Source organism: Bacillus sp. 7884-1, from assembly GCF_002272245.1.
Taxonomy (GTDB): domain Bacteria; phylum Bacillota; class Bacilli; order Bacillales; family Cytobacillaceae; genus Neobacillus.
Genome location: NZ_NPDD01000085.1, coordinates 1 through 88,132, shown reverse-complemented (window position 1 = coordinate 88,132; position 88,132 = coordinate 1). Strand labels below are relative to the sequence as shown.

The following is an 88,132-nucleotide window of genomic DNA, read 5'->3' as shown; positions in this document are numbered from 1 at the left end:
TTCCGCACAAATCAACAGAGTGCCAAAATCAATATTAAGCTTTAACATAGCCAATAAAAAAGATATAAAAAGGCTGTTTAGGAATTTCCTAAACAGCCAGCTTTAAAGCTTATTCTTCATCATCTTGAGATGGATTGTAGTTGTATTGTGTTCGGTCTATAGGAGTAAAGTTTCCAGGTGTGTAGAAGCGTAATAAGTCTCCGTTTACCACTTTATCAGAAAGCGCTAATTTATTTTCTGCGGTTTGCTGTAAGTTCATTGCCTCTTCCATCCTATTTTCATCTAATTCCATTCCCGTGCTTGAGTCGTAAAACTTACCATTTACAGATGAAATGGTTGGACTCATAAAGCCGCCATCACGAAACGGAACAAGTTCATCATGTTGCTCAGATAAAAGGTCAGTACCGAATTGTACATAATCTTTAGTATCTGTCCCTAACAAGTGAAGAAGTGTAGGTAGGATATCAATTTGCCCACCGTATTCGTGGTTGACTCCACCCTCAATTCCAGGAACACGGATGAAGAATGGTACACGTTGTAATCCTGCACTATCGAAATCTGTAATTTCTTTACCTAGAACTTTTTCCATAGCTTTATTATGATTTTCTGAAATTCCATAATGGTCCCCGTACATAACAATGATTGTATTATCATATAAACCAGATTCCTTTAGATAATCAAAGAATTGTTTTAATGCTTCGTCCGCATATCGAGCAGTTTGGAAGTAAGTATCAACTGATTTATCACCCGTAGTATGCGGTGCAATCGTTGCTTCTCCTTCAGCAAGAGGGTACGGATAATGGTGTGTTACAGTCATAAACTTTGTATAAAACGGCTGTGGCAATGATTCCAACATTGGAATTGATTGTTCGAAGAACGGTTTGTCCATGAGACCATATTCAGCAAGGTCTTCAGGCTTCATATCATAGTATTTTTCATCAAAAAAGTTGTTATATCCAAACGATTTATAAATTTCATCACGATTCCAAAAGCTTCCTGAGTTCCCGTGGAAGACAGCAGACGTATAGCCTTGCTGACCAAGAATCGCTGGTGCTGCTTGATACGTATTTAAACCTTTTGTTGTAAAAGCAGAACCCTGTGGTAATCCATATAATGAATTTTCTAGGATAAATTCTGCATCAGATGTTTTACCTTGTGCTGTTTGATGGAAGAAGTTATCAAAATAGAGTGTGTTTTGATCCTTTGTTAAGGAATTTAAAAACGGTGTTACTTCTTCCCCATTTAATTTGTAGTCAATTAGGAAGTTTTGCATGGATTCAAGATGCAAATAAACCACATTCATGCCTTTTCCAGCACCAAAATACGCAGGATTTGGCTCAGCATAATTCGCTTTTGTATAGTTGATTACTTCAGTCATATCGTCACTGTTTGCCATAACCCTTTGTGCAGAAGCTTTTGTACTTTTAACGGCATCATAAATGGTGTAGTTATACATACCTAAATATTTCACAATATAATTACGGTCAAATCCTCTGGTTAACAATTGAGGACGATCACTTTCAGCTAGTCCAAGATTTCCACAAGAAATAGCAAGTGATAATGAGAATAAAGCAGCTACTTTTCTGCGATTCATGTCTTTAAATTCCACTTTTACAAAGCGAAAACCAAGTAAAGCAATCAAAAGGATAATATCCATAAAGAATAAGAAATCATATGGTCTTAATAGTGTTACGACACTTCCGCTTACATCACCAAAGTTTTGAGTCTGCGTTAATGTTGGTAAAGTAATAAAGTCATTGAAGAACCTGTAATACACGACATTGGCAAATAAGAGAAAGGATAGAAAGAAATCAATCATGAGTAGTGCAATATATTTTTTGCGTCCTTTAAATAAAGCTGCAAATCCTAAAAATAATAAAGATGATCCTAACGGATTAATAAATAATAAGAACTTTTGTAGTGTATTTTCAATTCCTAAATCAAATTGAGTTAATTGAGCTATATAGGTTTTCATCCAAAGGAAGAATACCGCCAATAAGAAAAAGCCAATATATTTATTTAAAATACCTTGACCCTTTTGAGTTAAGTTATTCATTTTTTGCACCTGCCTTTTAAAAATAATCATTCTTTAAGTTGGGGTTTTTTATGAGTTTAAGAATCCATTAATCTATCATTTATTATAGTAACAGTTAAATATGAACAATATATGAACACGAGAAGAAAAAAATTATTCGACACAAATGAGTATTATACGGATTATTTTCAAAAAGTCAAGCGAGATAGTAACCTAAAAAGAAGTGCTAATTCACAATAATTCGTGATTAGCACTTCTCGCTCTTACTATAAACCATTTTTTATGAAATTAGTTCAAGAGCGCTTTAATACCCTGGAATCCAAAATAAAGACCAAACAACACAAGTGAGGCACCCGAAATAATCGAAATAGTAATTAAACTCTTGACTGTCAGGAGTTTTCGGGAGCCAGTTGTTAGTACCGCAACAAATAAATCCCATACGGTCAATCCCAAAAAAATCATACTGCTATAAATTAAGAGCGATTCTGTTCCATTTGTTTGAGCCGTTTTTGCTAAGACCGAGCCATAAATTCCTAACCAAAACAGAACCGATAAGGGACTCGTAATCGACATAATAAACCCTGTCAAAAAACACTTCATTAATGATTCTTTGTTTCGACTGTATGTTAGAGTAATGGTATTCGCATTCCTGATACTTTCTACTCCTGAATAAACAAGAATAAATCCCCCAAAAAGCCAAAGAAATATTTGAATAATAGGAATCCCCAAAAATTGAACCATTCCTAAATAAACAAGGAGCATAAAGAATCCATCTGCCACCATTGAACCAGCACCAACAATCCACGCATGCCAAAAACCATTTTTTATCCCTTTATCTAATCGTGCAGAATTTACAGGACCAATTGGAGCTGCTAGCGTAAATCCCAAAATGATATAACTGATTAAAATGCTAATACTCAAATAAACCACTCCACCTTTGTTTCAACTTGTACATTTTATGAAGAATATACGGATACATGTCCAAAAAAATCATGATTTAAAGGATTAATATTAATGAATCAGCAACGAATTGGAAATCATAATTGATGTGCTTTATGAAAGGTGGCACTCTAAATGAATAAATTTACGTACACACTAAGGAGGGTAACGATGGGAATTTTAAGTGGGAACCCTAAGGAAGAGCCTTTACACTATGGCGAAGTGTTTGATTTATGGTCTGCTGTATTGGTGAATAACGGTAAGATTGCAGGCTATCAAACCATGTTAAACCATGCAGGTGATGAGGATTTAAAGAAGTTATTAGTAGAAGCAAGTGAAATTTGTCAGGGTGAAAACAAGCAATTGGAGGAACTATTAAAAGAAAACGGCATTGGGTTACCGCCTGGGCAACCAGAGCCGCCTGAAGCATGTTTAGAAGATATTCCAGTTGGTGCTCGAATCATAGACCCAGCCATTGCTGCTGGACTTTCTGCTGATATAGCCGCTGGATTAGTAGCCTGCAGTCAAGCAATAGGTAAATCAATCAGGGAAGACATAGCTATGATGAATGCACAATTCCATGCACAAAAGGTCGCACTTGGAGGAAAAGTACTCCGTTTAAATAAGGAAAAAGGCTGGCTTATTCCTCCTCCCTTACATCTTAATAAGCATGGTGATTGTTAATTTAACGACAAAAAGGATGAACACGATTGTGTCTCATCCTTTTTTCATTAATTAAATAAATCACTTATTCCAGGACTATGTTCATTTGGCATTTCTGGCATCATTGGAACTGGATGACCTTGCGGTGGTGGAACTACTTGCAGTGTACCGTCATTCCTACTTGGTGATTGCCCTTGGAATATTGTTCCGATCAATGTTTCATCTAATCTAAAATTAAATTGTGCATTATGGAAGCCCATTTCTACATATTTACGGCATTCTGGGTATTTATTAATGTCATAATTCGGAACTGGGAATATTTTCCCCCAATCTACACCTAGGGTTTCCAATGCTTTAGCAAAGGCATTTTGGTGTGCATTATCACGGACGATTAAGAAAGCCAATGTTTCTCTAAAGGTTTTATTTGAACTCATTTCATAGATTCGTGACTTCTGTAAGACACCAGTAGACTCTAAGGTAACGTTATTTAATAAATCGCTAATCAAGTTACCATGACTGTATACATAGTTTCCATTCCACGGATTCCCCGCAGCGTCAACCGGAAGTGAGGCTTGGGCGCCATGAATAAAATGATGTGGGTTTGCATGTTTGATTGCTTCTTCTAAAGGCGCTCCAGTACTTCCTTCAGCCCCAACTGCATCCTCGCCTGAACCATTTAATAGTTGATTGATTGTTGTTTGTACCAACTCAACATGAGCAATTTCCTCAAGGAAAATCCCTCTAATTTAATCGCGGTATTGCTTTTGATTTCCTCTAAAGTTTGAGCTTTGAAAGAAAAACTGCATCATCGTACGCATCTCGCCGAATCTTCCACCCAATGTTTCTTGGAGCACTTTAGCCGCTGCTGGATCAGGTTTGTCAGGAACAATAATATTAATTAAATCTTCTCTATAGAAATACATTCCATTACCTCCTAAAAATGAATAATTACTAAGGTAGATTACCCGATTGTAACTCTCTTATTCGAACTCGTTTTCTTTTGAATCCTCTTGGTAATGTTCATTCAAATAAGGATTTTCAGTGGTAGCAAAACTAACCGATAACAAACTCATTTCTGGGTCAAGTCCATATAATCCTTTTTCAGCTTTTTTAACTTTCTTCCCACTTTGAAATTGAGGTTCGCCTTCTTTTTCTTTCATAGATATCACCCTCCATTATTAATAGTAATCCGAAAAGTATGGTGTTTGCCTCTCAATCAAATTCTCTAATATCTCAACATCCTGTGTATTCCCCTTTAGTCTTGAAATTGCAGCCAAGTCAGAGGGTCTCTTATAACTGAGCAGCATAGTCGTCAGTGTCTGTATGTCGAGAGAAAATGTTGGCGCATCGTTACTTTGATTTAATTCTCCTTGACCATTTGCATTAACATTTAGTGTGAATGTTCCTTGATTCCACTCGAGCATTGGATCCTCAAGCATAAACGTTAACTGTATATTCGTACCTGTTGCTTTAAAAGGGTATTGAGAAATAAACTGTTTAGCACAAACTATACGTGCCATAAAATAGGGAGAAATCGTTTCTTTTATATCTCCATCCTCCAGCCAAAAGGCTAATGGTTCATTCATAAAAATGTTCCCTACAACCTTTGATACCATTGAAAAGTGAGCACCAATAAAATTCCATAGTCCAATCCTTGCCTCTTGATTCATATAAACCATTTCTTTAATATGAAGCACGTCCTCAGATATCCAGTACAATAGATACCCTTGAGGCTTGTGTGTTTTGTCATAATAAACGGCTGCCGTTAATTCATCAACATCCCATCTCCAATATTCATCCCAGGCCAATTCATTTCGAAGCATACCCACATGCATTTTACTCGAATAGAGTTTATACACAATCCTTACGTCTGGGTGCTCTATATTCAATCTTTCCACATATCCTGGAACTTTCTTAATCTTTGGTAATTGAACATCTCTTACTTCAAAAGTCATCTTATCCGAAACAATTTCCCATCCTCTACGGCGATAATAGGGAATCGAATAGGGAAATAAATAAGATATCGATTGTTTTCTTTCCCGCATATCCGCAAGTGCCTGACTCATCAACTTATACATAAGTCCCATATTGGCGTATTCTGGATAGGTGCCGACGCCAGTCAGCCCTCCCATTTCAAATGATTTTCCAAAAATGTTTACTTGAAAAGGGTAAACAGCTAGTTGTGACACCAGTTTTTCACCATCAAACCAGCCTAAAACATCCGCCTGATCCAAAACTGGCTTTTTAGCTAATGCTATTTCACGTTCTTCCCACCCAACCATTTGTAAATCCTTTTTGGTTACTTGAAACACATATCGTAATAACTCATTAAACTGTTGGAAATGTTTTGTTTCCACTTTCCCCATTTTGAGCCTGTCTAGTCGACTCATTCAAACTACCTCCAAGGTAAGAATCACTTGTGACATATTCCTTGAATTATTGTTTGCTTTAGGAGGGATAAGCATTCTAGGGCCTCTATAAATTTCGATTTAAAACACAATCCCTACTTGACACATCGGATTAATATGTATATTGTGAATATAATGAAACTTCATAGATTATGATCCTATATTTTTTTACTTTTACATAAAGAGAGAAAAAAGAAAGGAGAGTTTAAATGGTTGAACAATACCAAGTATTACCAGGTGCTGAATCTTTTTTCTTTAAAGGGAATCAAATTGGAATTTTAATATGTCACGGATTTGTTGGAACCCCACAAAGCGTAAGGTTTCTGGGAGAATACCTTGCATCTAAAGGATTCTCAGTCTACGGAGTTAGATTGAGAGGACATGGGACACATTATGAGGATATGGAAAAGTGCACCTACCAAGATTGGATTCAAAGTATAGAAGATGGATATTATTTTTTACAAAATCGTTGTCAAGATATCTTTGTGATTGGTCAATCTATGGGTGGTACATTAACGCTAAATCTTACAAATAAACACAGAAATATTAAAGGAATTATGCTAATCAATGCCGCAATAATATCCATTCCTCCAATGAAAAGGTATAAAAATAGACATCTTCCCCGTTATATTAATGAAGGAAAGCCTGATATAAAGGATAAAAGTGTTAATGAAATTACCTATCCAAAGGCACCCGTACGTTCCATTCATCAGTTATTTGCTTTAATGGACGAGACACGGGATAAACTTCCAACTATTTCATGTCCAGTGTTGGCATTTCAATCCGAGGAGGATCACGTCGTTCCACCTGAAAACAGCAAATATCTTATGGCTACCATTAAATCGGATACTAAGGAAATGATTCCATTAACTAATTCCTATCATGTTGCATCCATGGATTTTGAAAAGGGGTTCATAGCGGAAAAATGCTCCTTATTTATAAAAAAACATGCAAGCAATGCCAAAAATTTAGAAGTTTAAAAATACCTCGCCATGAATTAGGCAAGGTATTTTTTGGTTTTACTTTCATTTAATTAAGGTTGGAGGAGTGTCCCCCTTTAACCCTGCGACTAGGTTTGTTGCGGCTAACATGGCCATTTTGAATCTAGTTTCATATGTTGCAGAGCCGATATGAGGCAATGTAACAACATTTTTCATGGACAGGAGCGGGTTGTCCAAATTTACAGGTTCCTCTACAAATACATCAAGTCCAGCACCCAGTATTTGACCTCTTTGAAGTGCATGAATCAATGCTTCTTCATCCACGGTTTTCCCTCTAGAAGCGTTAATAAAGATTGAAGACTCTTTCATGAGATTGAATTCTTTTGTTCCCATTAACTTTTCAGTCTGAGGAGTCAGTGGTGTCATTAAGCATACAAAATCAGACTTCTTTAACAATTCTTCCAGCGAACAATATTTAGCACCAAACTTTTGTTCAGCTTCTTCCTTTCGAGAACGATTATGATATAGAATCTCCATATCAAAGCCATAATGGGCTCTTTTGGCTACTGCTGAACCAATCCCCCCCATACCGATAATCCCTAGTACCTTATGATTGACATCCACACCAAACCATTTTTCTTCGAGACCTGATTTCCACTGACCCGTTTTCACCCAATGTTCTAATTCTGGGATTCTCCTAGCAGTGGATAGTATTAAACCCATAATCGTATCCGCTACAGTGTCATTCAAAACATCTGGTGTATTTGTCGCCATCATTCCACTCTTTTCCAAAGCCGTCAAATCCAGATTGTCGTATCCTACAGATGTGTTACACACAATTTTCAAATGAGGTGCAAGTTTTAATAATTCACTATCTACTTTTAACCCTGACCCCAATATCCCTTGTGCATCCTTTATTTCTTCAAGAAATTCAGGATAAGATTGATTATCCAATTTCTCAAAATAAATAACATTAAAATATTCATTTAATAGATCGATTACCTTTTTATCCACTTTTTTATAAACGATTACTTTTGGTTTCATATTACAAACCTCCTCTCCTAAATTACTATCATTAAGTATATACTAGTTCTCAAACCATCAGTTATCTAGTTCTTGCAAGTAAGTTTATTTTAGTTGTTACACTTGCTGGAATCATTTATCTCCTAAGCAAAAGATTAAAATAACACAAACAAAGCAAAAAGCACTAATCGGTGCTTTTTGCTTTGTGATTATAAAAAATCCACCATTGATAAGAAATGGTGGATTTTATACTATAACTTTGTTCGTAAGCTCCAAAGTTCAGGAAAGAATTGCTGGTCTAGAACTCTTTTTAAATAGGATACACCCGATGATCCGCCAGTTCCTGATTTATGACCAATGATTCTTTCCACTGTACTCATGTGATTAAATCGCCATAATTGCTGTTGATTGCCAATATCAACTAACTTCTCAGCAAGCTCGTATAAGTCCCAGTATTGGTCAACGTTACGGTAGACTGTCAACCATGCTTCTTCAACACTTTCATTAGGTTCATAGTTTTTGGACAAATCGCGATTTAAGACCTCTTCATCAACAGGAATTCCACGAGCAACAAGCGCTTGGATGGCTGCATCATAAATACTTGGTTTATGAAGTGCCTCCTGCATATTTATATACAGCTCTGTTTGATGCTGATAGACTGCTAGGGTATGAGCATTTTTGTTTCCTAATGCAAATTCAATTATCCGGTTCTGGTAGGACTGGAAGCCGGAAGATTGACCGAGCTTATCCCTAAACTCTAGGTACTCTGAAGGGGTTAAGGTAGAAAGCACACTCCATGATTGAATCAATTGCTGCTGAATTCTCGAAACGCGTGACAGAATTTTAAAGGATGGCTCTAAATTATTCTGGCGAATATACTGGATCGCCTCTGTTAATTCATGAATAATTAATTTCATCCATAATTCACTTGTTTGATGGATAATAATAAATAACATTTCATCATGGTGATCAGATAACCGGTGCTGACTATCTAAAATCTTATCAAGGTGCAGGTAATCACCATAGGACATTGCTTTTTGAAAATCTGTTTGAATCGATTTTTCCAAACCGATGCTTGTGTTTTTTTCTGGTGTATTCACGTAATATACTCCCCCTGTTCTAATGTGGTACTGATGTATGAATTAATAAGTTATTAATTTATATTCTCATCTAAAATATCATTCGTTTCATTTACTGATTTTTGAGTGTTGGATCTTTTTTTAAAAAAGAAATAGGCAGCCGTTAAAAACAGTAACCATGGAATTCCGAATTGAAGCATAATCTTAAAATCTGTAAACCATGTTGTGATCATTAAACTCAATAGTAGTACTGCTCCTGCGATCGTTAAATAAGGAAAGCCAATCATTTTTACAGGCAATTTACGGCCATTTGACTTCTCCCACTTTCTTCTGAAAAACAAATGGGATACAAACACCATAAACCATGTAAAAATAGCACCGAACATTGAAATCCCCATCATAAACGCATAGGAGGAGCCTGGTAATAGTGCATTTACTGCAGCTGCAAGGAAAATCCCAAAAGTAGAAACACCAAGAGCCTTTAACGGAACTCCTTTTTTGCTTAATTTGCTTAAAAAGGCCGGAGCGTCATTTCCCTGGGACAAAGAAAACATCATCCGTGTAGAGGCATAAAGTTGACTGTTCATAGCAGATAAGGCAGCAGTTAATATAATAAAATTCATAATACCAGAAGCACCAGGAATATTTAAGAGTTCCATGACCTTTACAAAAGGACTTTCTTCTACACCTGCAGATTTCCAAGGAACAATCATTAACATAATTCCGATAGTAATAATATAGAATGTAGATAATCGGAATACCGTTGCTTTCAGCGCTTTTGGCACGGCTACGTCGGGATCTTTAGCTTCTCCAGCTGTAACCGCTATCATTTCTGTTCCTAAAAAGCTAAATAATGAAATAAAGATTGCGACCCACATCCCCCACCAACCAAAAGGCAGGAAACCTCCGTCATTGACAATATTCTCAGGTCCCATATTCGGCTGAGTTGAATTACCAAATAAAATATAAGATCCTAAAAGTATGAAACCAACTATTGCACTTATTTTAATCATAGAGAACCAATACTCAAAAGTAGCAAAGGTATTTACGCTCGTGGCATTTACATAAATTAATACACCCGCAAATAACAATATCCAGACGAATCCCGGAACATCAGGGAACCAATACTTCATATAGACAGCAATAGCACTCACTTCTACCCCGACCGCAAGAACGTTAGCTATCCAATATGAATAGCGGACAAGAAAACCAGCTAGCGGGCTAACATACTTTTCTGAAATGGTGCCAAAAGACCCTGACGTTGGGTGGGCCACCGTCATTTCGGATAAGCACCCCATTAATAGTAATACAATAAATGCACCAATTGCATAACTTAGTATTACACCCGGTCCAGCAGTACTAATGGCAAGGCCGCTTCCAAGGAATAATCCCGTACCAATTGCACATCCCATTGCAATCATCGTTAGCTGCTTGGTTTTTAATTCGCGCTTCAATCCTTTTTCAGGTTCATTCCCTTTATTTAAATGAGTATTTTTGTTCCCCATATAGTTCCTCCTACTATTAGTAATTTTATGCTACGACCTCTCGTTCATTTGCAAACTTTTCATATTGTCTTTCTTCCATAATCTTCTTAATAATTTGTACTACTTCCCATACCTCACTATAAGAGGTGTAAAGAGCCACTGGGGCTAGACGAATAATATTAGGGGCTCGGAAATCAGGAATAATACCATTTTCTTTTAATGCCTTGCAAATCCGTGCTGCTTCTTTATGCTCTAGGCTCACATGACCTCCACGACTCACATCGTCTTGAGGGTTACCTATGTTGAATCCCATACCAGATACCTCTTGGTCCAATAAATCCATTAAGAACCGATTTATTTTCAATGACTTTTCCCGGATATTTTCAATCCCAGCTTCTTCAAAAATCTCCAAAGCACCAAGTAACGGTGCAAGACTTAACACATGTGGTGTCCCAATTTGATAAGCTCCGGCAGACTCAGCAGGTGTTAATGAATGTTCCATATCAAATTGTTTCTCTTTTTTAGAACCAAACCAGCCCGCAAGTCCAGGAGCAGTTCCAAAGTGTTTTTTGTTTACATATAATCCTCCAACACTTCCTGGACCACCATTTAAATGCTTATAATTGCACCAATATGCAAAATCAACACCCCATTCACTAAACGAATGAGGAATAGCACCAATGGAATGACATCCATCAAAACCGATTAAGATCCCTCTTTTATTGGCCTCTACCGATAAACGCTTCATATCTAAGATTTGGCCACTTCGATAAAGAACCGTAGGCAAAATGATAAGAGCAATGTCATCGGTCATGGCATCAATAATATCCTCTTCATCTAAGAAACGGCCATCCCGGCTTTTTACGCGAATAAGATGTGTATCTGGGTCAAATCCATGTATTCGGAGCTGGCTTTGAAGAGCGTAAATATCAGATGGAAAGGTTAATTCATCAGCAAGAATTTTTGACTTCTTACCTTCCGGCTTATAAAAAGTAGCAACAAGTTGATGCAAATTCACCGTGGTCGAACCCGTTACAATGACTTCATCCGAAGAAGCACCTACTAACGGTGCCATCATCTCTCCTAATCTTTCTGATAAAAAAAACCAAGGGTGTTTCCCTTTTGTCCAGCCATCAATTCCATGTTCTTTCCAATCATTTAAGGATTCTAAGAGAGTCCGTTCCGCTCTTTTTGAAAGGAGGCCCAACGAATTTCCATCCATATAAATGGTATTTGGTTTTATGTAAAATTCCTCTCTAAATCTGTTCAAGCTGTCAGTTTGGTCTAATTGTTTGGCATACTCTAATGTTAGTTCCATATGTATCCTCTCCTCTACATTTATTTCTATCTAGATTCTATACTATTATTTACAAGAGAATGATACACTACCCAGTTCTGCAAAATCTACTAAAATGGTATCTCCAGCTTGAAAGCTAATCGCTTCCGTAATGGCACCACTAAGAACGATATCACCTTTTTTTAAGCCGCGTCCCGTTTCTCCAAGCTTATTTACTGCCCAGGCTACCGCTACAGCAGGATTTCCTAATACTGCAGCACTTGTGCCGACAGTGGCCACTTCTGAATTTTTGGACATATATACACCGATTTCTTTCAGGTCAAGAGATTCAGGATACTTCCATTTGTTTCCGACGATAAATTTTGAAGATGAACAGTTATCAGCTACAACATCAACCAGAGTAAACTTGAAATCTAAATAACGACTATCAATAATCTCAATAGCTGGTGCCACATATTTTGTAACACTTAAAATATCTTCCGCTGAAACAGAAGTCCCTTGGATATCTTCATCAATGAAGAAGGCAATTTCAGGTTCTGCCTTTGGATGGATGAAACTGCTATAAGGTACTGGCTCCCATTCTGTGGCAAGCATATCATCCATTAGATATCCATAAATCGCTTCATGGACCCCCATCATTTCTTGCTTCGCTTTACTTGTTAACCCGAGTTTAACTCCGATCCGTCGAAGTCCTTCCTGTTCTTTTTGCTCAATCAATTTTTGTTGGATTTCATATGCCTGCTCAAATGTTAAGGCCGGGTATTTTGTCGTAATTTTTTCGACTTCTCGTTTTTCCTTTTCTGCGTCTAAAAGGTATTTTACAATTTCTTGTTCTGTTCCTTGCATCAGTTTCATTTATAAAACCTCCTATTTGTTTACTCGAATGTTACAGAAACAGTTCCCAATAAGCCGAAATGTGCTGAAATCTTATCTCCCTCTTTTACAGGAACTGCACCAGAAAGTGCTCCTGGAAGAATCAACTCACCCGCCTTTAAATGGATGCCAAATTCATGTAATTTATTCGCCAACCAGGCAACTGCTTTTGCAGGGTGTCCTAACGCCGCTGTTCCAGCTCCTGTTGCAACCATTTCATCATTTTTATAAAGGACCATTCCCTGGGTCCGTAAATTAAAACCTTCTATTGTACTTAATTTATTCCCAACAACTACTCTTGCAGATGATCCATTATCCGCCACAGTATCTTCTAATCTAATTTTCCAATCAGTTATACGGCTATCAATTATCTCAATGGTCGGCACCACATATTTTGTAGCCATTAACACGTCTAAATAATTTACATTTGGTCCTACTAAGTCCTTATCTAAAATAAAACCAATTTCCGCCTCGACTTTTGGACTGATGAATTCACTGATTTTGACCTTGTCACCATCAGAAATCCTCATATTATCTAATAGGTGGCCGTAATCTGGTTCATCAACTCCGAGCATCTGCTGCATTGCAGCGCTAGTTAGACCCACCTTCTTCCCAATAATCTCATGTCCTTCTTCTATCTTTTTCTCAATTACCTTAAGCTGTATATGGTATGCATCACGAACATTAAGGGTGGAAACCCTCTCTGATAGCGGAGTTACTGGCATTTGACTATTCTCTGCCCTAATTAATTCAGTTGTAATCAATTCTATGAAATTACTCATTATACATCCACCTGCCTTTTTTCCATTATAGGAAAAAGTGGCCATACAGCCACTCTTTCCCTAAGCCCTTACAATTTCATTGTAATCGTTTTAGCCTCAGTGTAGAAATCGAAACTATGACGTCCGCCTTCCCTGCCAATACCACTAGCCTTCGAACCGCCAAAAGGAGTTCTTAAATCTCGATAGTACCAACAATTGATCCAGAATAAACCAGAATTAATCTGATCTGCTACACGATGGGCACGCCTCAAATCATTTGACCATACAACACCAGCCAACCCGTATATCGAATCATTCGCAATTTGAATCGCTTCCTCTTCTGTTTTAAAAGGAATAACCACTAACACCGGTCCAAAAATTTCTTCTTGCGCTACTCTCATTTTATTATTTACATCATAGAGTACGGTTGGCTCGTAAAAATTACCTTCTGTTAAACCTTCTACACGCTTTCCGCCAGTAGCAAGCTTTGCCCCCTCATCTAATCCAATCTGCACGTATTTGTCAACAGTTTCTAAATGATTTGTGGAAATAAGGGCACCCATATCTGTATTTTCATCCAATGGGTCTCCCACTTTGATTTTCTTAACCGCTGGTAACAATTTTTCTAGGAATTGTTCATATACTGTTTCCTGTACTAACAGCCTTGAACCTGCAAGACATATTTCACCTTGATTTCTAAATATCGCTTCAATCGATCCTTGAACTGCTTCATCCAAGTCAGCATCATCGAACACAATATTTGCTGATTTTCCGCCCAATTCTAGTGAAACTGGGATTAACTGTGTGGCCGCATTTCTCATCACCGTTTTACCGGTTGAACTTTCCCCGACAAATGAGATCCTGCGCACAAATGGATGAGTGGTCATAGCCGTCCCTACCGTTGAGCCTGGTCCGGTAAGAATATTCAAAACTCCTGGTGGAAGTCCTGCTTCATTGGCAATTTCACCTAACATGACAGCACTTAATGGAGTATAAGATGCTGGTTTCACAATAACCGTATTGCCTGCAGCTAAAGCTGCTGAAACTTTCCAAGTCATTTGCATGAATGGCAGATTCCAAGGAATGATTAAGCTTGTAACTCCAGCTGGAGCATATTGTGTATAGCTCATATGCTTGGATTGAGGATAATGCTCATGATGAATATACTTTGCCATTTCTGCAAAGAATCGTAAATTTGAAGCCGCTCTTGGTATATCAAAATCTCTGCTTTCTTTTATCGGCTTTCCCACATCTAATGTTTCAAGCAACGCTAACTCATCAACACGAGCCATGACAAGATCGGACATTCGACAAAGAATCTTAGCTCTCTCTTCAACTGGCATTTTGCTCCAGATACCATTTTCAAAAGATGTTTGAGCAACTTGAATCGCACTCTCAACATCATGCACACTGGCACTTGCGACTGAAGCTAACTTTTGATTCGTTGCGGGATTAATAGTGTCAAAGGTTTCACCTGAACTAGCATTTACATATTCTCCATTAATAAATAGCTTAGCATCGTTAATCTTAAGCTGTTCTTCAAGCAACTTACTCATTTTGATCACCATCCTCTACTTCCAAAATCATCTCAACCTCTACAGCATTATTGTGTGGCAGCTGTGCCATCCCAACAGCAGACCTGCCGTGTCTGCCTTTTTCACCAAATACCTCAACCAACAAGTCTGAGGAGCCATTCATTACTTTGGGGTGATCAGTAAAATCTGGTGTACTGTTTACAAAACCAAGGATTTTGACCACTCTTTTCACTTTGCTAAGGTCGCCGAGTTCATGTTTAATAACGGCTAATAGATTGAGCATGCACTGTCTAGCAGCCTGATATCCTACTTCTATTGATACATCTTCACCCAATTTCCCTCGGAATTCATCTGTTCCCTGACCCGAAGTAAATAGAAGATTCCCTGTGCGAACACATCTTACATAATTTCCAGATGCAGGGCGCAGAGGCGGAAGTTCCAAGCCCATTTGCTGTAATCTTTCTTCTGGCGTCATCACTTTTTCTGCCATCTACTCATCTCTTTTCCTACAAAATTAGTTGATTAACCGGTAAATTTAAGAATCTTAGTGCATTTTCACCTAACATTGCTCTTTTTTGGTCAGCAGTAAGGGATAGAGTATCATCTATAATCTTCCCAGGAGGTGTTTCCCTGAGCAGGAAAGGGTAATCAGAACCCATGATGACTTGCTCTGCTCCAAATTTTTCAACTAGGAATTTAATATTCACAGGATTATTTACGATAGAATCATAGAAAAATTTCTTGGCATAAAAACTAGGAGGCTGCTCGATCAGTTGAAGGTGCGGCCAGACATTCCACCCATGATCAAGACGGGGAAGAATATAAGGCAGTGAGCCGCCGCCATGGGAAAAACAAATCTTTAATCCTGGAAACTTTTCAATGACACCACCTAGGATTAAGCTTGCGGCAGCTAAAGCGGTTTCACTTGGCATCCCAACCGTGTACATTAAGTTATGTTTGGTAAACCGATCGCTGCCCAATGTTTCCCATGGATGAACGAATATAGGAACATTCCACTTCTCACACATCGCAAAGAAGTCTGTTAACGATTCATCATCTAAATTTTTCCCATTAATGTTCGTGCCAATTTCAATCCCCTTTAAACCAAGCTCATGAACGCAACGATCCAGTTCACGAATGGCAATTTTAACATTTTGCAGCGGGACTGTCCCAAGACCAATAAACTTCGTTGGATATTGTGCAACTTTCTCTGCAATAAAATCATTCTGTAATCTTGCCATAATTTCAGCTTCTTCTATCGGTGCCCAGTAAGAAAACGTTACAGGAATGGGCGAGAGAACCTGTATATCTACATTTTCCTTTTCCATATCACTAATCCGCTTCTCTGGACTCCAAACCTGGTCTGTTACTTCACGAAAAACCTTGCCTGCAACCATGATATTAGCACCACACGAACAGGTTGGCTGAAGGATTGGCCATTTATCATTTTGGTACTTCGCCGCAAAGTCCGGGAAATTTTCTGGAATGATATGTGTATGAAAATCTACTCGCATTTCCATTCACTCGCTTCTTCCGGCATTACATAACCACAATTCTTACAAGTACGAAGCTCTACATTACTGTTAAAACCATTGATTGCCTCTTTTACCTGTACTTCAATATTCGTTAATTGGACAGAAACTCGATGCATCTCATGGTCACATTCATCACAGAACCAAACAAAATCCTCTAATTCACCAGTTGCTCTGTCACGTTCAATCACAATTCCAATTGTATCAGCCACTCGATGCGGAGAATGAGGTACATTTGGAGGTAAATGGAATACCTCTCCTTCCTTTACTGTAATTACTTCTCTTTTACCCTCTGCATTGATAATTTCAACGTAACAATTACCCTTTAATTGATAAAAAATCTCTTCCGATGGATCAACGTGAAAATCACGTCGTTTGTTTGGACCGCCAAGGATCATAAACATTAGCTCCGAATCCTTCCAAATGACTTTATTATTAACCGGCGGCTTTAATTGTTCCTTATTTTCTTCGATAAATCCCCATAGGTTTATTGGTTTTAATGAATTTGTCATGAATATCTGTCCCCTCTCGAATTTTATTGACACCACTTATATCTAAATAAAAATAAAGTCTGTTAAAAGACCGTTTCTAATTTTTTCTCTGATGATTTTAATGCTTCTTGCATGAATACTACTTCTTTTGCTAAGTCTGTAATTCTGTTTAATACTTCCTGATCGATGATTTCATTATCTTTATTGAAATGATCGTTATTAACGTACACATAGCCTGGCGCTACGAATGCCCGGAAAAATCCGGCAATCGGTTTCAATTGGTTTTCAATGACTAGGTAGTGCTGGTAAGTACCGCCGGTAGCGACAAATCCCATAACTTTATTACGAATATCCTTTGGATTGATTAAATCAAATAAATTCTTAAGTGGTCCTGATAATGAACCTTGAAAAATTGGGGTTCCGATAATATAAAAATCAGCAGATTGAATGATATCAAGAACTTTTTTTGTATCACCTGTGTAGGTCAAAGGGTTTCGACCATCACAAAACTGCACATCATATTCTCTTAAATCCAACAATTCAATTTCCACATTTGGATGGTGTTTCTTTACCTCCTCAAGGACATTTTGGACAACAATACTTGTCTTTGCTCCAATGATAGTCCCTGAAATCCCTATTAGTTTCATAGTTTTATTACCCCTTTTGTTTCTAATAAGTAACCCTCAGTTCTTTTACCACCCTAATAAAGAGTAGGACTGTTGATAATCTCCCTCTGAAAGTAACTGGCGAATTCTCGTTGATGAAATAAGTTCTCCATCGTTACAATAAACAGGTAATGTCACATTAATCTGAAAGTACTTTTTTAATAGTTCTACATCACCTTTTCTACTTTTTCCAAAACGAAAATCCGAACCAATAGATACTTCTACCGGGTTTAGCTTCGATAATTCACTGATAAAATCCTCAGGAGGACGCGTTGCATACCATTCATCAAAACTAGCAACGATCACATAATCTACACCTAATTTATAGATCCTCCTTACCTTTTCTTGAATGGGTGTCAAGATTTGGGCACCTTTAAAAAAATGTCGAGGAGGCGGGTCGAACGTATATACGACGCTTGGAACCTGATGAAAAAGACTCTTTTCCACTGCCTGCCTAATGACAGCTTGGTGTCCTTTGTGTACCCCATCAAATGCACCAATAGCAATAACAGAACCTTTAAGTGTCAGAACACCATCTTTAATCGTTTGCATCGATCACACCTCCTCGAGATAGTGTAATAGTTTAAAGACTAGGAACCTCATTTTTTCGGTCAAAAATCTCCAGCGCTTCTTCAACCAGCTTAAATGAATTATTTCTTTTGTGGTTGTTATAGAAAATGGCTCTCTTGCGGATTGGATCTCCTGTGTAATAACGTTCGTATTGAAGGATCCTTTGCCCAAATGCCTCACCGCATAAATCCCATGCCAGCTTAAAGAGATGAACCCGCTCTTCTGCAGTTACTCCTTCTCTTCCAACATAATAACGATCTAAATCCTCTCGTAAATCTGGATTTTCAAAATCGGCATCCGTTGGTGACATTAGCAGTCCTCCAGCACCGATAATTTGCATTACCTCAATAGCGCGCGGATACATTTTCGGCAGCAATCCTCGAATGGTTTCAAGTGGTGCATAGGCAGGCATTACTTCACCAGTCTCTGTTACTTCGTATTCATACTCAGCAATTCTGAGCAAAGCCCGAATGGATTCAACCGATTGGATTAATTCACCTAAATCGTTTTGAACATTTAGATAACAATCAACACCAATGGAGTCTGCTAATTTACAAGCAACTTCTGTAGCAAATTGCAGCTTTATTAGACCTCTTACTCCTGATTGATGTGCTGGCTGGATCCCAATTCCTGTTTTTGGATACAGTAGATTTGCGGCCTCGACATTGTTATAAAGGAAAACACGATCCCATGGTACTAAAACATCATTAAATACCAAAACTGCATCCATTTCTTCAAATCTTGATGCTAATGGGTGATCATAAACAGAACGCTTTCCATCCTGCATGGGTTCACGGCATAAAATACGAAGTCCTGGTGTATCAAGCGGCAATGCAAAAGCAAGAGCGTAACGTTCATCTCCCGGTTTAAATCCAGGGAATGAATAAACAATTACTTCATCCGTAATAGGTGCAAGGGTTGCCAGCATTTTAGCCCCTTTTACGATCAAACCATCTGGAGTTTCTTTAACAGCACCTAAATGAGTAAACATATCCTGTTGTTCATGTGATGATTTACTGCGGTCATTTTGCGGATTAATAATAGCGTGTGTTAAAAATAGGTCATTGTCGCGAACATGCTTATAATAGGCTCGAATGTTTTTTCCCCATTCAGGATTGTATTTATCCAAGAACTCGGAATTACTCGCCATTGAGGTTACTACGACATTTAGAAAATCAGGAGTTCTTCCCATTAAACCAAAAGTAGCCTTAGCAAAAACCTCAAACGTTTTTCTTCGAGCTTCTAGATCTTGATAGCTTTTTGGAACGATGAATGCATTCGAAATTCTTTCACCAGTTTCTTCACAAATATGAGTGATCTCTTCTTGATACTCGGGATCATGCTGCAAATCATACAGCTTCGCCATTTCAAGAATTGGCTGTTTAAAAACAGGTTCTTCGAAGATATTTGTTACTCTTTTTCCTGATAACCAAACTTCTGGATTACTTGATTTTAATGCCTCGATATACTGTGCTCCTGTACGAATTCCCATATACATCCTCCTCATCTTTCATATTGTCATTATAAAACTGAATTTTCTGAGTCATTGTAGTCTGGTTAACACTTTTTCAAAAAAGTTAAATTATTTTTTTCAGAAAAATAAAAGCCGCACTCTTCTTTTGAATGGAAGAGTGCGGCTTTTAACTTTACAAATTATATATTTCCTTTTTTAGGGATAAACAAGATTGTAATGGAAGCTAAGACTCCTGCAACAGCAAAGAGATAAAAATTTAGGGAGAAGTCAAAATTTGAGCTCATAAAGAAACCTATTAGAATTGGACCTGAAATAGCTCCAATTCGTCCAAATCCAAGTGCCCATCCGAGGGCAGTTGCTCGATTGTCTGCTTCAAAATATTTGGATATGTAGGCATTTAGAATAAGAGTAGTTCCGATCGTTCCAAAACCAGCAATCCCCACTAATCCATACACAACGAACATCGATGATTTTATGCTTAAAAGTGCGATTGAAATTCCCGCTAAGAAATAAGAAAGGCTAATAATTTTTCTAGATCCCCACCGGTCTGCCGCCGTTCCTGCTACTAAAGCACCAATCGCCGCGGATAGGTTTAACATCAGTAAAAATCCTAAACTTGGTCCGAGCGGATATCCTGCCTCACGCATCATTTTTGGCAGCCATGTACTTAAACCATAAATCATTAGCAGCCCTAGAAAGAAAGTAACCCAAAAAAACATGGTTGCCCGGATATTTTCTCGTGAGAATAGACTTGCAATAGCCGCGAATTTATTCGTAGTTCCTTTGGTTTCATCCTTCATATTACTTTGGATAAAATCATTAGGAAGTTGATATTTTCGGGCTATACTTTCAGCTTTATCAAACCTTTTCTTAGCAACTAGAAAGCTAATCGACTCGGGAAGAAATTTAATAATAAAAGGAATAACTAAAAGTGGAATGACACCAATCCAAAACATTAATCTCCATCCATAATCCTCTAAAAGAAACATGGAAAATAAAGCGCCAATGACTCCTCCAATTGGATAACCAGTATACATAATAGCGTACATTTTTGATCGGTGCTGGACAGGAGAATACTCGATTGTTAAAGCAGATGCTGTAGGAATTACTCCACCAAGTCCAAGACCGCCAATAAAGCGAAAGATCCCAAACATTTCAGGTGACGTAGAAAGTGCGACGAGACACATTGAAATCGAAAATACGGTAACGCAAAAAATTAAGGTCAATTTACGGCCAATCATATCCGTAACTGTTCCAACACAGATTGCACCGATCAGCATACCCATTAGTGCATAGCTTCCTATTGCACCTGCTTGGGATGGGGTCATACTCCAATCTTTATATTCCATTAAGGATGGTAATACAGCACCATAGATTCCTAAATCATATCCGTCTGCCAGCATCGCAAACCAGCAAAGTATAACAACAACAAACGTTGCTTTTGGCATCCTTCTAATTGAAAGTTTAGTAGTATTTAATCCGATATTCTGTTTTGCTAAATCTTCCGTAACGACAGATTGCACTTCCCTGTTCATCCAACCATCTCCTTTTAGAATTTGTTCCAATAGGCATTGATGTTTATTCTTGGATGAATATTCTGAAGGTTCCCCCCTTTTTTCAATGATTTCATGATTTTCTTCCTTCATTTCTAGTGGAAGTTCCATGAATTGGCTGATTATTTCGAAAATAATTCACCTATATTGATTTTATATTTTTAATCTTTTACACTATTGTTAAGTAGTTAACATTAATATACTTTTTTTCATTCCTTTGTTATGTGAATTTAACAATACATATCTATTAATCTGAAGTAAAATGTAAGCGTTAACAAATAATGCGAATGAGCATATTACATAAACACTTAAATTTCACTTAGGAGTTGGTAGGGTGGCAATCCTTTTTGACAGTGATATTAATTGGGAAACGTGTTTGCAATTTGGGACCAGACAATTTTTCAAGGAGAAAAAATGTATTTACCAACAAGGAACAATGGGCGAAGGATTTTATTATATCCAAAAGGGATTAGTGAAAGTGACGACAAAAACGACAAATGGGAAAGAGCGTCTGTTAAACATCGCTATTCCTGGGCAATTATTAGGGATTCAAGCTATGGACCGTAAGCCGCATTTTACAACGGCTACAGCTGTAAATGACTCAGTACTCTACTATTTTTCGTGTGATCATTTTCAAAAGCTAATAACCTATCAACCTTCAATCCTTCACATTGTTATAAGAACTGTCATCCATAAAATGCATATTTTAGCCGATAAAATTTACTTGGACACACTTACTCCAGAACAGCAATTGTCCGTGATTCTTTTGAATATCTGTTATGAATTTAAGAATTATGAAGTTCCTTTATCACAGCAAGAACTAACAAAATGCACAGGTTTAACAAGAATTACCATTTATAAGATTTTAAAGCAATGGAAGGAAAATGAGATCATAGAGGTTCACGGGAAAAAGATTATCATAAAAAATCCCGATGAATTAAAAAAGATTAAAGGCTGGGTGATTTCATGAAAAATCTTCGAAATTCTTGGAGTCCTTATTTACAATATGGGAATAAACTTGTGTTAGAGGAAAATTCAGTTGTTTATCGTCAGGGATGTGAAGGAAAAGGTTTTTTCTTCTTATCTGAAGGAGGAATTAAAATCACCCTCCTTTCAAAAGAAGGTGTGGAACGAACAGTTAATTATGTGCCAGAAGGAATGTTATTCGGAGAGCACGGCTCAAGAATGGAAGCCTATCTAACCTCTGCTTTAACTACCTGTTCAACGGTAGTCTATCAGTTTTCTGATGAAGCGTTAGAAAAAGTTTGTGAAAATCATCCTGAAGCAGCATGTATTTTTACCAATTCACTAATCTATAAATTTAGAATTCTGGCAGAGATAATAGCCTTTTTAAACTCCCCGGTTGAACAACAAATGGCACATTATCTATTAAAACTAATAAATGAAAATGGCAGTTTCTCCATTGATCAAACATCATTTGCCCGTTACATAGGTACCTCAAGAATTACTGTTAATAAAATACTTAATAAGTGGAAGACTCAAAAAATCATCGACCTATCTAATAGGAAGATTGAAATCCTGGATATTAATCAATTAAAGGAATTCCGTGAATCTGGTGGTATTCACATTGAAAACTTGGATTTATTAATGTTGACCAATAAGGATTGAGTATCACCATAACTAAAGCTAAGGGTATTACGTCGCTTTTTTATAAAAAGGTGCCTAGCTTTGTTGTTAGGCACTAGAACGTTTAAATGTGTACTATACAGATGTCAATTATTCTTTGATACTATTTCTAAAATAATCATAGTCTGTTTTAATATAATGGAAGGCAGTTGCGTTGCCACCATGATCAGGATGAGTAACTTTTAATAATTTTTTATATCCTGCAAAAACTTCTTTGTTGCTGGCCGTTTTTGAGAGTCCTAATTTTTGACGGTAATCATTCATTTTAGGAGGAAGTGTTACAGGAATCTTATCAGGTTCTTTTTTGTTTCCTTTAGAAAGTTCTTCCTTTAATTTTAACAATTGGTTTCGTAATTCAAAATTCTCTTTTAGTAACTTCTTAGTTTCCTTTTGTAGGTCACTATTTTCATGCTCTAGGTTGATGATTTCTTTATTTAAATTTTCTCTTTGTTGAATTAATGTATCGATTGATGTCTTATGTAGTTGTTCCATCCCTTTTATAAGCTCATCCTGTGTATTAATTTTTACTTTTAATTTACCTAAGATCTTTTCCTGATCTGTATCGTTATTTAAATACACCTTTGAAAGAGTTTCATTTGGAAGGTATTCACTCCTCCCATTCCCCACGTTTTGAATCTTACCTTCCCTAAGCCATCGTCGTACAATTTGGATACCAATACGTTCGGAAACACCTGCATCCTTTAACATGTTCAAGGCTTGGTCTGTATCATCAAGTATGTATCCAGAATTCTGAGGAACTGTGCCCACGTATTTTATTTTTCTTTCACGCAGCCATCGTCTAACTGTTTGAATACTGATTTCTTCATTTACTCCAGCATCAGTTAACAATTCATAAGCTTGATCTGTGTTCACTATTATCCACCTTTCCCTCATAATAAGCTCTCGGATGTTGAAACATACATAATCAGGCGAACTCGGTATGTAATATAAATTATAATAAATAAATATAAGATGAATGTGAATGGATAAAAAAGACTATCATTTTCACTCTAGTAAATTAGCACTAATTAGATAGTTTTACTAAATTTGGTCAATTGAAAACAGCCGCCTTTTTTTTAAGACTAAAGCGGCTGTTTATCTGGTTGAATAAATTAACTTTATTCAAGGACCAAAAAGTATTGAATTTGATTGGATGAAATGGCTGTAATAGCTTGAATACGATAGCCAATACTTAGTAATTGTGATAATGTTTCTGCACAGTTTTCGCGAGGAGGCTCAATTGGTGCATGGTAGCTTTTATATAAATGAATAAGTTGATTATTAGACGTGCAATGAAGCAAGACTACATGTCTTCCAGTCCACGCCTGCCCAATTATTGGTTGTACTTGTCTTATCCTTCTCATGATATGACATCCTTACCTTAGTGATACAATAGTCTATGTTTCACTTATCAGGTACGTTCAATTAGATGTATTAGTTTATTAATACAGTGGAGGTCCCACCTTACCAAAAGGTTTCACATTAAATACATAATTCAGGCGTGATCCAAGTGGATTCACGCCTGAGCTTTTACCCTTTTAGAGCTCGACCAAATTAACACCGGTATCAGGAGGAGTGAAAGGATACCTCCTGCAATAGATAGTGTCGCATAACTGGTATTCGCTACAACCAACCCAGATAGTACGCCTCCCGTTGCACCGGATAAAGCAACCATCACATCAACAGTCCCTTGCGTTTTTGCACGATTGGCCGAATTGGTTGAATCTACTAGAATAGCGGTACCACATATTAATCCGAAGTTCCAGCCTAAACCAAGCAATATGAGTGCTAAAGTAAGCAAAGTTATTGATTCACCCGGTGCCATTGCAGCAAGTACTCCTGCTGCAAGTAAGGTGACACCCGCTGCGATTGCCATGTATAGGCGTCCAATCTTATCCACGAGGACTCCTGTTAGGAGTGATGGAAGATACATTGCACCTACATGGAATCCAATTATCATACCAACCTCACTTAAACCATGACCGTGCTTCCCCATATGTACAGGTGTCATGGTCATGATTGCGACCATAACCAATTGGGTTAACACCATTAATGTAGCTGCAGCCACGATTCCTCTTTTGTTAAACTCCTGTGTATTTGTATTACTTTCTAAGTGAACGTTCTTGTTCTTTCTCGTCTCATCCACAATTGCTTTTGCAACAATGAGCGGGTCTGGACGCAATAAAATGAGTAGCACCAAACCAGCAATAATATAAGTAGCTGCTGCTAAAATAAATGGTCCGGATAATGCTGGAATACCTAATTTTAATGCAAATCGTCCCATAACATCAACCAAGTTAGGACCCGCAACTGCACCAAATGTTGTTGATACCATTGCAATACTAATAGCTGTAGCTCTCTGCTTGGGACTAGCCAAATCTGTTCCTGCATAGCGGGCTTGTAAGTTTGTGGCACCACCGGAACCATAAATTAGTAGTGAGATAAATAGCAGGAAAATATTATTGGTTATGGCTGCAATGACTACCCCGATCGCTCCAATTCCTCCGGCAAGAAAACCAGCAGCTAATCCAGACCTGCGGCCATATCGTTGAGATAACCGCCCTACAAGAAGCGCTGCCCCTGCAGAACCAAGGGTAAATAACGCTGTTGGAACTCCTGAAATACTATCCGTTCCCAACATGTCTTGAGCTAAAAGTGCTCCAACTGTTATACCTGCAGCAAGTCCTGCACCGCCAAAAATTTGTGAAAGAACAACGATAACTAACGTACGACGATATAGAGCTCGCTGCATTTCGGGTGAGTCAATGTATTTCTGCAATTTAACATTAGCAACTGAACGATCTTGTTTATGTGACACTACTACCCCCCCATTACAATTAGATATATTTACTATCAATATCGATACTACTGGTTACTAAATGATACCATTTAAGTTTTTTAACGAAAACATTTTTATATTCGTTTATTTAATGAATGCAAACAAGCCGGTTCTTTTATTTCGAACCGACTTTTTTCGTATGATTTTATTGTTGCTTCTGTAAGACCGTTACAGATTGCGGACTTGTCGTAACTTTAAAGCCTTGTTTGTTTTCCACTTCTGCTGATACTGTATACGTACCATTAGGAAGGTCTGCCTCCGGTTTCCATTGTAAGTGAATTTCATGCTCATTTTCCACAACAATTGAGTCAACTACCTTACCACTTTCATCTTTAATATTGATCGTCCAATTCACTCGATTATTCGCAAAAGCATTAATTCCCGCAGGGGTGCTTGCATTTACATCTTTATTTGGATATACGCTGAACCAACTGACAAGCATTTCATCATTAATATACGAAGGATCTCCCCAAACGGTATATCCATGGTTAAGCGCGACATCTGAACCTAATACTACAACACTCTTCGGTTCCTCTTTTACAAGTACTGACGTTTGTCCCTGCACTAGCGGCATATACTTACCGTTATACCAAATGATTGCACCGTAAAAGCCACTGCCATTCTCGTTATCCACCGCTTTGAAGGATATTTCATATTGGTCGTCTTTTGGCTGTACTTGGATATCGGATACTACCGGAGCAACTGAATCTACTTTAACTGGAAGCTTCACTTCTTGTGGTTTCGCATTCTTGTAATCTAGTGTTGTTTTAATAACATAGTTGTAGCTGCCATCTTTGACTACTTGTCCATTTTTGTCCTTAACATCCCATAAATATCCACCATTCATATAGTCCTCATAGGCCATAACATTTTTACGGAACTTCCATGGCTTCCCAGTGTATTCACTAAAGTCACCTAAATATTGAACTAGTTGTCCATTTTGATCTTCCACGTACATTTCTGTTTTCTCTAAATTACGGAGTGTGGTGAATGTTGGGAATACACCTGGATAGATCGTGTTTGGAGATATCACGATACGGTCCGTATTGAATGTTCCCTTTCTAGGATCAAAACCTAATGGGAATGTGCCTTCTGAGAATGGCTCATCATTCCAAAGCACCGTATATCCTAAGAAAGCATCTTTATCCCATGCAGCTGGATCTAGGTTCTTAGCTTGATCCCATTTACCATAGAAGCCCATGTAAGGAACGGTTATTGGAACTGCAGAATCACTGTTTTTGCCAGTTGGCACAAGACGTACATACCCTTCGACAAACGTACCTTGCTTTAAACTGGCTGGTAATGAAATCTGGATGTCTAAATTCTTTTCTTGCCCCGGTTTAATCTTTAATGTCTTTCCTTCTGTATGAGTTACTTTTTCCCCGTTTACCAAAACGGAAGCACCCTGTACCAGCTTGCTAGTTAACGTTAAATATTCTTTAGAATCCAATGTTCCATCATTGTCTAAATCAAATTCTTTTGTTTCTGTATTATCCGTCAATACATCAACGTAAACACTGTATTCCAAGTCTTTTACCTCTAAGTTTTGTAGAGCTTCTACATTCAACTTGAAGTGTGCATTGTTACTCGTAATTTCTTTTAAGGCAACTGCTCCGGCTCGCTCTAATGGAGTTTTATCACTCGTAACAAGGACAGGAGTTTTAATGGCATTTTGAATTTGCATTAATCCAGATCCTTGTACACGTGGTGAGTACGGTACGTCATTATTAGTGCGTGGGTCTAGTATTAATTGTGATGTATTCATTAATGCGATTTTTGCTTTTAATGCTGTTTCCTTAGAATGAGATAAGCCTTTTTCATATAAAGCTTGCAGCAATAAGGCTGAACCTCCAGCCACATGCGGTGTTGCCATTGATGTTCCGCTCATTATCTCATATTCATTACCCGTAACCGTTGAATAAATGCTGCCTCCAGGTGCCGAAATCTCTGGTTTAAAATCTAATGTGTGTGGTGCACCATAAGATGAGAAATCAGATATCGTATTTTTATCAGGATTATCAATATATTTTCCTTTTGACATTTTCATTTTTACACTTTGACCGCTTGTAAGCTTCGCGATTAACGCATCTCCTGCCTCTTTGCTTGTTGTTGCAGCAGGAATAAAGAAAGAACTTAGGTATACGTATGGATAGTCGGCCATGTCACTAGGCGGCACAAGGATGACTGCTTTGGCGCCTTTCTTTTTCGCTTCATTTTGTACATACGTGTAAGTAGCATATGGCTGCTTCGGTTTGGCAACTACAATTTTATCAGTCACATCTTTTCCAACGAAATCTGCTGTTTTCCCTTCCCCTACATATACCAATTCATAGCTCTTGCCCATTTCCAGTACTCTTGAGAGCTTGAAATTGTATTGAGTTTGGTCTTGGTATGGGAGCTGCAAACCATTTTCCTCTGCTAATGTATTCATATGAATTTTCGTATTTTCATAAGAAGCAACTGACAAGGCATATGGACTTACACTTGGTTCGCCTACTGTCCCAATATCCGGGTTTTCTGCATAAGGATTCTCTGCAGACTTTAAAAGATTGTTTTTGGTGCTGTAAGAGGAATTTCCGCCCGCTACCACTACAAGAGTCCCTTGTTCGGTTGCTTCGCGAATCGATTTTTGAATCGGATCGTTTTCCTCTCCAACATATCCCGCATCAGAGCCTAAGCTCATGTTAATGACATCTGCTCCCATCGTGACCGCATGCTCTATACCCGCAATAATGTCATCTTCAAATGCTCCGCCGCCATTATCAGAAAATACTTTTTCCGCTAATAACTGCACACCTGGTGCAACACCTTGTACACCGTCATTTGCCTCATCCCCATTTGCCCCTACTGTCCCTGCAACGTGCATACCATGTGATGACCCGTTTTGCCCGCGAGGAATGACATCCGTATCTTTATCAGCCCAGTCATATCCTGTCGGAACCTTGTCGTTGTACCATACTTCACTTACCTCGGTTTCAGCCAATTTTCCTTCTATCCCCTCTTGGGACCACTTTTGTTTCTCTTTTCCTTTTTCTGTAAGTTTCATATCTTGGTGACTGTAGTCAATTCCAGAATCCACGATTGCAACAAGCAATCCTTCCCCTTCGTAGCCATATTCCTCCCATACCTTTTGTGCTTGTACTAATTCTTTGCTTGCTCCCATTGATGGTTGGAACGTCCTCGCAATATGTACATTTGTTACACCAGGAGTCGCTTGAATTTCCTTTAGATTACTAAACTCTGTTTCTATACTAAATCCATTAAAGCTTTCATAGAAACGATTCTTTACTTTTGCTGCAGATTTAGTCTTAGAAATTTGTGCAATCACATGATCTTGTTTTTGTTTAAACTTTGCCTTCTTGTTTTGTTTCGATTCCCCCACTGTGTCAGGCTGCTCTACCTCAACAATTAGACGCACCTTTTCATTAGGCTGATACGGTTTTGCTAGACCGTCTTTCTTTAAATTCTTATATCCAAACTTGTCTGCCGCAGCTTCAGCTGCTTGTCTTTGTTCATCCAAGAATATTTTCTGCCCTTGTTTCACAATCTCCTCTACACTTGGAGCTGGAACCGGATTAGTACCTATTCCTTCCGCAAATCCTGTTGAAGTTAACAACATCGTTGCTAATGCTGACGTCGTAAGTACTTTGAACGGTAACCCTCTTCTCTTTTTCATATTTTCACGTTTCCTCTCTATTAATTGATTTCTATTTTTTCGAAATATTAACACAACTATTATTCTAATAACTTTGCAAACAAGAAGCTATTGGGGTTATCAATTGGGTATAATGCACTAAATATATTTAGATAAGGTGATTTTTAGATATTTTCTAATATTAATCGATATAAAAGTCACTCATAAATACCCCCATATGATGCTTCGTAACACCAACCTATAATGAAATAGTAAAATCACAATATTCGGAAAATGAGAAAGGGTGTTACAAAACTTGAAAATGAAAACTTCAACTCCATTTAAAGTTGTATCTACTTGTTTTTTAGCAGCTAGTTTGCTAGTTTCGGGTACTCTTCCAACATTTGCAGAAACTACCAATCCAAGCAAAATCACCAACGCCGAACAATATCTTCAACATTTATCCAAGCAAGACAGAGACCGAATTCATAACAATCAAGAACTGGGAGTTCCAAATAAACACCTGTCTCCTACTCTTGAAACTTTCAGTAACAAACCTGTAAATATTATTGTTCAATTTGCACAGGATCCCGCTGAAGCAGCTGTAAAAAAGAAAGTGCTAGGTGCAAAGGATGCCGAAAAGAATAATGTTACTTTAGAGATACCTGATTCCATCAATGTAAAGGCCAACAAAACGTTGGATATAAAACCATCTATTCAAATACTAACTTCTGCAGAGCTTGGAAATTATGAAGGATACATTTATTTTACCAATAAAGAAAATAACGAGGAAGTTTACCAGGTGCCTTTTGGATTTAAACATATAAAAGAAGGCATAAACGAGGTTGATGCATACTTTACTTCCTTCACTACAAGACGTGACTTAAACAATTCGGCCTATGGATTTACCCCAATTTTATTTTCACTAAGCAGTTCGATGGAAACAGTAGATGTTGTATTAAAGGATGCAGACACAGGAGAAGCTCTTGGACTTATTGATGCTTATCAAGGCTTTTTCCCTGAAGAATTGATCTACGAGACCGAGTTTGGATTTAATGGATTGTATGTTCCATTTACAGGTAACGCGGATAACCCTGTTGCATATGCAAAGAAACTGGCTGCACCTGGAAAGTATGAAGTAGAGATTATAGCAACTAATAAAGATGGCAAAGTATTCAAAAAGTCGGATATGTTTTTCATTGAAAATACGCTGCCAGAAATATCAATGCAAACTCTAGGTGGCGTATATGAAGTAAACGAAGAAGGCATGACGATTAAAGGGAAAATCTTTGACAAGCATGTTGACACCATGAAGGAGAATGGATTTACTATCGATTAATCTTCAAATAATGTTTACCTGTTAAATGAATCATTCACTCCTATCTCGGTTGACAAATATGGTAATTTTAACTTTAATACTGTTCTGCCTAACGGCAAAGATTTCACGAAGGCAACACTTCAAACCTTCGATAACGTACTCAATGGTATGCAGGACCATCCGGATTTCACTTACACATTTGTCAAACAAGGTATTCCATACATGAAGCTTGTTTCTAACAAAAATAATGCAAAGTATGGCGATACTTTGACGGTAACAATGAGTGCACATCATATTAAAGACTTAACTGGCGGGGAGTTCACATTAGCCTTTCCATCCAGCACCTATGAAGTTACAAATACATCATTAAACAAAGATTTTAAAGCTTATGCCGAAGCACACAATTTGCAGGCTGACCTTACAAAAGGAGAGATTACGACAGCAGGCAGTCAAAATAGAATTACTTTGAGTAAGGTGTTGACAGGTGAGACTGTCCAGCCGATTCTAACATCAATGCCATTAATTGACGTAACATTAAAAGTAAAAGAAAATCCGAGCAGCTATATCAAATGGATTCAAAACATTAATGTATTAAACACAAAAGCATTTTAATTAAACGGTGACCCTATAGCCATTCATGGTTTTGACCAGGGTGTGAATATCGTCCCAACTGTTTCTCAGCTTGAGGGCGGCATACTTGCAGATGGCTTCCTTGGTGAATACGGCATTTGGTTAGATTATAATAAGGATTTCTCTAAAGCAGGTATGACAATCGAAGCTGTCGGAGAGGACGGGAAAACGTATAAAGGAGATTTCAACTACAGTGCACGTTACTTCTTAAAAAAACTTCCTGCAACAGATCAACACTATGATATTACCGTTAAAATACCAGGTCATTTTGATCGTCATGTAACGGTTAGTGACTTACATGATATGTATAATGGTGAATCTGCGGGTCGAATGACTTATATTTTCTAGGCCTCAGTAATGGGTGGAGACGTAAATAACGATAATGTAATTGATATTATGGATGCAGACTATATCAGAACATATTGGGGGAAAGAGAAGCGGGAAGCAGACATCAATTTTGATGGTGTCGTAGACGCAAAAGATATGCAATTTATAAAACAACACTATTTAAATCAAAACCCTGATGTCCAAAAAGCTCCTAAAGCTAAAGAGATTTACAAAGGAAAAAGATTAGAAGATATATTAACAGAATTAAATATTCAGTAATTTACTTCTAAAAAAACGAGAAACCGCAGTATTGATGGTTTCTCGTTTTTTCCATATCATTTACTACAGATTTGTTTTCATTATAGGAGATGAACCTCTTAACCAACCTAAAATATATCCAACAATTAACCCTAATAGTGCAGGGATAAGCCACCCTAGCCCTTCGATATAATAAGGAAGAATTTCAAATGCCTCACTCCATTTACTATCTAAAAATACTTTGTTAATGGTGTCTAAAACACTAAAAAGGGCAACAAAGCCGATTACAGAGCTATAAATATATCGATTTCTTTTAATAATATCATCCAGGAGACCTAAGAAAATTAGTACAATGGCAATTGGGTAGATCATACCAAGAATGGGTACAGATATTTGCAGGATTTGTGTTAAACCTAAATTTGCTATTGCAGTACTAAGAACAGCTAAGATAACAACCCATACTTTATATGCGACTTTTGGAATGGCATTGGAGAAGAATTGGCTGCATGATGTAATTAAACCAATCGACACACAAAAACATGCCAGTGTAAAAACGATACCTAATAACAATGTTCCGCTTCTTCCGAACAGATAGGTCATGATGTTGGACAAAATGATTGCTCCATTTTCAGCTTGTCCTAAAGAAGAACTCGCGGCCCCTAGATATCCCAAAATAAGGTAAATCACCGTTAATAACAAGCCCGCACCTAAACCTGCGTACATCATATAGCGCGATTTCTTTTTGGAGTCAAGTACACCTTGTGCAGTCAATGTGTTTGCAATGACAATACCAAATGCGAGGGCTGCCAAGGCATCCATGGTTAAATAACCCTCTAATATTCCTTGGAATAAAGGATTCTCCTGATAATTCCCAACTGGTGATTCAAACGAACCAATTGGATCCATTAAACTCTTTACAAAAATAATGGCTATCAAGGTTAAAAGGATTGGTGTCAACAGTTTCCCAAAAAGACTAATCAGTTTAGAAGGATACATACTCAACCAGGCGGCTAATCCAAAAAAGATGATGGTATAGAGTAATAAAGAGATCGGACCTTCAACCAAATTCTCCTGTAAGAAAGGTGCGGCCCCCATTTCAAAAGCAAGGCTTCCTGCACGAGGAATCGCCAGTCCTGGGCCGATTGCAATATAAATCAAAAATGGAAATATCAATGCAAATAAAGGGTGAACTCTAATGTTCAGCTCGTTCAAGCTTCCTACCTTTGCAACTGCAATCACTCCTAATATCGGCAGTCCTACTGCTGAAACAATAAAACCAGCTAAGGCCAGCCAAATTTGATCCCCAGCTGATTGACCGAGAAAAGGTGGGAAAATAAGGTTCCCTGCGCCGAAAAACATAGAAAATAACATAAAACTAATAAAGACTACTTGCTTAGCAGAAAAATTCATGATGTATCTCCTTAGGTGTAATAAAAAACAACATTTTAAAATTATATCATTTGTTGGCTCTGAATTCCTTTGGTGTCTGCCCAAATTTCCCTTTAAAAATTCGATAAAAATAACTGATGTTATCATAACCAACCTGTTCAACAATCGAAGCAATTGGCAAATCGGTTCCTTCTAACAATTCTTTTGCTTTTCCCAGCCTTCTTTCCTGAAGAAGGTCTTTAAATGTACGGGAAGTCGCCTTTTTTATCTTTTTACTTAGACCATAATGGGATTGATTTAATTGCTCAGCCAATTCGTATAAAGATGCTTCTTTATAGTGTTCCTCTATATATTTAAGTGACTCCACTACCATATAGTGAGTGATGGAGGCTTCTTCTTTTCGTTCTACCCGATCAGAATTCTTGATAAGCTCTATCATAACTAGCCCCATGTAAAGCTTGATGGCAGACTCTGAGAAAGTGGTGGGATACATAATTTCATGAATCATTTTTCTAATTAAATCCTGTATGCCTTCCACTTCCGAAACTTTAAAATAAAGAAATTGCCCATTCTGTGTATTATTGTAGAGGCTGCTCAATAAGAAATCACTGACAATATTACCTGAGCTTAAATAAGAAAAAATAAAATCAAAAAAAGCAGGGCGAATAATAAAATTAATGACAATGTCTTCTTTGGCACAAGCTTTAATCTCATGTTCTATATGCTGATTTAATAGAAGTAGCTCCCCTTTTTTTAAAATGATCGGTTTCCCTCCGACTGTCTGCTCCAATTTCCCGTTATAAACATAATTTACTTCAATATAATCATGTTTATGTAGGGGGAAATCTACAAATCGAGTGTGCTGGCGAACCATAATCATCTTTTCTTTACTTAAAAATTTTTCACTTTCAATAATAAAATTTGTCTTACTCGTATATAGTTCTTTACTTACTTTCGCTTGCTGTTCAAGAATACTCTTCTCTTCATCAGTAATCTGTAAAAGCTCGTTTAGTAGTTCTTGATTCATGGTTCACCTTTTCCTATTTTCCAATTCATTATTATAAGTAGTATAATACCATTTCCTTTTATCCATTAGAACAAAAAGGTGTGCTCCATTTTGGGAGCACACCTTAGATTATTTCTTGTTAACTATCCTTAAACATTTATAAAATCCCTTTTCGTGGAACAACACCAAATGCATCTGCAAGCTCTTGCAACTGAGCATCGGTAATTGTTTGTTTTTTTCCGCCTTGGGCACAAACAATTGTATATACTTCAGCAGCTTTTTCTGCTGTTTCAATCAGACCAAAGGTTTCATCTAATGTAGTGCCAGCGCCGAAAATTCCATGATGCGGCCAAAGTACAAGACGGACATCCTCCATTTTTTCAGCAGTTGCTTCACCAATGGCATTTGTGCCTGGAACAATCCATGGAATGATTCCTACACCTTCAGGGAAAACAACCAGACATTCAGTGCACATTTCCCATAAGGTTTTTGTAAAATCCTCTTCCTTCAAGCTATGTGTAAAGGACATCGCAATAAGATTGGTTGCGTGACAGTGCATAATAACCCGATGGTTTTTATCAACTGCTAAACGCTTCATATGGTTCATAAGATGTGTGGGTAATTCACTTGTTGCAACTCCGCCATCTTCAAATCCCCAAAGGATTTCATAACTTTTACCGTCCGCTGTAATGCGAATGAGACCTAAGTTATTCGCTGGATCTCTCTTTACATTCTTAAAATATTTCCCTGAACCCGTTACGATGAAATATCTACCAGCTAGTGCTGATGCATCAAAGTTCATCGGTACTGTTTTTTTCACATTATCAACATTTAAATATGGAAGAACTTCATATTCATGTAATAAATAACTGATATTCCCCCCATTTCGTTCATCCCAGCCTAAACGATATAAATTCGAAGTAGTTTCTAACATTTCTTGTAAAAATGGGGCTGTATAAATTGCACCTTTAATCATTGTCATACTCATCTTGATTTCTCTCCTTTTATTGGAACTATTTATTTCTGCAAAAGTTTGTTTTTTATATTAATTAGTTTTATTTTATTCATTACAATGAAAGCATACTCCCAAAACAAACATAAATCAACACAAATACATATAAATAATTTTGTTTATTTTTGCTTAATCAACATATTCGTCACAATTACACCCATTTCTTTTTGTTTTACCAAGAATTTTGTCACAATTTGTTAGATGCTCTTCTTCGTTTAAACAAATAAAAGCAGACCATTACGGTCTGCTTATAATCTATTTCTCTATAAAGTTTTTATTGCGTTGGCAATTTTTAATTTAATTTGCTATCGTTACATTTATGTTTCTTTCTTCTAACTGTTTTTTAGTTTGTTCATCTATATTCGAATCGGTGATAATCGAGTGAATCTTTGATACAGGAGCAATTTGTGAAAAAGCCCGTGTTCCAAATTTACTTGAATCAACCATTAGAATGGTTTCATCTGCAATATCTATCATTTGTTTCTTCAAAAGTGCTTGTGACTCATTAAAATCACTTAGCCCCTTTTCTAGGTGGACGCCTTTACATGATATAAACGCCTTATTAACGTGATACATTCCCAGCGATCGTTCAGCAAGCGGACCGACATAGGAAAGTGATTGTGCCAATAAAATACCACCTGTAGAAATCACTTTAATTTGATCCTTTTTGCTTAACTCAATTGCTACTTTAATGGAGTTAGTGAGGACAGTTAACGGGATGTCCTCTAATTCCTTTGCTACATACCAAGCCGTTGTACTTGCATCTAACACGATTTGATCGCCAACCTCAATGGATCGTACAGCTTCTACTGCAATTACTTTCTTCTCAGCAGCATTGGTAATTTCTCTTTCCAAATAAGAAGTTTCTCCTTGATCCTTTTCAATACTAACCGCACCGCCATGGCTGCGCATCAATAGGTTCTCTTTTTCAAGCTTTTCAAGATCACGACGAATAGTTTCCTCCGTAACAGAAAATATCTTGCTTAGCTCAGTAACACGTATACTCAACTTTTCATTGACTAGTTCAACAATCTTTTTATGCCTTTCTGCAACAAGCATTTACTAATCCCCTTCCGAACGAACACCTTAACACTTTGTTTTTTGTTGTTTTATGTTTATTTTACCTTTGTTTATATAATAAATATACCATATATCTTGTTAAACAAACACATTTTCAAAAAAAGAAGACCCAACACGGGCCTATTATCCCTTATTGAGTCTTTTCTTACTTATCGCTTAGATAAAACCTCATTCTCATAAACCTTTACTTCTTCTAACCATGATTCTCTCACTGGAACACCCATTTTTTCACAGTAATAATCCCAAACTGCACCGAATGGATAGGTTTTAAATTCTTCCATTAATGCTAGTCTTTCTGTAAAGTTGCCTTCTTCTTGAAGCTGCTTTAAATATTCATTTGGTACTAACATCGCATATAGCAACGCTTTAATCATATTACGTGTACCAATAGTCCAAGCCGCAACACGGTTAATACTTGCATCAAAGAAATCAAGTCCGATGATAACACGGTCTAAGGCATCATTACGAACGATTTCAAGTGCGATTTCTTTTAATTCATCATCAAGAATAACGACATGGTCGCTATCCCAGCGAACTGGTCTTGAAACATGCAACGCAAGCTTCTCGCTAAACAATAGCATAGAGGATATCTTATTCGATACCGTTTCAGTTGGGTGATAGTGCCCAGTATCTAGTAAACATAATTTATTATTTTTCATGGCATAGTTTAGATAAAATTCGTGTGAACCAACTACATACGATTCAGAACCAATTCCAAATACCTTACTTTCCACAGCATCTAGGTTGTAGTTTTCATCTTTTTCGACTGCAAAAATCTTATCTAATGAATCTTTTAATCTTTTCCTAGGAGTTAGTCTGTCACTTGGGATATCCTTATAGCCATCTGGAATCCAAATGTTCGTTAATGCAGGTGTACCTAGTTCTTTCCCGAAATACTCACCGATTTTACGGCTGCCAATACAGTGATTAATCCAGAATTCACGGATCTCTTCGTTCGGATGAGATAATGTTAAACCATCAGCTGCTTTTGGATGCGAGAATAATGTTGGGTTATAATCCAAGCCAAGTCCCTTTTCTTTTGCCCAGTTTAACCAATTCTCAAAATGCTTTGGTTCAAGCTGGTCTCTTTCAACAACCTCACCATTTGTTTCTGCATAAATTGCATGTAAATTGACTCTATGTTTTCCCGGGATTAACGATAGTGCCTTGTCTAAGTCACTTCTTAATTCCTCAGGCGTTGTTGCTTTACCTGGATAGTTTCCGGTTACATCAATGCCGCCAGATAATTCGCTTTTGTTTACTTCAAATCCACCAATATCATCGCCTTGCCAGCAATGTATAGAAATAGGTACGTTTTTCAATTTTTCTACAACCTCATCAACATCTACTCCCCATTTTGCATAGGCTTGTTTCGCAAGTTCATAGTTTTCTTTAATGGACATTTTTATCTTCCTTTCGTATTTAGCTTTTAACGTGCTGCGCTGGTACATATTTTTTCACTTCAAATGACTTACTAACAATACACCGTGCTTCTTTAATATCACTGATTTCTCCCAGTGCCATTAATTGGGCTGCGATGTTACCAATTGCCGTTGCCTCAACTGGTCCAGCATATACCTCTTTTTTTGTTACATCGGCAATCAGCTGGTTCAGCATTTCATTTTGACAGCCGCCGCCGATGACATTTATTTTCTCAAACTGCTTTTCAAAGATTTCTTCTATTTCCGTCACTGCCTCCTGGTAGCTTTCTGCTAAACTTTCAAATACACATTTTGCTACTTCCCCAGGTGTGCTTGGGATTGGCTGCTCTGTTTCTACACAATAATTCATGATTGCTTCAACCATGTTTTCGGGTTTTAAGAATCTGTCATCGTTTACGTTTACCTTCGATGTAAACTCCTTCGCCTCTCCCGCTAATTCTACTAATTTTGCAAAGGAATATTCATCATTGTAGTTTCGCTTTACTTCTTGAATCATCCAAAGTCCCATGATATTTTTTAAGAAGCGGTATTGATAATCGATGCCGCCTTCATTTGTAAAGTTATAATCCAATGCCTTAGTGACACATATTGGGAAATAGTTTTCAACGCCAATTAATGACCAGGTACCAGAACTGATATAAATCGATTCATCCTCTTCCGGAACGGCTATGACTGCTGAACCTGTATCATGTGTTGCTGGAAGAATAACTTGTAGGTCAAACCCAAGCTCTGAAACTAGTTCTTCTGACAGTGTCCCTAGAATTGTTTTAGGAGTTTTAATTTCCTGGAACATCTCTCTATTAATCCCAAGGACATCTAATAACTGATGATCCCATTTTTTCGTAAATGCATTTATCAGTTGGGTAGAAGACGCATTTGTATATTCATTTGCTTTCTTTCCTGTAAGTAAATAATTGAAGTAATCGGGAATCATTAAAAATGATTTCGCTTTTTCGAGTATTTCAGGATTATTCTTTTTAATAGAATAAAGTTGATAGATAGTATTAAACTTTTGGAATTGAATACCTGTTTCGAGATAGATTCTTTCCTTTGAGAAAAGCTCAAAGACTTCTTCCATCAACCCATCTGTACGTGGGTCACGATATGAAACGGCCTCTGTTAATGGCAGGTTGTTGTCATCTAATAAAAGAAAATCAACAGCCCATGTATCTATTCCAATACTATCTGGCTTAATGCCCATTTCTTTGCATTTTTTGAGTCCATTTTTAATTTCTTGAAAAAGATTATCACTTTCCCAGCAAAAGGAATCTCCTTTTTTCACGATTTTGTTTTCAAAGCGATGAATTTCTTCTAGTTTTAATAAACTACCTTCAAGATATCCTAATATAAGTCTTCCACTTGATGCCCCGATGTCGACGGCTATACTGTATTTTGGCATTAACATCACCTTTCCGTTGGAAACGCTTACTGATAACTCTATCTTACAAGAAAAATAGGATTTTACTATATCGTGATTCAACTAATTTATTGTCCTTATTTGCACAAAAAAAATAGGAGATCTTTCAAGTTGAAATGATCTCCTACTTCATTTATTCAGAAATGAGTGAAAATAACTCATTTATTTGCTCCAAATTTTTTGTATTACTAGGGATGCATAATACCATATTTTCATCCAACTTTAAAGGAGCCAAAAGATTAATGTCCGAGGTGCTAATTCCATAAACTTCTTCATTAGAAGGTAATCGTTTACCGGTTCCCTTAAGATCATTTATCGCTAACAATGAATTTTGCTGTGATGAGATTTCCTCAAAGAGTTCTTTATTAACAATCAGCAAATCAATAGATCCAGTAGTAATCTGTGCGACCATTTTTTGTACACCTGCTCGGGAAGCCGCGTCTGGGCTTGATTTATCATAGGATAAAGTTTCTATAAAAACTTCTTCATCTGCTTTGTCTTTTACTAGCTCGTTTGTTAATTGATCTTGTAATTGAGCAATACCTTCTGGATTAACCCCATTACCTAAAATTGTAATATTGAGGTACGCCTCTTTTTTCTCATCGATACTACTTATTAGTAGGATTAATAGGATGATTGCAGTAATGCTCCCAATGATATGAAACTTGTAATAGTCCCAGATATATGCAAATCTTTCTTTTGTGCTCATGGGAGCAAGGATTGCTTTGATGTTTTGCTTCAATTGTTGTTACTCCCTTCCATGACGGATAGTCGCTTTCAAATGATAGTTAAATATAATTTTAGTATAAAAAAACTTATAATACCACTGGTAGCTGCTTCAAAAAAAAGTAATCATAAAACATGGCCCAAAGGATAATACACTTTGGGCCATGTTTACTTTTACTTTTTCAAAACTTCAGCAAATTTGAATAGCATTTGTGCTTGTTTTTCTGTGAAGTCTGTATTCGCTTTTGCTTTAACTTGGTTGATATAGGCATTTAGCTGTCCATCTCTTGCACCTTTGTCACCTTGTTCCTCTGAAGCTTTTGCTGCTTCCAGTTTAGCATTTAAAGCGTTCAAAATGTTGCTATTGCCCTTTGATTCAGTTAGGAACAACTGTGTAAGTTTTCCAAGACTATCAAAATCAACATCAACGTTAATCGTAACGGATTTGGTCGAGCTATTTCCAGCCCTGTCTACTGCATCTGCCTTGAGGGTATGGTTTCCTAACCCAAGCTCATAAGCTGGTAACGAAACATCCTCACAAGTTGAGGATGCAACTCCCGATAAAGCATCTTCTGCCTGACAAGTAATAGTAACAAATTGATCCACATTGAATACTGTTCCGTCCTCAACCGAGAAGGTGATCTCTGGAGCAGTCTTATCAATGTTAATCTCAATTGTTTTCTTTGGTTCGATGTTACCACTCTGGTCGACACTCCAATAATCAAGAACATGTCTGCCATCTTCTGTAATGGTAACTGTACTGCCTTCTTGGTCGGCTGAACCATTTAATGAATAATAGGTTGTTTTAATACCAGATTGATAGTCATATCCAGTTAAATTTACTGTTACTGGACTATTATACCAGCCTTCAATTTCTGCCCCTATTACCTCATTTTCCGTTTCTGGCGCATTCACATCCGGTATTTCTACTACATCAATGCTTGGTACAGGAGGCTTTGACATGCCTGTTCCAAGGAAGAAGCTAGTATGCGGCGGCTGGTTATATCCGACGTTTTGCCATGCAATTGATAATCGATACTGAGGGTCATGCATTAAAGTGTAGAGTCTATTGTCAGTTTCCTCTGTTGTCATGTACACCCTAATTGCACTGCTGTCATCTGTTCTCCAAATGATTTCTTCTCTCCAGTCACCAAACATATCAGCTTGCAAAACAGGATTTCCTTTAGTGCTGTTATTAGATTGTGTTCCATCAGCAGTTAGGATATTTACTAGCTTATTATTTTCATAATCCCATTTGTCGATCGTTCCTACACCTGTTGCTGTGGTATCATTCCACTTATGGTCAACTAGTTCGCGGGATAAGTCGCCGTCCCACCAAATAGCAAAGTTGCTGGAAGGAATGTTGTCGGAAATTTTTTCACCTTTTGCTGTATGGATTCCGCCTTCCTTACTATTCCAAGCACCCGAGATTGCCCATGCTTCTGCCCCTTCATACCTCGGGTCAACATCAGCAGACACTCCGCGACCCGTATCCTGTCCTGTTTTCACACCCCATAGGATTTCACTCGTTTCCGCATCGCGCATGTCATATCCAAATGGACCGTCTTTATGCTCTTGTACAGCAAATACCTCAAGACCTGGTCTAGTTGGATCAAGATCACTCACATGTTGAGCATCCCCATGACCTAAACCTGTTGTATATAAGCCCTTGCCGTCATCATCGATTACAGCTTGACCGTAAACAATTTCATCTTTGCTGTCGTTATCGACGTCTGCCACACTTAAATTATGGTATCCTTGACCAGCATATTCTCTTTGACCTTCATCGTTTGAATCAAAGACCCACTGTTTTGTCAATTTACCATTTTTAAAATTATATGCGGCAAGCACTGATCTCGTATAATATCCACGTGCCATGATAATGCTAGGATTCTCGCCATTTAAATAAGCTACAGCCGCAAGGAAACGGTCCACACGGTTACCGTATGTGTCACCCCATGCACCCACGTCACCACGAGCTGGTTCATAATCTGTAGTATCAAGTGCTTTTCCGGTCTCTCCCTCAAATACAGTCAAGTACTCTGCACCTTGAAGAACGTAACCTGAACTATTACGGTGGTCAGCATCTGCTCGGCCGATAACTGTTCCCAGACCGTCAATCGTTCCATCTGCCGTTTTGAAAACAATTTCAGCTTTACCATCTCCATCAAAATCATAAACAAGGAATGGAGAATAGTGAGCTCCGGCACGGATATTCTTGCCTAAATCTATACGCCATTTTAAGGTTCCATCCATTTCATAAGCGTCTACATATACATTTCCTGTATAGCCAGCTTGTGAGTTATCTTTGGAATTGGTTGGATCCCATTTTAATACTAGTTCATACTTTCCATCACCGTCTAAATCACCGACACTCGCATCATTTGCACGGTATGAATATGGATCGCCAAGTAGGGTCACACCGTCCGCTGGTTTTTGAAGCGGAATATCAAAATAATTTTGATTCAATACATTCGTGGTTTCCTTTGATTTTCTTTCTTTGTCGTCAATTACCGCACGCACTTCATACGTTGATTCAGCTTTTCCATCTTTGTCAACATAGTTTGTACTCTCCGCAATGGTATCAGAATTGATCTTTTCACCATCACGATAGACGTTAAAGCTAATACTCTCAGGATCGGTTCCGAGCATTCTCCAGCTGACAAAAACACCTTCTTCTGTTTTCATCGCAACAGGTGCACGATCAAGATCTTCCATTTGACGTTTAAGTTTTGTTACTGCTGGAGTTTTTAATATTACAGATTGCTCAGAAATTCCACCAGCATTCACTGCAGCTACCTTATAAAAATAAGCAATGGTAGTTAATACACTTTCATCTTTGTAAGAAGTAGTTTTTGTTTTACCGATATATTCGTATGTCCCATTCTCCTTTTTAGAACGGTACACATTATAGGTTATAGCTCCTTCTACTTGCTCCCAACTAATCATTAGGTCATTCTTATTTACTTCTCCAACCTTTAAATTGTCTGGTACAGCAGGAACTGGCTGTGACGGATCAATCATTACCACTTTAAGAGGCAGTGAAGGATCTGTTTCCACATTGGCATTATCTATTGTGGTAGCAACATATTGATATTCCATTCCAACATCCACGGTATTATCAGTATAAGTTGTTGTAGTAGAGCTGCCAACTAAGGTAAATTCACTTGTACCTGCAACTTTTCGATAAACATTATACTTTGCCGCATCGTCTACTACTTTCCATGAAAAAGTTACAAATGGATTTTCAGCATCTAATGACTTTTCATCCAATTTCAGTTCAGAAGGAGCAATCAATATTGGAGTTATTTCAACACCATTTACAATACCTGTGGTACCTCCGAAACTAAAATTCATCTGACCATCCTTCACTGAAACCTGTGAAACAATCTTGGTTGTATAGTTCTTGTTAGGTGCAGAAATTGAACCATAATCCTGACCTTCGACAGCCAAAGTAGTTCTGGCACTTCCTAAGAAATCACCAACATAGACTTTTACTGCATAAAGACCATTAGGTAAATCCACATTAAATTTCCAACCCACGTTAAAATAACCTAACCAGTCTCGAAGAAGATCTCCACCCGTACCACGGTCACGGCCAATCATACCTTGAGGATCTACGATTCCAAATCCTCTATCAGGTGTATATACAGTTGAAAGATTGACTCCCGTGTAACCATCAGCAATAGGATTACCTGCTAAGCCGAAGTCAAACTTTAAGGTTGCTTTTTTCGTTGTAAATTGTTTTACATCTGATAATTCAGATTCACCTTTTCCATTAACTGCAATTACATAAACATCATAGGTCTTCCCTTCTTCCATTCCTGTAGTATTCAGTTGAGGAATGGTTGAGGTACCTACCAATTTATAATCGCTGTCAGTTGAAAGTTTTCTGTAAATCTTGTAAATGTCTGCCCCTTCTACCTTAGTCCAGGTTACAAGTGCACCCGCATTACTAATGCTGCTTACTGAAACATTCGTTGGTTTAGCAGGAACATTTGCAGGAGGTTCTATACCTGTAACAAACTGAGAAAGTGGAATATTCAGATTTTTAATTTCATCTGACACTAAACGTGCAAGCTGAATGGCACCGTATTCTTGGAAATGTGTATTATCCTGGGAACCATTTGGGAAAGCAGTATAAACGCCTGGATCTGTATGTAAAAATACAGAAAGACTTCCTTCAGGGCCAATGGTATCATAATAGGCAACACTGCGTGCACTTAAATCGACAACGTCGACATCCATTTCTGCTGATACTTCCTTCATACCCTGAACATATTCTGGAAAGCTGACATTAAACTTTCCTGTCGAGACGTTAAAATCACGTCTGCCAACAGGAGTTACAAGGATAGGAGTTGCACCACGCTGGCGTGCGCCATTGATATAGGTTTTTAGATAATTTTTATAATCTGGTACCGATGCATATCTTTCTGGAATACTGATAGTTGCATCATTATGACCGAATTGAATTAGGAAAAAATCGTTTGGTTTGATTTCTCTTAAAATGTTATCTAGACGACCTTCATTAATAAACGACTTTGTACTTCTTCCGCCAATGGCGTGGTTTTTAAAGGATACATCTGAGCTGAAAAAGCGCGGAATCATTTGACCCCATCCGGCTTCAGGTCTCCAATATTCATCATAGGTTTGAACCGTTGAGTCCCCTGCAATATACACGGTTGGAAGTTCTCCCGCCGCTCTTTCTGGAAGTTTCTCAATGATCATTCCATTAACTTTTGGATTAGTGCCTGTAAATTCGAAATTTAATTGACCATCAACTAGTGAAATCTCAAATGTACGTTCGATATAATTTCCTTTTGCAACTGCAGCATTTTGAACTTTCTGAATATTTTCCACCTTGACTCCTACATCTGCACTGTCTGCTTCATCTCCTGCAATGACAGTAATCGAATAATCGCCAGTTGGCAGATCCACGTTAAAGGAATTACCAGTTGTAGAAACAAAATCTGATTTCAAGGGGTCTGATGTTGTACGATCTGTTGAGGTTACCTTGGAGATATCAGCAAAACCGTAGCCTGCTTCTGCCGAATAAGCTGTGTCTGAAGAAACTTTAGTATAGCCTTCTTGAACGGAACTTGATGGTGTTCCGAAATCAAACTTTTTTGATAGCAATGGTTCTTCAGCTGCCGCTTGAATTGGCACTGCAGGTAAAGAGGTTAAAATTAACAATAGACTTAGAACAACTGCAAATAACTTGCTCTGTTTTTTTCTTTTCATCCTCAAAAAACTTCCTCCCCCACTAACTCTTTTTTCATTATCTGATTACTCCATTAATTTACTCCTCCAAAATCATCCCCTTTCCACTACTTTGGTAGCGTTTCCACTTGTATAATAGCTCCATTTGCTACCTTTTAGTTAGATAGATATCAGTTATTAATGTTTAAAAATCAGTGCTTGGCAAAAAATGTGTATTTTTACCTACTACTTATTAAGTGTTTGAAGAACAAAAGAAGGATAGAAAAGACTCTCTACCTATTGATAGAGAGTCTTGATTTTGGATTAGTACTTTAAAGAGTATTTCGTTTATTGGTAATTTCACCAACTATTAAATCAATAAATTCTTTTTGTAGGTTTAACTCAATGGACCTATTTAATATCTCCACCAAATGAACAACGCTTAAATTTTGCATTATTTTATCTTGTAAAAGCAGCTGGTACACCGCCGTCAACGGTTAACATACAGCCTGTTGTTTTTTCGGATTTTGAAGAAGCAAAGAATGCAATGGATTCTGCAATATCCGATGGGTAGATATTCACTAGTAGTGTCGTACGCTTACGGTAGTGTTCTTCTAATTGATCTGGGTGGATTCCGTATGCTGCCGCACGTTCTTCACGCCAGTTTGATCCCCAAATGGCAGAACCTTGAAGAACCGCATCTGGAAGAACAGAGTTTACACGAATTCCGAATTCTCCGCCTTCTGCTGCAATACATCTTGCTAAGTGTGTTTCCATTGCTTTCACAGAGCTGTAAGCTGCGGCATTTTTACCAGCGTAAACAGAATTTTTTGAACCGATAAATACCATGTTACCGCCGATGCCTTGGCCTTTCATTTGCTTGAACGCTTCGCGGGCTACTAAGAAATAACCTGTTCCTAACACATTCATGTTTAAGTTCCACTCTTTGAGAGAAGTCTCATCAAATGGACTAGATGTAGCAAGACCTGCATTGTTAACGATAATGTCTACACCGCCAAAGGTACGAGCTGTTTGATCGAAAGCAGCTTGTACTTGCTCTTCGCTTGTAACATCCATCTTAACAGCAAGTGCACGATTAGCACCGTATTGCTCGTTAATTTCTGCTGCTACTTTTTCTGCGCCTTCAAGATTTAAATCTGCCAACACAACATGTGCGCCTTCAGATACGATACGGCGAGCTGTTGCACTACCAATTCCACCTGCACCACCAGTGATGAAAGCTACTTTTCTAGAAAATTCAGCTTCAGCTGGTGCAAGAGTTAATTTATATAATTCTAATGGCCAGTATTCCACATTGTAAGATTCGTTTTCACTTAAAGAAACAAAGCTTCCTAGAGTTGTAGAACCTTTCATAACCGCAATTGCACGGTGGTATAAAGCACCACTTACTCTTGAATTATTTACATCCTTACCTGAATTCACCATACCTACTCCAGGAATTAAAATAACACGTGGAGCTGGTTCAAACATTTTGTCGCCTTCATTTTTGTTACGGTCAAAGTAAGCTTTGTATCCTTCTTTGAAGCTGGCAATACCTTCTTTTACACTTGCAATTAAGCTTTTCACATCTTTTGTTTGTGGATCCCAATTGATATATAGTGGAACCATTTTTGTATGAACTAAGTGGTCTGGACATGCTGCACCAATTTGCGATAGCTCAGGTGCTTGATAGCTGTTAACAAATTGAAGTACATCTTCACCACGGTCGTACGTTAATAGCATTTTCTTTTCTTCACTAACAGCACCGCGAATGATTGGCATTACTTTTGCTAGAATGCTAGTTGCTTCCTCGTCAGATAGAGATACGAATTTTTGACCGCCAAATACTGTTTCCTTATTTACTCGGTCATTTATAAATTGTTCTGCTTCATTGATGATTTCAATTGTTTTTGCGTAGGACTCTTCTGAAGTTTCACCCCACGTTACAAGTCCGTGTTTTTCCATTAATACTAGTTCAGTATTTGGATTGTTTCTTACGCCTTCAGCGATCATTTTTGAAAGGGTGAACCCAGGGCGTACATATGGTACCCAAACAAAACGATTTCCAAAAATCTCTTCTGCCAGCTGCTTACCATTATCTGCACAGCAAAGGCTAATAATTGCATCTGGATGTGTATGGTCCACATGTTTAAATGGTAAGAATGCATGCAATAACGTTTCGATGGAAGCTCTTGGATGTTTGCTGTCAATCATGCAATGTGAAAGGTATGCAACCATGTCTTCATCTGACATATCATCTCGCTCAAATAATGGGCGAATATCTTCTAAGTTTAGACCTGTAAAGTTATGCACCTTCATTGTTGCTAAATCAGAACCGCTTCCTTTTACCCACATAACCTCTATATCACGTCCGCGGAAATCTTTTTCCGTTGTTTTCATAGAAGTGTTGCCGCCACCCCAGTTACATACGGCACGATCTGATCCAATCAAATTGGAACGATACACTAATTCTTCTACCCCTTTAGATACTTGTGCAGCTTTTTCACTATCCCAATAATTTTCTACCATCCGAAATCCCCCGTTTATATGTTTGTTAACTTCTGTAACTTATTATAATACACTTTTGTTTATTTTTGAATACATAAATTAATATTTGTTTATATTTGTTTTCGATTTGATTATTTTTGATTAAGTGACGATTGGCCACAAAAAGGGGTGTGATTCCATATGAGGAACCACACCCTTTTGATTACTTCGTAATTCTTACTCCTTGTTCTGCAATGACGACTCTTTCGTTTTCAGCCAAGTTGGTGAATATCACTGGTGTAATAATCGAAGGTACTTTTTCTTTTATGGCTTGGAAGTCAGCTTCAAGCAGCTTTTGACCCTTTTGGACACTTTGACCATCACTTACAAACGCTGTAAAACCTTCACCATTTAGGCCGACTGTTTCAAGACCCACATGAATTAAGATTTCCCTGCCACCATTAGACTTTATGCTGACCGCATGTTTTGTTGGAAATACACTGATTACTTCTCCATCAACAGGAGAAACAACACTCCCGTTTGTTGGATTTATTGCAAAACCATCACCAATCATTTTTTGAGAAAACACTGGATCTGGAACAACATCTAAAGGAACAATTCCCCCTTCTAATGGCTGCAAAATCGTGGTTTCACTTTCAATCTTTTTGTTTTTAAATAAGTTTTTAAACATATATAAAACCGCCTTTTTTAACTTGAATGAATAGCTTCAAGACATAAAAACTATTCTCAAATCATTTTTTCTCCGATTATTATTTTCTCCTAATCACATTAATTTATCAAAATATACGCTCGGTACTTTATATTTATAAAATAGAAAAGACTCACGAATCTGCGCCAATTTGGTAAAGATTTTCTTATACCATTTTAGAAAATGTTGTGCTAAGGTTTTTTAATGTATATAATCTTGCGGTTAAGATAAATAATTCACTGTAGTTATTTTTCACGTATTCTTCAATGATGTTTATTCCTCTATGAAATTGGTCCACTAAATAATGCGTGTACTTTTCATCCCAATCAAACTGGTTTATTCTTATAAGTTCCTCTGCAACTATTTGAAATTTATATTCTTCAATAAGAAGTTTTATTTGATACAGTTTATTTGTATCTATTCTAAAATTGTTTTTACTTTTTTGACTTTGAACAAATTTAATAAAACTTTTAATATTTTCCGCTAAGATAATCGCTTTTTGCATTTCGAATTCCATTTTTCCATCTCCTCCGTTTTCCTTAACATATCTCTATGAAGATTGTATGTATACGGAAGAAATGATGCCACCCATATTCCAATAATTGTTTTCCACACTGAAGTACCCCTTAATACTAAGGGGTTTATTGATTAATTAAATTTCTTTGCTATTTTGGAATGGGTAACTTCAATTTTACCTGGTAAAACAAAAAGATACTCAATTATATTTTCTAGTAGATCAACTAATAATGAGGTTGTCTCATAATCCATTTCAGTTTCTAATTCAAGCATTTTATTTAAGGGTCCCTCTGTGGCAAGCAACTGGCTCAGCGATTGAATCGGCTTTGCTAAGTCCACATGATTTGGGAGGATTTCTAGTTGTTGTGATAAAGGTTGACCTTTACTTTTTTCTTTAAGAAAATGTTTCAGGATACTTTCAATTACACGTTTGGACATTACGGCAGTTGCTGAATTTTCTCGTGTTTGATGGACATTAATCGCTGAGCGATAAGCCCTGATAAGGTCTTTAGGTATATTAGGCAGACTTTCGATATGATTAATGAGATGTTTTGACGCTTGGACATCATAGATATAGGTATCTGCGTTTTCTCCTTCATCGTGACCATCCTTCGTCATAATAATAAAAACGGTAGATTTTTTACATGTAGGACAACTAGACTCCGTTAACAATCCATTCTTACTGCTTTGGAAGTTAGCATTAATCACAAACTCAGTAGTATTTCGGCACTCTGGGCACTCACTTTGAATGCTCTTTGGTATTTTCACATTCCCATATCTAATGTAAGAATTGACGGAGCCAGGATTAATTCTTCTCATACGTTATCCTCCTGATTATTCCACTTTTGTATAATACAATCTCCCGATTCGGATAAAATTATTACATCTCTTACCGTTAGTTTTTCCCTAAAAAGAAAAATATCATATGCTCAAAAGCTTTTTATTCAAATTAAATAAAAATAACTTTGATTGTTGGCCTAGGACAAGCATAAAATGAAATAACTATCTTTTAACCGAAAGGGATTGCTCAGTCATGACTTTTAATAGACCGAGGTTAACCGCTTCGCTGTATGCGTTAATGTCGATTAGTGTTTGGGGAGTTTCATTTGTATCGACCAAGGCTGTGCTAGAAAAGCTAGACCCCTTTTCGTTACTCGTTATACGCTTTGGAATAGGAGCATTATTTCTTTTGTTGCTTTTATTATTGCAGCGTCATCGGCTATATATCTCCATTAAATATGTTCCTCATTTAATGGTTTTAGGGATTCTTGGAGTATTTGTTCATCAGGTCCTCCAGGCAACAGCATTGTTAACGATCAACGCTTCTGCTGCAGGTTGGCTCATTTCGTTCTCCCCCATCTTTACAGTTATTCTTTCGCTCCTGTTTTTGCATGAAAAGATGAACATCACAAAGGCTGTTGGAATGGTGCTTGCGGTAACTGGAGTCCTTATTGTTACCTCGACACGAAGTGGACAATCCATTCAATTCGCCATGAATATCGGCTTCCTGCTGATGATTCTCAGCACGTTGAATTGGGCAGTTTATTCAGTACTCCTAAAAAGTTTGAAAATTCCTTATCCTCCTCTTGTTGTAACGTTTTATATGTGTTTATTAGGTTTGATTTTAACTACACCTTTTATTATACGAAACAGAGGATGGGAAAACCTAACCTTGCTGGACCATTCGGAGTGGGCCCATTTGTTGTTTCTTGGTGTCTTTGTATCAGGAATTGCTTATTGGTATTGGGGAAAAGCACTTGAAGTTTTAGAGGCTTCAAAAGTTTCGATGTTTTTATATTTGGAGCCTATCGCGACTTTAGTTGCTGCTGTTTTACTCTTACAGGAAAAGGTTTTACTCATAAGTGTGATAGGCGGAATCATAATTATAATAGGAGTGGTTATCGTTAATGATCAGCTTGTACCTATATTGTTGCGCTTCTTAAAGAAATGACGGATATAGGAGGAGAAGCTTTATGACTTTAACAGCTAAGATTAAGAATGTTTTAGATTCCTTAAAAAGTCCATCTAAAGCCGATCTAAAGGATGCATTGTTACAAATTGATATGAAACTTGATGATCTTACACAATTGCCAGAACCCTCTGAAGGAAAGCCTTACAATCGAAAGCTTCTATATAAAAACGATGAAGTCGAACTGCTTGTCATGAATTGGTCTCAGTTGGAGTGTGCCCCTCATGATCATGGTAATTCCCACGGCTGGATACAAGTGATTTCCGGCACTTCCCTTAATTCTGTTTATGAAGTTAAAGGAAATAGCTTACCTAAAGAATTGTTCTATCAGTACCATCATAAAGGTCAATATTTTTATACACCCAAAAAGGCTGTCCATAAAATGAAAGCCTCTAACCATACAGATATGGTGACTCTCCATCTCTATTCCCCTCCCATTACTGGAATGATTGTCTACGACTTACAAAAATGTGCGGCATGTATTGTAACAGACGATTGCGGCGCTTGGTGGCCTGATGAACAATATCAGAAGGTAAAAGAGATAAAACTAAATATGAAGTTAAACAAATGAGACCTGAAATCCAGGTCTCATTCTGTTTTTGAAACTAGGGATTAATCGATTATCAAAAACATAGAATATACCACTTCTATTATGCCAGGGAGTCTAACTAACAAGCGAATTGGTGAATTATGTTATTATTAAGAAAACTAACTACCACAACTTGATTATAAGGGAAATCTGGTAAAGAAATTTATAGGGGGGAATAGAATTTGGTTCTTCAAATAGAAAATCTCTTTTTGAGACGGGGAGAAAAATGGATTTTACAGGATGTTAATTGGCAGATTGAAAATGGACAAAACTGGATATTATTCGGTCTAAACGGAGCTGGGAAAACATCTATTTTAAATTTACTGAATGCATACACCTTCCCGACAAAGGGGAAAATTAGTGTTTTGGGTATGGAATTTGGGAAGACCTATCTTGCGGAACGACTTCGGAAACAAATTGGATTTGTTTCCTCATCCCTTCAACAAAAATTCTACCAGGATGATAATGCATTTGAAGTTGTTTTAAGCGGTGCATTTGCTTCCATAGGTCTTTACGAAACACCTACAGATGAGATAAGAAACAAGGCAATTACATTACTCAAAAACCTTGGATGCATCGATTATGCAAATAGAAATTACGAAACTCTCTCCCAAGGGGAGAAACAACGAGTGCTCATTGCTCGTGCACTAATGGCAGATCCTCCATTACTAATTCTCGACGAGCCTACATATGGATTAGATTTTATTGCACGGGAAAAATTGTTAGAATCTATTGAAGAAATTGCGAAAAGTCCCAATTCACCCACCATGATTTATGTCACCCATCATGTGGAAGAAATCTTGCCAGTCTTCAATAAAACATTCCTACTGAAAGAGGGACAAGTTTTTGCCTCTGGAGACACAAATGAGTTAATCACGAGTGAACGGCTTTCCCAATTTTTCGAGCTTCCAGTTAGCGTGATTTGGAAAAACAGCAGGCCTCTGCTTTCTAAAGTTCAAATGGTTGAAAAATGATATAAAGTATAAAACACTATAATGATTAATTAATAACTATAAAAAAACCTAACGGGTTCCGTTTCCTATCGCAAAACGTCAATTTGCACAGGAAAATGCAAACCAAAATGTAATTCTTTTTGCACTTTAAAATGTAGGGCAATTTGTAAGGCTAAAGAGATTAGAAAATATTAGAAATAGCAAGGGTTTATCCCCTTGCTACTTCTGTTGTAATTCCTAATTCTTCGGATTACGAATTACAAAGTTTGTAAACCATTTCCGCCTTCTCCGTGCCGATTTCGTGAAGGTATGAGTATTATTAGGCGGAGAATTTCCTGCTAATGTATATATAGGAAGCTTAAGAAGCAAATATAAGCGGAGATATTCCGATTAACTGCTCTATATAAGACAAAATCCAAAGATTTGGATACTATAACCGGAAAAACTTCCCTTATTTTAAAGGAAATATGGGTATTTCCCAATTTAGCCGGAATTTTTCCGTTTATTTTTCATATACAGTGAAATCAACATTCAGTTATAACAGAGTCTAACCCTAAATAAAAAAACACCTTCTGTATATCAATTTGAAAGTAAAAATGAAGAGTATATTGCTGCGGTACACTGGCTATTGTACCCCCACATTTTAATATACAAATTGCACCACAAATTCTCCCAAAATAATTATCGAAATCCCTTAATATCAACAAAAATAGACCTTCAAATTACCATACAATTTGAAGGTCATTTTGTATTACATTTTTAATGTTTGCGATAGTTAACGGAACCCGTTAAAAAAACCTACTTTCCTTTTTTGATATTCCCAAAAAAGAAAGTAGGCTCAAAATCTATTATTTCAAGGTTCCTTTATCATTATTCTTGTAGTTATTGCGTATAAATAATTTAAAATAGCTATCTATCAGTAAAGGATGAGGTTCTTTGTGTATGGATCTTGGTAGTCTAACATCTAAACTAAATGAGTTAACATTTTCCTTATTATTAGCAGGTTATAAAGCCTGTCCTCCAAATTGGAGTAAAAAGGGAAAAAGAACCCTCAATCATTCTCTTTGGTTTATTACAAAAGGAACTGGAGAAGTCATGATCAATGGGAAAAAAAGTGACCTTTCGCCAGGAAAACTGATAGTTTTTACGCCTGGAATGATCTGCGACAAAAAAACTTGCCCTTCTAATCCTCTTGAGTTTTATTTTATACGATTTACTCATGCAGCGGCATTTGAGAAAAAAGAGCAATGGCATTTCAAACTTCCACAGGAAATATCTTTTCCATTACATGGAGTATATACAATTAAAAACAGCTCAGGAGTTATCCTCCTATTAGATGAAATCAACTCTTTATCTAAACGAAGAGGTGCAACGATAGCATTTAAACAAAAAATATTATTCCAAGAACTATTACTAACCTTAATACAGGACTTTCATGTTCAAACGATCTCTAAGGATACAAGACAAGTGATTGAGGAAACGATTGATTACATAGGTCATCATTATCATCAGGTAATAAACTTATCAGATTTATCAAAAATGGCAGGCTTAAGTAAAAGTCATTACTCTAGACTTTTTAAAAAATTCACTGGATACAGTCCGATTGAATATTTAACCCATCTAAGGATTGATCGAGCAAAGGAACTGCTTGCCCATTCTGAAATAAGAATCAAAGAAGTGAGTCAAAATGTTGGGTATGAGGATGAACTGTATTTTAGTCGGATTTTCAAAAAAATAGTCGGAGTCTCCCCAACTCAGTTCAGTGATGAACAAAAATTGGCAGGACAATAACAAAGGATGGTTTAATCTCAAGATTAACCATCCTTTTTATATATTTTAGCTATTTTATACTTTAACCTTTACCTGCTTGCCTTTGGTCTGATTCATGCATAATTGATAGTACATGGATTGGTTTCTTAATAGCTGTAGGTGATTCCCTATTTCTACAATTCTCCCTTTATCTAAAACAATGATTTTATCTGCAAACTGGATGGTTGAAAGACGATGTGCGATGATAATGGTTGTTCGGTTCTTTGACATCTCTTTTAAGGTATCTTGAACCGCTTGTTCTGTTTCTGTATCAATATTGGCGGTCGCTTCATCAAGGATAAGTACATCATTGTCCGCAATCATGGCTCTTAAAAAGGAGAGCAGCTGCTTTTGTCCCGCCGACAACACGGTTCCTTCCTCTCCCAGCATGGTTTCATATCCTTGAGGCAGCATTCTAAAAAAAGAATCGACATTTACAGCCTTCGCCGCTTTTATGATTTCTTCATCACTTACATGTTTATGATTCAAGCGAATATTGTCAAAGACAGTCCCCGAAAAGACAAAGGCATCTTGTTGAATAATTCCAATGTGCTTCCTGAGGTCGTTTAAATGAACCTCTTTAATATTTATTCCATCAAGACTGATCGTCCCCTTTTGATTATCATAAAACCGGTTGATGAGTTGAATAATCGAACTTTTGCCGGCACCTGTCGCACCGACAACACCTACTGTTTCTCCTTGATTGATTCTAAAATGGACATCCTTTAATACCCACTCTTCATGCTGATAAGCAAACCAAACATTTTGAAAAACGATGTTGCCCTGAACTTTTTCTGGAAGTTTCATAGGATGATCAGGATTTAATATAGTTGGTTTCGTTTCTAAGGTTTCAAATATTCGTTCTGCTGATGCAAGTGCAGCTTGTATTTGGTTGAATCTGTCTGCTAATCCTCTGAGCGGTTCAAAAAACTGTCTGACATAATGTGTAAAGGCATACACCGTACCAAAGGTAATACTACTATCTAATACACTTCTCCCTCCATACCAAACTAAAAGCGCGAGCGAAATGTTTCCGAAAAGACCGATTGAAGGGTTAAAGATAGAATTAACTACGGTTTGATGCATGCCGGCCCGATAATGCTCCTCATTTAATTCATTAAACCGATCCAACTGTTTCCCTTCGCGGGCAAATAGTTGAATGACACTCATACCTGAAAGATTCTCAGTTAGGTAGGAAAGAAGCTTCGAAAGAATCGTCCGAAGATTTCTCTGTGTTTTGCGCAATACCGTTTTAAAATAAAAAGTAACGATTGCAATAACTGGTATGACTAAGAAGCAGATCAGGGTAAGTTTTACACTCATATATAACATTAGGATAATGATTCCAATGAGAATCAGTACTTCTTTTACTAAGTTCACAATTACTTGTGAGTAAAGCTGATTTAGGGCTTCCACATCATGGGTAATCCTTGTTACTAACCTCCCAATGGGATTTTTTCTAAAGAAACTCATTTGCATCAGGGAAAAATGCTTAAAAATTGCCTGCCGAAAATCAAATATTACATACTGCCCTGTAAATTGAAGAATATTATTTTGAAAATACGTACAAATAGAAGAAACCATAATCAATATGAAATAGATAATACCTAAATACATCAGCCCTTGGTAATCGTTCATCTTGATGTAAGAGTCAATGGCCACCTTAATAATAAATGGCTGAGCTAAGCTTGCTATGACAATAAAGAATGTCAGCAGAAGCGCATATAAAATGTGTTTCCTATATGGCTTCGCAAACGTCAGCATACCCTTTAATAATTGACGATCGCCTATGGGGGGATGCATTCCCTCTTTTATTTTCCGAATGATTACCCCCTCCTTTTCTTTATGAGGATCTTTCTTCCGTTAAGTGGTGGAAACGTTGAATGAGCAGATGAAAAATCCGTTGTTTGCTGGGCAAACATTTTTTTATAAATTCCATTCTTCTTTACAAGGGATTGATGTGTGCCACTTTCCACTAATTCCCCTTGGTCCAACACAATGATTTGATCCGCTTCTTGTATCGTAGAAATTCGATGACTAATAATGATGGAGGTTCGACTTTTCATTTCGGTTCGCAATGTGGTTAAAATGATGGATTCCGTCTTAGAATCAACGGCTGAAAGGCTGTCATCAAAAATAATGATCGGAGAAGGTTTGATCAATGCTCTTGCAATACTGACACGCTGCCGTTGTCCACCTGATAAGGAAAGCCCTCTTTCTCCTAATTCGGTCTCAAAATTATGAGGAAGTTCCATAATATCATCATAAATGTGAGCTTGCTTTGCAGCATGAACGACTTGATCATCTCGATAAGGATTTGGGTCAAAGGCTATATTCTCTTTAATGGTTGAGGAAAATAAAAAATTGTCTTGTGGGACATATGCAACCGATGTACGAAGTGTATTTAATGGAACATCACGGATATCCTGTTCATCAACGAAGATTGAATTTTTGGGAGGATTATATAAACGTAAGAGTAAATTGACTAAGGTTGATTTTCCGCTGCCTACTTTCCCGACAATGGCTAAACTAGTTCCTTTGGGGATGGTAATGTTAATATTCTTTAATGCGTACTGTTTACTTCTATGGTATTTAAAAGATAAATTTTTAATTCTAATTTCACCTTGAAGTGATGTTATAGGGGTAAGCCCTTCTTCATCTTTAATAGCCGGTTCCGTAGATAATACATGACGAATTCGGTTATCTGCGGCTTTTCCCTGCTGCAGGAGATTAATGACCTTCCCTATGTTTTCAATGGGGGCGATCAACAAAGATAAATACGTATTAAAAGCAACAAAGTCTCCAAGAGAAATGGCACTTTTCATTACTAAAATGGAACCAAATACAATAGAAATCAAATAACTTAGTCCGACAATTCCTTGACTTAATGAGGTGAAAAGCGAATTTGAAACAATTAACTGTTTGTTAACCTCGACATTGGACTGATTATCATTTGTAAACTTTTTTCGTTCTTCTTGCTCTTGAATATAAGTTTTGATAACACTGATTCCCGAACAAAATTCTTGAACTCGGCTGGTCAATGTCCCTATTGCTTCTTGTACTTTTAGGGAATGCATTTGAATTTTGGACCGGAAACGATAGGCGATATACGTTAATCCTGGTAAAGGTAATAGGACCAGTAACGTTAAATAAAGATGAATCGTACTAGCCATCATGAATACAGAGATCGAAATTAATACAGCCGCTTCCACCATCTGAAAATATCCCTGCATGACAATCTGCCTCATAATATTGACATCATTTACGGCATGCGCCATCAAATTACCAATTCGCTGGTTTTGATAATATTCAGCCTGCAATCTCTCCCAATGTGAAAACAATGAAGTCCGTAAGTCCCGCTCTAAGATTCTTGACATCTTGAATATATAAATTCGGCCACTCGACCGAAAGAGAAAAGCTCCAATCCCGACAATGATAAACATTAGTGACAACTCCCATAAATCCGAAACATAAATAGATTCATTTTGGAGCCCATCTGTGAACTTTTTTAATAAAACGGGAACAAATAATTGCAAAACAAGGGAGAAGGTTAAAAGGATCGTTCCAAGCAAATAACTCCATTTATGTAGAACAAAATGTTCCTTAAAGATAGGTTTATTTATCATCATACCCCCTCCTTCATAAAGGAATATGCTTAGAATAACGTACCCTTCAACCAATCACAATGGATTTCCCCATCATCTTTCATGGATTATGATGCTTTATTAAGGTATTTAAGAATTCAAAGAACAGCTCAAAGAGTAAAAAATAAAACTACCTGTCTCTCAATATGAGAAACAGGTAGACATCAAAATAAAAAATATTACTTTTAAAGCCTATTAATAAAAACACCGCCTACAGATGAACTATGACCCATAAGAGGGAATTCTCCGTTGTAAAATGTCATCAGCAATTAAGAAATTAAAAAAGCAGCATGCCTTGAAGGCATAGCTGCTTTTTTGTGTGATATAGGATTTTTATTAACAAAGAAGGGCTCATCCATTAAAGAATCCTTTAGATATTTACATTATTTACTTGAAGCAGTAAGTACACGCACGCTATCTTCAAATAGATGCGCAATATTTTGATGAGTTTTTCGAGCTTGTTTTAAATAATTGTCTGTGACATCTTCCCAAGAATTCATTGCTTCATTTGTATATTCAATGAATGCCACGCTATTTTGTTCAAAAAGCTTCTCAGTACTTTCAATTAAATCTAAGGCTGAGTTAATTGGAGTTAAATAAAGCTCCTCTAATTTACTAGTTGCTTCACTTACTTGACTTTTTAAAGATTCAGTCACTTCATGAGTTGATTCATTTGTTTTAAAAATGTTGTTTTGGAATAACCCTTTACTCAAATCGCCATTTAATTTTGTTGCTTGATTAAAAAGACCCAGTAAAGTTTTGCTATATAATCCATTGAACTTTGTTGTTTCTTTTATAGCGTTTAAGTAAAGTTCCTGGCTTTCTTCTCTATAATCTCTTGTACGAGATACTGCACCTTCAAATTGATCCCAAAACGTTTCAATAAATGAATCCGTAACATAGCTTGGTTCATTTTGCTTCTCTACTTTTGGAACCTCTACTTTCGGTACCTCAACTTTTTTAACTTCCTTTTTTAGGACTTCTTCTTTTTTATGCATCACATTTTGTACCATCTTCGTTCCTCCTCATTTACTTTTTAAATTTCTCTATTTTATCCTCGCTATGAAACGGAGGTATGTAGAGCTCAAGAAAACTAAAATACCTTTTAAATAATTGATAGAGCATAGATTGGTATAGCTCGAGTTGTCTAGCATAACTCTTTAAGTACGCTTTACCAACATAATCAGCAAAATTACTATAGGTGTATTTTACACATATAAGTAATGATAAGTCAAACAATAATATGCATAAAATTTATTATTTTGTCTATTATTTGACTATTTAGGAAAGATATTAATATTAAGCTGATTTTATGGCTCGTTCACACTATTCACTGTTTTCAGTACTACTACTGCTTTTTCACCGCTTCTCCCCATTTTGCGTCAGGTACTCCAATTCCAATGACTGCGCACTCCAACACTTGCGAATGCTTGTACAGCACATTTTTTAACTTCAGCAGAGTATACATTTTCACCGTTGGAAATAATCATGTCCTTAGCCCGAACTACAATGTATAGTCTATATCTAGACTTATATCAGCAAAGCTTCTCCCTTCACCTCATCATGGATCCAGTTAATTAAAAGAGCACTCTCGAATGAGAATCGCTCTTATCTTTACATTGTCATAATCAAGCTATCATTTTTCTTTTGTTTTGGATTCAATAATTCGTACTAGTTCCTCAATAATATCGTTTAACTTCATCATGCTCGTATCTTTCCTAAGAATATTGGATGTTTTATAAATCAAAATTTCTTCTTTCTCACTCACAAAAATGCCTCCATTCTTAAAATAATGATAAACTTTTAGGATCTAATGTATAATTTTACTCCTATATGTAATTTACATATATAATAACTCATTTTATCCATATATGTAAATTACATATATAAATTTTCCCTCAAATAAGTATTATTAATTTCATTCTAACTTCTACTAATGATCAATCGTGTAAAATAGATGAAATTCATTTATTGTTTACTTTCTGTTAATCCTAAATGGGAGTACAGATTATTAAGTAATAGGGAAATGTTGAATTAAACGACAAATACTTTCCATTCTTTGTTTTTCGCTAGTAGAATTGCTCATAAATACTCAATTATAGGGAGGAACCATCGCATTTCATAAGAAAGTGACGATGAAAACTCATCATACTCAAACAGGAAAGTAAGAAAGAGTATTGAATTATACATTTACAGGATAATAATCTTGTAACTTATCGGAAAGGTTGTGAGTTTATGAGACTTCTGGATGTACAGCCTAGGAAAAACTTCAGCTACATCTTCGTTCAATTTCCAGGAATGAAAATGAATGTCCCTATGCTCTCGAACGAAGAGGAAAAGGTGGTGAATGAAGATATTGCATTATGTGTCCAATTAAACAGCAAAGAGAAGGTTAATAATTTATACCTTGTACGCACACAGAGTATAAACCCCTTTGACTTCACAGATGAAGAAATTGGAGCTAAAGTATTTTTTCGAGTCATCAAGAAAAAAGAAATCTCTCCAGACTCACCCACGAAAGAATCCGAAGATTTCGTCATGTTGATTACAGATGAAGTGTCTGTTGTTCAAAAGAAAACAGAAACAGGATATGACTTCGTCTTAGTCTTAAATAAACGTGAAATTGGAATAGCCGCTTCGATTGAAGAAGAAGTTTTACAAACAGAGAAAGTAACATTGCAATTTCATGAGGAGTCGAAAGAAAGTGTCATTGTTAAAACAGTTAAGAAGAAAAATATGATTGTCTTCGGAAGGAGGGCCAAAAAGAAGATATTCTTTGGAGGCTTTGTCTTTCAGGATACTGAAGTTATAGATCCAATCCGAATGTTTTTGGAGGGCGTTAAAAGAAAAGTTATGGTATTCTCTCCTGCCGCATTAGACTTTATCGGTCCAGGTGATCACAACCAACCCATTTTTATCATGAGGGGAGGCTAAAGGCTCATATCAAAAAGGAATAGACAATTTCATACCTGAAAACAAATCGAAACATAAGGATTATTAGGATAATCCTTCTCGATTGAATAGATATAAAAAAATAATAAGGAAAGGAATAAACTCGCTATATCCAACTTTTCTTTAAGGAGAACGAAGCAAATTTAAATATATTTAAAGGACTTAACCACGGGGTTAAGTCTTTTTTATTTATTAAACATAATAAAGATATTACTGGAAAAAATAATATTGTTTAGAAAATTTTTCTCGAAAGGGGAATTTACCATGCCTGATCAGAATCACTATCATCTAATTCCACTTAGCGAGAACGTAGAGGAAAATATTAAAAGACTAGAAATTGAATTCGGAAATAGCGATGATTTATCAATCAGAAGACTAAGCGTTGCCACTAAAAATGTAGCAATTTTACATATTGAAGGAATCGTTGATGAACAAAGCATAAATGAAAATGTAATCAGCCCGATTATACAACTTCATAAAGAAACCCCTTCTTTTAAAACAGTGAATGATATAGCTGATAAAATGGTTCAAATTATTTCTGTGCCCTCTATCAAGTTTATCTTAGATTGGTCAGAGTTATTAGATAGCATTTTGGCAGGCAATACAGTTATTTTTATCGATGATTCTTCAAAAGCAATCACTCTAGGTACTAAAAAAATTCAATCCCGATCGATTACGGAACCGACTACACAAACCGTTATTAAAGGTCCGAAGGATAGCTTTACAGAGAATCTTAGTACAAACATATCATTGGTTCGATCTAGAATTCAAAATACGAAATTAAGGCTTAAATCAACAAAAGTATCCAATTATTCAGTAGGAGGAATCATATTACTAACGTCCATTATGATTGCTCCTAGTTACCAAAGTCACTTAGACGAAGGACTACAAATTGTTCCATATATGCTTCATATTCCTTTACAAATTGTCATCCCTCTTTTATTACTATTCACTGTCTTAATTAAGGGAAAAATAAAAAATGTGATGAATTGAATTTTGAAGAAGTTATTTCCTTTTTCGGATTGTATTAAGAATTAGCAGAACAAATATTATGAAACAAATCAAAATAAGAAAATAATCTTCGCCTTTCCCTACCTTTAATAATTTACTTAGACTAAACCAAGCTTCGTATAAATCATGGCCTTGTACTATGTCTAAAAGAACAACTAGGGAGATTGTACTTATAAATATAAAGATTAGAAATCCTGTAGTACGCACAGCTTTCACCCTCAAGTTCCGTTTTTGTTATGAAATCAAATTGACTTTACTATCCTTAACAAGTTTTTTTATTCATAACCAAACTCTTTTTTCATTGACATTCGTTTTGTTTTCATTTATGATGGCTTAGGTCAATTGAAATAAAAAAAACATTGTTTGTGGACTTTTCTAGAGAAATCTCTATTTTCGCCACACAGCTCTTATATAGCTGTGTGGCTTTTTTGTTTGTTTTTTTAGAATGAAAGGGGTAAAAAACATGAAAACCTGGCAATACGCACTAATTGTTTTAATAGGAGGCTGCTGTTACGGAGCCTTGTCAACTTTTGTAAAGCTTGCATATTCCGCTGGCTTTACTAGCAGCGAGGTGACAGGAAGCCAATTCTTAATGGGGACTCTTTTAATCTGGATAGCAGCTCTTTTTTCAAAAAAGAAAAAACTGACACTGCCGAAAATAGGCAAATTACTTATATCAGGTATTCCACTTGGTTTAACAAGTCTATTTTATTACCAATCACTGCAATCACTTAACGCTTCGCTTGCGATTATCTTTTTATTTCAATTCGTCTGGATTGGTAGCTTATTTGAGTGGGTATTTTATAAAAAGCCACCAACACTTGGAAAAATTGTTTCCATTGGTATTCTAATTATTGGTTCCATTTTTGCGTCTGGAATTATTGGAGTGGGCCTTGGAGACATAACTTGGCAAGGAATCGGATGGGGAATGCTTTCCGCTTTGACCTATACCACTTTTATCTTTGTTAGCAGTTCTGTTGAAAAAGATACACCAGTGGTGCAAAAGAGTGCCCTATTTACCACTGGTGGTATGATTACTGTTTTTATCCTTAGTCCGCCAACAGGGTTGCTGCAATTACCAGTTTTAATGGAAATTGCACCATACGGTTTTTATCTTGGCCTACTAGGAGTTGTCTTGCCGCCGATTTTATTTACCATCGGGATGCCACATGTTGGACCAGGTCTTGGGACCATTTTAACGTCCTCTGAACTTCCAATAGCTGTAATATTATCCTCGATAGTCTTATCAGAACACGTAAGTATGTCCCAATGGCTTGGGGTTGTTTTAATATTGGGTGGAATTGTAGCAGGAAATCTGAAGATATCTCATTCTAAGAAGAAGAAAAAGTCTACATCGTTGGAATTGGAATCTGCCTCTTAGGATTAGCAGTCCGGGTGTAGAGGTCACATGTAGTAAAAAGAAGTGCAAGGAACCTTCCAGAAATTTTGGGGTGCCTGGCACTTTTTTATTGGGAGTGATGGAGTACCACATTCTCCCCCTGTATCAAAGAATGCAATTTTAGCTGGAACATATTACTCATTAATATTTAGAGTTTTCTATATTAATATAGTACTAATGACTTAATTTCTAATTTTTCAAGTTTCATACTATTTTGAGGAGGCATTTATGCTGAAAAAAGTAATCTCGACTATAGTTTCCAGCTCAATACTGTTAACTGGTATTTTTACCGTTTCCATCATAACTCCACAAGAAGCGAGTGCATCTTCTTATAATGAGCTGGCAGACCGTCCATTTATGGGCTGGAGCAGCTGGAGTTCCATTCGTAAAAAGCCAACAGAGGAAAAAATCAAGGCCGCTGCTGATGTAATGGCATCGAAATTTAAGTCGCACGGATATGAATATGTTAACCTTGATGATTATTATATGTTGGATTGGAGGACTACCGTTGATGAATATGGCAGATGGGCGGTAGACCCAAAGAAATTCCCAAATGGTATGAAAGCTCTTGGGGACTATATCCATAATAAGGGTTTGAAGTTCGGCCACTATGTTACCCTTGGTATTCCAAAAGCAGCGGTAGATCAAAATACTCCGATTGAAGGAACTCCGTACCACGCAAAAGATATCGTGGATCTTAGCAAAGACGAAAAGAAAAATTTTAATTTTGACAAAATGTATGCCATTGATTATTCAAAGCCCGGGGCGCAGGAATATATTGATTCCTGGGCTAGGCTGTTTGCTTCCTATGGAATTGATTACCTGAAAATTGATGGTGTTCGGAACCAAGATATAGCAGATGTTGAGGTATGGGCTAAAGCATTGAAGAAAACCGGCAGACCGATTCATGTGGAGTTGTCTAACAACCTTGATATCAACCACTTTGATTCCTGGAAAAACTTATCCAATGGATGGCGGACTGATCACGATGTGGAAGCCTATGGAACGCCTTACCTTGTCTCTTGGAAAAAGATATCGAGAAGGTTTGATGACGCCGCAGAGTGGCAGCAACATGCTCAGCCAGGTGGCTGGAATGACTTTGATTCACTAAATGTCGCAAACGGAAGTAAGGATGGGATTACGAATGATGAAAAACGTTCTTACGTATCACTATGGGCGATTGCCGCATCTCAGTTTGTAATTGGAAATGACCTGTTAAAGCTGGATGATTATGGGGTTAATCTTTTAACAAATGACGAGATAATTGGAGTAAACCAAAGTGGTGTGGCAGGAAAACGTTTATACAAAGAAACGGACTCTCAAGTATTCTATCAATCCCTTCCAGACGGTTCGTACAATCTAGCACTCTTTAATACCGGCTCTTCTACAAAAAATGTAAGCGTCAAATGGAAAGATCTAGGAATTAAGGGCTCAGCTTTCGTACGTGATTTGTGGAGCCATCAAGATTTAGGAGGAATGGAAGAAGGTTTCACAGCAAATCTTCCTACGCATGCTTCTCGTATGATTCATGTAGTTCCAGCTTCTTCCCTTACAGTTTCGCCGAAAAGCGGTGCAATTGAGGTTAATCCCGCCAATCTGACGTTCAAATGGGGCACACATTCCGGTGCTGAAAGTTATCACCTACAGATAGCAACAGATTCAAGCATGAAAAATATAATCTTTGATCAAATCGTTTCTATCCCAACTGTAAATGTAGAGGAACTTGGTGAGGATACACGTTACTACTGGAGGGTATCATCTGTGTCAGGTGGCAAGGAAACTCAGGTCGGCATCTATTCCTTTCATACTGAACTAACAACTACCCCAGCCAAACCAAGTGGAATGATGGCAAACAGAAGTAATACAGATTCAGTTTCACTTACCTGGAATCCATCATTTGGTGCAACCTCCTATACAGTCTACCGCAAGAAGGTTAATGGATTTGGAGTGAGCAGTGATTACAAACCTATCGCAGAAAATCTAACTGCGACAAACTTTCTGGATAAAAGTGCAAAGCGCTATACTGGCAACACGTATTCGTATTTTGTAACAGCACACAACACAATAGGCGAAAGCACAAATTCCTTTGAGACTACGACGGAAAAACAATCCCCTGCCCAGGTGGCAGCACTGATTGTATTTTTGTTTCTACTAATCATTTCAAAATTCTATACTATTGCTAGGGACAGATTTAAAGTTTCAAAATCTAGTATACCGCAAAGGACAGTTGCTTAAATTTCTATGAGGGGGAGACATCTTTAACTCCCCTTCCCCTTACCGTTTTAATGACCTCACTAAACTAATCCTTTTTTCCCCTACCCTTTTTATTGTCTCGTATTCTTGGTATTTCTTATTCTTTTTTTGAGAATACAGTTCATTTATTGATGCTCTAATACTGGAACAATACCCACAATTTGTACATCTACCATCCTCGAACATTCTTAATGCCATACATACCGGACAATTATGGATATCCATCGAAATCCCCCCATTATCCCTTTGTTAATTAATAAATAATATGAAGGGGTAAGGGTATATATCATAAATAAGTCCATAAAAAAATCGCCGGAGAAAAATTTTTCTCCGGCGATTTTTTTATCTTTTTATAGATACATATTAGGATGCATTTTCAAACTGACTATTATAAAGCTCAGCATAAAAACCATTTTTCGAAAGTAGTTCTTCATGATTTCCACTTTCAATTATGTCTCCATCCTTCATCACAAGGATTAAGTCTGCATTTTTAATAGTAGAAAGTCGGTGAGCAATGACAAATGAAGTTTTTCCGACAGTTAATTTATCCATTGCCCGTTGAATCAATACTTCTGTTCGAGTATCCACCGAACTTGTCGCCTCATCTAAAATTAGTAATGGTTTATTATCAATCATCGCCCTTGCAATGGTAATAAGCTGTTTTTGCCCAGCTGAAAGATTTGCTTTATTGTCGAGAATCGTATCATATCCCATTGGCAGGGTTTTAATAAAGTGGTGCAGCCCCACTGATTTGCAGGCAGCCTCTACCTCTTCATCACTTACCTCATCTCTTGAATAAACAATATTTTCACGAATCGTTCCTTCGAAAAGCCAGGTATCTTGTAGCACCATACTAAATAGACCATGAATGTTTTCCCGAGTTAATGTATTGATTGGAACACCATCAATCAGTATTTCACCACCGTTGTATTCATAGAAACGCATTAGGAGGTTAACCAAGGTTGTCTTCCCAGCACCTGTAGGCCCGACAATCGCCACTTTTTCCCCTGCCTTAGCTGTTGCTGAAAAGTTATTGATGACCATTTTATCTTCACTATAGCCAAAGCGTACATTCTTAAACTCGACATCACCAACTGCACTTTCAAGCTTTTCCTTTTTATCACTTTCATTTGCAACTTCTTCTTCAGCGAGAAATTCAAAAACACGTTCACTAGCAGCTGCTGTTGACTGGAGGTTTGTAGCTGCCTGAGCAAGCTGGGTAAGCGGCTGGGTAAACAGACGGATATAAAGCATAAAGGCAACAATCACACCAAATGAAATCATATTATTCACGGCAAGAACTGCCCCAACAATACAAACAACGACAAAGCCAAAATTACCAACAAACATCATTAATGGCATCATAAGCCCTGACATGAATTGAGATTTCCATGCGCTCGTATATAGTCTCGTGTTAATCTCATGGAAGGTTTCCCTTGCTTCTTTCTCTCCGTTATAAACCTTCACTACATTGTGGCCGGAATAAATTTCTTCTATATGACCATTCAATTTTCCTAGCTCTTTTTGCTGCTGAGCAAAGTATTTTTGCGATTTGGAGATAATGAAGGTCATTAAACCAAACCCAACTATAGTAGACGATATTGCTGCTATGGCCATGATCCAATTGGTGTAGAACATCATGATGAGCGTGCCAAGAAACATGGTTATTGCTGAAACAAGAGTACTTAAACTTTGATTCATCGTTTGACCAATCATATCTACATCGTTCGTAACACGACTAAGGACGTCTCCGGTACTTGTTGCATCAAAGTATTTTAATGGTAAACGGTTAATTTTGGTAGAAAGATCACTTCGTAAGTTCTTTGAAACACGCTGCGTGACTGTAGCCATAATGAACCCTTGTATATAGTTAAATACAAACCCTAAGCCATAAAGGATTGCCAGAAGTGTTGCGACCTTGACAACAGCATCAAGATCAATGCTCGTCATCATTCCTTCTGTAATCAAATCCGTAATCTCACTAAGTAGATCCGGTCCTATAATACTGAAAACAGCCCCTGCCATTGCAAGGATCAATGCAATGATGATAGCTGGTAAATATACCTTACAATAGGAGATGAGCTGCTTTATCGTTTTCTTAAAATCTTTGGTTTTTCCACCAGATTCTCCATTTCTACGGGAGGTTTTCATGCGATTTTCAATTTTCTCCTTAACCAATTTCAAGCTCCTCCTTTGACAACTGAGAATAAGCAATCTCCTGATAAACACTGCAATTTTGCATCAACTCATTATGTGTTCCAATGCCAACTACTTCCCCTTCGTTAAGTACCACGATCCGATCTGCATCCTTAATGGTACCGATACGCTGACCCACAATTAATGTAGTGGCATCTTTTGTCTCTTTTTTGAGTTCGGACCGCAGTACTCGATCGGTCTTATAATCAAGCGCTGAGAATGAATCATCGAAAATATAAATTTCTGGGTCTCTATAAACTGCCCTTGCGATTGATAATCTTTGTTTTTGGCCACCAGAAATATTGGTACCGCCTTGTGCAATAGCACCGTTATACTGGTCTTCCATCTTTTCAACAAATTCAGTTCCCTGTGCAATATCAATGGCCTTTTTGACAACTGATTTATTTTCTGAAATTTTTCCATTGTCCCCATAAGCAACATTCGAAGTAACTGTACCGCTGAATAACACTGCTTTTTGCGATACATAACCGATTTTTTTGCGTAACGAATCCTGGGTATATTGTTTGACATTCACACCATCCACCAACACTTCCCCTTCTGTTGCATCAAAATAGCGAGGAATTAGGTTTAGTAGTGTACTTTTACCACTGCCTGTTGAGCCAATAAATGCTACCGTTTCACCTTTGCTAGCAGTGAAACTTATACTTCGAAGGATATACTGTGCTGCATCAGGATATTTAAAACTTACATTTCGGAATTCAATTTCTCCAGAAAGACCAGTTTTCCCTTCTGTCACGTTTCCATCAATGATTGTTGCTTCGGTATCAAGCACTTCTTTAATACGTTTTGCAGAAACAGAAGCACGTGGAAGCATGATAAACACAAATGAAAGCATCATAAAGGCCATAATAACCTGCATGGCGTAAGACGAAAATACAATCATATCCGAGAACAAGGATAATTTATCCGTTTGTGCAGCTCCATTAATTAAGAAGGCACCAATCCAATAGATTGCTAGACCCATACCTGACATGATGATCCCCATAGTCGGCATCATAATCGCCATCGCCCGGCTAGTGAAGAGATTTGTATTTGTAAGCGCACTGTTGGCTTCTTCAAATTTCTTCTCCTGATAATTACTAGCGTTATAGGCATGAACAACACGAATACCTGACAAGTTTTCTCTTGTTACACGATTCAAGTTATCTGTTAAACTCTGAATAATTTTGAATTTTGGCATGGCAACAAAAATAAGAATACACAGCATGAAAACAAGGAATAAAACAGCAATTCCTGTAGCTGCCGACCATTGCCAGCTTTTCCCCATAATCTTAAAAACTGCCCAAACAGCTAATATCGGGGCCTTTACGATTACTTGTAGTCCCATTGCAATAAGTAGTTGAATTTGGGTGATATCATTTGTTGATCGGGTAATCAAACTTGCTGTTGAAAAGCCGTTGATTTCTTCAATAGAAAAAGACATCGTCTTCTCGAACACCATCGCTCTAAGGCGAACAGAAAAACCGGCAGCGACTTTAGCTGCGAAGAAACCAACAATGATAGAAGCGATCATACTACCAACTGCACACAAAAGCATATATCCGCCTTGAAGGAGAACATCGCTCATCTTACTTCCTTCCGTCTGTACAAGCATGGTGATTTCATGCATATAATCAGGAAGCTTCAAATCAAGATACACCTGTGTCACAATAAATACCAAACTAAACATAATTAACAGGTATTCTTTTTTCTGTAGATATTTAAAAATTTTCAACATGTTTATCCCTCCTGTGAACCATTTGCAATAAACCTAATAGTGTTAGATACTTTTATAAAAATAAGGCAGACCCTTTATTCATGCCTGCATTCTTGATCATTCATTTCATTGGTAATATCCTTAATTCGTTTAATAATTCGAATTAATTCTTGAGCATCTTTTTCACCAAGTTTTTGAAGTGTTTGCTGCATCATCGAAATCAGTTTATTATATTCTTCCATTATAAAGCTTTTACCCGTCTCCGTTATCGTGACAATAACCATTCGTTTGTCATTTTCATCCCTGTTGCGTTCAATAAAACCTTTTTTGGCTAAACTATTGAGGGCGGATGCAACACGAGGGGTGGTGAGACCCAGCTTCTCACTGAGATCACCTGACGGAACTCCATTTTTTCCAAAAGTTAGATACCCTAATATTCTTCTCTCTCCATGAGAAAGATCGTCTACTTTTTTCTGAAACGGCAATTTAGCTGTCCTAGTCATAATATGAAAAAGTTCTTCCGCTAACGTTTTGTAATCCATTACTTAACTCCTTTTAAAATTATCTAATACTATTAGATAATATATTATTATATGCTTATTTTTCAATAAAAAACCAAGGGGACGGTTCTCCCGGCCTTTTGGACCGGGAGAACCGTCCCCCTGGCAATCCCCCTGGCAATCTTCTTGTGTTCATTAAGGATTCAATTCCTGACCTTTTGTTCAAAAAAACAGCGAATATAAATTGGCTGCTTCCTTAACGATCAAGTCCCTTTTTATTCTTACCGACATTATCATTTGGTGAGTCACCGGTACCATTTTTACTATTGCTATTAGGTGTTCCGTAAATCTGATTATCAGCTGTTACCTTTGCTCCTGTTTTAAAATTATCCTTAGTCTTCATTCTGTCATCTCCTTTAGTAAATCAGTTATATTATCTAAAGAGTGTAAAAGAATTATACCGAAGAAATTAATCTAAAATTTGGGGAATATTAATAGTGGAGGTTCTGAAAATGATTGTTTACCATGGGTCAATAAGAAAATTTCACACTTTTAATATAGAAACGGCATTCCAAAATTTAAGTAACGATATTAATACCATTGGATTTTGGTTTACTTCGGATATTCATTCAGCAAAACCTTTTGCAATTGGTTCTAAGACGGTTATCGAAAAATCAAAGAGCGAGTTCTGGGAGAGTGGAGAACCAAAGGTAATCCAAAACGAAAGACCCGTTAGTGGCAATATCTATAAAGTATATATAGATGAACCAAATTTAAAAATTTATGAATCTAATACAGAGGAATCTTATGATATGTTTATGAGGGAACGTGACGTTTATTGTGATTATTTAGGCGCAAAAAAAAGAAACGTTACCTGGAAAGATGGTTCTATTCTATTAAATAAAGAAGAAGCCAATACAGAATTTCGCAAGAGTCTTATCAAACAGGGCTATGAAGGTTTGTTAATACGAAAGGCTCTAATACATAATATGAGTACAGATTTGTATTGCATATTTTCGGAGGAATCTCTACTTATAACAGAAGTCCTCCCTTTAGAAGTTTAAATAATACTCACAAAAAGGTGTTCAGGAGACTATCCCCCTGAACACACCTTAGCAGCAACAATCGTTTTTTATTCCTTGAGTCTTGGTTTGGCAGGATCACAATTTGGCGGTTCAATGTTTGCCGATTCCGCTAATTTCATTAGGTAATAACATTCTTCCCGGTACATATGATCAGCCATTAACGGTGCAAAAGTTCCCAATGCCTGGTTACTTAGTTCCAATTCTTCTAGTTCTGTTAAAAAATTTTGAAATAACTTAATTTCTAATTGAGCATCATTTGTCATTTTTGTTAAAGCTGGAAAGGTCGTCAAATTGGTTCTTAAATATCCTGCCAGCTCTACTGCTTTGAGATAAAAACCTTCAAAATCCTTTTTAAATGTCTTACTTTTCTCTCTTAATTTCTTTTCTACACCATCTAAATTTGAATATATAGCGTCTGAATGACCTGCTGCGTCTAATAACCAAAGTAGGTGATGATGAAGTTCATGGTAAACGGGTGGCATTTTCCCCTCTTTTAAATGATTTAAAATCCTTAAATATTCCTCTAATTCATTTACCATGTGATTTAAAAAAGTAGGTGAAAGGTGAATTTTGATTTTTCCGACAAGGTGTTTACTAATTAAGTCTAATTTAAATTCCCTTAACTTTAGTACCTCTGGTTCTACTTGAGCTATTAGTTGTGTCAGTGGGGAGGATTTTGCGCGTTCTAGAAGTGCATCAAATATGTTAATAAAATTCGTGGCTTTCTCAATCTCAACTTTTTGAATGGGGGCAAGAGCTTCAAAAATGAACCTAGAATGATCACCTAATATTTGAAGCCAAAAACGGTGTTCAAATCTGGCTGACCTTTCAAAAACTTCATTCATGTAAATTCCTCCTAGGAAAAAATACCACACTAATTTGATATTTATTCTCCTATAGCAAGTCTTATGAACATCGGTTCTTGCGAAAGACCAAGGGGACGGTTCTTCCGGCCTTTTGGACCGGGAGAACCGTCCCCTTGGCAACTCACCAATATTACAGGAGGTCACACAATGACGAAGGAAGAGGTAGTTAAACTTTTAGTACTAATCGAATCAGTTTATCCCAACTGCATTTGTAAGGACGAAACGGTTCTGCAATGGTTTCAATTTTGTTCAGAGATGGATTATGAGAAGGTATTAACGAAACTGAAGAACCATATTAGAATAAGTCCCTTTCCTCCTACGATTGGTGCTATTGCAGTATTCCACTTTGAAGAAAATCATTTTCCTGCCACCTTACAGGATTGGATGAATTGCAATCGCAAATCAAACAAAACAGGATCAATACCTGCTTGGCTTGTCGAATATTCACTAAGAAAATCTGTTTGAAGCGGAAGGCATTCTTTTAGGAGCAGGCGTTCTAGGAGCCTCCAAGCACAAAACAGGCTTGTAGAGCCCCCCTTAGCCCATTTTATATTCTACATTACCTAATTTTCCATACTTGCTCGCAATAGTAGTACTTCAACAAACTTTCTGCAACGCTTTATATCCTGTTCTTGTGGCAAAAGTTCAACCTTCAGGGTCGCTGCTAAGTTTGTGTGAATGTACAGCATGTCCCGAAATTGATCAACCGCTCCACAAAACATTGGATAACAGCTATCACCCGTTCCAAAAACGGCAGTAGTAATGTCTTTTCTCATAATTGATTCAAACGCTTGATAGAGATGTCTCATTTCCCTAGGTATTTCACCATTTCCCCATGTGTACGTTCCTATAGCTACTGCCTTATATTGACTTAAGTCCGCTAATGAAAACTCATTTATACTATAAATTGATATATTGACTGACTCCCCTAGAAAGATTTGATAAAGTTCTTCGGCCAATTCTTTTGTATTTCCAGATACGGTCGCATAAACAATGGCAACGGATATGTTACAGTTCGTCAAATCCATTGGACTGTGAGACCTTTGAATAGGTTCTTGACTTTTGTTCAAAGAAATCCGACTTCGTCTCATTCATCATTTCATCTCCAAAAATTTGAATCCACGGCATTGGATTGCTTCTTTCTTCATAAAGATTTTTCAAGCCAAGCTGTCTCAATCGCTTATTTGCCAAATATTCTACATACCCTTCGAATTCTACTAAATCAATCCCTTTTATTTCGGATAAAATATATTGTGCCCACTCTTTTTCTAGTTCAACTGCCTCACTAATCGTTTCATAGACATATTGGATATTTTCATCCGTATGAAGTTCAGGATTTTCAGTTAAGAGGATTCGAATAAATTGAGAAATAAAATAGGCATGCTGCATTTCATCCCGTTGTATATAACTAATCATCGTACTTGTCTTAAGCATTTTTTGCTGATGTGCTAGGTGATAGAAAAAAGCAAAACCTGCGTAAAAATAAATACCTTCCAAGTTAATGGAGTTTACACATAACTTAAATAACGCTTGTGGCGTTGGATTTTGTCTAAAATCCTCATAGGCATCTAATATAAGTTGATTACGTTTTCTTACAATGTGATCACTTTTCGCTTGATTAAATCGGTCATTTTGTTCACCCATAGGAATAAGTGAGCTAAGTATATAAGAATATGACTCATTATGAACGGCTTCTTGTTGTGAAATAACCGCAAAGATCGCTTTGAAACTAGAGTCCGTTACATAATCCATTACTTGACTCATGGTTGGTGTTTGCAGGCTATCAAGTGAAGCAAGTTGAGTATTGATACGCAGGAACACATCCTTTTCATGATTACTAAGGGAATCCCATTGTTTTATATCATCCTGCATATTAATTTCTTGCGGCTTCCAAAAGTTTGATAATAGAGTTTGGTACAAGTCGTACATCTTAGGATAGGCAATATCATTCCAATTAAGAATACCTGATGACTCTCCATTTATTATCCTAGTGGATTTGTTTGGAAAATCTGGATTTAGTAATTTAATTTTGGTTAATGGTGTATGTATCATCAAATAAATACCTCCTGGATTGTCTCGTCTAACTTTGACATGCTTCACATTCTTCTATCTCAGTTTGTGAAGTGCTTCTTACGTAATAGGTTGTTTTTAAACCCTGCTTCCATGCTTGCATATGAAGATCTAATAACTCTATTGCTTTAATATCATGACGAACATAGAGATTAAAACTAATTGATTGGTCAATATGTCTCTGCCGAGCAGCGTTTTGCCTAATACTCCATGTTTGATCCAGAACATGCCTAGTACGTCGATAATAGTTATAACTGTTATGGTCTAAATCAGGCGCCGTTACTTTAAATTTGAAATTTTTCTTCTCCTCTGCGTATTCGATCGAATACAAAGGATCAATCCCATCTGTTGAGCCACCAATCTTTGCGGTGGACGAGTTTGGAGCGATCGCCATCATCCAGCCATTTCGAACCCCATACCTCGTAATCTCCCCCATCACTTGGTTCCATCGGTCTGATTTATATCCTTTGCGTTTAAAGTAATTGCCTGATTGCCAATCTGAACCTTCAAACTTCTTATAGGCACCCTTTTCCTTAGCTAATTCCATTGATGAACGAATGGTAAGATAAGCAATTTCTTCATATAGTTGATCAGCATATTTAACAGCCCTTTCGGATTCCCAAAAAATCCCCTCTAATACTAGAAGGTGATGCCAACCAAACGTACCTAACCCTACAGGCCGATATTGCTTATTTGTCACCTCAGCCTGTCCAACTGAAACAGTATTGAGATCAATTACATTGTCTAGCATTCTCATTTGAATAGGAATCAATCTTTCTAATACATCCCCTTTTACAGCTTTCGGCAAATTAATAGATGATAGATTGCAGACAACAAAATCCCCAGGTTTACGAACAATGACAATATTTCCATCCTCATCTATATATTCTTTGATAATCGTTGTGGCAGACATATTTTGGGTAATCTCTGTACACAAATTGCTGCAAAAGATCGATGCACGTCCCTTTCCTCTTAGATGTTTGTTGGGATTTTGACGATTTACCTCATCTCGATAAAACATATATGGAGTACCTGTTTCTAATTGAGAAATCATAATCCTTGCCATAATATCCATAGCTCGATAGGTTTTTCGAGGAAGTAGAGGATGGTTTACCGCATCCTCATACTTTTCTGTAAAAAACTTCACATCACACTCATCATAGAAATCTTCTAAACCAAGGGGATTACCTTCTTGATCCTTCCACTCCATCATTTGTTTTACTTGATGAGGACAAAAGGTATGCCATTCTCCAACACTTCTACCTTGTTCATCTACTTCTTCTAATTTCTTCATAAACAAGTCAGGTATCGAAACACCTGTAAAAATATCATGAGCCTTTCGCCTTTCGTCTCCGTTATTTGTTTTTAAGTCTAAAAAGCCGTTCATAATATCCTTATGAAATATATCTAAATAAACAGCGACCGCCCCTTGCCTTTGACCCAATTGGTCGACACTCACAGCCGTATCATTAATAAGACGAATCCAAGGTACAACCCCAGAAGAATTACCTTTAAATTTCTTGATATCTGAACCTAAGGCACGTACCTTGCCAAGGTACACACCTAGACCACCACCATCTTTACTTAATCTAGCAATATCCCAATTATTTAAATAAATTCCATCCAAAGAATCTTCTACTGTATCAATAAAACAGGAAGAGAGCTGGCCAAAGCTTTTTCCAGCATTTGATAGAGTTGGTGTAGCAACGGTCATATACAAGTTGCTTAGTGCCCAGTATGCTTCTTTAACATGGGTTAATCTGACTTCCTTTTGTTCCTTTCTCATTAATGTCATGGCTATGATCATAAACCGTTCTTGAGGCAATTCGTATAGGTTTCCTTCGTAATCTTTTGCCAAGTAACGATCTGCTAGTAAAAATAACCCTATATAATTAAACAAAAAATCCCGTTCAGGAGCTATTTCTCCAGCTAATATTTCAATCTCTTCTTTTGTATAATCTTGTAATAAATCCTTAGAATAGATTCCTATTCTAGTTAATTCAGCAATCAGAGTGTAAAAATCCCCATAGTTTATATCAGACTTATACCCTCTATTATTTGAAGCAATCCGATATAGTTCACCTAAATAAAGATTTGCCGCTAGAAAGGTCCAGTTAGGATCAGACATCGAAATTTGATTTAATGCAAAAGTAAGGGAATGTTCATATATTGATGACTCCTCAAGACTAGTAATTTTTTTATATAATTCTGTTGTATCCAGATTATATTTATCAGAAACCCTTTTCACTGCTGCAAAAACTGTATCTTTTTCTGAATATACACTATTTACTACCATAGCAATTCCTCTTTTCTTATCGAATTGACTTCGCGAGTGAAACAACAAAAAACCCATCAATGAAGATGGGTTTATAACGTGGAATAATCTATCATACAGTACTTGGTCACTGTAATAGTAGGCATACCCTCGTTATATCCTCCCAACTCCCGAAGAAGATAATACGTAATAAAAATGGCAGGTCTCCTGACTTGTGCTTCTTCCTACTCTAATCCCTTCCCGTCCAAAGACAGTGGATATGATTATTTCGTCAGCACTTACAGTTGCGGGTACAGTTCTGGATTTTCACCAGATTCCCTATTAAGTCTATACAGACACCATTAAATTTGGTCATTATCTATATTTAGTGCTACATCCTAATAAACAACACTAAATATTGTATATCAACAAATATAATATACATTATCTACTTTGACAATAACAAAAATAAATTCTCAGAAAATTATGTACACCAGATTATGAGTATGTTATATTAATTGGCAATTACATATCGTGTAAGAATTGGTGCCAAGCTGAGGCTTGGCTTAAAAGGGAAGAACGGTGAAATTCCGTCGCTGTCCCGCAACTGTAATTCGGAGTGAATCACAAATACCACTGTCTTTTGATGGGAAGGTGTGATGAACATTGATGATGAGCCAGGAGACCTGCCCATTCTAGTACACACCAAATACCTACGTGGAATAGGTGGTGACATTCGTACGACAAACGAGTTATGAGTTGTTTGGTTTCTTGGACATACCTTTAACTTGAATGTAGAGCCATTTCCTTTTCGTGGAGATGGCTTTTTTGTATTTGGAATATGTAAATGTAAAGGAGGAATCGTAAAATGAATTTAGTCAGTACTTCCATTGGTTACCCATACATAGGTGGTAATCGAGAGTGGAAACGTTGTGTAGAATCTTTTTGGAAGGGTCAGATATCAGAGGAAGAGTTTACCTTTGAGATGAAGACCATACGCTTGAATCATTTGAAACACCAGCAAACATTAGGATTAGACATTCTCACGGTCGGAGATTTTACTTTTTATGATCGTATGCTAGACCTCGCGACCATGTTCGGTTTAATTCCAGACCGTTATAAGTGGGCAGGCGAAAAGGTAGATTTAACAACTTATTACGCAATGGCGCGTGGGGCTAACAATGTTGTCGCTTCTGAGATGACCAAATGGTTTAATACAAACTACCACTACATTGTACCTGAGTATGAAGGCCAGCCACTAGAATTAACTCAAAACTATATTTTAGATTATTTTTTAGAAGCGAAGTTTGAACTAGGTCTAATTACAAAGCCTACCATTATCGGTCCCTATTCTTTTGTTCAATTATCGAAGGGCTACGATTCAATATCCAAAGCATCCTTTATATTAAGACTCTTACCTCTTTATGCTCAAGTACTCCAACAACTTGTAGATGCAGGGGCAGAGTGGATTCAGGTGGAAGAACCAGCATTAGTCCTTTCACTTGTACCCGAAGATATAAAACTAATTCAACAAATTTATAAACAATTAGCAGAAGAAGTACCAACAGCGAAATTGATGTTACAAACCTATTTTGAAGGACTATCAGCGTATGAAGAGCTCATTCAATTACCTGTTGCAGGAGTTGGTCTTGATTTTATTCATGGTGCTGATGAGAATATGGCTTCACTCCGTAAATATGGTTTCCCACAAGATAAAGTATTAGGGATTGGAATCATAAATGGGCGTGATATTTGGAGGGCAAATTTAGCTGAAAAAGCAATGATAACAAAAGCTATTTTATCTTTAAGCGGTGTAAATGAAGCCTGGGTTCAATCTTCTTGCAGTTTACAGCATGTACCTGTCACAACTAAATCTGAAAAGACTCTGGATGCGACTTTACTAAGTGCATTGTCCTTTGCCGATGAGAAAATTGTCGAGTTAACGCATATTACATCCTTCGTTTTAGACGAGAACTGGTCAGGAAGTAAAAGTGTGTCTCAAAGTATGGCGGCAATCCAAGCCATAGAGCAGCATGAGGCGAGGCAAAACCCACGTGTAAAGGAGCTATTATTACAAGTCAAGCCAGAACATTTTACACGTCCAATGCCCTTTAAAGTACGTCAACCATTACAGCAAGAGGCGTTACAATTACCGGATTTTCCAACAACAACGATTGGAAGCTTCCCTCAATCAGATCAAGTAAAACGAACACGGACAGCATGGCGCAAAAAAGAAATTACCCACACGTATTATGCTGAGTTTTTGAAAAGTGAAACCGCACGATGGATTCGAATTCAGGAAGAAATTGGCCTGGATGTCTTAGTGCATGGGGAATTTGAGCGAACCGATATGGTAGAGTACTTTGGTGAAAAGCTGAAAGGTTTTGCTTTTACAGAAAAAGCCTGGGTGGTATCTTATGGATCACGTTGTGTGAAACCGCCGATTATTTATGGTGACGTTGAGTGGACATCTCCAATGACAGTGAAGGAAGTAGTAGAAGCACAGCGATTAACGACAAAGTATGTTAAAGGGATGTTAACAGGACCCGTCACGATCTTAAATTGGTCTTTTGTACGTGATGATATCTCCCGAGAACTTGTAGCCAACCAAATTGCCTTAGCCCTCAAAGAAGAGGTTCAAGCATTAGAAAATGCAGGAATTGCCATTATTCAGGTGGATGAACCTGCATTACGTGAAGGCTTGCCATTAAGGAATGAAGACTGGAATCAATATTTATCATGGGCAGTTAATGCATTCAAGCTCGCGACTTCCAGTGTAAGAAATGAAACACAAATTCATACTCATATGTGTTATTGCGAGTTTAATAACTTTTTAGAAACAATTCGTGCCCTTGATGCAGATGTCATTTCAATAGAAACATCAAGAAGCCATGGAGAACTGATTCAATCACTAAAACAAAATCCATATGAACTTGGTATCGGTTTAGGTGTGTATGATATACACAGCCCGCGTGTTCCAAGTGTAGAAGAAATCGACACCATATTAAAAGACAGCTTAGAGATTATTTCCAAAGAACAGTTTTGGGTGAATCCAGATTGTGGTTTAAAAACACGACATGAAGATGAAACTATTTTCTCATTAAAAAATATGGTGACAGCTGCACGAAAACTACGCCAACAGCAACAACAAACTGTTTAAATCTAAAATTAACTGCCTATAAAAGGAAGAAGATGTAAGCTGCAAATTTGCATACATCTTCCCCTTTTGAATGATAACAAATATCTTTTATTCCACTGAGTCTTCAAACAGCTTCTCATATATTTCATTATATTTCTTAGCAGACTGTAACCAACTATAATCTTGAGTCATCGCATTTTGTATTAAGCGACTCCAACTTTCATTTTGATGATAAAAATCTAAGGCTCTTCTAACGGTATGCAGCAAATCATGGGCGTTCAAATTCTTAAAAGAAAAGCCATTACCATTACCAGTTGATTCATCATAAGATTGAACGGTATCATTTAATCCGCCTGTTTCTCTTACAATGGGTATTGTTCCATACTGCAAGGCAATAAGCTGTCCTAATCCACATGGTTCAAACTGCGAAGGCATTAAAAACAAATCTGCCCCTGCATAAATTTGATGGGCTAACGCCTCATTAAAACCAATGTATACCTTCACTTTATCCGGGTATTCATGGGTCATTTGATTAAAGAAGTTTTCAAAATGATGGTCACCAGAACCAAGCAAGATGAATTGTACATCATCCTGAATCATCTCGTGAAATACATGCAGTACTAAGTTTAAACCTTTTTGCGATGTTAAGCGTGTTACCATTGCAATAATGGGTGTGCTATCTTTTTCGGGCAATCCGAAATAGTGTTGTAAAACTTTCTTATTTTCTGATTTTCCCTCGATGGTATCAAGATCATAAGAAACAGCGATATCACGATCTACTCTTGGATTGTAAACTGAATCGTCTATACCGTTTACAATTCCAATGAGCTTATCGTTGTGCTTGCGTAAAAGTCCATCAAGTCTTTCACCAAAATAAGGAAATTGAATTTCCTCTTTATAGGTTGGGCTGACGGTTGTTACAATATCAGATGAAACTATACCACCTTTCATAAAGTTAACATTTCCATAAAATTCGAGCTGTTCCATGTTAAAATATTGAGGATCTAATCGTAACAGTTCACTAATTTTCTCAAATGAGAAGATACCTTGGAATTGCAAATTATGAATCGTAAATACGGTTTTTATTTTTGTATACAATGGTTGATGACGATACTGGAACGTTAATAAAAAATTCACCATGGCTGTATGCCAGTCATGAGAATGAATCACATCAGGAATAAAATCCAGATGTGGTATACACTCGAGTACTGCCTTTGAGAAAAACGAAAATCGTTCTCCATCATCATCTTGTCCGTACAATGAACTCCGATGAAAATAATATTCGTTATCAATAAAATGGTAGGTAATTCCATCAAGTTCCATATTAAAAATGCCACAATATTGATTCGTCGATCCTACCGGTACTTCAATAGATGTTTTAAATTGAAAGGATTGTTTAAACTCATCAGAAATTAGACTGTAATTTGGTAACATAACATGAACTTCTGTACCTAACTTTTTTAACTCTTTAGGAAGTGCGCCTGCTACGTCAGCAAGGCCACCGGTTTTCACAAACGGAACACACTCAGATACGGCAAATAAAACTTTCACTTCTCAGCGCCCCTTTTGTACTGTCCCTTTTTCTACCACATAAGGGTTTTCTCTTGTTCCTGTTAATTTGACACCACTTTCAATTTTAACATCCTTATCAATGATGACTCCATCGAGAACACAATTATCTTCAATTTGCGTTTTTTGCATAATAATGGAGTTACGAATAACTGCGCCTTTCCCGATTTTAACTGCACGGGAAATAATGCAATTCTCCACTTCTCCTTGAATCATGCAGCCATTAGCAATCAAAGAATTTGAAACTTTAGCACCGATTTTATATCGTGTGGGTGGCTCATCTTTTACCTTTGTGAAGATTGGCTCGTCTTTCGTAAATACCTGATAATATGCCGCAGACTTAAGCATATCCATGCTATGGTTATAGTAACTTTCGAGAGAGTCTATAGTTGCAATATATTCCATACATTCATACTTTTCAACTTTAAAATTATCAAGTCGCTCATTTATGACATCTATAATACTGTAATAGCCCTGATCTTTGTATTGCTCAAATAGAGAGAGCAATAATTCTTTTTCTAAAATATACGTATGCAGCGATTCTCCATTATGAACGATCTCTGTAATATTCGCATCTGTTTCAATATGATGATCCAAAACAGAACTGAAATTTATAGTCCCTATAATATTGCAATTTGTTATCACAACGTATTTTTGCCTGCTGCGTAAGAAAAAGGTGATATTCTTTGCTAAATGTGCGAAGGATCCAAATTCCTCGTTTTTAGATTTGCCATCAGGTGTGAACACGAAAAGTCCATCACGTTTTCTATCCAAGTCCCATTGTTTTCCACATCCTAAATGGTCCATAAGTGACCTTACTCCATGACCGGTGAAAATAGCCACACTCGTGATCCCTGAATTCACCATATTCGATAACATAAAATCGATCAAACGATATCGTCCTGCAAATGGTAGTGCTGCTATGGAACGATGTGCTGTTAAATTTTGAAACGTGCCCAACTCATGGGTTGCATTTATAATTCCTAGCATAGATTGAGGCATAGTATCTTATTCCTTTCCTATGAGTTTTTACTAAACATCCTTAGCAACCAGTATGACATCGCCCTTGTTCTTTTCGGGACGAATAATGGTGTTATCCTCTACAACCATTTCTTCTGCGATGATGGCTTTCTCAATTACTACATTTTTTCCAATCCGAGCATTGGGCATGATAACGGAGTCCTGAATCACACTTCCTTCTTCGACCGTTACGCCTTGGAATAGAACAGAATGCTTAATGTTTCCTTTTACTATACAGCCTTCATTAATTAGTGACTCTTCTACTTGTGCAGTGGTAGAGATATATTGCGGCGGCTGGTTCGGATTTACAGAGTAAATTCTCCAATTTCGGTCATAAAGATCTAGTTCTGTTTCCTCTGTTAATAAATCCATATTTGCTTCCCATAAACTTTTTACAGTACCTACATCCTTCCAGTATCCCTTGAATGGATACGCGACAACTTTTTTATTTTCTTCCAGTAATAATGGAATAATATCCTTCCCAAAATCATTGGAGGATTCTGGATTATTATCGTCTATCTCTAAAAACGTTCTTAAAACAGACCAATTAAAGATGTAAATTCCCATAGAAGCCAAATTACTTTTTGGAGATTTTGGTTTTTCCTCAAATTCGATAATATCTAAGTTTATGTTAGTATTCATAATTCCAAAACGGCTTGCTTCTTCCCAAGGTACCTCTATAACAGAGATGCTAACATCTGCATCCTTTTCAATATGATAATCAAGCATTTTAGAATAATCCATCTTGTAAATGTGGTCACCAGAAAGAATCAATACGTATTCTGGATTGTATTGCTTTATGTAATTAATATTTTCGTAAATCGCGCTGGCAGTGCCTTTATACCATTTAACGCCAGAGGTTTCCGCATACGGAGGCAATACTGTGACCCCGCCGTTACTTCTATCTAAATCCCAAGCGGCACCGATCCCGATATAAGAGTGTAAAACCAGAGGCTGATACTGTGTTAACACACCTACAGTTTCAATTCCAGAGTTTGTACAATTACTTAATGGAAAATCTATTATTCGATATTTGCCACCGAATGAAACAGCCGGCTTTGCAATATATCTAGTAAGGGCACCGAGACGGCTACCTTGTCCTCCTGCTAGCAGCATTGCTACGCACTTTTTTTGTACCATTGCTATTCGTCCCCTTTCTTGATTTAACTGGTCGTAAGATGGATATACCAAATGGCGGGATCGTCATTTCGAGATGACACGACTGGTTGTGAAACGGCTCTTCAATCACTTTAATTTTCTTATGATTCACCTGACCAGAACCACCATATTGAATACGATCACTATTAAAAATCTCATTATAAAAAGCGTAAGAAGGTACCCCAACTTTGTAGTTCTCATAAACGAACTCTCTAAAATTACACACGATAATAAGAGGGTCTTCTTTTTTGTCTTTTCTTATAAACGAGAATATACTTTGATCTTTATTATCTGCATCAATCCATTCAAAGCCTTCGTGGGTATGGTCGAGCTCCCACAACGCTTTGGAACGGTTATATAGCTGCATCAATTCTTTAAAGTAATCATGCAAGATGCGATGCATCTCAAAATCTTTTAATTCCCAATCTAAATCCTCTAAATCCTTCCATTCATCAAACTGACCAAACTCTCCACCCATAAACAACAGCTTTTTACCAGGGTGGGTCATTAAATACCCGAATAAAAGACGCAACTGTGCAAATTTTCTCCAATAATCTCCTGGCATTTTATTTAGCAGTGATTTTTTCCCATGAACTACCTCATCATGCGATAGAGGTAAGACGAAGTTCTCTGTAAAAGCATACAGTATGGAGAAGGTTACTTTATCATGCAAATACTTTCTGTTCTGCGGTTCTGCTTCCATATATTTTAAAATATCGTTCATCCAACCCATGTTCCATTTATAGTTAAAGCCTAAACCTCCTTCAGAGGTGGGTCTTGTCACAAGCGGCCAATCGGTTGAATCCTCAGCTATCATGAGCAAATTAGGTTCGGCTTCAAAAACAACCTCATTCAGCTTTCTTAAAAAACTAACCGCATATTCATTCTTTTGAGATTCTCCCCCGGCTTGCCAGTAAAGCATATTAGCAACCGCGTCAACCCGAAATCCATCAATATGATAGTATTTAATCCAGAATAAGGCGTTAGAAATTAAAAAGCTTTGCACTTCACCTTTTCCCAAATCAAAATTCGCTGTTCCCCATATCGGATTTTCTTTTACGTAAACATCCTCATATTCATAAGTAGTCTGTCCATCAAACATATACAAACCATGGGCATCCTTACAAAAATGTCCCGGAACCCAATCAAGAATAACACCTATTCCACTTTGGTGACATTGGTCAATAAAATACATTAAATCGTGCGGGCTACCATATCGACTTGTTGCAGAATAGTACCCAGTTCCTTGATATCCCCAAGAACGATCATAGGGATGTTCAACTATAGGCAAAAGTTCTAAGTGTGTAAAGTGATGTTCAAGTACGTATGGAATCAGCTCATCCGCTAGCTCCCTATATGTATAAAACTCTTCTTCACCCTTTTTCTTCCAAGAGCCTAAATGTACTTCATAAATGGCAAGCGGTTCTTCATACACAGTTTTCTTTTTTTTATTTTGAAACCATTTTTGATCCTGCCATTTGTATCCTTCCAAGTCATAGATAATAGACGCGGTATTTGGCCTGATTTCTGAATAAAATGCATACGGATCGGATTTAAGGATGGTATCACCGGCAGCTGTTTTAATTTGATACTTGTAAATATCATTTTCTAGCAGCCCCGGAATAAAAAGTGACCATATTCCTTGTTTATTAAGTTTCGTCATTTCATGATAACTACCATCCCATTTATTGAAATCCCCGACAACATGTACTTGGGTAGCACGGGGAGCCCAAACAGTAAAGCGAGTACCCTTTTCTCCTCCTTGGGTTTCAGAATGAGCGCCAAAAACGTTATAACTCTCAAATAAACTTCCTTCGTGAAAAAGATATACTTCATACTCTGTCGGATGTGTTACAACCACTAGTCTCACCTCTTTAAACTGCTTGTCCATAATATCTTAACTATCTGTTTAGTTTTTCTAAAATGTATGGTTTAATGCATATAATTAAAGTTTTTTGTTTTTTAATAGATAAATGGAGATTAATACTATGACAATATCATTTAAAAAAAAATGAAAAAAGCGACCCCGAAAAAAGAGTCACCTTCGTTAATTATTTATATTTCTCAAGTAACTATTTAAAACTTTTCTATATCGCCATATATCTTTACTATCGACTGGAAGCTCATTTATGTCCCAATACATTTGATATTTCCTATGGGCAGTCAGTGTGCCATCTGGATATTGCATAAATGTAAGGGTGCCGCTGTTTGCTTCATCTTGTAAGGCGATGTAGTGCTTTGAACCATCCCAGATGGCCAGATCACCAAACCTCTCGCAAAACTGCTCAACATCGGCTTTACTTCGAATTATCATTTTATTCACTCCTTGCTTTAATATTCTAATTTTATAGAATTATAACATACATCTCTCTTGGAATTTAGTATATGTAAGATTTTTGAACTATAAATGTCGAATTTCACTACCAAAAGAAGAGAGATACTTTTTTTGGAAATATTATGAATGAGTTCCAAATGAACTACACACATAAACACATCACGATGATCAATGTTCAATCCCTATCTAGTTTTACGTAAAATAAAAGACTCCTATACGCGTAAAGCGTATAGGAGCCTTTAGATGTCCAATCGGCAAATTATTATTAGTTTTAAGGATTTGCGGCGTTAAAGGTATCTCCACCCTCTATGGTTCCGCTTTTGAAGCCTTTATTAAACCATCTCTCCCTCTGCTCAGAGGTTCCATGTGTAAAACTTTCGGGAACAACATACCCCTGTGCTTTTTTCTGGATATTATCATCTCCGACCGCATTTGCTGCATTAAGTGCCTCTTCTAGGTCACCTTTTTCAAGGTAGCCCTTCCCTTCGGCATAATGGGCCCAAACACCAGCCAAGTAGTCTGCCTGCAATTCAAATCGGACTGAATACTCATTGGTCTGCTTCTCGGCTGGTGAAGCTTCGTCTCCACTATGTAAAAGGGTCTGGACGTGGTGTCCTACCTCATGGGCGATTACATATGCCATCGCAAAGTCACCAGGTGCCTGGAATCTTTGTTTTAGTTCCTGATAAAAACTTAAATCAATATAAAGTTTGTGGTCACCCGGACAATAAAACGGTCCTACAGCTGAACTCGCTGCTCCACATGCGGATTGAACGCTGTCCCTAAACAAAACGAGCTTTGGATTTACGTATACCATGCCTTGTTTCTTGAATTGATTAGACCACACATCCTCTGTATCAGCAAGGACTACAGAAACAAAATCCGCCAATTCCTCCTCTTGGGAGGATACATTCATAGGAGCGTTTGTGTTCGAACCATTCGTAGTTGGAGTATTGTTCATTAAATCTCCAGGGTTTCCTCCCAGCAGTGCAAAAAGGAGAATAACGACAATACTTCCTATCCCCCCTCCAATTACCGTTTTTCCACCCATGCCCATTCCTCTGCGGTCCTCAACGTTTGTACTTTGCCGTCTTCCTTTCCATCTCATTTGTTTACCTCCCTAAGATTACGCCTGATGACATAGTTTTTACTTCTTATTTGGGATTTATCAATCATTTATGATCATAGGAGTCTTGCGGATTGCGGATTTTACTTGCGGATAATGAAAAATACTTGCGCATAGCTAAATTTGACAGATACCCATACAAAAAAGCACCTCAAACAAGTGAGGTGCTTTTTACTGTATTTCCTATTTCATTGCTGGTGAAATAGAGGCTTCGGGTGAAGTTACCTTGTCATAAAAATCTACAAATTTATCGCGATCGGCGCTATCACGGTAGGCCATGGCGACACGTGGATGTTCATTCAGTACACCAGAAATCATATACGGAATAATGTAACCCCACTCCCATTTTTGGCGCATTTCGAGCATGTGCTTTTCAATCATTTCAAGGACTGGCTTCAGTTCATAGCTTGGTTTTTGTATGTAGCTAACAAGAAGTTCTGTGTTACAATTACCAGCCGCACGACCCATGCCATAAACAGATGAATCCAGGTATGTAACCCCGTTTTGCAATGCAGCTAATGTATTGGCGAATGCTAACTGCATGTTGTTATGGGTATGGATTCCGAGCTGTTTGTTTGGGATTAACTCTTGGAATCTTTTCACCTGGTGTTCAATATCCGTAGGATCCAAGCTTCCGAAGGAATCGACAATATATACAACATCTACAGGACTTTCCCTCACCATATCAAATGCTTTCGTAAGCTGCTTTTCAGGTACACTCGATAAAGCCATAATATTAAGTGATGTCTCATAACCCAAATCATGAAACATTTGTACAAGCTCTAACCCTTTATCTACTTCACGGATATAGCATGCCACTCGGATCATGTCCAAAACACTTTGTTCACGTGGTAAAATGTCATTTGGATCTACACGACCAATATCCACTAGAGCAGAAAACTTTGTGAATTTTTTCTCAGGGAAGATTTCTTTCAAGAAATTATCGTCTAGAAATCTCCATGGATTTGGCTCAGTTGCATTCAGTAGTTTTGGAGAGTTTTTGTAGCCAATCTCCATGTATTCAACACCTGCTGCACTTAAACTATTATACAAGTCTTGAACAAATTCGACACTGAAATCCCAATTGTTAACTAATCCGCCATCTCGGATGGTACAGTCTATTATTTTGCTGCGTTGACCCATGAAAGTGATTCCTCCTGCATTTCCTTTTTTGTTGTAATTTGTATGCTTTAAAGTACTAAAATTCTTACTGTGTTTATATCATGTTTCATTCGAACGAGTCAATGCTATTTTCCAAAAATTCATTTATTTTACATTGAACTACTAACCACTTAACACCCTTACGGGTCGTGTGAAGTGGGAGATTCCTAAGTACAGAAGCCTATCGGCTTCCAATTGATTAGGCTAACCCCGTAGTCCCTACGGTTAAGATGCGTATTGCTTCATCTCTAAGGTTCTGTCCTGCGTTAATATCTCTATCGTGATGTGCTCCACAAGAAGGGCAATCCCACTCACGAAGCTTAAGATTCTTAACGTCTTTGTTTTGGTAGCCACAACACGAACACAATTGAGAACTAGCAAATGTTTTAGACACAGCT

General features: G+C 37.2%; 74 protein-coding genes, 1 pseudogene and 2 riboswitches. Of the genes and pseudogenes, 19 read left to right on the top strand and 56 right to left on the bottom strand.

Translation table 11 applies throughout. The features are described from left to right. Positions 1–109: 109 nt before the first annotated feature. Together CHI06_RS11400 and CHI06_RS11395 are read right to left on the bottom strand one after the other, a co-directional pair. Positions 110–2,056: an LTA synthase family protein gene (locus tag CHI06_RS11400; RefSeq protein ID WP_095248667.1), complete on the bottom strand. Its 1,947-nt coding sequence runs from the start codon at positions 2,054–2,056 to the stop codon at positions 110–112. Positions 2,057–2,323: 267 nt separating this feature from the next. Beyond that, positions 2,324–2,956, bottom strand: a complete 633-nt coding sequence (locus CHI06_RS11395; RefSeq protein WP_095248666.1) for a LysE family transporter — start codon at positions 2,954–2,956, stop codon at positions 2,324–2,326. Positions 2,957–3,145: 189 nt separating this feature from the next. Between CHI06_RS11395 and CHI06_RS11390 the strand changes: the two genes are divergently transcribed. Beyond that, on the top strand, positions 3,146–3,658 hold the full coding sequence (locus CHI06_RS11390; RefSeq protein ID WP_095248665.1) for a DUF3231 family protein: 513 nt from the start codon (positions 3,146–3,148) through the stop codon (positions 3,656–3,658). Positions 3,659–3,705: 47 nt separating this feature from the next. Here CHI06_RS11390 and CHI06_RS11385 read toward each other — a convergent pair. The 3 genes and pseudogenes from CHI06_RS11385 to CHI06_RS11375 all read right to left on the bottom strand — a co-directional run bounded on the left by CHI06_RS11385 (position 3,706) and on the right by CHI06_RS11375 (position 6,027). Beyond that, positions 3,706–4,560 (bottom strand): annotated as a pseudogene (locus CHI06_RS11385) (manganese catalase family protein). 57 nt (positions 4,561–4,617) lie between these two features. Next, a complete protein-coding gene (locus CHI06_RS11380) occupies positions 4,618–4,797 on the bottom strand; it encodes a hypothetical protein (protein WP_095248664.1) in 180 nt (59 codons plus the stop codon). 18 nt (positions 4,798–4,815) lie between these two features. Next, on the bottom strand, positions 4,816–6,027 hold the full coding sequence (locus CHI06_RS11375; protein WP_095248663.1) for a GNAT family N-acetyltransferase: 1,212 nt from the start codon (positions 6,025–6,027) through the stop codon (positions 4,816–4,818). A gap of 227 nt (positions 6,028–6,254) precedes the next feature. Between CHI06_RS11375 and CHI06_RS11370 the strand changes: the two genes are divergently transcribed. Continuing rightward, positions 6,255–7,025: an alpha/beta hydrolase gene (locus tag CHI06_RS11370; protein WP_095248662.1), complete on the top strand. Its 771-nt coding sequence runs from the start codon at positions 6,255–6,257 to the stop codon at positions 7,023–7,025. A 45-nt stretch (positions 7,026–7,070) separates the two neighbouring features. Here CHI06_RS11370 and CHI06_RS11365 read toward each other — a convergent pair whose 3' ends face one another. The 14 genes from CHI06_RS11365 to CHI06_RS11300 form a co-directional block, all read right to left on the bottom strand. Next, positions 7,071–8,030 (bottom strand): 2-hydroxyacid dehydrogenase, encoded by a 960-nt coding sequence (locus CHI06_RS11365; protein WP_095248661.1) that lies wholly within the window; start codon positions 8,028–8,030, stop codon positions 7,071–7,073. A gap of 230 nt (positions 8,031–8,260) precedes the next feature. After that, on the bottom strand, positions 8,261–9,109 hold the full coding sequence (gene kynA / locus CHI06_RS11360) for a tryptophan 2,3-dioxygenase (RefSeq protein ID WP_095248660.1): 849 nt from the start codon (positions 9,107–9,109) through the stop codon (positions 8,261–8,263). A gap of 53 nt (positions 9,110–9,162) precedes the next feature. Beyond that, complete coding sequence (locus CHI06_RS11355; protein WP_095248659.1) at positions 9,163–10,593, bottom strand: amino acid permease; 1,431 nt, start codon at positions 10,591–10,593, stop codon at positions 9,163–9,165. A gap of 25 nt (positions 10,594–10,618) precedes the next feature. Further along, positions 10,619–11,890, bottom strand: a complete 1,272-nt coding sequence (gene kynU, locus CHI06_RS11350) for a kynureninase (RefSeq protein ID WP_095248658.1) — start codon at positions 11,888–11,890, stop codon at positions 10,619–10,621. Between the two features lie 45 nt (positions 11,891–11,935). Further along, positions 11,936–12,724 (bottom strand): 2-keto-4-pentenoate hydratase, encoded by a 789-nt coding sequence (locus CHI06_RS11345; RefSeq protein ID WP_095248657.1) that lies wholly within the window; start codon positions 12,722–12,724, stop codon positions 11,936–11,938. Between the two features lie 20 nt (positions 12,725–12,744). Next, positions 12,745–13,524: a 2-keto-4-pentenoate hydratase gene (locus tag CHI06_RS11340; protein ID WP_095248675.1), complete on the bottom strand. Its 780-nt coding sequence runs from the start codon at positions 13,522–13,524 to the stop codon at positions 12,745–12,747. 68 nt (positions 13,525–13,592) lie between these two features. Continuing rightward, a complete protein-coding gene (locus tag CHI06_RS11335) occupies positions 13,593–15,059 on the bottom strand; it encodes an aldehyde dehydrogenase (RefSeq protein WP_095248656.1) in 1,467 nt (488 codons plus the stop codon). Then, entirely contained in the window at positions 15,052–15,528 is a 477-nt protein-coding gene (locus tag CHI06_RS11330) for a RidA family protein (RefSeq protein WP_095248655.1), read from the bottom strand. Before CHI06_RS11330 ends, CHI06_RS11335 begins: the two co-directional genes overlap by 8 nt. Before the next feature lie 16 nt (positions 15,529–15,544). Continuing rightward, complete coding sequence (locus tag CHI06_RS11325; RefSeq protein ID WP_179292601.1) at positions 15,545–16,558, bottom strand: amidohydrolase family protein; 1,014 nt, start codon at positions 16,556–16,558, stop codon at positions 15,545–15,547. After that, entirely contained in the window at positions 16,543–17,082 is a 540-nt protein-coding gene (locus tag CHI06_RS11320; RefSeq protein ID WP_095248654.1) for a 3-hydroxyanthranilate 3,4-dioxygenase, read from the bottom strand. Before CHI06_RS11320 ends, CHI06_RS11325 begins: the two co-directional genes overlap by 16 nt. A gap of 62 nt (positions 17,083–17,144) precedes the next feature. After that, entirely contained in the window at positions 17,145–17,708 is a 564-nt protein-coding gene (locus tag CHI06_RS11315; protein WP_095248653.1) for an NADPH-dependent FMN reductase, read from the bottom strand. A 45-nt stretch (positions 17,709–17,753) separates the two neighbouring features. Beyond that, on the bottom strand, positions 17,754–18,278 hold the full coding sequence (locus tag CHI06_RS11310; RefSeq protein ID WP_095248652.1) for an FAD synthetase family protein: 525 nt from the start codon (positions 18,276–18,278) through the stop codon (positions 17,754–17,756). A gap of 31 nt (positions 18,279–18,309) precedes the next feature. Further along, complete coding sequence (locus CHI06_RS11305) at positions 18,310–19,788, bottom strand: 4-hydroxyphenylacetate 3-hydroxylase family protein (RefSeq protein WP_095248651.1); 1,479 nt, start codon at positions 19,786–19,788, stop codon at positions 18,310–18,312. 161 nt (positions 19,789–19,949) lie between these two features. Continuing rightward, the gene (locus tag CHI06_RS11300) at positions 19,950–21,218 is read right to left on the bottom strand and encodes an MFS transporter (protein ID WP_257009248.1); all 1,269 of its coding nucleotides are present in this window, start codon (positions 21,216–21,218) and stop codon (positions 19,950–19,952) included. Positions 21,219–21,657: 439 nt separating this feature from the next. On the opposite strand from CHI06_RS11300, the gene CHI06_RS11295 reads away from it, so the two are divergent. Both CHI06_RS11295 and CHI06_RS11290 read left to right on the top strand, forming a co-directional pair. After that, positions 21,658–22,293, top strand: a complete 636-nt coding sequence (locus CHI06_RS11295; protein WP_095248650.1) for a Crp/Fnr family transcriptional regulator — start codon at positions 21,658–21,660, stop codon at positions 22,291–22,293. Further along, a complete protein-coding gene (locus tag CHI06_RS11290) occupies positions 22,290–22,952 on the top strand; it encodes a Crp/Fnr family transcriptional regulator (protein WP_095248649.1) in 663 nt (220 codons plus the stop codon). Before CHI06_RS11295 ends, CHI06_RS11290 begins: the two co-directional genes overlap by 4 nt. A 108-nt stretch (positions 22,953–23,060) precedes the next feature. Here CHI06_RS11290 and CHI06_RS11285 read toward each other — a convergent pair whose 3' ends face one another. From CHI06_RS11285 to CHI06_RS11270, 4 genes are all read right to left on the bottom strand, one after another. Beyond that, entirely contained in the window at positions 23,061–23,843 is a 783-nt protein-coding gene (locus CHI06_RS11285) for a hypothetical protein (protein WP_095248648.1), read from the bottom strand. A 245-nt stretch (positions 23,844–24,088) separates the two neighbouring features. Continuing rightward, positions 24,089–24,334 carry a hypothetical protein gene (locus tag CHI06_RS11280; protein ID WP_095248647.1) on the bottom strand — a complete coding sequence of 82 codons (246 nt, stop codon included), beginning with the start codon at positions 24,332–24,334 and terminating at the stop codon, positions 24,089–24,091. 152 nt (positions 24,335–24,486) lie between these two features. Beyond that, positions 24,487–25,722, bottom strand: a complete 1,236-nt coding sequence (locus tag CHI06_RS11275) for an MFS transporter (protein WP_095248672.1) — start codon at positions 25,720–25,722, stop codon at positions 24,487–24,489. Positions 25,723–25,954: 232 nt separating this feature from the next. Beyond that, complete coding sequence (locus CHI06_RS11270; protein ID WP_095248646.1) at positions 25,955–29,485, bottom strand: S8 family serine peptidase; 3,531 nt, start codon at positions 29,483–29,485, stop codon at positions 25,955–25,957. A 274-nt stretch (positions 29,486–29,759) separates the two neighbouring features. Between CHI06_RS11270 and CHI06_RS11265 the strand changes: the two genes are divergently transcribed. The 4 genes from CHI06_RS11265 (at position 29,760) to CHI06_RS11250 (ending at position 31,997) form a co-directional block, all read left to right on the top strand. Beyond that, entirely contained in the window at positions 29,760–30,782 is a 1,023-nt protein-coding gene (locus tag CHI06_RS11265; protein WP_095248645.1) for a hypothetical protein, read from the top strand. A 201-nt stretch (positions 30,783–30,983) separates the two neighbouring features. Further along, on the top strand, positions 30,984–31,373 hold the full coding sequence (locus tag CHI06_RS11260) for a hypothetical protein (protein ID WP_095248644.1): 390 nt from the start codon (positions 30,984–30,986) through the stop codon (positions 31,371–31,373). A 42-nt stretch (positions 31,374–31,415) separates the two neighbouring features. After that, positions 31,416–31,739 (top strand): hypothetical protein, encoded by a 324-nt coding sequence (locus CHI06_RS11255; protein ID WP_095248643.1) that lies wholly within the window; start codon positions 31,416–31,418, stop codon positions 31,737–31,739. Between the two features lie 9 nt (positions 31,740–31,748). Next, positions 31,749–31,997 carry a dockerin type I domain-containing protein gene (locus tag CHI06_RS11250; protein ID WP_142300948.1) on the top strand — a complete coding sequence of 83 codons (249 nt, stop codon included), beginning with the start codon at positions 31,749–31,751 and terminating at the stop codon, positions 31,995–31,997. A 63-nt stretch (positions 31,998–32,060) separates the two neighbouring features. Here the strand turns inward: CHI06_RS11250 and brnQ are convergent, their stop codons facing one another. The 13 genes from brnQ to CHI06_RS11190 form a co-directional block, all read right to left on the bottom strand. Continuing rightward, positions 32,061–33,386: a branched-chain amino acid transport system II carrier protein gene (brnQ, locus tag CHI06_RS11245; RefSeq protein ID WP_095248641.1), complete on the bottom strand. Its 1,326-nt coding sequence runs from the start codon at positions 33,384–33,386 to the stop codon at positions 32,061–32,063. 46 nt (positions 33,387–33,432) lie between these two features. Further along, entirely contained in the window at positions 33,433–34,392 is a 960-nt protein-coding gene (locus CHI06_RS11240; RefSeq protein WP_095248640.1) for an AraC family transcriptional regulator, read from the bottom strand. A 136-nt stretch (positions 34,393–34,528) separates the two neighbouring features. Then, positions 34,529–35,353 carry a rhamnulose-1-phosphate aldolase gene (gene rhaD / locus CHI06_RS11235; protein WP_179292603.1) on the bottom strand — a complete coding sequence of 275 codons (825 nt, stop codon included), beginning with the start codon at positions 35,351–35,353 and terminating at the stop codon, positions 34,529–34,531. 327 nt (positions 35,354–35,680) lie between these two features. Further along, a complete protein-coding gene (locus tag CHI06_RS11230; protein WP_095248639.1) occupies positions 35,681–36,442 on the bottom strand; it encodes a DeoR/GlpR family DNA-binding transcription regulator in 762 nt (253 codons plus the stop codon). 170 nt (positions 36,443–36,612) lie between these two features. After that, positions 36,613–37,866 carry an L-rhamnose isomerase gene (rhaA, locus tag CHI06_RS11225; protein ID WP_095248638.1) on the bottom strand — a complete coding sequence of 418 codons (1,254 nt, stop codon included), beginning with the start codon at positions 37,864–37,866 and terminating at the stop codon, positions 36,613–36,615. Between the two features lie 19 nt (positions 37,867–37,885). Further along, positions 37,886–39,304: a rhamnulokinase gene (rhaB, locus tag CHI06_RS11220; protein ID WP_095248637.1), complete on the bottom strand. Its 1,419-nt coding sequence runs from the start codon at positions 39,302–39,304 to the stop codon at positions 37,886–37,888. Between the two features lie 151 nt (positions 39,305–39,455). After that, positions 39,456–40,064, bottom strand: coding sequence for a hypothetical protein (locus tag CHI06_RS11215; RefSeq protein WP_095248636.1), 609 nt, complete (start codon positions 40,062–40,064; stop codon positions 39,456–39,458). A gap of 158 nt (positions 40,065–40,222) precedes the next feature. Continuing rightward, a complete protein-coding gene (locus CHI06_RS30915) occupies positions 40,223–45,289 on the bottom strand; it encodes a rhamnogalacturonan lyase family protein (RefSeq protein ID WP_095248670.1) in 5,067 nt (1,688 codons plus the stop codon). Positions 45,290–45,579: 290 nt separating this feature from the next. After that, a complete protein-coding gene (gene sda / locus CHI06_RS31065) occupies positions 45,580–45,702 on the bottom strand; it encodes a sporulation histidine kinase inhibitor Sda (protein ID WP_142300947.1) in 123 nt (40 codons plus the stop codon). Positions 45,703–45,706: 4 nt separating this feature from the next. Further along, a complete protein-coding gene (locus CHI06_RS11205; RefSeq protein ID WP_095248635.1) occupies positions 45,707–47,776 on the bottom strand; it encodes a bifunctional aldolase/short-chain dehydrogenase in 2,070 nt (689 codons plus the stop codon). Positions 47,777–47,957: 181 nt separating this feature from the next. Further along, a complete protein-coding gene (locus tag CHI06_RS11200; RefSeq protein WP_095248634.1) occupies positions 47,958–48,425 on the bottom strand; it encodes a PTS sugar transporter subunit IIA in 468 nt (155 codons plus the stop codon). Positions 48,426–48,609: 184 nt separating this feature from the next. Continuing rightward, positions 48,610–48,960: a hypothetical protein gene (locus CHI06_RS11195; protein ID WP_095248633.1), complete on the bottom strand. Its 351-nt coding sequence runs from the start codon at positions 48,958–48,960 to the stop codon at positions 48,610–48,612. A 131-nt stretch (positions 48,961–49,091) separates the two neighbouring features. Further along, on the bottom strand, positions 49,092–49,778 hold the full coding sequence (locus CHI06_RS11190) for a hypothetical protein (protein ID WP_095248632.1): 687 nt from the start codon (positions 49,776–49,778) through the stop codon (positions 49,092–49,094). 214 nt (positions 49,779–49,992) lie between these two features. On the opposite strand from CHI06_RS11190, the gene CHI06_RS11185 reads away from it, so the two are divergent. The 4 genes from CHI06_RS11185 (at position 49,993) to CHI06_RS11170 (ending at position 54,261) form a co-directional block, all read left to right on the top strand. After that, a complete protein-coding gene (locus CHI06_RS11185; RefSeq protein ID WP_095248631.1) occupies positions 49,993–50,910 on the top strand; it encodes a DMT family transporter in 918 nt (305 codons plus the stop codon). 22 nt (positions 50,911–50,932) lie between these two features. Then, positions 50,933–51,499: a cysteine dioxygenase gene (locus CHI06_RS11180; RefSeq protein ID WP_095248630.1), complete on the top strand. Its 567-nt coding sequence runs from the start codon at positions 50,933–50,935 to the stop codon at positions 51,497–51,499. Between the two features lie 200 nt (positions 51,500–51,699). Next, a complete protein-coding gene (locus tag CHI06_RS11175; RefSeq protein ID WP_095248629.1) occupies positions 51,700–52,491 on the top strand; it encodes an ABC transporter ATP-binding protein in 792 nt (263 codons plus the stop codon). 921 nt (positions 52,492–53,412) lie between these two features. Continuing rightward, a complete protein-coding gene (locus CHI06_RS11170) occupies positions 53,413–54,261 on the top strand; it encodes an AraC family transcriptional regulator (RefSeq protein ID WP_095248628.1) in 849 nt (282 codons plus the stop codon). A 54-nt stretch (positions 54,262–54,315) separates the two neighbouring features. On the opposite strand, the gene CHI06_RS11165 is transcribed toward CHI06_RS11170, so the two are convergent. The 4 genes from CHI06_RS11165 to CHI06_RS30440 form a co-directional block, all read right to left on the bottom strand. Continuing rightward, on the bottom strand, positions 54,316–56,082 hold the full coding sequence (locus tag CHI06_RS11165; protein WP_095248627.1) for an ABC transporter ATP-binding protein: 1,767 nt from the start codon (positions 56,080–56,082) through the stop codon (positions 54,316–54,318). Between the two features lie 23 nt (positions 56,083–56,105). Then, entirely contained in the window at positions 56,106–57,908 is a 1,803-nt protein-coding gene (locus CHI06_RS11160; RefSeq protein ID WP_095248626.1) for an ABC transporter ATP-binding protein, read from the bottom strand. Between the two features lie 398 nt (positions 57,909–58,306). After that, positions 58,307–58,936 (bottom strand): hypothetical protein, encoded by a 630-nt coding sequence (locus tag CHI06_RS11155; protein ID WP_095248625.1) that lies wholly within the window; start codon positions 58,934–58,936, stop codon positions 58,307–58,309. A 623-nt stretch (positions 58,937–59,559) separates the two neighbouring features. Next, entirely contained in the window at positions 59,560–59,691 is a 132-nt protein-coding gene (locus tag CHI06_RS30440; RefSeq protein WP_257009246.1) for a hypothetical protein, read from the bottom strand. Positions 59,692–60,158: 467 nt separating this feature from the next. Here CHI06_RS30440 and CHI06_RS11150 point away from each other — a divergent pair, with 467 nt between their 5' ends. The 4 genes from CHI06_RS11150 (at position 60,159) to CHI06_RS11130 (ending at position 65,520) form a co-directional block, all read left to right on the top strand. Next, complete coding sequence (locus CHI06_RS11150) at positions 60,159–60,857, top strand: hypothetical protein (RefSeq protein ID WP_095248624.1); 699 nt, start codon at positions 60,159–60,161, stop codon at positions 60,855–60,857. Between the two features lie 282 nt (positions 60,858–61,139). Continuing rightward, complete coding sequence (locus tag CHI06_RS11145; protein WP_095248623.1) at positions 61,140–61,868, top strand: spore germination protein; 729 nt, start codon at positions 61,140–61,142, stop codon at positions 61,866–61,868. Between the two features lie 481 nt (positions 61,869–62,349). After that, positions 62,350–63,267 (top strand): EamA family transporter, encoded by a 918-nt coding sequence (locus CHI06_RS11135; RefSeq protein ID WP_095248621.1) that lies wholly within the window; start codon positions 62,350–62,352, stop codon positions 63,265–63,267. A 246-nt stretch (positions 63,268–63,513) separates the two neighbouring features. After that, positions 63,514–65,520, top strand: coding sequence for an alpha-galactosidase (locus CHI06_RS11130; RefSeq protein WP_095248620.1), 2,007 nt, complete (start codon positions 63,514–63,516; stop codon positions 65,518–65,520). A 381-nt stretch (positions 65,521–65,901) separates the two neighbouring features. Here the strand turns inward: CHI06_RS11130 and CHI06_RS11120 are convergent, their stop codons facing one another. The 4 genes from CHI06_RS11120 to CHI06_RS29725 all read right to left on the bottom strand — a co-directional run bounded on the left by CHI06_RS11120 (position 65,902) and on the right by CHI06_RS29725 (position 70,354). Next, entirely contained in the window at positions 65,902–67,689 is a 1,788-nt protein-coding gene (locus CHI06_RS11120; RefSeq protein WP_095248669.1) for an ABC transporter ATP-binding protein, read from the bottom strand. A 19-nt stretch (positions 67,690–67,708) separates the two neighbouring features. Further along, positions 67,709–69,472 (bottom strand): ABC transporter ATP-binding protein, encoded by a 1,764-nt coding sequence (locus tag CHI06_RS11115; RefSeq protein ID WP_095248618.1) that lies wholly within the window; start codon positions 69,470–69,472, stop codon positions 67,709–67,711. 74 nt (positions 69,473–69,546) lie between these two features. Next, positions 69,547–69,993: a MarR family winged helix-turn-helix transcriptional regulator gene (locus CHI06_RS11110; RefSeq protein ID WP_095248617.1), complete on the bottom strand. Its 447-nt coding sequence runs from the start codon at positions 69,991–69,993 to the stop codon at positions 69,547–69,549. A gap of 214 nt (positions 69,994–70,207) precedes the next feature. Continuing rightward, positions 70,208–70,354, bottom strand: coding sequence for a hypothetical protein (locus CHI06_RS29725; protein WP_165979062.1), 147 nt, complete (start codon positions 70,352–70,354; stop codon positions 70,208–70,210). A gap of 109 nt (positions 70,355–70,463) precedes the next feature. Here CHI06_RS29725 and CHI06_RS11105 point away from each other — a divergent pair, with 109 nt between their 5' ends. Continuing rightward, a complete protein-coding gene (locus CHI06_RS11105) occupies positions 70,464–71,015 on the top strand; it encodes a hypothetical protein (RefSeq protein WP_095248616.1) in 552 nt (183 codons plus the stop codon). A 68-nt stretch (positions 71,016–71,083) separates the two neighbouring features. On the opposite strand, the gene CHI06_RS11100 is transcribed toward CHI06_RS11105, so the two are convergent. Beyond that, a complete protein-coding gene (locus tag CHI06_RS11100) occupies positions 71,084–71,881 on the bottom strand; it encodes a DUF2935 domain-containing protein (RefSeq protein WP_095248615.1) in 798 nt (265 codons plus the stop codon). Positions 71,882–72,049: 168 nt separating this feature from the next. Between CHI06_RS11100 and CHI06_RS11095 the strand changes: the two genes are divergently transcribed. Beyond that, positions 72,050–72,367: a replicative helicase loader/inhibitor gene (locus tag CHI06_RS11095; protein ID WP_179292600.1), complete on the top strand. Its 318-nt coding sequence runs from the start codon at positions 72,050–72,052 to the stop codon at positions 72,365–72,367. A gap of 98 nt (positions 72,368–72,465) precedes the next feature. On the opposite strand, the gene CHI06_RS11090 is transcribed toward CHI06_RS11095, so the two are convergent. Genes CHI06_RS11090 through CHI06_RS11080 form a run of 3 tightly spaced genes read right to left on the bottom strand, consistent with a single transcriptional unit; the run spans position 72,466 to position 76,268 of the window. Continuing rightward, positions 72,466–72,930 carry a flavodoxin domain-containing protein gene (locus CHI06_RS11090; RefSeq protein WP_257009245.1) on the bottom strand — a complete coding sequence of 155 codons (465 nt, stop codon included), beginning with the start codon at positions 72,928–72,930 and terminating at the stop codon, positions 72,466–72,468. Next, positions 72,911–73,954, bottom strand: coding sequence for a ribonucleotide-diphosphate reductase subunit beta (locus CHI06_RS11085; RefSeq protein WP_179292602.1), 1,044 nt, complete (start codon positions 73,952–73,954; stop codon positions 72,911–72,913). The genes CHI06_RS11090 and CHI06_RS11085 overlap by 20 nt, the downstream gene beginning before the upstream one ends. Positions 73,955–73,982: 28 nt before the next feature. After that, on the bottom strand, positions 73,983–76,268 hold the full coding sequence (locus CHI06_RS11080) for a ribonucleoside-diphosphate reductase subunit alpha (RefSeq protein WP_095248612.1): 2,286 nt from the start codon (positions 76,266–76,268) through the stop codon (positions 73,983–73,985). Between the two features lie 159 nt (positions 76,269–76,427). Then, positions 76,428–76,605, bottom strand: a riboswitch (cobalamin riboswitch). Positions 76,606–76,753: 148 nt separating this feature from the next. Continuing rightward, a riboswitch (cobalamin riboswitch) is annotated at positions 76,754–76,934 on the top strand. 160 nt (positions 76,935–77,094) lie between these two features. Between CHI06_RS11080 and metE the strand changes: the two genes are divergently transcribed. Further along, the gene (gene metE / locus CHI06_RS11075; RefSeq protein WP_095248611.1) at positions 77,095–79,386 is read left to right on the top strand and encodes a 5-methyltetrahydropteroyltriglutamate--homocysteine S-methyltransferase; all 2,292 of its coding nucleotides are present in this window, start codon (positions 77,095–77,097) and stop codon (positions 79,384–79,386) included. An 87-nt stretch (positions 79,387–79,473) separates the two neighbouring features. On the opposite strand, the gene glgA is transcribed toward metE, so the two are convergent. From glgA to CHI06_RS11035, 8 genes are all read right to left on the bottom strand, one after another. Beyond that, entirely contained in the window at positions 79,474–80,916 is a 1,443-nt protein-coding gene (gene glgA / locus CHI06_RS11070) for a glycogen synthase GlgA (protein WP_095248610.1), read from the bottom strand. Positions 80,917–80,919: 3 nt separating this feature from the next. After that, on the bottom strand, positions 80,920–81,936 hold the full coding sequence (locus tag CHI06_RS11065) for a sugar phosphate nucleotidyltransferase (RefSeq protein WP_095248609.1): 1,017 nt from the start codon (positions 81,934–81,936) through the stop codon (positions 80,920–80,922). A gap of 30 nt (positions 81,937–81,966) precedes the next feature. Beyond that, complete coding sequence (locus CHI06_RS11060) at positions 81,967–83,094, bottom strand: glucose-1-phosphate adenylyltransferase (protein ID WP_095248608.1); 1,128 nt, start codon at positions 83,092–83,094, stop codon at positions 81,967–81,969. Then, positions 83,045–84,973, bottom strand: coding sequence for a 1,4-alpha-glucan branching enzyme (gene glgB, locus CHI06_RS11055; protein ID WP_257009244.1), 1,929 nt, complete (start codon positions 84,971–84,973; stop codon positions 83,045–83,047). Before glgB ends, CHI06_RS11060 begins: the two co-directional genes overlap by 50 nt. 186 nt (positions 84,974–85,159) lie before the next feature. Further along, a complete protein-coding gene (locus CHI06_RS11050) occupies positions 85,160–85,426 on the bottom strand; it encodes a hypothetical protein (RefSeq protein ID WP_095248606.1) in 267 nt (88 codons plus the stop codon). A 292-nt stretch (positions 85,427–85,718) separates the two neighbouring features. Beyond that, positions 85,719–86,555: a KPN_02809 family neutral zinc metallopeptidase gene (gene ypfJ, locus CHI06_RS11045; RefSeq protein ID WP_095248605.1), complete on the bottom strand. Its 837-nt coding sequence runs from the start codon at positions 86,553–86,555 to the stop codon at positions 85,719–85,721. Positions 86,556–86,756: 201 nt separating this feature from the next. Beyond that, positions 86,757–87,716 carry an aldolase catalytic domain-containing protein gene (locus CHI06_RS11040; protein WP_095248604.1) on the bottom strand — a complete coding sequence of 320 codons (960 nt, stop codon included), beginning with the start codon at positions 87,714–87,716 and terminating at the stop codon, positions 86,757–86,759. Positions 87,717–87,933: 217 nt separating this feature from the next. Next, a partial coding sequence (locus CHI06_RS11035; protein WP_142300946.1) for a zinc ribbon domain-containing protein occupies positions 87,934–88,132 on the bottom strand: 199 nt, incomplete at its 5' end.

Excerpts from the sequence above, each read along its gene's own strand:
- CHI06_RS11260 (WP_095248644.1), top strand. The coding sequence starts at position 30,984 with ATGAAGCTTGTTTCTAACAAAAATAATGCAAAGTATGGCGATACTTTG.
- CHI06_RS11090 (WP_257009245.1), bottom strand. The coding sequence starts at position 72,930 with ATGGATTTGACGAACTGTAACATATCCGTTGCCATTGTTTATGCGACC.
- CHI06_RS11380 (WP_095248664.1), bottom strand. The coding sequence starts at position 4,797 with ATGAAAGAAAAAGAAGGCGAACCTCAATTTCAAAGTGGGAAGAAAGTT.
- CHI06_RS11170 (WP_095248628.1), top strand. The coding sequence starts at position 53,413 with ATGGATCTTGGTAGTCTAACATCTAAACTAAATGAGTTAACATTTTCC.
- CHI06_RS11120 (WP_095248669.1), bottom strand. The coding sequence starts at position 67,689 with ATGAAAACCTCCCGTAGAAATGGAGAATCTGGTGGAAAAACCAAAGAT.
- CHI06_RS30915 (WP_095248670.1), bottom strand. The coding sequence starts at position 45,289 with ATGAAAAGAAAAAAACAGAGCAAGTTATTTGCAGTTGTTCTAAGTCTA.
- CHI06_RS11250 (WP_142300948.1), top strand. The coding sequence starts at position 31,749 with ATGGGTGGAGACGTAAATAACGATAATGTAATTGATATTATGGATGCA.
- brnQ (WP_095248641.1), bottom strand. The coding sequence starts at position 33,386 with ATGAATTTTTCTGCTAAGCAAGTAGTCTTTATTAGTTTTATGTTATTT.
- CHI06_RS11100 (WP_095248615.1), bottom strand. The coding sequence starts at position 71,881 with ATGAATGAAGTTTTTGAAAGGTCAGCCAGATTTGAACACCGTTTTTGG.
- CHI06_RS11145 (WP_095248623.1), top strand. The coding sequence starts at position 61,140 with ATGCCTGATCAGAATCACTATCATCTAATTCCACTTAGCGAGAACGTA.
- CHI06_RS11095 (WP_179292600.1), top strand. The coding sequence starts at position 72,050 with ATGACGAAGGAAGAGGTAGTTAAACTTTTAGTACTAATCGAATCAGTT.
- CHI06_RS11315 (WP_095248653.1), bottom strand. The coding sequence starts at position 17,708 with ATGAAACTAATAGGGATTTCAGGGACTATCATTGGAGCAAAGACAAGT.
- CHI06_RS11190 (WP_095248632.1), bottom strand. The coding sequence starts at position 49,778 with ATGAGAAGAATTAATCCTGGCTCCGTCAATTCTTACATTAGATATGGG.
- CHI06_RS11355 (WP_095248659.1), bottom strand. The coding sequence starts at position 10,593 with ATGGGGAACAAAAATACTCATTTAAATAAAGGGAATGAACCTGAAAAA.
- CHI06_RS11320 (WP_095248654.1), bottom strand. The coding sequence starts at position 17,082 with ATGACAAATTCATTAAAACCAATAAACCTATGGGGATTTATCGAAGAA.
- rhaB (WP_095248637.1), bottom strand. The coding sequence starts at position 39,304 with ATGCCAAAATACAGTATAGCCGTCGACATCGGGGCATCAAGTGGAAGA.
- CHI06_RS11300 (WP_257009248.1), bottom strand. The coding sequence starts at position 21,218 with ATGCCAAAAGCAACGTTTGTTGTTGTTATACTTTGCTGGTTTGCGATG.
- sda (WP_142300947.1), bottom strand. The coding sequence starts at position 45,702 with ATGCAAAATTTAAGCGTTGTTCATTTGGTGGAGATATTAAATAGGTCC.
- CHI06_RS11200 (WP_095248634.1), bottom strand. The coding sequence starts at position 48,425 with ATGTTTAAAAACTTATTTAAAAACAAAAAGATTGAAAGTGAAACCACG.
- CHI06_RS11390 (WP_095248665.1), top strand. The coding sequence starts at position 3,146 with ATGGGAATTTTAAGTGGGAACCCTAAGGAAGAGCCTTTACACTATGGC.
- CHI06_RS11080 (WP_095248612.1), bottom strand. The coding sequence starts at position 76,268 with ATGGTAGTAAATAGTGTATATTCAGAAAAAGATACAGTTTTTGCAGCA.
- CHI06_RS11205 (WP_095248635.1), bottom strand. The coding sequence starts at position 47,776 with ATGGTAGAAAATTATTGGGATAGTGAAAAAGCTGCACAAGTATCTAAA.
- CHI06_RS11085 (WP_179292602.1), bottom strand. The coding sequence starts at position 73,954 with ATGATACATACACCATTAACCAAAATTAAATTACTAAATCCAGATTTT.
- CHI06_RS11155 (WP_095248625.1), bottom strand. The coding sequence starts at position 58,936 with ATGGTACAAAATGTGATGCATAAAAAAGAAGAAGTCCTAAAAAAGGAA.
- CHI06_RS11110 (WP_095248617.1), bottom strand. The coding sequence starts at position 69,993 with ATGGATTACAAAACGTTAGCGGAAGAACTTTTTCATATTATGACTAGG.
- CHI06_RS11370 (WP_095248662.1), top strand. The coding sequence starts at position 6,255 with ATGGTTGAACAATACCAAGTATTACCAGGTGCTGAATCTTTTTTCTTT.
- CHI06_RS11065 (WP_095248609.1), bottom strand. The coding sequence starts at position 81,936 with ATGCCTCAATCTATGCTAGGAATTATAAATGCAACCCATGAGTTGGGC.
- CHI06_RS11330 (WP_095248655.1), bottom strand. The coding sequence starts at position 15,528 with ATGGCAGAAAAAGTGATGACGCCAGAAGAAAGATTACAGCAAATGGGC.
- CHI06_RS11335 (WP_095248656.1), bottom strand. The coding sequence starts at position 15,059 with ATGAGTAAGTTGCTTGAAGAACAGCTTAAGATTAACGATGCTAAGCTA.
- CHI06_RS11160 (WP_095248626.1), bottom strand. The coding sequence starts at position 57,908 with ATGATGATAAATAAACCTATCTTTAAGGAACATTTTGTTCTACATAAA.
- CHI06_RS11365 (WP_095248661.1), bottom strand. The coding sequence starts at position 8,030 with ATGAAACCAAAAGTAATCGTTTATAAAAAAGTGGATAAAAAGGTAATC.
- CHI06_RS11060 (WP_095248608.1), bottom strand. The coding sequence starts at position 83,094 with ATGGTACAAAAAAAGTGCGTAGCAATGCTGCTAGCAGGAGGACAAGGT.
- CHI06_RS11345 (WP_095248657.1), bottom strand. The coding sequence starts at position 12,724 with ATGAAACTGATGCAAGGAACAGAACAAGAAATTGTAAAATACCTTTTA.
- ypfJ (WP_095248605.1), bottom strand. The coding sequence starts at position 86,555 with ATGAGATGGAAAGGAAGACGGCAAAGTACAAACGTTGAGGACCGCAGA.
- CHI06_RS11280 (WP_095248647.1), bottom strand. The coding sequence starts at position 24,334 with ATGAGAAGGATAAGACAAGTACAACCAATAATTGGGCAGGCGTGGACT.
- rhaD (WP_179292603.1), bottom strand. The coding sequence starts at position 35,353 with ATGACAATGATTAAAGGTGCAATTTATACAGCCCCATTTTTACAAGAA.
- CHI06_RS11400 (WP_095248667.1), bottom strand. The coding sequence starts at position 2,056 with ATGAATAACTTAACTCAAAAGGGTCAAGGTATTTTAAATAAATATATT.
- metE (WP_095248611.1), top strand. The coding sequence starts at position 77,095 with ATGAATTTAGTCAGTACTTCCATTGGTTACCCATACATAGGTGGTAAT.
- CHI06_RS11275 (WP_095248672.1), bottom strand. The coding sequence starts at position 25,722 with ATGCAGCGAGCTCTATATCGTCGTACGTTAGTTATCGTTGTTCTTTCA.
- kynU (WP_095248658.1), bottom strand. The coding sequence starts at position 11,890 with ATGGAACTAACATTAGAGTATGCCAAACAATTAGACCAAACTGACAGC.
- CHI06_RS11340 (WP_095248675.1), bottom strand. The coding sequence starts at position 13,524 with ATGAGTAATTTCATAGAATTGATTACAACTGAATTAATTAGGGCAGAG.
- rhaA (WP_095248638.1), bottom strand. The coding sequence starts at position 37,866 with ATGTCCATTAAAGAAAACTATGAACTTGCGAAACAAGCCTATGCAAAA.
- CHI06_RS11115 (WP_095248618.1), bottom strand. The coding sequence starts at position 69,472 with ATGTTGAAAATTTTTAAATATCTACAGAAAAAAGAATACCTGTTAATT.
- CHI06_RS11130 (WP_095248620.1), top strand. The coding sequence starts at position 63,514 with ATGCTGAAAAAAGTAATCTCGACTATAGTTTCCAGCTCAATACTGTTA.
- CHI06_RS11165 (WP_095248627.1), bottom strand. The coding sequence starts at position 56,082 with ATGCATCCCCCCATAGGCGATCGTCAATTATTAAAGGGTATGCTGACG.
- CHI06_RS11135 (WP_095248621.1), top strand. The coding sequence starts at position 62,350 with ATGAAAACCTGGCAATACGCACTAATTGTTTTAATAGGAGGCTGCTGT.
- CHI06_RS11040 (WP_095248604.1), bottom strand. The coding sequence starts at position 87,716 with ATGGGTCAACGCAGCAAAATAATAGACTGTACCATCCGAGATGGCGGA.
- CHI06_RS11240 (WP_095248640.1), bottom strand. The coding sequence starts at position 34,392 with ATGAATCAAGAACTACTAAACGAGCTTTTACAGATTACTGATGAAGAG.
- CHI06_RS29725 (WP_165979062.1), bottom strand. The coding sequence starts at position 70,354 with ATGAAGACTAAGGATAATTTTAAAACAGGAGCAAAGGTAACAGCTGAT.
- CHI06_RS11375 (WP_095248663.1), bottom strand. The coding sequence starts at position 6,027 with ATGAGTCGACTAGACAGGCTCAAAATGGGGAAAGTGGAAACAAAACAT.
- CHI06_RS11195 (WP_095248633.1), bottom strand. The coding sequence starts at position 48,960 with ATGGAATTCGAAATGCAAAAAGCGATTATCTTAGCGGAAAATATTAAA.
- CHI06_RS11050 (WP_095248606.1), bottom strand. The coding sequence starts at position 85,426 with ATGATAATTCGAAGTAAAGCCGATGTTGAGCAGTTTTGCGAGAGGTTT.
- CHI06_RS11270 (WP_095248646.1), bottom strand. The coding sequence starts at position 29,485 with ATGAAAAAGAGAAGAGGGTTACCGTTCAAAGTACTTACGACGTCAGCA.
- CHI06_RS11325 (WP_179292601.1), bottom strand. The coding sequence starts at position 16,558 with ATGGAAATGCGAGTAGATTTTCATACACATATCATTCCAGAAAATTTC.
- CHI06_RS11185 (WP_095248631.1), top strand. The coding sequence starts at position 49,993 with ATGACTTTTAATAGACCGAGGTTAACCGCTTCGCTGTATGCGTTAATG.
- CHI06_RS11290 (WP_095248649.1), top strand. The coding sequence starts at position 22,290 with ATGAAAAATCTTCGAAATTCTTGGAGTCCTTATTTACAATATGGGAAT.
- CHI06_RS11230 (WP_095248639.1), bottom strand. The coding sequence starts at position 36,442 with ATGCTTGTTGCAGAAAGGCATAAAAAGATTGTTGAACTAGTCAATGAA.
- CHI06_RS11180 (WP_095248630.1), top strand. The coding sequence starts at position 50,933 with ATGACTTTAACAGCTAAGATTAAGAATGTTTTAGATTCCTTAAAAAGT.
- CHI06_RS11310 (WP_095248652.1), bottom strand. The coding sequence starts at position 18,278 with ATGCAAACGATTAAAGATGGTGTTCTGACACTTAAAGGTTCTGTTATT.
- CHI06_RS11105 (WP_095248616.1), top strand. The coding sequence starts at position 70,464 with ATGATTGTTTACCATGGGTCAATAAGAAAATTTCACACTTTTAATATA.
- CHI06_RS11305 (WP_095248651.1), bottom strand. The coding sequence starts at position 19,788 with ATGGGAATTCGTACAGGAGCACAGTATATCGAGGCATTAAAATCAAGT.
- CHI06_RS11150 (WP_095248624.1), top strand. The coding sequence starts at position 60,159 with ATGAGACTTCTGGATGTACAGCCTAGGAAAAACTTCAGCTACATCTTC.